The organism is Epilithonimonas sp. 33E (assembly GCF_059372615.1).
Window position 1 is genome coordinate 865,072 of the sequence record NZ_CM182009.1, and the last position, 115,343, is coordinate 980,414.

Below are 115,343 nucleotides of genomic sequence, written 5' to 3' on the forward strand. Positions count from 1 at the left end.
GACTTAACCAAACTCAGTAAAATATCCAGGTCGTGAATCATCAAATCCAAAACCACAGAAACATCCGTTCCTCTAGGATTGAATTCCGCCAATCTGTGAATCTCAATAAACATTGGATTCTGAATATAATCTTTCGCACCAATGAAAGCCGGATTATATCGTTCTACGTGGCCAACCTGTGCTTTGATTCCAAACTCTCTGCATTTGTAAAGAATTTCTTCCGCTTGTTGAAGTGTTTGTGTTACAGGTTTTTCTATGAAAAAGTGGATGCCTTTTTCAATCGCTTTTACGGCATAATCGTAGTGATAAACTGTAGGCGTTACAATATCCAGCATCTCGATTTTGTTCAGCAAATCCTCGAAACTTTCAAAATATTTATAACCTAATTCGGCTTCCAGTTTTCTTCCGTTTTCTACATCCTTATCGTGGAAACCAACCAGTTCGTATTTCTCAGATTGATTCAGTAATCTCAAATGGATTTTCCCGAGATGTCCTGCGCCTACAAGTCCTGCTTTTATCATAGCTTATTTTTCTTAAGGAGGTAAATTTAAGAATTATCACAAATCCAAATAAAAAAAGACCCGGAATTTTTTACGATTCTGAGTCTTGTCATTTTTATTTTATTAAGAGTAATCGAAATCCGTTTGGTTTTCATCTCGCCTTGCATCCCAAATTGATAATATAATTATCTCTTTTACATTGATTTCGTAGAAAATTAAATAATTTCGGACAATACTTATTCTAGCGTTTTTATTATTTGTTGTCCTTCCGATTTTTGGATGTTTTGACAACAAATCAATGGTTTCAATAAATAGTGTATTGAGTTTTTTGCTGTAAGTTTTGGATTTCGTTTTATTGGTCCAATAAGTTAATATTTCTTTAAGCTCGAATTTTGCAGAATTAGTCCAGACTATTTTTCGTTTAGCCATTGTTCAATTTCTTTTTTCACTTCTTCATGAGTGACAATGTCTCCATTTGCATATTCTTTTCTTGCTTCTGCAATTCTGTCTTGTTGTTGTTTTGATAATTCAAAAATTTCTTCATCAAGTTCAAGATCCAAAAGTCTTTTGATTTCTCTTATCACTCGAATTTCCTTTAATTCGGTTATTTTATTAATAACATCTAATTTTAATTGTAATTCATCAGAGCTCATTTGGAAATTATTTATATCAAATTTACATAAAAAATTAAAACTTAATTACTTTCATTTTAAAAAGATCACTTCCTCTTTCTCAGAACTTTCCTTCGCTGCTTCAATCACTTTCATCGTATGGAAAGCTTGTTTTGCAGTGACAGGAACCTTTTTGTCATTGACGATAGCATTGTAAAGGTCATCATAAAAATCCAGATAGTTGCCTTGGAAAGTAGGGAAATTGACAACTCTGCCATTATAAACCAGAAGTCCTGTTTTGTCTTCAGGTTCAGTTCCCCAATTCTCACGATTCGGGACTTTGCCTAATTTCAGTTCATCTTCCTGGACATCTGCTCTGTGTTTCAGGAAGCTTCCTTTCTTACCGTGCAGAACAAATGCAGGCGTCATTTCTTTAACAAAAAAACTCGATTTCAACCTGACACGTTTATCAGAATAATAAAGAAGGATATCAAAGTAATCATCAATCTGTGTATTCTCTCGTATTTTTCTGATATCAGCAAAAACTTTCTCAGGATTTCCAAATAATGTCAAAGCCTGATCAATCACGTGCGAACCCAGATCCATCAAAATACTTGCGCCGGGATTACCGTTTTCTTTCCACGCTTTCGGGCTCAATTCGGGATTGTATCTTTCAAACCGGATTTCTGCTTCGACGATTTCTCCGAGATAATCCTCTTCCAAAACTTTTTTCACGGTTCGGAAATCGCTGTCATATCGGCGGTTTTGATAAACACAAAGTTTCAGATTCTTTTCTTTAGCCAATTTGTGTAATTCTTCCGCTTCTTGGGAAGTTGTCGTAAAAGCTTTTTCCACCAAAGCGTGTTTGCCGGCTTCCAAAACTTTCTTTGTGAATTCGAAATGTGTGTCAATTGGAGTATTGACAACAACTAATTCCACATCACTTTCTAAAACTTCTTCAAGAGAATTAAAGCTTTTAACATTGGGATAATCGGTTTGTATATTTTTTTTGCTTCGTTCGTAGGCTCCAATCAGTTGGAAACCATCATTGACCTCAAGAAACGGTGCATGGAACAACTTCCCCGAACCACCATAAGCCAACAAAGCTGTCTTTATCTGTCTCATAAATTTTTAAATAATTTTGATGATGCAATTTAACTAAATAAAAATTCAAGCCACAAAGCCTGCGACTTGAATCTATTTTAATTATTTCTGGAAATCTAAAATTTAGAATCTCTAATTTAAAATTATAATTGTTATCCCATAATATGAAATCCACCATCCACGTGACGGATTTCTCCAGTAATTCTGGTTTCTTTTCGGAAAAGATGAACAATCTCATGCGCCAAATCTTCGGGCAAAGCATTTCCCAACGGACTGATTCTATTTGCTCTTTCTACATCTTCCACTTTTAGCGTTGCGTTTCCGGCCTTGCTTCCCATATAAGGTGAGAATCTAATCGCATTGGCACGGATTCCGTATTTTTTTCCCAATTCATAGGCCATTTCAATCGTCAATCTTTCAAGAGCTGCTTTTGCAATACTCATATTGATGTATGGAAAAAAAGAAACTTTCTCCGCCGCAATATAACTTAGCGAAACAATCGAAGCACCGTTTTGCAAAACACCATTAGATAATAACGAATGACAAAGTGTCACCAGCGAAAATGCCGACACATTCATCGTATCATTGAATTCCTCTGCAGTCACTTCCAGCATTGGTTTTACAGACTTATTTCTAATGGTTTTGTCCATTGCGATGGCGTGAAGAAAACCGTTCAGTTCGATATTTCTTGTTTTCAAATCATCAGCAAAATGACTTAAACTTTCTGGCAAAGTCACATCAAGTGGCGCGGTGTAAACATCATTTCCCAATACTTTTTTACAGGCATTTTCGAAATCTTCATAATTTTTATTGAGAAAGGATTCTGCTTTTTCGGATAGATTTTTGTGAAATGAGGTCACGCCTAATCCAGTACAAACAACTTTGCCGTTGTTCTTCAAGATTTTTTCGGCGGTTTTCATTGCAAGAGAATTTTCATCTGCAATTCCGGTAATTAAAAAAGTTTGATTATCTAACATTTTTGAGACTTAATAGATTATAGACGTATAGATTATAGATTATAATCCGGTCTAGATTTATTTTACTAATCAATTATCAATTATCAATTATCAATTATCAATTATCAATTATCAATTATCAATTATCAATTATACCTTGTAAAGTGCAGTTCCCCAAGTCCAGCCTGAGCCAACGGCTGCGAAAAGTAATATATTTCCGGGTTGGATTTTTCCACTTTTGTAAGTTTCGTCAAGGACAATTGGAATGGTTCCACCGGAAGTGTTGGCGTATTTATCCATATTCGTCATCACTTTTTCGAATGGGATATTGGTTTTTCTCGCTGTTTCTTGTAAAATTCGGATACTCGGTTGATGCGGAATGACCCAATCGACGCTGTCAGAAGTAAGTCGGTTGGCTTCCAGGATTTCGTTGATTGTTTCCGGTAAAACTCTGGTTGCTGTTTCGAAAACTTCTTTTCCATTCATTTGAAAATAGTGAAGTCTTTGTTTCAACGTTTCTTCCGAAGCCGGCATTTCTGAACCGCCAGCCGGAATGTTAAAATGGTATTTCCCTGTGCCGTCTGCATGCAGTTTGAAATCGAAAAAGCCTTTATCTTCAGTTGTAGAGGATAACAAAATGGCACCAGCGCCATCGCCAAAGAAAACCGAATCTTTTCTTTCCCAGTCGGTAATCGTTGAAAAAGTATCAGCACCAATCACCAACACATTTTTATACATTCCTGTTTCGATGAACTGGCAACCAATAGCAATGCCGTAAAGTCCACCTGAACAAACTGCCGAAATGTCAAAAGCAACGGCTTGTGGTGCTTCCATTTTTTCCTGTACAAAACATGCTGTTGAAGGTGCTTGTCTGTCCGGAGTTGAGGTTGCAACAATAATCAGGTCGATCTCTTTTGGAGTGACATCTGTGTTTTCCAAAGCTTTCAATCCGGCTTTGTATGCCAAATCACTGGTCACTTCGCCTTCGGCAATTCTGCGTTCCCGGATTCCAAGATTTTTAAAAATCCATTCGTCAGACGAACCTACTTTCTCGAAAAAATCATTCTTTAAAATTTTTGGCGGAACATACGAACCGGTTCCTTTGATATAAGCGCGGGTTTTCTGCATAACATCCATTCTTTCATTGGTTAATTGAAAATATATTTGAATTTTTAATAAAAAAACAATCAAAGCTATAAACTTTATTTTATATATGATGTAATATTTTGATAATTTTTTAATTTTATGATTCCTGTTTGGAATTTTAAATTTTACTTCGGAAATTGCAGAAGATTTATTAAAGAACTAAAACTAATAATGAGAGATACTTACGTTCACAAAGGCAAAAGGAAACAATTAATCGATTATCTGCATCAGAAAATCGGGATTACGGATTCTTTTGTTCTTGCTGCGATGAACGAAGTACCGAGACATCTTTTCATAGAAAGTGTTTTTGAGGATTTTGCGTACGAAGACCGCGCCTTCCCGATTGCTGCGAAACAAACGATTTCTCATCCTTCAACTGTTGCCGAACAAACCGAATTATTGGAAGTGAATGAAGGTGAAAAAGTATTGGAAATTGGTACAGGCTGTGGTTATCAGACAGCGGTTTTGATTCAAATGAAGGCTTTGGTTTACACGATTGAGCGTCAAAAGGATTTGTACAATTTTTCTACTAAGATTCTTAGAGAATTGAATCTAAGGCCAAAGTTCCAGAGTTTTGGAGATGGATTTGAGGGTTTGCCGACATTTGCACCTTTTGATAAAGTATTGGTAACGTGTGGTGCAGAAATTCTTCCAACGGAGTTATTAAAACAACTAAAAGTCGGAGGGAAAATGGTGATTCCATTAGGGAAAACGGACGAACAGATTCTTTACAGATTTACTAAAATTTCGGAGACTCAGTTTGAGAAAGAGGAATTTGGGGTTTATAAATTTGTACCGATGCTTCAGAATAAATCACACTAATGAAAGTTTATACAAGCAAAAGAGATTGGGTTTATGGTTCTTTATTTTTAGGAATCAGCCTGCTTTTTGTTTGGATTGTTATTGCATCTTATTTTGATACGCCATTTTCAGGGTGGCTGGTGTTGTTATTAATTTTGTTAAGCACTAATTCGGTTTTACTAATTAGTTTTTTCTTTATTAAAATTAGGATTGACAGTGAAGAGTTGGTAGTAAATGTCATTTTCGATATTTTCAGAGTGAGTATTTTTAAAATTACAAAAATCCGAATCGGGGAAACAATGTGGAGCGGATTCGTTAAATGTGGAACTTCGGTTGGTGGTTTGATTATCTTTTCGAAATATAAAAACGACCTTTACATCACACCGAAAAACCAGGATGAATTTCTAAAAGAATTACTGGAAATCAATAGTCATATTGTGATAGAGGATGTAAGGAAAGATAAAGGTTGAATTTGGCAAAGCTGCAGCCCGACTTGAACGGAAATCCTTTTTTGCTTGTTTTCAGGTTCTATTGAACTTGAAAATTTCTGCAAAAAAGATTGGAAGTGGAAGGCGGAAATAGCTGCCCAAAAAATTTAAAAAATGAATACAAGAGAAGAAAAGATGGAGGCTTTTGGAAGGCTCCTCGATATAATGGATGATTTGCGGGAAAAATGTCCTTGGGATCAGAAACAGACGTTTGAATCGTTGCGCCATCTGACTTTAGAAGAGACCTACGAACTGTCTGATGCGCTTCTGAATGAGGATTTGCAGGAGATCAAAAAGGAGTTGGGCGATGTTTTGTTACATTTGGTTTTTTATGCGAAAATTGGTTCAGAAAAAGAGAGTTTTGATATCGCTGATGTGATTAATTCTCTAAATGAAAAATTGATTTTCCGTCATCCGCATATTTACGGTGATACAGTTGCAGACGATGAAGAAACAGTAAAACAAAACTGGGAAAAACTGAAGTTGAAAGAGGGGAATAAGTCAATTTTATCAGGTGTTCCGAAAGGTTTGCCGCCGATTATCAAAGCTTATAGAATCCAGGATAAAGTGAAAGGAATCGGTTTTGAATTTGATTCTGCGGAAGATGCCTGGGCAAAAGTCCGGGAGGAATTGCAGGAGTTTCATCAGGAAACCAACAAGGATAAAAAAGAAGTGGAGTTGGGCGATGTGTTTTTCTCGTTGATCAATTACGCGAGAATCTCCGGACTGAATGCCGATACTGCTTTGGAAAAAACAAATTCTAAATTCATTTCGAGATTCCAGAAAATGGAGGAGTTGGCTGTGTCCAAAAATCTTAACCTAGCTGAACTTAATCTAGTAGAAATGGATGAGCTTTGGGAAGAGGCTAAGGTTTCTGAAAAATAAATCTTACTGTTGAAATTTATAATCTCGCAGATTTGGCAAATTGACCAGATTTTTTATCTATATTAAATCTGCGAAATCAGCTTAATCTGCGAGATTTTTTAATCGATTATTCCGCGTCAATCAAAACCGCTAACTGAATGCAATTTTCTGTAGAACGATTACTCCAAGCGTGATTGGTCCCGGTTTGTATAACAATGTCTCCAGCCTGTAAAAGTGTTTCGTCTGTATCGGTAATCAGATAAATTTCGCCAGACAAAATGATGATGTAATCCAGGCTTTTGGTTTGATGCATCAGCGGGTGAGGTTGTCCAGCAGTTGCCTCGATTCCTAACTGTTCATCGGGCGGAATCTGAACATAACGAAAATAAGTTCCGTTTTTGATAACCGTCGGAATGGCTGAATTTTCTACCGGTTTTTCCTGCTCAAAACTAGCTGGCATTTTACTGGTCTGCCAAACATCGGAGATGATTAATCCTTGAAAATGCTTGGAAACATTGGTTACTATTTCGTCTTTCTCTATGTAAGATTTTCCGTCTTTGGTTCCGGTTATGATTCGTCTTGGGATTGTTTTGATTTTCCTCATTTATTCTTGGTTCAGCATTATTAATTTTTTGCCCTGCGTTTGATTGTTTTTCAGTTTTTGCTGAGCTTCTTCCGCTGTTTTTGCAGAAAGTCCACCAACGATTTTTACGGGTAATGGTTGAAGAATCTTACCGTCGATGAGTTCTCTAATTTGATTAAGTGAGTTTCTGAAATAATCATATTGCTTCTCCCTTGCATAAATGAAATTTGAAATGTTAAGAATCGTTGCGCCAATTCCGAAGAGTAAATCATTGGCTTTTGGTGTGATGAAATGTGTAATATTGATGTAGATTCCATTAGCTTTAAGAACTTCGGCAGAGATTTCTGAGAATTGATGCCCAACAGCATCGATGACGATATCAAATTTTTGATTATTATTATTAATTTCTAAAATACTCTCAGCTAAATTCTCTTGCTTATAATTAATGATTTGATTTGCATTAATTCCAATCTCTATCAATTGCTGAATACTTTCTTCGTTTCCCGCAGTGACAATTATTTTTTTGTTGAATTCGCCCAATAAGATTCTAAGAATAAAATTTCCAACTCCGCCGGAAGCACCAGTTATCAAAATATTTTCTATTTGATTCCAATCAACTCGATTAAAAATCTGAAAAGCCGTAATTCCGATTGATGGTAAACCTGCGGCTTGTTCGAAGTTGGTTACATTTGGTTTTTTAGCAACAATTGCTTCGGGCAAAATGATTTGTTCAGCATATGTGCCGTTGCTGCCCATACTTCCGCAAACGAAGAATACTTCGTCTCCGGGTTTGAATTCAGTTACGTCTTCTCCTGTTTCGATAACAATTCCTGAGCCCTCTCTTCCTAAGATTGGGGAAAAAAGATATTGTCGCTCGTGTTCATTTTCACGCATTTGATAATCGATGGGATTGAACCCCGAAGCAATGATTTTGACTTTTACCTCGTGAGATGAAATAGGTCTTAAATCAATGTTTTCATCTTTGAGTACATTATTTTCATTAAGGATAATCGCTTTCATCTTCATTTAATTTCTACAAAACTATAAGGAAAATACTTTAAATTTGTTACTAGTTAACAATAGGTAACTACTTACTTTGATGAAACCGGAATGAAAATAATAGAGAACAATATTGAAAGAGAAACAACTTGTGCAGAAGAACTTCGGGCGATGCGAGATTCCTTGGAAATTCTTGGAGGAAAATGGAAACTGATGATTTTAAGATATCTTAATAATCGACAATGTCAGGATATTCATTTCAAAAAAATGGAACGGGAAATCGACGGAATCTCTGCAAAAATGCTGAGCAAACAACTTAAAGAGCTGGAAACTAATCTTCTTATTACAAGAACCGTAAAAGATGAAAATCAGCTAATGGTTTTCTATGCAATTACTGATTATGGAAAAAGCGTAACGCCACTTACGGAAAATCTTGTGGAATGGGGGCTCAAACACAGAAAAAAAATCATCGAAGGCTGATTGGTTTTAGAAGTTAAAAATAAATTCTATCATTGTATTTAATTTGTATATTTGATTTAATTAAATTTTAAAACACATCAAACTATGAAAGGTAAAGGTTGTATTGTATTAATCGTCATAGTAGCGTTAATCGCTATTGTAGGTTTTTGGGCAGTCGGTGTCAGAAACGGATTTGTAGGTCAGGAACAAAACGTGAATGCCAAATGGTCCAACGTGGAAACGGTTTATCAGAAAAGAGCTAACCTGATTCCCAACCTGGAAAGAACCGTTAAATCTTATGCAAAATTTGAACAGGAAACTTTGACAAAGGTTGTTGAGGCAAGATCAAAAGCGACTTCTATCAACATAGATCCGACTAATATGACGGAAGCAGATATGGCGAAATTCCAAGCTGCACAAGGCGAGTTGAGCGGTGCGCTTAGCAGATTGATGGCTGTTGTAGAAAGCTATCCAAACCTGAAAGCAGACCAGCAGTACATCAACTTCCAAAGAGAATATACAGCGATAGAAAACAGCATCCGTTCAGAAACTGTTTACTATAATGATGCTGCGAAGGAATACAACACCAATATCAAAACGTTTCCAAATAACGTGATTGCCAACTTCTCCAACTTCAAAGAAAAACCATATTTCAAAGCTGAAGCCGGCGCAGAAAAAGCACCAAGTGTATTTTCAGAATAATGAATCATTTTCTTACAGATACAGAGATGGCTTCCCTTGTGGAGGCCATCAAAATAGCTGAAGACCACTCCTCGGGTGAGATTCGTGTGCATATCGATTCTACGGCTGAAGATGATTTTGCCAAAAAAGCGTTTGCAATTTTCCGTTCGTTGGAGATGCATCTGACCAAGGAAAGAAACGGCGTTTTGTTTTATGTTAATTTTGAACAGCATTATCTCACAATTATTGGAGATGAAGGTATTCACAAAAAGGTAAAACAGCAGTTTTGGGATCAATTGCATGACGAAATAACTTCTGAATTTGCAAAAGAAAATTATTATAAAGGTCTGAAAGATGCGATTCTGAAAACAGGACTCGAACTGAAAAAATATTTCCCGATTTCGGGGGAAAATATCAATGAATTACCGAATGATATCAGCTTCTCCTAAACGATATATTTTAGCATTATTCCTGATTTTTGGAGTATTTTCCAAAGCTCAGCTAGTGCCGGAAAAACCAAACGTTCTGTATCCGGTTTATGATAAAGCCGGATTGTTGTCGGAATCTGAAAAGGATGCGCTGAACCAAAAACTCATCAAATTCTCCGATTCTACTTCCACAGAAATCGAGGTTATTATTCTTCCGACAACCAGTGGCGAAGATGTGAATTATCTCGCAACAATGTATGGTGAAAAATGGGGAATCGGACAAAAAGGTGTTGATAATGGTGTGGTTTTTCTGATTGCGACAGAAGACAGAACTATGTCGATCCAACAAGGTCGAGCTGTTGAACAATATTTGACGGCATCGGTAGCAGGACAGATTCTGGATTACCTCGTAACGCCTGCTTTCAAAAAAGGAGAGTTCTATAATGGGATTGACCGTGGAACTTCTGCAATTATGGAAGCGGTTCAGGGGAAGTTCAAACCTATTGTCAAGAAACATCAGAATGAAAACGGAATCAGTCTTGGTTCAATTATCATTATTATTGTGGTGATAATTATTTTATTCAGTATTATTAATGGCAATAACGGAAAAGGAGGAAACTATGATGACGATGATGTGATCTTGTCAAGACGCGGAAGCCGAAGATACCGAGGTGGATTTTTTCCGTTTCCGGGAAGTTTTGGCGGCGGTGGATTTGGAGGCGGAAGTAGTGGCGGCGGATTTGGCGGCTTCGGCGGCGGTGGAAGTTTTGGTGGAGGTGGAGCTTCTGGTGGATGGTAATTGAGAAATTAATATATATATATATATATATATATATAATAAAACCCGGATCTTTTTTCGGGTTTTTTCTTTGTTTTGATTCTATTTCTAATAAAAAATAATTTGGGCAGTTAATTATTCTCCATTTCGTAATGGACTAGATCTTGATATAAAACCAAAAAATCACTATATTTACGAAAATCGAGATTTCTTTGAAAAAAACATTGGTTCTATTTGCGCATCCTTACTTCGAACATTCTACCACTAATGTTAGATTGTTAGAGTGTTATGAAGGTATGGATAATGTGACGTTCAGAGATTTGTACGAAGATTATCCCGATTTTCACATTCAGCCTTTCCGGGAGCGCAAACGGATTGTTGATTATGAAAGGATCATTTTTCATTTTCCTATCATCTGGTTTGGTTTGCCGCCATTATTAAAACTTTGGATAGATGAGGTTTTTGATATGCGCTGGATTTCCGAGAATGAAACCAACATACTTGCCGGAAAAGATGCGATCATTATTACAAGTGTTGGTGGAAGAGAAAATAATTATACGCAAGAAGGAAAATATGGAACGGAAGTGAAAGAGCTGCTTTCCGGGCTCAAAGTATCCTTACATGTCAATAATATCGATCTCAAAAAAATACATATCATTTATAACGCTGATAATCTTGACGACGCAGAATTGGATCTGTTATGTGAAGAATTATCCGAAATACTAAAAATAGAATAGATGCAAGGTTCCATTGCAATGACAATCCTGATTTTTCTTGGAGCGGCCATTATTATGGTTCCGTTAGGGAAAAAGCTTGGATTGAGTTCAGTTATCGGATATATTCTTGGAGGTATTTTGATTGGTCCGTTCTGTCTGCAACTGACAGGAAGAGATGCGGAAGATATTATGCACGCATCGGAATTGGGTGTGATCATGCTGCTGTTTTTAGTAGGTCTGGAATTGGAACCTCAGAAACTCTGGCAAATCCGAAAAAGAATTCTGGGATTGGGTCTCAGCCAGATGCTGTTAAGTATCGCAGGTATCTTCATTGTGTTTTACATTGCAGGATTCGGGTTGAAAAAAGCACTCATTATTTCGCTCTGTTTTGCGATGTCGTCCACTGCGATTGTTTTGCAGACTTTGAAAGAGAAAAACCTTTTCCGCACCGTCAGCGGAGAATCTTCCTTTTCTATTTTATTATTTCAGGATATTGCCGTTATTCCGATTCTTGCATTATTACCTTTCTTGTCCAAGTCTCAGAAAGCTTTGTCTCAAGCTGAGCATGAAAAAATACTGTTGCAATATTTACCCGAATGGCTACAGCCTTTTACAGTTATTTTAGGTGTTTTGGCATTAATACTTTTAGGAAAGTATATTTTTACTCCGTTCCTGAGATTTGTATCAAAGTCAGGGTTGAATGAGTTACTGACGGCAGCTTCCTTATTTTTAGTGATCGGCGTTTCAGAACTGATGATTTCTGTTGGATTAAGTCCTGCATTAGGAGCTTTCATTGCAGGTGTAATGTTAGCCAACAGTGAGTTTCGCCACGAGCTGGAAAGCGACATTGACCCTTTCAAAGGATTATTGTTGGCCGTATTTTTCGTAAGCGTTGGTGCCACCATTAATTTCGATATTATTGCTTCGAAGCCATTTTTTATTTTTTCTGCGGCATTCATTGTTTTGGCTATCAAAGCTGTTGTTCTTTTTGGGATTGGGAAATATTATAAGATGAATAACGAGCAGAGTTTCTTCCTGGCATTTGCACTGTCACAAGTCGGGGAATTTGCTTTTGTTCTGGTCAATTTTGCAGCAAGTTTATATCTTATAGACTATCAGGCTAATTCGGAATTGATGGCGATTGTTGCGATAACGATGTGTATATCGCCGTTACTTTTGATTTTCAAAGAGAAAGTTCTGGACAAACATTTCATACAACAGAAAAATGAAGAAAACGTTGAGCTGGGGATTATCAAACAACGTAAAATCATTATTGTAGGATTCGGATTTTTTGGAAGTACGGTAGGTCGTCTTCTGAAAGCTAATGGCATCCGTTCTACGGTTTTGGATAACGATCCGGACAGAGTAGCATTATTGAGGTCAAACGGCTTCAATGTATATTATGGTGATGCAACAAAACCTGCATTGTTGCGGGCTGCCGGAATCGAAGATGCTGAACTTCTGGTAATTTGTCTGGATGATCCGGAGAAAAATAAGTTTTTGGTAGATTATGCCAAGGAAAATTTTCCTGAACTCAAAATTTTTGTAAGAGCCAAAAACCGTTTGGATGCCTACGATTTCATTAATAAGAATGTCAATTATATTTATCGTGAAACACTTGGAACGGCTGTCGATATGGCAGTTGATATCCTTCAGGAAAATGGAATGAGGAAATATACGGCCAGAAGAATGGGTAAGCGTTTTATGTTGATAGACAAAGCAATGACAAGACGTTTAGCGAAAGAAAAGGACAAAGATATGATTACCTTCACCCTCCGCGAATCCCTTGAACGTGAAGCTGAATTATTGGCTTTAGACAGTATTTCCTTCGAAGAAAATCATTGGAGTGGCGATGACGATGATGAGGATAAATAAATTTGGTCCGCTTTATCTATGCTCTGTTTCTAATGTCGGTCCGTTGCTCCCAAAGAGTCGATTCAAGTTGGCTGTAAGCAATTCTATTTTAAAAATTATAAGGTATAAAGACTCTTGTTCTCTTAGTTTTCATTACTTTTATTCCCCGAAATATTTTTATTAATGAAGAAAATAACAACGACTTTATTCATCACATTTATTGCATTGGGAGCAGGAAATACGATGATCAATGCTCAGAAGAAAAAAACTTCTGCAACTACAGAACAATCTATGAAAAATAACCCTTTTCTTTCAAAAAGTCCGTTGCAATATCAGGCGCCGGAATTCGATAAAATAAAAGATTCCCATTTCAAACCTGCTTTTGATTTTGGACTGAAGCAACATTCTGCAGAAATTGATAAAATTGCTAATAATCCTGAGAAGCCGACATTTGAAAATACAATCGTGGCAATGGAAAAAAGCGGCGAAGTTCTGAACAGGGCGACCATCGTTTTTTATAATCTGACAAGTTCCAATACCAATCCGACTTTGCAAAAACTGGAAGAAGAATACGCACCAATTTTTGCTTCGCACAGTGATAAAATATATCTGAATGACAAGCTTTACCAAAGAGTAAAATCGATTTCCGATGCCGGATTGGATGCAGAATCCAAAAGATTACTTCAGTACTACAAACAAAATTTTGAGATTGCAGGAGCTGCACTTTCTGCGAAGCAAAAAGAACAGTTGAAGCAAGTCAATCAACAATTAGCAAAACTTGAAACCTTATTTTCTAACAAATTGTTAGATGCGAGAAAACAAGGAGGGTTACTGATATCTGATGTTAAAGAATTAGACGGACTTTCGCCGGACGAAATTGCTGCGGCTGCGGCTGATGCAAAACTTGCAGGACAGGAAGGTAAATATCTTTTGGCGCTTCAGAATACAACACAACAGCCGTTGCTCCAGAATCTTAAAAACAGAACAACCAGAGAAAAACTATTCAAAGCTTCCTGGTTGAGAGCGGAAAAAGGTGATAAAAATGATACCAGAGAGACCATCCAGGAATTGGTAAAATTACGTTTGAAAAAAGCCCAGATTCTTGGTAAAAAAAGCTTTGCCGAATGGAGATTACAGGACCAAATGGCAAAAAAGCCGGAAGCTGCAATGAATCTGATGAAACAGATTGCTCAGCCAGCGGTAGAAACAGCGAAGAGAGAAGAATCTGAAATCCAGGAATTGATTAAGTCTCAAGGAGGTAATTTCAATGTAGAACCTTGGGATTGGAATTTCTATTCGGAGCAGGTTAGAAAAGCGAAATATGATCTTGATGAGAATCAGATCAAGCCTTATTTCGAAGTGACTACTGTTCTGGAAAAAGGTGTTTTCTTTGCTGCTGAAAAATTCTACGGCATTACTTTCAAAAAGAGAACAGATCTTCCGGTTTATCATCCGGATGTGGTTGCTTATGAAGTTTTTGACAAAGACGGAAAATCTTTGGCAATCTATTATCTGGATTTCTTTACACGCGATTCCAAAAGTGGAGGAGCATGGATGAACAACTTTGTGAACCAGTCTTATCTTTTAGGAACCAAACCGGTCATCGTGAATGTTTACAATTTCCAGAAGCCGGCCGCGGGAAAACCTTCATTGATTTCTTTCGATGACGTAACAACTGTTTTTCATGAGTTTGGACACTCTATTCACGGGATTTTCGCAAGCCAGAAATATCCTTCGATTTCAGGAACGGCAACACCAAGGGATTTTGTAGAATTCCCTTCGCAGATCAACGAGCATTTTGCTTTGGAACCGGAAGTTCTGAAAAATTATGCTGTTCATTACGAAACCAAACAACCGATTCCACAAGAATTGGTAGAAAAAATTAAAAAAGCATCGAAATTCAACCAAGGTTACGCAACTACGGAACTTGTTTCTGCCGCTATGAATGATATGATGTGGCATTCTGTTACAGATGACAAGCAAGTGATTCCTGTTTTGGATTTTGAGAAAAAAGCGTTAACAGACAACGGATTTACAGTTGCTGCAGTTCCGCCGAGATATCATGCGCCTTACTTTGCGCACATCTGGGGAGGTGGCTATTCATCGGGTTATTATGCTTATTTGTGGTCCGAGACTTTGGATAACGACGCTTGGGAATGGATCAAGTCTAATGGCGGAATGACGAGAGAGAATGGTGATCGTTTCAGAAAATACATCCTTTCTGTGGGTAATTCTGTAGATCTTAACCAGGCTTTCCGGGATTTTGCAGGTCACGATCCGGATATCAAACCGCTTCTTAGAAACAGAGGTTTTATCAAATAACTTGTAAAAAACGCTTTCGGATTGAAGGCGTTTTTGTTAAAAAAATATCTTCTGTAGGACTAATGAATAGGACGTTTGCAGAGGGTATTAAAAAGCACGTGCCTTTTTAATAAAAGATACGTGCTTTTTTTAGAAATTAATACTGAGAAATTATTATTCCCCGATTTCTAATCTTGTGCTTAAGGCGATTCTGTTCCAGGAATTGATAATTACAATGGCCATGATGATCTCGGCAATTTGTTTTTCCGAAAAGACAGATTTTGCTTTTTGGTAAGTATCGTCACTAAGACCGTTTTGGCTAATCAATGTGATTTCTTCGGTCATTTTAAGCGCAACTTTTTCCTCTTCTGTGAAGAATTTGTCTGCTTCGTGCCAGGCGCTTACTAGGAATATTCTTTCAGCCGTTTCGCCATATTTGATAGCGTCTTTGGTGTGCATATCCAGACAGTAGGCACATCCGTTGATTTGTGAAGCGCGGATCTTAATGAGTTCTTTGATTGTTTTTGAAATCTCTGACTGAGCCAGATAACTTTCCAGTCCCAGCATTGCTTTGTAAGCCTGAGGGGCTGTTTTGCTGATGTTGATACGTTTTTCCATTGTTTTGATTGTTTTAATTTGTTGATACAAAGTTGGGGAATCGATAATGGGAAAAACTTAAACTGGTTTAAGAAAATATTTTCTCACAGATTTTATAGATTGAGCGGATTTTATTAATCTGCAAAATATGTTTAATCTGTGAGAGATCAATTTTACGAAATAGTCTTTTTTCTAATCTCACTCAGATATTCCGGAGTGAAACCGAGGAAAGAAGCAATCAGATATTGTGGAACACGTTGTACAAAAGCCGGATATTGTTTAATTAATGAGAAATAGAAATCTTCTTTGGAGTAAGTGAAAATATATTTCACTCTCCTTTGATTGGCTGCGAAAGCTCTTTGGTAAATAATCCTGAAATACTTTTCCATTATCGGGAAATCATTAAGAAGCTTTTCCTGAGACTCGCTGGAGATGGTCAGAACTTCAGATTTCTCAACCGTTTGAATGCTAAAATCAGCTGGTGTTTTGCGTTCAAAAGAAAAGTTATCTGTCATCCACCAGGTTTCCAGTGCGAAATCTGTGGTTTGTTCCGTCCCTTTTTCATTGATGAAAAACTTTCTGAGAAGACCTTTGAGGACAAAATAATTGGATTTGCAGATTTGTCCTTCCTCTAATAGAATTTCTTTTTTAGCAAACGATTTGATTTCAAAATAATCCATGATCAACGCAAAATCCTCATCCGTGATCTGGACGAATTTATCAAGATGAGATTTGAAGATTTGGCACATTGATTATTGATTTGACTGTAAATTTAAACAAAAAAGCAAAACGGCATTGACATTTTGCTTTGTATATCCGGAAGGTTCTACATCCTTTCTAATATTTCTTTTTTCTTGGTCTCGTAATCTTCTAAAGATATTAAATCATTGTCCAGAAAAGCCTTTAGTTTCATCAATGTTTCCATTGGGTCTTCTGCTGTTACTTCCGGTTTTACCTCTTGTGGCTTTTGTGGTTCTTCAGGTTTTTCGTTTTGTGTATTGACCGTAATTCCTCCGGCTGTGGCTCTTTTCTCCTCCAGTTCTTTTTGTCGGCGGTATTCTATCATTTCTTCCTCTTTGCCTTGAGCGTATTGATACAGCTTTCTGGCCTGAGATTTAGGAATATAATCTATTGTTTCTATGAATCCTGTGATAGCAGTCATTGTAAAAGTGGAACCCAAGATAGCCTCACTGATATGACTCTCAGCAACATCTTTCCAAAGGTAATCTTTGAAATCAGTCACCAGACCGAACGACTTGGAGCGGAAAAATAGGATTCTTTTATTGGTAAGAACGATAGAATCCGGAGATATATTAATGGCTGGCTTGTTTTGAACTGCAATATATTCCACCGATTCACCATTGGTAAGCAGGTCATTGACTTTTTCTGATATTTTCTCGACGGCTTTCGGATCTTGGTCTTCGTTCAGGAATTTCTTTATATCGTTGATCATTGTTCAGTTTTTTAACTAATGTGAAATTACAAAAAACAAAATGAAAATAGATCAAACTTATTAATTAATGAAAATAAAAAAGCAAAACCCATCCAGGTCTTGCTTTATAAATTAATGTTGTGAAATTTATTTCTGCTTCAATTGTTTCAAGATTTCTTCACCCACACTTTTTGCAGATTGTGGATTTTGGCCCGTAATTAATCTTTCGTCTGCAACAACGTGATTTTGCCAAAGCCCAGACTTTTCGAAGATTGCTCCGCGTTCTTTCAGCTTATCTTCCAAAAGAAAAGGAACTACATTTTCCAGTTTTACTGCAGCTTCTTCTTCGTTGGTGAAAGCATTTACTTTTTTACCTTCAACCAGATATTTTCCATTTGATAATTTGAGGTTTACAAGAGCGGAAGGTCCGTGGCAAACTGCACCTACGATGCCGTTGTTTTCATAGATTTTTCTTGCAATATTCTGTAATTCTGTATTGTCCGGAAAATCCCACATTGTTCCGTGTCCGCCGGCGTAGAAGATTGCAGCATATTTTGACGGGTCAACGTCGGAAGGCTTCATCGTATTTTCAATTTTTGTACGGTACTCTTTGTTCTCCCAGAACTCTTTATTGACAGCATCTTCCAGATTAAGTCCGTCTACCGGTGCTTTTCCACCCTTTGGACTTACGAAATCGATATCATAGCCGGCTGAATGCAAAACTTCCCAAGGATGGGAAACTTCTCCAAGATAATAACCGGTTGGTTCGTTTGTACTGCCTTTTTTGTCGTGACTGGTTACCACGAATAAGATTTTTTTGCTCATAACTTTGTTAGATTTTTTGTTCTGTGCATTTGCAATATTCAACATCGAAACAAATGCAAATAGAACAGAAAAGATTAAAACTTTGCTTTTCATTATCACAATTTTAAAATTTGATACTGCAAAATTCTACAAAATCGAGACCGAAAGAAAGGATGTAAATCAAGGTTTTTCTGTGATATAGGTCACATTTATTTTGACAATCTGCTGAGTGTCTCTCTGGATACGCCAAGGTAAGAAGCGATAAGAGACTTTGGAACACGTTGGAAAAGAGAAGGGTAGTTACTGAGCATCTGCTCATAACGTTCTTTTGCGCTGTGAGTCAAGAGTGAAAGGATTCTTTGCTGAAGCGCAATGTAACCAGAATTGGATTTCTTTCTGAAAAAATGTTCAATCTTATGAAGCTCAGCACATATTTTTTCACGATTCTCTAATGAAATAGAAAGTACTTCGACATCTTCTATACAATCAATATTCAAGGTTGAATAGGTTTGATTAAAATAAGCCTGAAAATCGGTAATCCACCAGTTTTCCCAAGCAAACTGAAGAATGTGCTCTTTGCCATCATCAGGATTAGTATGATAAGCTTTCAATAAACCCGAAACTACAAAGTGGTCGTTCCTGACAATGTCGCCTTGCTGAACCAGAAACTGATGTTTCTTAAGTTTTTTGACAGAAAAATGAGACAACAAATAATCGAATTCTTTATCCGTAATCGGTGTGATTTCTTCGATATGTTTTCTTAGTTTGTCGCTCATTTTTGAATTTCTTTGTCGAAGATAAGAATTAAAAACAGGTTTATAAAAAATCCATTCATTTCGAATGGATTAAATATTTTAAAATTAATTCTCTAATTGACTACCAAGATACTCCCATTCCTGCAAGGTCAAATCCAGCTCTTCTTTTATTTTATTGTAATTTTCCAAAACTTCTTCCGAAGGATTTTCTTTAGCAAAAGATGCTTCGAATTCTTCGATTTTCAGTTCCAGTTCAGAGATTTTTTCTTCTACTTTTTTAATTTTATTCTGGATGTTTTTTTGCTCTTTGCTGACAATGGTTGTGGATTGATTGTCAGTTGCTGGTTTTGACTCTTGAACCTTAGCTTTTGGAGCTTCAACCTCTTCTTTATGGAGTTTTGACCTCTCTGCAGAGATTTCCCTTATGCTTTCTTTTTGTCTGTATTCCAGATATTCATCAATGTTTCCAAGGAATTCTTTCATCTTTCCATCACGGAATTCAAAGATTTTATCAGACAAACCTTGCAGAAATTCACGGTCGTGAGAAATCACGATTAATGTTCCTTCATATTTCTGAAGTGCTAATTTGATAATCTCCTTTGACTGGATATCCAAGTGGTTCGTAGGCTCATCCATAATCAATGTGTTGAACGGACGAAGCAACAATTTACAAAGCGCCAGACGGTTTCTCTCACCTCCGGAAAGAACTTTGGTTTTCTTAGTCACATCTTCACCTTGAAACAAGAAAGAACCTAAAAGGTCACGCACACGTGGTCTGGTTTCTTCCGTCGCAGAATCTTCTGCTTCCTGCAAAACGGTTTTCTCAGGCGTCAAAACTTCTTCCTGATTCTGTGCAAAATAACCGATGCTCACATTGTGACCAAGATTCCATTCTCCGGTATAATCTTTAATATCGCCGGCAAGAATCTTTGCCAACGTGGTTTTTCCCTGCCCATTTTGTCCCAAAAGAGAGATTCTGTCGCCACGTTCTATAAAGAAATCAACATTGTCAAAAATTTGCTTATCACCATAAGCTTTTCCCAGATTTTTAGCTTCGAAAATTACTTTCCCCGGTGTTACAGACGGTTGAAAACGGATATTGAATTTAGAAACATCTTCATTATCAATCTCGATTCTCTCTATTTTATCCAGTTTTTTAATTAATGATTGGGCAAAAGAAGCTTTAGTCGCACTCGCACGGAACTTGTTGATGTTGTCTTCCATCTGCTTGATTTCTGCATCCTGGTTTTTCTTGGCTTGTGCCAGCTTTTCTCGGCGTTCTTTTCTCAGTTCCAGATATTTGGAGTAGTTGGCTTTGTAGTCATCGATTTTTTTATTATTAACATCAAAAGTTCTGTTGCATATCGAAGTCATAAACTGTTTATCGTGACTTACCAAGACAATCGAACCTGGATAATCTTTCAGGAAATTTTCCAACCAAATGATAGATTCCATATCCAAGTGGTTGGTTGGCTCATCCAGAAGCATCAAATCGTTTTTCTGAAGAAGCAGTTTTGCCAGCTCAATTCTCATTCTCCAACCTCCGGAAAACTCATCGGTGATTTTTTGAAAATCATCCGCTTTGAAACCTAAACCAAACAGTACTTTCTCCACATCGCCTTCAAGATTGTAAGCATCATGATTCATTAATAGGTCATTCAGTTCCGTCATTCTGACAATCAGATCAGAATAAGCGTCACTTTCGTAATCGGTTCTGATAGCTAACTGGTGATTGACATCTTCCAGCTCATTTTTCATCGCATTGATCTGTTCATAAGCCTGCATTGTCTCATCCCAAACAGTTCTTCCTTTTACAAAATCAAGATCTTGCTTTAAGAAACCAATCGTGATATTTCCTTCAGGCACTACCGTGCCTTCATAAAAATTGATTTCTCCGGAAAGGATTTTAAGAAGTGTGGATTTTCCGGCTCCATTCTTACCAACCAACCCAATCTTGTCATCTTTTTTGATGGTAAAATTGACGTCCCGGAAAAGATAATTTCCTGCGTGATGTAATCCTAATCCTTGTGCCGATATCATTGTAGTATATGTTTAAATTTCAATTGGCAAAAGTAGGGTTTAATTGGAGATGAATCAAGAGAAAAGAATAAAGAGAGAAGACTCTGAAAATTGAGACTAAAAGTCTTTTGAAGTACTAAGTTTCTCGCAGCCCGACTTATCTCTGATTCTTTATTTATTTTTATTTGAATCGATGAACCGCTTCGCTAGGTTTGAGCGGAAGGCGGATAAAGCTGCGCAAATAATATTAGTATAAGATTTTGACAACCTCAATCTGACAAAGAAATGTTAATTATTGTCATTAAAGAAGCAAAAACTTATCTTTGCAAAAATTTTTATAAAATGAGTAAGCCGATTTCGGAATTTATAGAAAAGTACTATTTGCACTTCAATGCAGCTGCGTTGGTAGATGCTTCCAAAGGTTATGTTGCTCACCTGAAAGATGGCGGCAAAATGATGGTAACATTGGCTGGAGCGATGTCAACTGCTGAACTTGGTAAAATCTTTGCCGAAATGATTCGTCAGGATAAAGTGGATTTTATTTCTTGTACAGGAGCCAACCTGGAAGAAGACCTTATGAATCTTGTTGCACATTCGCATTATGAAAGAGTTCCTCATTACCGAGACCTGACGCCGCAGGAAGAATGGGCGCTTCTAGAAAGAGGACTGAATAGGGTTACTGATACTTGTATCCCTGAAGAAGAGGCTTTCAGAAGATTGCAGAAACACATCTATGAAATCTGGAAAGATGCTGATAATAAAGGCGAAAGATATTTCCCACACGAGTATATGTACAAAATGATTCTTTCTGGTGTTCTTGAGCAGTATTATGAGATCCCAAGAGAAAACTCATGGATGATTGCTGCGGCTGAGAAGAATTTGCCAATCGTAGTTCCGGGATGGGAAGACTCTACAATGGGTAATATTTTTGCATCCTATTGTATCAAGGGCGATTTGAAATTCTCTACAATGAAATCTGGAATTGAGTATATGGCTTATCTTGCTGATTGGTACACAAAAAATTCAGATGGAAAAGGGGTTGGGTTCTTTCAAATTGGGGGAGGAATTGCCGGAGATTTTCCAATCTGTGTGGTGCCGATGCTTTATCAGGATATGGAAATGCACGATATTCCTTTCTGGAGTTATTTCTGTCAGATTTCTGATTCTACAACTTCTTACGGATCATATTCCGGTGCAGTTCCGAATGAAAAAATCACTTGGGGAAAACTGGATATCACAACACCAAAATTCATTGTCGAAAGTGATGCTACCATCTGTGCACCTTTGATGTTCAGCTATATTCTGGAGAATTCTTAATTATAAGTCATAAAAATAAAAAAAGCGTTCAGAATTGAACGCTTTTTTTATGATTGAATTTGAATATTTAATCAAGAGAGTTGAGCAATACAATATACCTGTAAGCAAAAATCGCTTTCTGGATTTTTGTCAGTTTCGTAGGATCTTTTTTGCTGTATTTTGGTAAAATACGTTTGTTGACACCATTTAGAAATCTGAAAAATGCTTTTTTCATATTACTTATTTTATTTGAATAAGTTACAATTTCTGCGCCGTAATTTGAAGTTGATAATTTATCACAGCATCATTACATTTTCTATTGCCGCTACCTTTTTATAGATGTTGATAACCTGGTCAGCATCCAATACAAAGCAATTGATGGATACAGAAGTATATTTTCCATTGGAACTTTCTCTGTTGGCCATAGTGTATTTGAGATTGTCAAAAACTCTTAGAATTTCTGTGATCTTTTCCGAATCACTTGTGATAATGAATTTGAAAAGATATTCTTCTGGGAAATTATGCTGTTGTTCTAACTTTTCTTTAAGAGACTTATAAAAATCTTCTGGATTTGCATGGTTGCTTTCTATAATATTTGCCATTATTCTGTTTTATAATAAATTAAAATCTCCGAAAAAATTCGGAGATCAAAGTTACTATATTTATTTATCTTTTTATGATGGATTTTCAGCGGTTGCTGTCTGAGGAAGAGAAACTTCGTCTGGAGCAGCTTCTAACGCTTTGTCCAAAGTGAATAATGATTCATCAGTTGCCTGGTCACCGCCTGCAATTTTAAGCTTGTCAATCAGTTCTAAAGCTAATTTTTCTTCTTCAATCTGTTCTTTTACAAACCATTGCATAAAATTCCATGTTGCCCAATCTTTTTCCCGGAAAGCGAGATCCACAATATTATAAATTGCTGTGGTATTATCAACCTCGTGCTGAAAAACCTTATTAAAGCAGTCGGTTAAATTTTGTGGATTTTCCGGCGGAGCAGGAATAGCTTCGACTTTTGCTTCCCCGCCTCTGTCCAATATGTATCTCATAAATTTGATCATATGATTTCTTTCTTCCTGAGAATGTCTGTATAGGAAATTGGCAATTCCGCCGTAACCTTTGACGTCAGCCCAGCACCCATAAGAAAGAAAGATTTGTGAAGCATGCGCTTCTTTGGTCATTTGTTTAATTAATGCAGTTTGCATCTGATTAGATAGTCTGTTGGTATTCATAAACTTTGTATTAGTTATTATTATGTTAAATGTAAGCAATGATTAATTACTCATTTCGAAGCAATAAGAATTGATATTTCTAAAAAAATCAAATATTGAGCCAAAAAAAGGGGATATTTTTTGTGGTGTTTAAATAGATATAATTCCTTTATTTAATTTTATTTATCTGATTTTCAGAAATTTATATGTATTTTAGTAAATATTAACATTGTGTTAATAAAAATTTTTATATTCGGAGAATAAGAAAATAATACATAAGAATATTATGAGAAAAAATTATGTTAAATTACCATTGTTGATCGCTGCTTTGTACTTTGGCGGTGATTTGCATGCACAATCCACACAGGATACTACTGCTAAAGAAAACAAAATTGAGGAAGTAGTTGTGATTGGATATGGTACGGCTAAGAAAGTGGATTTGACGAGTGCGATTACTACTGTAAAAGCAGCGGATATCGTTAAAACTCCTACAGGTCAGGCTACTCAATCATTACAAGGTAAGGTGGCCGGTGTACAAATCAGTAGTTTTGGTTCACCAGGTGAAGCACCTAAAGTAACTATTAGAGGTATTAAATCATTACAAGGAGATAATCAGCCTTTATATGTGGTTGACGGTCTTTTTGTTGATGATATTAGTTTCTTAAACTCAAACGACATTCAGGATTTTACGGTACTCAAAGATGCTTCCGCATCGGCAATTTATGGGGTAAAAGCAGCAAATGGTGTAATTGTAATTACTACAAAAGGAGGAAGTTATAACAAGAAGCCGCGATTGACTTATGATACTTATTACGGAGCACAAATGGCTAATAATGTTCTGAAGATGGCCAATACCGAGCAGTTTGTTAATTTTGTAAATGAATCAGGTTCTGGATCTGAAATAGCGAGTATAAATGCTGCTATAGAACGTTTTGGAAGAAGCCGCGTAAATCCTAATTTACCAAATGTAAATACAGACTGGTATAAAGAGGCACTTCGGGTGGCTAGTATTCAGAATCATAGTTTATCGGTTGATGGAGGTTCTGAAAAAGTGGCGTATTCATTTGGTGGAAACTATTTTGATCAGAACGGTATACTGAAAATGAAAAACAGTTATGATCGATTCAATATCAGAGCAAAGATTGATGCAAAAGCAACAAGCTGGCTAACTGTAGGTGCTGTGATAAACTACTCAAGAAGCGAAAGATATCTTGATGAGGCTAGTGCATGGTCGCAAATTTATTATGCAGTGCCAGTTTTGCCGAAGTATGATTATACAAACCCCGGCACTTGGCCTTATGCATATGCAGATGCAAAGCAAATAGGTTACAGAGATCCTCAAAACCCTTTTGCAACTATGGATAATGTAGATAAACTTACAGTGTCAAGAAGGCTTAACTTTAACGCTTATGCTGAAGCAGCATTGATTCCGAAAGAATTAATCCTTAAGTCTGCATTATCATATAGTAGTCAAAATGATAGAGAACGTAATATGGCTCTACCTTATTTTGCTACAGCTAATTTGCAAAGGACAATCAATGACGCTTCTATGGCAAGGAACACAGCTTCATACGAAAATTATATTTGGGATAATACACTAACTTGGAACAAATCTTTCGGTAAGCACGACATTACTCTAATGGGTGGAACTTCATTTGCGGATGAATGGTTTAATTTAGAAAGAATTTTTGGTAATTTTTACAGCGGAACACCATTTAACAGATATGACGAAACTACTTGGTATCTCAACAACCTTGACCCTACAAAAATTAGAGTTAATGATTACGATAAAGATGATGTAAGTTTACAACCAAAAAGATACTACAGAACTTCATACTTCGGTCGTTTGTCTTATAAGTTTGATAACAAATATATTGTTTATGGAACCATCAGAAATGAAGGCTCTAACAAATTCCCTGCTCAGAGAAAAATTAATCTACCTGCTTTTGGTGCAAGCTGGGTAGTGTCCGAAGAATCTTTTATGAAAGATATTTCTTGGCTGAATCTTTTAAAATTCCGAGGAGGATGGGGAAGATTGGCTAATGATGGAATCAGTGCCAACAGACCACAAGTGCCAGCATCTGTCAATGCAATTTTTGCAGATCAGTTATATACGGGTTACGTATTCAGTACCTTCCTGGACAATGTAAAAAGAGAATTTACAGAGGAAACCAATATAGGTCTTAGCTCTGAGTTTTTTAATAGAAGATTAACATTGGATGCAGATTATTTTGTGAAGGATACAAAACAGCTTGTGATTCCTGTTCTTCCAAAGGTTGGCGATCAAAGAAGCTATACTAATGTTGGATCATTAAGAAACAGGGGGTATGAAATATCAGCAGGATGGAGAGATAAAATTGGGGAAGACTGGAGCTATTTTATTAATGGGAATTTCAGTCATATTAAAAATAATATTACAGACTTATATGGTCAAAGTTTCATTAATACCGGCGAGCCAGAATTCCAGCAGCGCCTTGTTGTAGGTCAGCCAATTAATGTATTCTATGGTTGGGTATTAGATGGTGTTTATCAAAATGCAGCTCAGGTTGCTGCGGATCCTACTACTGTTGGACAAAACATAAAACCGGGTTACTTCAAATTTAAGGATCTGAATGGTGATGGTAAAATAGATTCTGATGACAGAACTTATTTAGGATCTCCTGTTCCTACCTATTATTTTGGAGCATCATTTGGTGCTAATTACAAAAACTGGGATCTTTCTATAGCGCTTTATGGACAAGGAGGAAATAAAATTCTGGCGAGAAACAGAGGAGAGGTTATCAAAACACCAGGTAGAAATATTGATGCAGAATTAGCCATCAACCGCTGGCATGGAGAAGGGACTACTAATGAGTTTCCATCCTCAGAAGGGTACAGAACACCTTGGAATCAAAAAATGTCTGATTTTTGGTTAGAAGATGGTGATTTTGTTAGAATACAGAATATTCAATTGGGATATACTTTGAAGCAAAGTAATATTCCTGAGATGAGATTTTCAATCACTGCTGACAGGCCATTTATGTGGAGTAAAAGTAAAAATCTAATGAATCCTGAGGTAGGACCAAATGGTGTAGATACGACGACTTATCCAACACCTTCTGTTTTCACTTTTGGTTATACAGTTAAATTTTAATTAATATTAAATAAAAAATAATGAAACGTTCAATATATATAAAATTTTTGTTGCTTGCGGGTGCACTTGTATTCACAGGTTGTGACAGAAAACTGGATGAGAAAATGGAAATGGATCCCAGCGATTCTTTCGACTATACTAATCCAGATGGTGCAAAAGGAGCTTTAATCGGGGCATATTCTTCATTCCAAGATATGGGCTGGGAACAAATCCCATTAGTTTCAGTTTTGGGCGATGATGTAAATGCCGGAGGTCTGGGAGATCAGGCTGCTTTTGCCGATACAGACAAATACATCTACGACAATAACTTTTGGATGTATAACTCTCTTTGGGGTGTTTGGTATCAACATATACTTCAGATTACTACTCAAATTAATCAGTTGGACAAATTCAAAACAGGAGGTGTGAATCCCACAACTATTGCACAATATCAGGCAGAGTGTAAAGTAATGAGCGCTTTCTTGCATTTGGAACTCTCCAGATTATGGGGGAAGGTTATTTTGGTAGAAACACCTGACCAGACTCAACTGAAATTAAAATCAAAAGACGAGATAATGCAATGGATTTCTGCGCAGATGGATGCAGCTATTCCAAATCTGCCGGATATGCGTCCTAATCAAAGAACAGACATAAAAGGGGGTATTACCAAATATACAGCTTTAGCGGTTAAAGCAATGGCAAATTTGGAGTTGAAAAATTATCAAGGTGTTGCAGATGCTACTGGTGCAATCATCAATTCTGGAAAATTCTCTTTGTATTCTGATTTCAATAATTTATTCAAAGTTGGTGGAAAGCTGGCGGATGAAAACTTGTTAGAAATTCAGTACTCAGATTTGGGTGCAGCTTCCAATCCTAATTCCAAAAATCACCTTTGGGCTTTTTACGGGCCTCAAGGATGGACTCCAAAGGTATCAGGTGCTGCTGACGGTTGGGGGTTTTATGAGCCAAGTATGAAGTACATCAAGTTTATGTTAAATCGTGGTGAACAAAAAAGATTACAAACCAGTGTCCTATTTACAAATAGAGGAATTACGGAAATTAAAAAAGATCCTGCTTTTGCAACATTGCCATCTTGGGTATCTAATACAACAATAGAAGGAGATGTCATTAATGATTATAGCAGAGCAATGTTTGCAAGTGGAAAACACTATATGCCATCAACACTTCTTACACCTGGTAGAACAGATTACGGAAGTAATAAAAATTATATTGTTACCAGATATGCAGAAATACTTTTAATGTATGCAGAAGCTGTAACAAGAGGCGCCAATCCTACAGCCGGCTCAGCAGTTAGTGCCGTTAATACTGTAAGAGAAAGAGCTGGTTTAGGTAATTTAGCATCTGTAACTGCAGATCAAGTGATGGATGAGAAGTATGCTGAATTGGGAATGGAATGGGGGATCCGATATTTTGATATGGTAAGATTAGGTAATACTGCTGCTTTAAGTTATGATGGCAGAACTTTTACCATGGACAAACAATTTTTACCTTACCCGTTGGCACAAATGGATATAATTAACCAATTAAACAAATAATGAAAATGAATAAATATATAAACATAGCATTTGCAGGAGCAATGTTAATAAGTGCATTTTCCTGCAAAGACGGTTACATTGATGATATAACGTCGATTCCTCAAGGTGAAGATAAAGTTGCTCCTGTTGTTACAATTATGAATCCTGCATCCGGAACAGTTAATATTCCATTTACTGACACCCAAGCAGACTATACATTTGAATTTAAGGTTTCTGATGATATAGAAATTAAAACAATAAACATCTCTCTAGATGGCTCTCCTCTTCAAACTTATAATAGTTTTTTAGACTATAGAAATTATACAGGAAAATACTTATATAAGAATTTGGGATTAGGTAATCATACTTTCAAAGTTGATGCAGTTGATTTATCGGGTAAAACAACTACCAAAACTTTTGCTTTTAACGTTACGAACGTATATCAGGCATTATATGAAGGCGAATCTTTTTTTGTTCCGTTTGATTATCCGTCGACAGATCCTTTGAAGGTTGTATCAGATTTGCTTCAAAATACACCTGCTACGAGTAACCCTTTATCATTGACATCTGGAGTTTCTGGAAATGGTATACAAGGGGCTAATCTAAAATATATTAGTTATGCAAAACCTAATGACTGGATAAAGAATGCTGAGAGTTTTACTGTTTCATTCTGGTTCAAGTTAAATGGTCAAACTAAAAATAATAATGGAGGTAACGGCCCGGAACATATTTTTAGTATTCCCACTACAACAGATCATTGGTCAGGTGGACAAGGTATGTTATTAATGGAAACAAATGCTACTGGTACTCAGATAAAATTTCCAATAGTAGACAAAACCAAAGCTGACAAATGGTTTAATTGGGAAGGAGCAGATGCAATACCAGGAATTGCTGATAACAAATGGAGACATTGTGCATTGGTTTACGATGCTGTAACTAGTAAAATGACTTTGTACATTGATGGTGTTGCTAATGCAAAACAAGTCGCTTGGGATAATCATGGCAGCATAAATATGGATGTTACAACAGCAACTGAATTCAGATTGGGAGCTGGACCAAAACAAGTCAATAATGATACTGCGGATGACTGGTTAAGATCAACATGGAAAGGAGGATTAGATCAATTTAGATTATTTTCTAAGGCGTTATCTGCTTCTGATATTAAGAATATCTATGATTCTAAATTATAGATAAACTATTAATAATTTATTAAATAAAAACACTTTATGACTCGTTCATAAAGTGTTTTTCATAAAAAATAAAATCAATGTTTAAAAAGGATTTTTTTAAAATTACAGTTTTATCTTCTGTTCTTTTTTTATCATACAATTGTTCCAACTCCAGTGATTGGGATCCGAATGATACATTAGTTAATAACCCGCAAGAACCCGCAACTGTTTACACAGATGACCAGATTATAGAAATGACCCAAAAAGGTGCTTTGAAGTATTTTTGGGATTTTGCGCAAACCAATTCTAAGCTTGCCAGAGAAAGATATCATACAGATGATCCTAATAACGATGCCAATACGGTTACAACTGGAGGTTCAGGCTTTGGGTTGATGACAATTTTAGTAGGAATCAAGAATGGTTATGTATCGCAGACTGATGCCGTTTCGAGATTAACAACCGCTCTTGATTTCCTCAAAACTGCAAATCGCTTTCACGGAGCTTGGCCACATTGGATCAATGGTAATTCAGGTAATGTAATTCCTTTTGGTGAAAAAGATAATGGAGGTGATCTTGTAGAGACAGCTTTTTTAGCTCAGGGATTAATTTGTGTAAGAGAATATTTTAAGAATTCTACAAATTCTGCTGAATTGGCATTGGCACAGAAAGCAGATGAACTATGGAAAGGAATCGAATGGAATTGGTACACTAAAGGTGAAAATGCATTATACTGGCATTGGTCTCCAAATTATGATTTCCAAATAAATATGAAATTGCAAGGTTTTGACGAAACGTTGATTACATATGTTTTGGCAGCGGCTTCCCCCAATTATTCTATTAATAAATCTGTTTATCAAAATGGCTGGGCAAGGAATGGTGCTATCAAAACTTCGGGTTCACAGTTTGGAATTCCTTTGATTGTAAATCATAACGGAGCATCGGGAACGGTTGGACCGATGTTTTGGTCACATTATTCATTTTTGGGATTAGATCCAAGAGGATTAACAGACGACTACGTCAATTATGGTGATGCAACATCCAATCATGCGAAGATTATGTATCAATATTGTTTGGCAAACCCAAAAGGTTATCAGGGTTATAATGCTAAAAGCTGGGGTCTTACTGCAAGTTATTCCCGAAATGCAGATGGGACAACAGGTTATTCGGCACATCAGCCTAATAATGATTTAGGAATTATTTCTCCGACTGCAGCTATTTCTGATATGCCATATACACCTACAGAAAGTATGAATTTCCTAAGATTCCTCTACAATGAAAACTATTCAAAATACATAGGAATTGCAGGCCCTTATGATGCTTACTCGGTTCAGTATAATTGGGTGACACCTAGGTATTTAGCGATTGATCAGGGAACTATTGCTCCTATGATTGAGAATCACAAAAACCAATTCTTATGGAATCTTTTTATGAATGCACCGGATGTAAGGCAAGGCTTAATTAAACTGGGCTTCCACTCATCATTCCATGGATTTTAAATTACAAAAAAATTATAATGAAAAATAAAATATCATTATCAATCCTGTCATTAGCGGTACTGCTTTCATGTAAAAACTCTCAGTTAACAAATACTGCTGCCGATACAAAATCAGTTTCAGTAAAATTAACTGATAATCAGTTAATGGACAAAGTTCAAAGTGATGCGCTCAAATATTTTTGGGACTTTGCTGAACCCAATTCACTCTTAGGAAGAGAACGTTACCACGAAGACAACATCTATCCGGACAATGACAAACATGTAGTTACAACAGGCGGATCCGGATTTGGGTTAATGACGATTCTGGTTGGTGTTGACAGGAAATACATTCCACGCAGGGAAGCTGTTAAAAGATTGACTCACATTGCAGATTTTCTGGAAAAAGCAGACCGTTTTCATGGCGCCTGGTCGCATTGGATCAATGGTGAAACCGGGAAAGTTGTCCCTTTCGGAAAAAAGGATAACGGCGGAGATCTTGTTGAAACGGCATTTTTGGTTCAGGGAATGATTTGCGTCCGCGAATATTTCAAAAACGGAAACGAGGAGGAAAAAGCTTTAGCGGCAAAAATGGACAAATTGTGGAAAGGTGTAGAATGGAATTGGTACACAAAAGGCGGTCAAAAAGTATTGTATTGGCACTGGTCGCCCAGCTATGGTTGGGAAATGAACTTTCCTTTAGAGGGTTATAACGAATGTCTGATTACCTACGTTTTAGCTGCATCTTCACCCGATTATTCGATTGATTATGATACCTACAACAAAGGCTGGACTCGCAACGGGACTTACACAACCGATCGTACAAAATATGGGCTTCCCTTGTATGTAAAGCACAATTATGCAGAAGAATTCGGCGGACCATTATTCTGGTCTCAATATTCTTATTTAGGCCTTGATCCAAGAGGTCTTTCGGATAAATATGTGAAAAGCTATTGGGATCTCAACCGTAATCATGTCTTGATAGATTATAAATATTGCCTGGAGAACCCTTACAAATACAAAGGCTATTCAGAAAAATATTGGGGACTTACCGCAAGTTATACAAGAAACAAAGACGGTTCGGTTGGATATGCTGCGCATCAGCCGATGAAAGAAGATTTTGGAGTGATCACGCCGACAGCTGCTCTTAGCTCAATGCCTTACACACCAAAAGAATCTATGGCATTTTTGAAGTTCTTGTACGAAGAGAAACCAAATTTCATTGGACAAGCCGGACCTTACGATGCCACTTCAGTTAATTTTAATGACTGGACGACGCCGCGTTACCTCGCAATTGATCAGGGAACAATTGCGCCAATGATTGAGAATTATCGTTCCGGATTATTATGGAATCTGTTTATGAATGCGCCGGAAATCAGAAACGGACTCAAAAAAATAGGATTTAAATCTACGGAGCATAAAATTCAATAGATTTAATTTATTATCTTTGGATCAGAACTCATTGTTTCGTTTTGACTCAATGGGTTTTTAGAGGAGCTTATACCTGCTTTCCACTATATCTTTTTTGTTTTATCACAAATTGTAGTTTTTAACAACAAACAACAAAAACAAAAAAGGATGCCGTTGCAATCAGGGCTAGGGCGTTGGTCGGGATAACAAGATTTTGTAAAATATGAACATTAGGTATATTTGAAGAAAGGTATATCAATACAAAAGAAATCAAATGGCTTTAAAACTTAAATATCTCCCACTTCTTTTATTAGTAATTAATCCATTAGTAAAAGCGCAGGAAATCAAATCGGAGTTTAATAGTGAGGTTAAAATCCAGAAGAAACTATCATACATTCTGGACTTACCTCAAAATATAAAAACAAAAATTCCATTAATAGTATTTCTTCATGGTTCGGGAGAAAGAGGAAATAATCTGGAAATAGTAAAAGCACACAGCCCATTTACTTATAAAAATCTGATAAAGGAACCAGTCGCTATTCTGGCACCTCAATGTCCGGAAAATACTTGGTGGGATACGGATGCGGTTTATTTCCTTATCAGAGAGATTTCGGAAAAATACAAAATCGATAAAGAAAGAATTTATCTCACAGGATTATCAATGGGTGGTTGGGGAACTCTGAAGTTGGCAGGTGAGCACCCTGAAATGTTTGCAGCAGTTGCAGCAGTTTGCGCACCAACAGACAGAGTAATGCTTGCTAATATTCATCAATACAAAGATCTGAATATCAAATTGTATCATGGCGGAATGGATGATGTAGTTCTTCCTGAGAATGCATTTAATTTCTATCAGAAATTACACCCAATCAATCCAAAAGCAGAGTTGATTATTTTCCCAAATGATAATCATAACTCCTGGGATTCTACCTATTCTGATCCTAAACTTTGGGATTGGATGTTATCATTAAAAAAATAAACGTTAAAGAAAATAAATATATATAAATGAAAAAGTTTATAATCCTAGCTGCGTTGGCATTATCGCCCTATTTTTTAGCGCAGGACATTGTAACCAAGCCCGCTCAGTCTTTCCAGTCGGCACAATATCAGTCTAAGAAAAAAGCATTCATAGACAATTTGATTGCCAAGATGACTTTGGACGAAAAAATCGGACAGTTGAATTTACCTTCATCCGGAGATTTTACAACAGGACAAGCTCAGAGTTCTGATATAGGAAAGAAAATAGAACAAGGTTTAGTTGGCGGATTATTTAACATCAAAGGTGTTGATAAGATTCGTGATGTACAAAAAGTAGCTGTAGAAAAAAGCCGTTTGAAAATTCCAATGATTTTCGGAATGGATGTGATCCATGGTTACGAAACTACTTTTCCGATTCCATTAGGATTGGCAGCGTCTTGGGATATGAATCTTATACAGAGATCAGCTCAGATCGCGGCTCAGGAAGCTACAGCAGATGGGATCAACTGGACATTTTCGCCAATGGTAGATATTTCAAGAGAGCCAAGATGGGGAAGAGTTGCAGAAGGTTCCGGTGAAGATCCTTACCTGGGAAGTGAAATTGCAAAAGCAATGGTTTATGGGTATCAAGGGAATGACTTATCAAAAAATAATACGATGCTGGCTTGCGTGAAGCATTTTGCACTTTATGGCGCTCCGGAAGGCGGACGTGATTATAATACAGTTGATATGAGCCACGTTCAAATGTATAACACTTATTTCCCACCATATAAAGCGGCTGTGGATGCGGGAGCAGGTTCTGTAATGGCGTCTTTCAATGAGGTTGATGGGATTCCTGCAACAGGTAACAAATGGCTGATGACGGATGTTCTTAGAAAACAGTGGAATTTCAAGGGCTTTGTCGTGACTGATTATACAGGTATCAACGAAATGATAGATCACGGCATGGGAGATCTTCAACAGGTTTCAGCATTAGCAATGAATGCCGGAATTGATATGGATATGGTTGGCGAAGGATTCTTGAAAACACTTAAACAATCCATCTCGGAAGGAAAAGTGTCTGAGCAAACGGTGACAGATGCTGCAAGAAGAATCCTTGAAGCTAAATATGATCTTGGACTTTTCGATGATCCTTATAAATATACAGATTCTAAAAGAGCTCAGAAAGAAGTTTTCAGCCCAAAACATTTAGAAGCAGCAAAAACGATTGCATCTAATTCTATGGTTTTGATGAAAAATGACAAACAGGTTCTTCCACTTAAAAAATCAGGTACTGTGGCCGTTATCGGACCATTGGCAGATAACGCGATGAATATGACAGGAACCTGGAGTGTTGCTGCAAAACACGCTAATTCTATTTCATTATTGAGAGGTTTGAAGGAAACGGTTGGCAAAGATGTGAATTTTATTTTTGCAAAAGGAAGCAACGTTTACGAATCCGAAATGATGGAACAGCGTGCCGCTATGTTTAATAAAACAACAGACAGGGATAATCGTCCCGCTGATCAAATCAGAAAAGAAGCTGTAGATGTTGCAAGCAAAGCAGATGTGATTGTTTTAGCGATTGGCGAAAGTGCCGAGATGAGCGGTGAGTCAAGTTCAAGAACAGATATTACAATTCCGGAAACTCAAAGAGAATTATTGAGAGAACTTAAGAAAACTGGTAAGCCAATTGTTTTGGTTTTATTTACAGGTCGTCCTTTGGTTCTGATGGAAGAATCTCAATTGGCTGATGCGATCCTGAACGTATGGTTCCCGGGAAGTATGGCTGGCTATGCAGTTTCTGATGTTCTTTATGGAAAAGTTAATCCTTCCGGAAAATTACCGATGACTTTCCCAAGAAGTGTAGGTCAGGTTCCAATCTATTATAACGCGAAGAATACAGGTCGCCCTTTAAGTACAGAAAATACTGACAAATGTAATTTCGAAAAATTCCGTTCCAATTATCTGGATGAGTGCAACACACCGCTTTATCCTTTTGGGTATGGATTAAGTTATACTAATTTCGGTTATTCTGATGTTTCTGTAACTAACGCTAAACCTTCTGGCAATACTAGCATCGAAGCTAATGTGACTTTAACAAATAACGGGAAATATGATGGAGCAGAAGTAGTTCAGCTTTATATCAGGGATTTGGTTGGAAGCAATACAAGACCTGTTAAGGAATTAAAAGGTTTCCAAAAAGTCTATCTGAAAGCTGGCGAAAGTAAAAAAGTAACATTCAAAATTTCCCCGGAAGATTTGAAGTTTTATAATAATCAATTGAAATACGATTGGGAAGCTGGAGATTTCGATATCATGATCGGAACCGACTCTCACAATGTTAAAACAACGAGAATCAATTGGTCTAAATAATTAAAAACCGCTTCGAAAAGAGGCGGTTTTTATTTTTATTATTCTTTGATGAATTTCTTGGAAATCCACTTTTGATTATCTTTTTTCAGATTCAGCAGATAGGTTCCTTGCTGCAATTTAGAAACATCAATGCTGTTATCAGTATCAGACATTTGAACCTGATGAACAATTCGTCCTGTTAAATCCAGAATTTCTGCAGAGATATTTTTTTCATTCACATTTTGAAGATAGATTTTCTCTTTTGCAGGATTAGGCGTGATTAAAATATTAGCTTGATTAATATCAGAAACGGAAAGATTATTAGTTTTGATTTTATAAATGGTATTGCCTGCTGCTACGTAAAGTTGTTTCTGATTGTCCTCACCGAAAGTTGTAAAATTCGCTGAAAAACTCGGACTCCAAACCATCGTATTCGAAGTATCCAAAACACCTATTTGAGCTGAACAGTAATCTGCAAAAACATATTTTCCTACGAGATCTGTATAAAGGTTACCTCTGTAGAGATAACCGCCCGTGATAGAGCATTTTCCTCCGGAATGATCGTATTGAGTAACCGGAAAAGTCATTGTAGAAGCGTTGGCACATCCTGTGGTATTATAAGGGGTGTTTCCTTCGTAACATCTCCATCCGTAGTTGATTCCTGGTGTTGCTGCAGATACTTTATTGATTTCTTCGATGTCACCTTGTCCGACATCAGCAATCCAAACCTGATTGGTAGTTCTGTCAAAAGAGAATTTCCATGCATTCCTAAGGCCGTAAGCCCAAATTTCGTCAGCGCCGTCAATTCCCACGAAGGGATTATCTGACGGAATATTATAAGCATTATCCGAGTTGACATCAATTCTCAGCATTTTCCCTAAAAGCGAATTTTTATTTTGAGCGTTATTATTCGGATCGCCACCGCTTCCGCCATCGCCGGTAGATATCCACAAGTAACCATCTGCTCCAAAATGAATGCTACCGCCATTATGATTAGTAAAAGGCTTAGGGATCGTTAAAAGAATTTTTTCCGATGAAACATCTGCTGTATTAGGATTTGACGAGTTTGCTGTGAATCTGGAAACTCTGATTGATCCTTGCAAATTATTATAATAAACAAAAAAATATCGATTGGTTAAAAACTGAGGATGAAATGCCAGTCCCAGTAATCCTCTTTCACCTCCAAAAGTGATGAGGTTGGAAATATTCAGAAAGTTATCCGGAGCAATAGTTCCGTTTTCATTCACAATCTTGATAGTGCCGGATTGCTGGACAACAAATAATCTATTGTCAGATGTTGGCGATGCAACAATCTCTACAGGATTAGAAATCCCGGAAACAAAGTTCTCCAGGCTAATGGTCTGAGCCGATAAACAGGCTGCTAAGAATAAGCCGATCCAAAGTAAAAGTTTTCCCATAACTTATTATTTTATAATTAATTATAGCCTTACCAAATTATATGCCTGTTGAGTGATTCTATTATTAATTTTCATAAAAAAATCTGATTTTCTTTCATTTTTCGGATAGATAAAGCGGATTTATTATTTTAAAAATTTAGTAAATACATATTTCTCATTTTCAAATTCCTATTTCCGTTATAAATCATTATATTTGCCGACTAAAATTATATATATCGTAAGAAAATGCAAGGAAAAGGACTCGTTACACTAGTTGCCATCGTTCTTGGACTGATTTGTCTCAATGAGCTTTTGCCTTCTTTCTATGCCAATAAAATAGAAAAGGAAGCTAGAGCTATTGCAGGTGATAATCAGGTAAAATACCAAGCCGAACTCGACAGACTTTCGAAAGACACGCTTAATCTTGGTTTTACAAAACTGAATTATACGTCTGCAAAACAAAAAGAAATGAAGTTGGGGTTGGACCTAAAAGGTGGTATCAACGTATTATTGGAGATCAACCAGAGAGATTTGGTAAATGATCTTAGTAATTATTCTACAAACGCTACTTTGATAGAAGCGCTTAACAGAACAGATCAGGCTCAGAAAAACTCGAGTAAGCAATATATCGAAGATTTTTTTACCCAGTTCGAAGCTGTTAACAAAGAGAAAGGTACGAATCTAAAGCTTGCTGATCCGGAAATTTTTGGAAACACCAATCTTTCTGAGATTAAATTCAATACACCTGACGATCAGGTAAAAAACATTGTAAGAAGAAAAATCGATGCGTCTGTAGGAACGGCTTATGAAGTTCTTAGAACCCGTATCGACAAAATGGGTGTTACTCAGCCAAACGTTCAGAGAGTTCCTGGAACCGGAAGAATCCTGGTAGAGATGCCAGGTATCAAAGATATCGACAGGGTTAAAAAAATGTTGGCGACTTCTGCTAAACTTCAGTTTTGGGAAGTACAGATGGGGCAGGAAGTTTTACCATATTTCTCAGAACTTAACCAATTGGTAAAAGTTAAAGGAGATTCAATAGGTGTTGCTAAAACAACAAATTTGACAAATCTTATCCAGTTAAACTCAACGCCTGGTAATGCTGTTGCTAATGTAAAATTATCGGATACAGCAGTTGTTAATAAAATCCTTAATAGTGCAATTGCTACAAAAGCTCGCCCGGTAAACTTAAAGTATACTCAGTTTATGTGGGGATACAAGCCAGAGAATAATACTTCTAACAGTCTTGTATTATACGCTATCCGTGGGAATATCAATCAAAAGGCTCCGGTTGACGGTGCTGTAGAATCTGCAAATATCAACTATGACCAGCTGGGACGTATTGTTGTAGATATGCAAATGGATTCTCAGGGTGCTCGTGATTGGAAAGCAATGACGGAGAAAAACAAAGGAAAAGTTGTGGCTGTAACGCTGGATAACAGAGTTTATACTGCACCAATGGTAAATGAGGTCATTCCTAATGGAAGAACGCAGATTTCCGGAAATTTTACTCAGGAAGAAGCTAAAGATTTGGTTGATGTTTTAGGCGCAGGTAAATTGCCTGCAGGTGCTAAAATTGTTCAGGCTGATGTTGTAGGACCTTCATTGGGAGCTGAATCTATCAATGACGGGATTATGTCATTCCTTATTGCATTTGCGGTAATTATTGTTTACATCATTTTCTATTATGGTGGAGCAGGGGTTTACGCAGTTATTGCAATGATCGTCAATTTATTCTACATCTTCGGGATCATGGATTCTGTAGATGCAACATTGACGCTTCCGGGTATTGCAGGTATTGTATTGTCTATGGCAATGGCAGTAGATGCAAACGTAATTATATATGAAAGAACAAAAGAAGAATTATTCCGCGGAAAAAGTATTCTTGAAGCATATAAAGATGGTTTCAAACATGCGATTTCTGCGATTATTGACGGTCACGTTACGACTTTTATTACAGCATTAATTCTTTACATCTTCGGAACAGGTCCAATCAAAGGATTTGCGGTAACATTGATGATCGGTCTTGTTATGACATTATTCACATCTGTATTATTGTCAAGAGTGATGATTTTCAATAGATTGAATAAAGGTAAATCATTATCTGTTTGGACTGCTCCAACCAAAAATCTTTTCAGAAATACCTGGATCGATTTCATTGGAAAAAGAAAATGGTCTTATATTGTATCTGCAATTTTAATGGTGATTTCAATTGCTTCAATTGCAATCAACGGCTTCAAATACGGAATCGATTTTACAGGTGGGCGTAACTATGTTGTAAGATTTGAAAAACCGGTTGACGCAAGTAAAATTGAAGAAAATATTGCTAAGCTGATGAAAACTGCAGACGGTAAAAACGAATCTGTGGAAGCCAAAACTTTTGGTAATTCTTCTCAATTAAAAATAACGACAGATTATCTGATTGATGACGAATCTCTTGCGGCTGACCAAACTGTTGAGCAAAAAATCTATGAAGGTCTTAAACAAGATTTGCCGGCAGGTATGAGTTTGGCAGATTTCAAAGCAGCAGATAAAGGCCATGCAGGAATAGTATCTTCTACAAAAGTAGGACCTACAGTTGCGGACGATATCACAACACACGGTATCTTGGCAGTTATCGCTTCATTGATTGGTATTTTCATCTATATCTTGGTAAGATTTGATAAGTGGCAGTTCTCTCTTGGAGCGGTTGCCGGTCTATTCCACGATACAGTGGTGATCTTGGGTGTTTACTCATTATTTTACAAAGTAATGCCTTTCAATATGGAGATTAACCAGGATTTTATCGCAGCAATTCTTACGGTAATTGGTTATTCGATTAACGATACGGTAATCATCTTTGACAGGATCAGAGAATACCTGCGTGAGAAAAAAGCATTGACACTGGCTGGATTATTTGATGACTCTATTTCCAGTACAATTGGTAGAACATTCAACACATCATTCACAACGATTTTGGTAATCCTGGCGATTTTCATCTTCGGTGGAGATAACCTGAGAGGATTTATGTTCTGCTTATTGTTAGGTATTGGATTCGGTACATACTCATCTATTTTTATTGCATCAGCTACGGCTTATGACTTCCTGAGAGGAAGGAAAAAAGAAGATAAGGTTACAGGAAAATCTTCTACCGATGTAGAATTAGCGAAGTAATTCCTTACGATACTTAATAAAAAAAGCTCTCAAGTAATTGGGAGCTTTTTTATTTAAAACATTTTCTAAATTTGGGCACCTTTTCCACGCTCCGCTCCCGCTTTTTTGCTAGTCATACTTCCTCACAAAAAGAGCTCCACTCAGCTCGGGTGCGCTTTGCAGGTCATAACATTGGTTGCCAAGTTTAAATATTTGTCAATAAAAAAATCAATTTTTCAAATCTTCAAAGTAGCAAATCAAAAAAATATTATCTTCGCAACTTATGAAACAGAATCAAAAATCAGCAGCAATAGGTTTTATATTTATCACACTTTTGATAGATATCACAGGTTGGGGCATCATCATTCCCGTGGTACCGAAACTGATAGAAGAACTGATCCACGCAGATATCAGCGAAGCAGCTAAATATGGTGGCTGGCTGAGTTTTGCTTATGCTTTCATACAGTTTATATTCTCACCATTGGTAGGAAATCTAAGTGACAGATTCGGAAGAAGGCCAATTATCTTATTATCACTTTTCGGATTTTCCATAGATTATATTTTTTTAGCATTATCGCCTACTATCTGGTGGCTTTTTGTTGGGAGAATCATTGCCGGAATTACAGGAGCCAGTGTTACTACAGCCAGTGCTTATATTGCGGATATCTCTACGGATAAAGATCGTGCAAAAAATTTCGGATTAATAGGAGCCGCTTTTGGGCTGGGATTTATTATTGGTCCTGTCTTAGGTGGTGTGTTGGGGCATTATGGTTCCAGAGTTCCGTTTTATGCGGCGGCAGCTTTATGTATGCTCAACTTTCTTTATGGTTATTTTATTTTACCGGAAAGTTTGTCTAAAGAAAATCGCAGAGAGTTTGACTGGAAACGTGCCAATCCTATTGGGTCATTAAAGCTGCTTAGAAAACATCCGGAGATTTCGGGATTAGTGATTTCCTTGATTTTGATTTACATTGGTGGACATGCTGTACAAAGTAACTGGAGTTTCTATACCATGTACAGATTCAACTGGGATGAAAGAATGGTAGGTATCTCTTTGGGCGTTGTAGGACTAATGGTTGGGTTGGTTCAGGGATTGTTGATAAGGTGGATTAATCCGAAAATCGGTGACCGTAAGAGCATCTACTATGGCCTGTTATTATACTCATTCGGAATGCTCCTATATGCATTTGCGACGCAAGGTTGGATGATGTTACTGTTCACTATCCCATACTGTTTAGGTGGAATCTGTGGACCAGCATTACAATCCATTATTACCAAAAATATCCCGTCCAATGAGCAGGGTGAATTGCAAGGCGCTTTGACGAGTCTTATGAGTGCAACGTCTATAATCGGTCCACCAATGATGACCAATTTATTTTATTATTTCACTCACAAAGAGGCACCTTTCTTATTTCCCGGAGCACCTTTTTTTCTTGCCTTTTTATTATTTATTGTAAGCATCTTTTTTGTTTATATCAACTTCAACAGAAAGAAAAAATAAATTTATTTAGGGAAATTATTAAGGATAGTTTTACTTTTTATATTCTAAAATCAAAAGGAATAATAATTTCTAAGCTATTTTTAAGTAAAAATTAATAAAATTCTCTCTATCAATTCTATAAATGTTTCTTAATTTTGTCAAATGGAATTGAGTATTGGAGAAATGCTGATGATTGCTCTGGCAATTGTCGTTCTGTTCGGACCGGATAAATTACCCGAGATCGCAAGAGGTCTTGGCGAAGGAGTTCGTAAAATGCGTGGGGCAGTGGATGATATCAAAACCGAAATCATGAAAGAAGCGGACAATCCTGTTTCCGAAATCAAAAAAGAGATCGAAAAGGTGAAACAATCTGCGCAGGAATTCAATCCCTTGGCAGACAAAAAAACGGAGGCTTTTCTTAAAGAAGAGACACCCAAAATCGACCTTTCCGAGGACGATTCTCACGAAGGTCCAGTAAGCAGATAATATGGACTGGCTCATTGAAAAGGACCAGGAATTATTATTATTCCTGAATAGATTAGGAGACTCAGCTTTCGATCCTTTTTGGCTTCTGATGACAAGCAAATGGTTCTGGATACCGTTTTATGCTATATTGCTTTATCTTCTTTACAAAAGTTTTCCGTTAAAAAAATTAATTTTTGTCATTATACTCATCGCAATTGGAATTACAATTTCCGATCAGCTGGCTGGTATTTTCAAATACGGTGTTGGCAGGCTAAGACCCTGTCATAATGATCTGTTGATGGCAAAGATGCGGTTGGTAACCTGCGGAGGACAATTCGGATTCTACTCCTCACATTCTTCAAATTCTTTTTTTCTGGTCAGTTTTTTATCGATTCTGATTGGTGAAAAATATAGAATACTTCCTTATATCTTACTTTTCTGGGCACTTTTGGTTTCATATAGCAGGATCTATTTAGGAGTTCATTTTCCTTTAGATGTTGTATATGGAGCGGCTGTTGGATTTTTTTTAGGGGGTGTTTTTGCCAATCTTGCAAAAAAAATTATCGCAAAAAAGTGAATTATTTTTTAGGAGCTTAAACCCGCTATCCACTATATCTTTTTATTTTTTTAGCAAAAAAAATAAAAAGGATGCCGTTACTATCGGGGCTAGTTAGCAATTCGGAAGCCCTTTGAAAGTTTAAACCTAACAACAATCAACAACTGTTATAAGATAAAAACTCAATTTTAATCATTATGATAAGGTTTTCCTTGCAAAATAGTTGCAGCCCGATAAATCTGTTCCACGAAAAACAGCCTAATCATCTGATGTGTAAAAGTCATTTTTGACAGAGATACTTTTTCATTAGCACGTTGATAGATCTCCTCAGAAAAACCATAAGCTCCGCCAATAAGTATGTTTACCTTTTTTACTGAATTTCCAAGCCAGAAATCAATTTTTCCGGCAAACTCGCGGCTGGTAAATTGTTTACCTTTTTCATCCAGCAGAATGACCAGATCAGAAGAGTCTATTTGGTTCTGAAACAGTTTGGCTTCTTCTTTTTTCAGTTGATCAGGATTCAGGTTTCTGGCGTTTTTCACATCCGGAATTTCCAGAAGTTCAAAGTTCCAGTGTTTTGGGATTCTTGGCAGGTAATAGCTGATAAGAGAAACAATTTCTTTATCATCCGTTTTCCCGATGCAGATCAAATTAATACGCATTTAGTATATTTGTGAGGCAAAGATAAATGAATGGCAAAAAAAATACGACGTTTTTTCCTCAAAATCCAAAACTTTTTCGACGGAATTCATATTCCGGTTTTAGGAATTTCTCTGTGGAAAATGTTCGGGATTTATAGCAATGCGATTTTCAAAAATCCATTAGGACGGCAGGCTGCTAGTATTTCATGGAATTTTTTTCTCAGCCTTTTTCCGATGATTCTGTTTCTCTTGTCGGTTTTGCCTTATATGCCGCATTATGATAAACTTCAGTTTTATATTTTCGAAGTTCTTATGCCAAGAATTTTCCCTTCGCATATGCAAAGTGATGTGACAAACTATATCCAGGGTAATATTATTCCTAACATGAAGTCGATAAGTAATTTAACAATCTTATTGTCTTTTGTATTTGCTACTAACGGTTGTTTTACGCTGATTAACGGATTCAACAGGAATACAGAATTACAGAGAGGCTTTGTGAAAGAATATGCTTTGGCAATGCTTGTAACAATCAGCTTTCTGACATTGGTTTTTCTTTCTATTTTCGGGATCTATTACAGCGAAGTTGTTCTGAAGCTTTTTACACCAACATATGATATCAGCTGGTTTACTAAAAACATGACCAAAATTATCGGTTTCATATCGTTTCCATTGTTTTATTTTATTTTGCTGACACTTTTTTACTGGGTGGGCTGTCTCAAAATTACAAGACTAAGAGAAGCTTATCCGGGCGCTGTTCTTACAACGGTTTTATTTGTTCTACTGACCTACTTTTTCGCTATTTATGTGGCTAATATTGCAAGATACAATGTCCTGTACGGTTCCATTGGTTCCATTATTTTGGTAATGGTTTGGGTCAATGTAAACGTGTTTCTGGTATTGATGGGTAATGAACTGAACCTGGCGATCAAAAAAGTTAAATTGGAGAAATTGGTTCGTGAAGAAATGAATTCTACAGAAATGATTGAATCCTAATTTTTCTTCATTTTTAAAATCAAATAACCGGTAAGCCCGGACAAAACAGACGCAAACAGAATACTGATTTTAGAGAGATTCTGGATTGCGGTCTCATTTGGGAAAGCTAAAAGCGATACAAAAATCGACATTGTGAAACCGATTCCGGCCAGGAACCCAACGCCGATCATTTCTTTCCAGGCAGATAAAGCAGGCATTTTTCCCCATTTCAATTTTATAGCTAAAAAGGAAAACAAATTGATGCCTAAAACTTTTCCTGCAAATAATCCGAAGATAATTCCCAAACTCAATGGGCTGATAAAATGACTGAATATTCCGGACTGAAAAGTAATATTAGTATTTGCCAAAGCGAATACTGGCATGATTAAAAAGCTGACAGGAATGTGAAGTTTTTGTTCTAATTTTTCTAATGGCGAAATCTCGGTTGTAGAAACATTGGTAGGAATTGTAAAAGCTAGGATAACGCCCGCAATTGTTGCATGAATTCCGGAATGATGCATAAAATACCATAGAAATAATCCCGGAATAATGTAAAAGAGGATCTTTGTAATCCCAATTCTATTGAGAATAATTAATAAAGCAGTTATTCCGCCGCAAATTCCCAAAGAAATCCAATCTATCGAGTCCGTATAGAACAATGCAATAACGATAATTGCCCCCAGATCATCAACGATTGCCAGAGCACTCAGGAAGATTTTCAAAGAATTAGGGACACTCTTTCCAAGCAGAGAAATAATAGCAAGCGAAAACGCGATATCAGTCGCCATTGGAATTGCCCAGCCATTTTTATAACCGGTATTATGATTGAATGCAACATAAATCAAAGCCGGAATCAGCATCCCGCCAACAGCAGCGAAAATCGGAAGGCTTGCTTTTCTGATATCAGACAATTCGCCTTCGAGTAATTCCCGTTTGATTTCCAGACCAACCAAAAGGAAGAAAATGGCCATTAGTCCGTCATTGATCCAAACGGAAACCGAATAATCCAAATGAAATACTTCTGTTCCTATTTTCGAATCCAGAAGATTTTGAAATGCTTCTGCTGGTGACGTGTTAGCAATAATTAATGATACTATCACACAGACGATCAATAATACACCGGAACTTTTGCTGCTATGGAAAAATTGCTGAAAATACTTTGATAAAACCATTACATTCTCTTCACTTTAGAAACGCCATTAATTGCCTTCAGCTGCTTGAATGTTTCCTCAAGCTGACTTCTGTTTTTAACTTCAAGATTGATGTTTCCTGTAAAAATGCCGTCGTTGGAAGCAATGCTCATACTCTTCATGTCCATATTCATATTGTTACTGATAACTGCCGTGATGTCGTTGATCATTCCCATTCTGTCAAGACCTTCGATCTCGATTTTGATTCTGTTTTTGAAACTTTCAGCATTGACCCATTTGGCCTGCAGAACACGATAATCATAATTAGCTCTCAGGTTGATTGCGTTGGGGCAGTTGTCATTATGAACTTTGATGCCGTCAGAAATCGTAATAAATCCGAAAATCTTATCACCAGGAATTACGGTGCAGCATTTAGCAAAACTATAATTCAGTTTTTCTTCATCTTTTCCGAAAACAATCATATCCAAATTGGAGTCGACTTTTTCGACATATTCCTCTTTGTTGGATGATTTTCGGAAACGGTTGAAAATATTGCTGAGAATACTTTTTTTGTCAGAATATCTTTTGATATCACCAATATCGAATGTTCCGTTCTGAAATCCTAGAAATAGATCCTGGGAAGTTTTCAGATTCAGGAATTTTTGCAAACCATTGATTTCGTCATCATTGAAATTCAATTTGGCGTGACGCATTTTTCTTTGCAGAATTTCCTTCCCTTCTGCTGTATGCTGATTTTTTTCCGAATTAAGGATATTCTTAATTTTAGATTTGGCTTTGGAAGTGACTACAAACTCCAGCCAGTCAGCTTTTGGTTTTTGGTTCTGTGACGAAAGAATATCAATCTGATCACCATTCTGAAGCACATAACTGATCGGAACCAATTTTCCATTGATTTTCGCACCCAAACATTTCATTCCAAGATCTGTATGCACAGAGAATGCAAAATCCAATGCAGTTGCGCCGGTTGGTAATATTTTGATTTCACCTTTTGGCGTGAAGACAAAAACTTCTTTGGAGTAGAGATTCAGTTTAATATTATCAAGAAGTTCTGATGTAGAGAGGTTTTGCTGTTGTTCCAAAACTTCCCGTATCTCTGTAACCCAGTTTTCAAATCGCTGATCGTCACTGTTTTTGCGGTAACCTTCTTTGTATTTATAATGGGCAGCAACACCTTTTTCTGCGATGTCATCCATCCTTTCCGACCGAATCTGAACTTCGATCCATTTTTTATCAGGACCCATTACAGTAAGGTGCAAACTTTCGTAGCCAGTAGATCTCGGTTGAGAAATCCAGTCGCGCATTCGGGAAGGATTACTTTGATAAAGGTCGGTGACGATAGAATAGATCTTCCAGGCAAGGAATTTCTCGTTTCTCGGATCAGATTTATAAATGATTCTGATGGCGTAATTATCAAAAACTTCCTCAAAGGTCACATTCTGTTTCTGCATTTTACGATAAATGGAACTGATGGCTTTCGCACGGCCTTTTATGGTAAAATTGAGTCCTTCTTCTTTCAGTTGTTCAGAAACTTCTTTGGTAAATTCCTCAACATATTTTTCGCGGCCTTCTTTGGCGATTTCCAATTTACCAACAATCTCATTATAGATATCAGGATTGTTATATTTCAATGAGAGGTCTTCCAGCTCAGATTTGATATTATAAAGTCCAAATCTGTGAGCCAAAGGAGCATAGATATAAGCGGTTTCTGCAGCAATTTTTTTCTGCTTCACAGGATGCATACTTTCCAGCGTTCTCATGTTATGCAGGCGGTCTGCGATCTTGATGAGAATCACCCGGAAATCTTCAGAAAGTGTCAGCAATAATTTTCTGTAATTTTCAGACTGAACCGATATGTTCTGCTGGTTCATCACAGAGATTTTTGTCAAACCGTTAACGATATCCGCAATATTTTTCCCGAAGATTTTTTTAAGATCTTCATACGTGTATTCGGAATCTTCGATCACATCGTGGAGTAGTGCGCAGGCAATGCTGGTTGCGCCTAAACCAATCTCGTTGGCCACAATTTTTGCAACCTCTATCGGATGGTAGATGTATGGTTCTCCAGTTTTTCTACGTTGATCTTTGTGAGCATCCAGAGCAATATCAAAAGCCTTTCTGATAAGCTTGTTCTGTTCTTCATCCAAAGTACGGTATGTGTTGGAAATAAGGTCTTTATATCTCGCAAGGATTTCCTTGTTTTCTTTCTCTAAATCGTAAATCATATAAAATGTAAACTCACAAACGAATATAAGAAATTTAATACAGATTATCAAGCTATCTTTGTGCCAGATTTTTCTTATAAGCTGATTTTGAAAATGGAAAATTACTGGCTTTTATTCCGGAAAGTTTACAGAATTTTGATTCCGATTTATATCCTTTTTTTGCTTTATCTGATGTTTTTCGGATTTGGCAGAAGCCAGTATGATATCAATATTGTAAGGATGATTCCTATGTTTTCAACAGCTGGTTTTGTTGAGCAGACGATTCTTTGGAAAACAATTATCATTAATATCTTCGGTAATATCCTGATGTTTGTCCCGTTTGGGTTTTTAGGAATTATATTTCCAAAACTTAATGATTTCAAAAACCTGATTATTCATTTTCTTTCAGCAATTACCATTGTGGAAAGCCTTCAGTATTTCACAAGACTAGGCATTTTCGATATTGATGATATTATTCTGAATACAATTGGTATGGCAACAGGATTCTGGATATATCAATGGTTGAACAGAAGGTTTATTGGTAAGGATTCTTAGTATGAACTTCCATCCATCTTGCCGGATCTTTGATATTATTCCAACCAAATTTTTTATAAAGTTCGTGTGCATCAGCAGTTAAAAGAATCCACCTTCTCAAACCTTGTAATTCCGGATGATTCATAATGTTTTTCATTAATAATTTTGACAGGCCAAGTCCACGATAGTCATTCAAAATAAAAACATCGCCCAAATAAGCAATTGTCGTAAAATCCGTAATCACTTTTGCAAATCCAACCAGCTTGTCTTTGTAAAACACACCGAAACAGAAAGCATTGGAAACTGATTTTTCGACAATATCTCTCGGAATTCCTTTTGCCCAATAGGATTCTTCTGACAGATATTGATGAATTATATCAATATCCATTTTGGATTTGTCGGTAGAGATATAAAAGTCTTGCTGGTTATACATTGTTATGAATTTAATTCTTTGGCTCTGTTTTCTGCGGCTAAAATTCCGTTTTTGAGAATAGATTTCAATTGATTTTCTTCGAAAGTTTTAAGGGCGGCTTCTGTTGTTCCGCCTTTTGAAGCAACATCTTTTATGAGTTCTTCCAAAGATTTATCAGAATTATTAATAAGATGATAAGCGCCCAGCATTGTCTGCTTAACGAATAATTTCGAAAGGTTTTCATCGATTCCCATTTCCGTTCCGGCTTTTATCATTGCATCGATGATGTAATAGAAATAAGCTGGCCCGCTTCCGGAAAGAGCTGTTACGCCATTCAGAAGACTTTCGTCTTCCAGATAAACAGAACGTCCTGTGGAGTTTAATAATCGTTCAACGTTCATCAATTCGGAGAAAGAAATTCCTTCTGCAGCAGTATAACCTGTGATTCCCATTCCAAGAAGAGTGGGCGAATTGGGCATTGCTCTTACGACGGATTGATGGTTGAGCAGTTTCTGGATTTTTTCAATCGAGATCCCTGCCATTATTGATAAAACCATTGATTTTTCGGGTATATTGAAAGATAAATTTTCTGCGACATAACTAAAATCCTGAGGTTTCACAGCAATAATAATCAAGTCTGCTTCTAGATTTTCAACTTCATCAAAAGACGAAATTTCAGAATTCGGAAAAATCGATTTTATTTTCTCCTTTTTATTTTGATTTCTTGTAATCAGATGCAGGTTCTGAGGTTTTATCAGTTCATATTTCAAAAATGATCTGGAAAATGATAAACCCATATTTCCTGCTCCTAAGACTGCAATTTTCATTGGTGTTTTTTAGGTTTTAAATTTTAACAATTCCCGTCGATTTCGCAAGAATCGCCTTCGTTGATGATATTGATTTTTGAATTATTTTCAGAAAACTCTGCCCAGCTTTTTTCCAGGACTTCCGAAAACAAATCCGTTGGTTGTGCTCCGGAAACACCATATTTTTCATTGAAAACAAAAAACGGAACACCTCTTATTCCCATAGAATTGGCTGCGGAAATATCTTGATTAACCAGGTTTGCTAAATGGGGAGATTCAACAGCTTTTTGGATTTCCTCTTCAGTGAAGCCTAGTTTTTCTCCAATTTCACAAAGAACAGCAACATCGTCAATATCTTTTCCTGAAATGAAATAAGCTTCGAAAAGCAATTCTTCCATTTCATTTGCTTTTCCTTTTTCTTTGGCCAATTGAACCAGCATTTGACTTTTGAAAGAGTTGGAAACTTTCACTTCATCAAAATTAAAATCAATGCCGGCATTTTTTCCTGTTTGGATCAGATTCTCGTGCATCTGCATTATTTGAGGCATCGGAAAACCTTTGATTTCGGAAAGATATTCGTAATGATTTTTGGACAGATCCGTTTTCATATTCGGATCCAGTTGAAACGAATGCCAATTGACTTCAACCTGATCATTCTGAACAAACTTCCGAAGGGCTTTTTCAAAATTCTTTTTTCCAATAAAACAAAACGGACAACGCGTATCGCTCCAGATATCTACTTTCATTTTTTCTTATTTTAAATATTTTTCAGAATCATAAATACCATCAATTATCAACCAGAAACCTTCAACTAAATAATATTGACTTCCCGTTCCAATTCAATTCCAAATTTCTCCTTTACTGAATCAATAATCATCGCGGAAAAATCAAAAATCTCTTGTCCGGTTGAATTTCCTGTTGCATTGATAATAACCAAAGCCTGTAGTTGGTTGGAAGCTACATTTCCGATTTTTTTGCCTTTCCAACCGGCTTGTTCTATTAGCCAGCCTGCAGGGACTTTCACAAAATCACCATTCGGATAGCCAGGGATATTTTCGAATTTTTGTTTTAAATTTTCGAATTGTGAAGCAGAAATTGTTGGGTTTTTAAAGAAACTTCCTGCATTTCCAATGACTTTTGGGTCAGGTAATTTGCTTTGTCTGATATTAATTACAGCTTTGGAAACATCCTGAATCGTTGGGTTACTGATTCCCATTTTTGTAAGTTCCGACTGGATTGCACCATATTCCACATCAATTTTGTGGTCTTTTCTGGTCAATCGGAAAGTTACTTCCAAAATGACGTATTTCCCTTTTCCTTCCTGTTTGAAAATCGAATCTCTGTAACCGAATTGACATTGTCCAGAGTTTAAGGTTTCTAATTCCAAAGTTTCAAGATTCAAGACTTTACAACTTTCAAAAACATCTTTGATTTCGGTTCCGTAAGCGCCAATATTCTGCATCGGCGATGTTCCCACATTTCCTGGAATTAAGGACAGATTTTCCAGCCCGCCATAATTCTTATCTAAACAATACATCACGAACTGATGCCAGTTTTCCCCAGCTTTTGCAATCACCAAAACCTGATTGTCATCAATGATTTTTTCAGTAATGCCTTTCAGATTAAGCCTGATGACTAGTCCGTCAAAGTCCTTTGTGAGAAGAATGTTGCTTCCACCGCCTAAGAAAAGATTCGAGAGTTTTTTAGCTTTTGAGAATTTGATTATTTCAATCAATTCCTCGGCAGAATTAACTTCTGAAAAATATCGGGCTGAAACCTCAACTCCGAATGTGTTGTATGGTTTTAAAGAAACGTTTTCTTGGATTGACATTAATATTTTTTAAGAAGATTTTCGAGATTATTTTTAAGGGTTTCGATTTGTTTATAACCTTCGGAACCTTCCGGGACGTTGATTAATTCATACTCTTTATCAGTTGTTGTGATTCGGAAAATGTCATCCGGACCATCATAATGGCCGCGTGCTTTTCCGTTTTTGGTTTTTTCCAAAAGAGAAATGTTGATGTCTGCAACAATTTTGTCCCAATCTTTTTGATTGATTTTCTTTTTGAAGACAGGGTAATCTTCAAATCTTCCACCGGTTTTATTCGATTCCAGGGAATCTTTGGTTGCATTGATGAAAGAGCGGCCGCCTCTTCCGGCTGTGTGCGTATACGAAACTGATGTTATATTTGTTTTCTGTGCAGAAGTTTTGCAATTGATCAGAAGCATTGCAAGGACAGAAAGTATAAACCCGATTTTTAATATTTTCATCATGATTAATTTTAAGATTGATGTAAATTTAATGATAAAACCACATAGAAATTTTAATTTTAAGAGATTTTAAAACTATTTTTTCTATGTGGCTTTGACGAAGAATTTGGAATTGAAATTAATTCAAACCAAACTCAGCTCTGTATTTTTCAATGGCATCTTTCAGAAGCTCAACACTTCTTTTAAGGTCTTCCTGCTTCAGGACATAAGCGATTCTTACCTGCTTTTTACCCAATTCCGGATTGCTGTAAAATCCTCCCATTGGCGCAACCATAACGGTTTCGTTGTTGTTGGAATAGCTTTCCAGAAGCCACTGAGCGAATTTGTCAGAATCATCAACCGGTAATTCTACACCACAATAGAAAGCACCTTTTGGTTTTGGACAAATCACGCCGGGAATTTCATTCAACAGTTCTACCAAAAGATTTCTTCGGCTGGTGTATTCTTCCCTTACTTTGGCAATATATTCTGCATCATTTTTGTGAGCAGCTGTGGCTGCAATCTGACCTAAAAGAACAGGACTCAATCTGGCCTGTGCAAAAAGAATGGCAGCATCGTGGATTTTCTTGGAACGGGTGATCATACAACCGATTCTCGCCCCACACATCGAATATCTTTTTGATTCGGAATCAATAACGATAACGTTTTCCGCAACTTCCGGGAATTCTAACATCGAGATCTGTTTTTCGCCGTCGTAAACATATTCCCTGTAAACCTCGTCCGAAATGATCACGATGTCGTGTTTCTTTGCAATCTCGGCCAGCTTTTGAAGTTCTTCTCTTGAATAGAGGTAACCAGTCGGATTTCCGGGGTTACAAACGACAATGGCTCTGGTCTTATCCGTGATTTTTTTCTCAAATTCTTCAATTGAAGGCAAAGCAAATCCTGTATCAATAGTGGAAGGAACTGCTACAACGTTAATATTGAAAGTTCCGGCGAATCCATTATAGTTCGCATAATAGGGTTCCGGAATAATGATCTCGTCTCCGTCATCGCAAAGCGTGGAAATTGCAAAATTCAAAGCTTCCGAACCACCGTTGGTTACAATAAAATTATCAGGTGTTAGATCTGTAAATCCTAAAGAATGATAATAGTCGGTCAAAGCTTTTCTGTACTCTATATTACCTTCTGATAAGGCATATTCCAGAACTTTGAGGTCGATATTCTTTACAGCATTCAAAGCAGTTTCCGGTGTTTCGATATCCGGCTGACCAATGTTAAGATGATAAACTTTGATTCCTTTCTGTTTAGCTGCAGTGGCAAAAGGGACTAATTTTCTAACGGGAGATGCAGGCATATGCTGTGCTCTTTGCGATATTTTCGGCATTGTTTCTTGACTTTGGAGTACAAAAATAAGCTTTAATTTTTCAACAAAAAAATTAGTACTTTTGATTTGAAATAATTGGATTTTATTTAATCACAAAGGCGCTGGATTTTATCAATTATCGTATTTTTTAAGTCGCCGATTTTTTTCATTAATGAAAGCTTTGTGACTTAATAATAATTGAATTTTAACTCGTTTTTTGTGACTTTGCGATAAACTTTAATAAATAATCATATGCAGATTTTTGTTGATACCATAGAAGAATATATTTCTCAGATTCCTGAGGAAAGACGAGATGCTTTTAGAAAGTTATTGGAAACTGTTGACAGTAATCTTCCAAAAGGTTTTCAGCAGACAATGCAGTACGGAATGGCCACCTGGTGTGTTCCTTTGGAAACTTATCCTGCAGGTTATCATTGTGCGAAAAATACACCGCTTCCTTTCATCAGTGTGGCTTCTCAAAAGAATTTTGTAGCGTTTTATCATATGGGCATTTATGCGGATCCAAAACTTTTGGATTGGTTTGTAGGAGAGTTTCCAAAACATTCCAAAAAGAAATTGGATATGGGCAAATCCTGTATCCGTTTCAAAAAGATGGAAGATATTCCATTCGAATTAATGGGCGAGTTGTGTTCGAAAATCACTGTGGATCAATGGATTGAATCTTATGAGAAAAATTTTAAAAAGTAATTTACTTTGCTGTATTTTTGCACTGTTTTTTTTAACAAGCTGCAAAACTTACAATACTTCGATTTTGGAAAACGGTGATTTACTTTTTGTTCCTGCTGCGGATTCCGGGTTATCCGGAGCGATTAACAATGTTACTCAGACAGAAAAGAAAACATCGTATGATCACATCGGAATTGTGAAAAAAGAAGAACATCATCTGTATGTGCTTCACGCTTCGCCAAAAGGTGGTTCACAAAAACAAAAACTCAGTCATTTTTTGAAAGAACAAACCAAATCCGGGCAGACTATCGATGTTTACCGGCTGAAGTCCGAATTCCGGTCATCTATTCCTACTTCTGTCTCCAAAGCTGAGACTTTGGTTGGAAAGCCTTATAATTTCAATTATATTTTGGACGATAACTCTTTTTATTGCTCAGATTTTGTAGAAAGAGCATTCCGGGATAATCAGATCTTCCAATTGGAACCAATGACCTTCGTTGACCCTAAAACAGGAAAGACTAATGCTTTCTGGGAAAAGTTTTATCACGACAAAAACCTAAAAGTTCCTGAAGGTGAACCTGGATGTAATCCCAATGGTCTTGCTGCATCCAACAAAGTTTACAAAGTAGGAGAGTTGAAATAATTTTTTTTAAATTTAATTCATACTTATTTGGTGGGAATTAAATAATTTCTATATTTGCAATAGATTTAGAATTAAATGATAAGCATATTCTCTCATATCATGATGTGCAATCCCAAATAGACATTTGGTAGGAGAGAATGTGTGAAAGCTCTGCCTTACCGGTAGAGCTTTATTATTTAAAATTTGAAATTATATGGATAAGACCAACAAATATTATACGGATGAGAACGTGGTGAGATTAACTGCGTTTCTGGTGATCGTGATCATCGCTGTATCCTTATTTTTCAAATGGTCTTTTCTGGTTTTGCTTTTAGTTTTTGATTTTGTATTGAGAGCTTTAGGATTATCGATTTCTCCTTTAGCTCTTTTTTCAAAATTTATTTTAAAAATACTGAATATCAAGCGTAAACCGATTTTTGCAGCACCAAAGAGATTTGCAGCAACATTAGGAACGGTTTTCACATTGCTGATTTTCCTATTGACAATTAACGGTTTTTATGACGCAGCTCTCGCATTAGGAGTTGTACTGATGATATTGGCCGGCCTGGAGAGCTTTTTCAAGATCTGTGTCGGCTGTTACATCTATCAGGTTGTCGTTGTTCCGATCCAAAATAAAATTAAATAATCCACCAAAAATATTACTATGATTTACAAACAAGAAACTACAAATAACGCTTTTTTCGCAACGCCGAAAAAAGAGATCATTCTGGAAATAGAGCTGAATGGGAAGATAAGATTTGATATTCTACTTTATACGATTTACAACCATTATAACATCAGTTACAAAATTGTGAATGCACACATCGAATATCTGAATGGGAATAATTTCGGGAATGTTAAACTCTTGTTGAAAATCACTCAGGAAGAAATAATTAAGATTGAAAACTATCTGGCGCAATACAAATTGTTGAGCAGCAAGATCGATGTTCTGCAAAAAAAGGAAGCTTCATAAAAGCTTCCTTTTTTATTTTTATAATAATTAATTGAATTATTATTAATCAATTCTTCTGATATCAGCACCAATTGCTCTTAGTCTTTCGTCGATGTTTTCATAACCACGATCGATTTGTTCGATGTTTTGGATGACCGATTTTCCTTCAGCAGAAAGTGCAGCGATCAATAGAGCATTTCCGGCTCTGATATCCGGCGAAACCATTGTTGTTCCTCTCAAAGGCGTTTCTTGATTCATTCCAATTACAGTTGCCCTGTGCGGATCACAAAGGATAATTTGAGCCCCCATATCGATAAGTTTATCAACGAAGAACAACCTGCTTTCGAACATTTTCTGATGAATCAAAACAGAACCTTTTGCCTGCGTTGCAACGACCAGAATAATAGATAACAAATCCGGAGTGAATCCCGGCCAAGGCGCGTCGGAAACCGTTAAGATAGACCCATCGATAAATTTTTGAACTTTATAATTTTCCTGAGAAGGGATGTAGATATCATCACCTCTTTGTTCCAGTTCGATTCCTAATTTTCTGAATGTATTGGGAATAACGCCAAGCTGATTCCAATTAACATTTTTAATAGTGATCTCGGATTTTGTCATGGCTGCCAATCCAATCCAGGAACCGATTTCCACCATATCCGGCAGCATTGTATGTTCAGTTCCGTGTAGCTTATCCACACCTTCAATAGTTAAAAGATTGGAACCAATGCCGGTAATATTAGCACCCATTCTGTTCAGCATTTTACATAATTGCTGTAAGTAAGGTTCGCAGGCAGCATTGTAGATTCTGGTTTTTCCTTTTGCTAAAACAGCAGCCATTACAATATTCGCAGTTCCTGTAACAGAGGCTTCTTCTAGCAGAATGAATTTTCCGTTAAGTTCTTTAGCTGTTAAAGAGTAGAAAGCTTCTTCCTCATCATAAGAAAACTCTGCGCCCAATTCCACAAAACCTTGGAAATGCGTATCCAGACGTCTTCTTCCGATTTTATCTCCACCAGGCGTTGGCAAATAGGCTTCACCAAATCTCGCCAACATTGGACCAAGGATCATCACAGAACCTCTCAGTTTTGCGCCGTCTTTTTTGAATTCTTTAGATTTGATATAATCAAAATTAACTTCGTCAGCTTTGAAAGTATAATCGCCTTTTCCATTTTTGGTTACTTTCACGTTGAAATCCTGAAGAATCTCAATCAGTTTATTAACATCTTTGATGTCAGGAATATTGGTGATTCTCACTTCGTCCTCAGTCAAGAGAACAGCACAAAGAATCTGCAAAGCTTCATTCTTCGCACCCTGAGGCGTAATTTCTCCGCTCAATCTTTTTCCACCTCTTATTTCGAAAGCTCCGCTCATTATCTTCTTTTATTTTTATGGTTTTGGAAGTTATTTTTCCTTTTATTATTGTTATTATTTTGGTTTCTGTTATTTTGATTTCTGTTGTTGTTTCTGTTAGTGGCGTAATAGATTTTGCTCTTGTCCAGCGTATCCAACCCTGTAAGATCCAGTCTGTTCTCTGATAACTCTTTCAAATGACGGAAAATGACATCATCCTGCACATGCTCTTTGTTATAGACATTATAGGATTTTTTCATATTGTTGGCAATCACCTGGATCAGAGCGTCTTTTTCATCACCTTCTTCCAGGGCAATCGCTTTTTCAATCAATTGTAAAATGCTTTTTCCGTAAAATTTATAATCGTTATCCAAAGAAGGATAATCCATTTTTCTTGGTTTAGTGATCAGATCTTCCGCCGATACAATCGGATATGGTGAATCTACATCCAGGTCGTGGTTAGCAAGAATGAATAAGTGATCCCAAAGTTTATGTTTGTAATTTTCTTCATCGCGAAGATGCGGGTTTCTTTGCCCCATAAACTCAACAATTGCAAGCGCCATTTCATTTCTTTCCTCTTTGGTTTGTAGCGTTTTACAATGTTCTACGAGCTGTTGTATATTGCGCCCATACTCAGGCATTAGTAGCTGTGTTCTGTCGGTATTATATTCCATAATATTGCAAATATAAAAATATAAAATCAGAAAAGATTTTATTTTCAGATTTTACCAAAAACAAAAAAAGATTTGGGCGTATCCCTTTGTTTTTCCTGCACCAATTCCAAAGCTAAAAAACAAGTGGGTCGTGCTTTCCACTCTATCTTTTTCTGCCAAAGCTTTTCCCAAATTTAGAAAAAGGATGCCGTTGCAATCACTTACGCGTTTTCAATTCAGGAATTTTTTCCGTTGTTCAGCATTTGGCAAAAAACACTGATTAGCGGCCAGCTTTTTCCGGTTTCGGGAAATCAAACTGTAAAACTGATTGCCTAAAAAATCAGGAATCACTTTTCCAATGGCGGCCAAAGAGTAGATTCCACCAATCTCAGTTGCGATTTTCAAAACAGCCTTATATTTTGTAAGATAAAAACTCTGCGGTTTCCAAAGATAAAGTGTGTCGAAAATCTGGTTCGGAAGATTTCTTTCGTTTAAAAATTTTTGTCCAAACTCAGATTGAAGAGAAGCAAATAGAAATTTATCATTTTTATCCTTTTCCAGAATCCATTGTACCCAATGATTGCAAAATCCGCATTCTCCATCATAAAAAACAATATATTTATCTTTAAAACTGGCTGAGACTTCTGTTGTCATAACGGATTGGTTTCTGTTTCTTTCTGTATTTTCCTAAAATATTGCGCCAATTCTTTTCTTTGTGCATCGGTCAATTTTGCATTAGAATGCCCCAGCAGATAACTTTCCAGAGGCATTTTGCTTTGTTCCACATTTTCGGCAGCCTCTTCCAGTTTGTGCGCTTGTCTTTTCGGTTCATACGTTGCAAAAGTTGAAAAATTAAGCTCTTTTCTGCCTTCATCGATATGATTTTTCAGTAGCCATGCAACAGGCTGGATGTTACTGTAAAATGGATATTTAGTTTCATTGGAATGACAGTCGTAACAGGAGTTTCGAATCATTTTTGCAATCGGTTCGGGTGTATTTTTGATTTTCAAAAAGTCCATTCCTTCATTGGTTGCAGGATTGGTTTTATCAATCGGAAAAAACTGAATCATAATAAAAGCTGCTAAAAGGATAATTAATATTTTTTTCATAGTTTGATTTTCAATAAAATTACAAAAAGCTTTCCAAAATACTTTGTAGTTTGAGAAATCATTATTCATTTAAATTCAGGACTTTGCAACTTCAAGCTCTAACCTTGTTTCTAAATTCGTATCTTTGCAAAAATTTTGGGCTCTTAAAGTAAGAGTAACCCATTAATAATCTTATTATTAAACAAATTTATGTCAAACATTGTCGCTATCGTTGGGCGCCCTAACGTAGGAAAATCCACATTATTTAACCGATTATTAGAAAGAAGAGAAGCTATTGTTGATTCTACAGCCGGCGTTACTCGTGACCGTCATTACGGAAAATCCGATTGGAATGGTGTGGACTTCACAGTAATCGACACAGGCGGTTATGATGTCGGAACAGACGATATCTTCGAGCAGGAGATTCGCAAACAGGTTCAGTTGGCGGTAGACGAAGCTACTTCCATCATTTTTATGGTGAATGTGGAAGAAGGTCTTACCGATACAGATCAGGAAATCTTCGAATTATTAAGAAAATCCAACAAGCCGGTTTATTTGGTGGTAAACAAAGTAGATTCTTCCAAAGAAGAATTGCCAGCCACCGAGTTTTACCAGTTAGGTGTTGAAAAATATTTTACATTGTCTTCTGCAACGGGTTCCGGAACCGGCGAATTACTAGATCAGGTTGTCAACGATTTCCCGACGACAGATTACAAGGATCCGTTCGAAGGATTACCAAAAATCACGATCGCAGGTCGTCCGAATGTTGGAAAATCGACGTTGACAAACGCTTTGTTGGATGTTGAGAGAAACATCGTTACCGATATTGCCGGGACAACAAGAGACAGTATCCAGACTTTATATAACAAATTCGGGCACGAGTTTGTGTTGGTGGATACAGCCGGAATGAGAAGAAAATCTAAGGTTAACGAGGATTTGGAATTTTATTCCGTGATGCGTTCCATTCGTTCTATCGAATATTCCGATGTTGTGATCATTATGGTAGATGCAACTTTAGGTTGGGAATCTCAGGATATGAACATTTTCGGTTTGGCTCAAAAGAACAGAAAAGGTATTGTTATTCTGGTGAACAAATGGGATTTGGTTGAAAAAGAAACTAACACAATGCGTGATTTCGAAGCGGCAATCAAACATAAAATCGGTCAGTTCAATGATGTTCCAATTTTATTCGTTTCTGCTTTGACAAAACAAAGAATTCTGAAAGCTGTTGAGGTGGCAATGCAGGTTTATGAAGACCGTAAGAAAAAAATCAAAACTTCTAAATTGAATGAAGTGATGCTTCCTATTTTTGAAGGAACGCCGCCACCGGCAATCAAAGGGAAATATATTAAAATCAAATACTGTGTGCAATTGCCAACGCCATCGCCACAATTCGTATTTTTCTGTAATCTTCCGCAATATGTGAAAGAGCCATACAAACGTTTTACCGAAAACCAGCTTAGGAAAGAGTTTGGTTTTACAGGTGTTCCAATCGAAGTTTATTTCAGACAAAAATAATTTTCAACCCTTTCAGAGCTTAGGTTCTGAAAGGGTTTTTTTATTAATTTTAAATATTTATTAAAAATCGCAATAACTAATGCTTACAATATTATCAGATCAATTTTCACTTGTTAATTCCTGGATCAACGACCTTAGAAATGTCGAAGTTCAAAATGACCGAATGAAATTCCGTAGAAATATGGAAAGAATCGGAGAAATTGCAGCTTTCGAAATCAGTAAAACACTCGATCAGAAAGAAATCGAAATCACAACGCCTCTTGATACAATCAGAGTTAAAGAAATCCAAACACAACCTGTTATCACAACTATTCTTAGAGCCGGAGTTCCTTTGTTTCAAGGGATTTTGAATTATTTTGATAAAGCGGATTGCGGATTTGTTGCAGCTTACAGAAAACACGATGCTAACGATTATTTCTCTATCAAACAAGATTATCTGACTTGTCCGAAATTAGACGGTCGCCCGCTTATTGTAGCAGATCCGATGCTTGCAACCGGCGCATCTCTGATTGAAGCGATTAAAGATTTGTTGACCAACGGAAAACCGACTTCCATTCATATTGTTGCAGCCATCGCAAGCAGACAAGGAGTTGAGACGATTCGGAATGCTTATCCGGATGCGAAAGTTTGGGTTGGCGCTTTGGACGAAAGTCTGACTTCAAAAGGTTATATCACACCGGGTTTGGGTGATGCAGGCGATTTGTCTTACGGCGAAAAACTTCAAAGATAATTATGAGTTACTAGTTATGAATTATGAATGATTCGAAAAACTCATAACTTATAATTCATAACTGATCAAACGTCCATCGCCATTACCAAAATACTGATTTTTACATTCTTGGAATTATTGAGAATCTCCCACGCGATATTCGATATTGTGTTTCCTGTGGTGTAAACATCATCGATCAAAAGAATATGCTTATCATTGATATTTTCAGTCAATTGGTAAGCATTTTTTGTTTTCAGTCTTTCGGTTTGATTTTTCTTAGCTTGTGCACGGGAATGTTTTGTCCTTTTTAATAAAGTATGATTGACAGGAATCTGATAATACTTCGACAATTCGTTTCCGAATAGATGAAGCTGATTATAACCACGTTGTTTCAGTTTCTTATAATGAAGCGGAACTGTTACGAGCAAATCCGGTTTGTTATCCCTAAAATTAATTCTTTCAGTGATCCATTTGGCCAAGACTTTTCCAATTTTTTCCCGATGATTATATTTAAGCTGATGAATGATTCTTTGTGCCAGACTTTCTTTTTCATAAAATAGAAGTGAGTAGGCGTTTTCTACGGGAATTTGTAATGATGCTTTGTCCATCAGGGAATTATTTCCGAAATAATTATGATTTGAAAAGTTGATTTTGTCCAAGCATAATTCGCAAACCACATCCTGCTTATCAATCAACTGATTGCAATCCAGGCAACGATTCGGGAAAAGAAAATCAAAAATCATTGTTCTAAATTAATGATTTTCTGATTTTCTCAATCGACTTTTTCATATCGAGGTTGAATTGTTCCTTTTCCAGTCTTACAGGCTGCGCTTGTCTTACTTCGCAATTCAAAATACTGCAGCTTTCGCAGGTCACACCAACTTCAATGGTTTTCAAAGATGCGGATTTGGCGAAATTGATTTTTTTGAATGTTTGATTATTGAGCAATATTCCCAGGCAATAACTTCTGTTGCTTCCGTCAGAAAAAGGATTTTTTTGTGAAGTGGAAATTACAAGATAACTCACGCCCTGATCTTTATAGTGTGAAATCTGCGCGTCAGTCATTGTTTCGTTTTCCTTGAGATGATGCAGGTTTTTCACAGCAATCCATCGTCTGCAGTAATGTTCGTTGGTTGCATTGGAATGTGGTGCCTGCTGATGATTGAGATGGAGTTCTTTCAAAATCTGGATTTTGTCAGAATCATCTTTTTTTACAAAACATAAGTAAAACAAATCTTTGATTCCAAATTCTGAGGTCAGAACATTGGTTAATCTGTAATAAAATGTTTCCGGCGAATCTGTAAAATGGTTGATTAATGCTTCGAAATGCTGGGATTTCCATTGTTTTTCGTCAAAGAAATCGGAGGTTTTTTCAATCAGTTCTTTTTTCGAAATTAAAAAACATCCTGCAAAATAAGAAGCGTAAAAATTATTGAGTATTTCTTCAAAACTTCCAAAGTCCAGCCAAGAATAAGTATTGGGTCTTGGATTCAGTTTCAAAACATTGAAGCCAATTTCTTTTGCGAGGATAAAGGTTTTTTGATTAGTGTCCAATCGATCATTCAAAAGCAATAATTTTTTTTCCGGAATATAAAGTGAACGAAGTTGATTCAAAGCATAATCGTCCGAAAAATCCTTTGACTGGATGTTGTAACCGAATTTCTCTTTCAGAAGGCTTTCAAGAATTTCGATTTTGAGGTTTTTATTGAGCTCCAGTTGATTTTCATTTGCAAACTGAATCGCTTTTTCCTCAACTTCGGGAAAATAATTATCATATAATTCCTGAAAAGAACGCATCACGGCAAAATAAAACCGCTCTTTTCCTAAGTTGTAATTCTGAGAAATCTCGATTAATGCATTAATAAATGCCGTTACTTTTTTCGGTGCATCGCTGATGATACTGATGAGGTTATTCTTGTTGATTCCGAATAAATCCAATGGGATTTCCTTGAAAAAATCAGATTGCAGAACATCATTGATTGGTGTCAGACTTTTGTCCAGCTTGGTGGAAACCAAATCATCAAAAGTACAATTCAGAGCTTCCGAAAGCTGAATGATTTTGTCATGCTTCGGATACTTTTTCCCATTTTCTATTTCGTTGAGGTAGGATTTGGAAAGTCTGGTTTTGTTTGCAAGGTCTTGCAGGGACCAGTTTTTTTTCTGTCTCTGTTGTTTCAGTTTTAGTCCGAAAACCACGCGTATATAGTCACTCTCTGCAATCATAGAATCAAAGATAAATATTAAAGCGATTATCCGCATAATAATTTTTATTAAAAATTAGCGAACGTTCGCTAATTGTGAAAATCTTTTTATATATTTGTTCAACCAAATCACAAAATATTTTAATTATGGAAACGATGAGCCAACTAAAAATTTTTCCGGATTCCAGATTCCAAGAGGTTTTTACTGATGAATTAATGGATTTTTTAATTAAACTTCATAAGAATTTTAATCACACAAGAATTGAACTCTTGGAAGAAAGAAAAAAAACACAATTGAAATTTGATTCGGGTGAGTTGCCATCTTTTCCATCAGAAACAATCCATATCCGAAACGGAGAATGGACGTGCTCAGAGATTCCTGAAGATCTTTTAGACAGGAGAGTGGAAATCACAGGTCCGGTTGACAGGAAAATGATTGTCAATGCACTTAATTCCGGAGCTAATGCTTTTATGGCAGATTTTGAAGACAGCAATTCTCCGACTTGGGAAAATTGCATTCAAGGTCAAATCAATCTAACGGATGCTATTAATAGAAATATTGATTTTACTAATGAACAAGGCAAATCTTACCAACTGAATAATGAGATTGCAACATTGATTGTACGTCCGCGAGGTTTGCATCTATCAGAAAAAAATATTGAAATTGAGGGCGAAAACACATCGGGTTCTTTGATAGATTTTGGGATTTATTTTTTTAGAAATGCTAGAGCTTTAATTGAAAAAGGAACAGCGCCTTATTTTTATCTTCCAAAATTAGAACATTACAAAGAAGCTCGTTGGTGGAATGATGTTTTCATTTTTGCTCAGAATTACCTGGAAATTCCGCAGGGGACAATCAAAGCAACTGTTCTGATTGAAACAATCACTGCTTCTTTCCAGCTGGACGAGATTCTTTTCGAGCTGAAGAACCACAGTTCCGGGCTTAACTGCGGACGCTGGGATTATATATTTTCTTATATCAAGAAATTCAGAAATCAAGCTCAGTTTTTAGTTCCTGATAGAGACCAGGTGACGATGACTTCATCTTTTATGAGTGCTTATTCCAAAAGAGTGATTGAGGTTTGCCACAAAAGAAATGTCCATGCAATGGGCGGAATGGCAGCGCAGATTCCTGTAAAAAATGATGATGAAGCTAATGAATTGGCTTTTGAGAAAGTAAGAAATGATAAAGAACGGGAAGTTCGGAATGGTCACGACGGAACGTGGGTTGCGCATCCGGCTTTGGTTTCTGTGGCGAAGGAGATTTTTGACCAATATATGCCGGGAAAAAATCAGATCGATAAAAAGTTTGACCACAAAATAAAAGAATCCGAATTACTCGAAGTTCCTGCCGGAACAATTACTGAAAATGGCGTTAGAAAAAACATCAACATCGGAATTCTTTATATCGAATCCTGGTTGATGGGGGTTGGTGCAGCAGCTCTTTATGATCTAATGGAAGATGCTGCAACCGCGGAGATTTCCAGAACTCAGATCTGGCAATGGCTGCATCATAATGCTGTTCTTGAAGATGAAAGAACATTGACCAGGGAACTGGTTCTCCAATGGGAAATAGAAGAACTCTCCAGAATTAAGAAATACGTTGGAGAAGACCGGTATGCTAAAGGTAGATTTAATCTTGCGAAGGAGCTTTTCAATGAATTGATATTCTGCGGTAAGTTTGAAGAATTCCTCACTGTGAAGGCGTATCCATTTATTTAAAGAAAAAAGAAAAAAGAAAAAAGACTTATGGGTTCAAGGATTAAAATCTTGAGTCAGTAATCTTTATTTCTGAAATTTAGAAATCATATCACACCAAATCACCAAATATTATTATGAAAACAAAACAAGAACAGATCCAGGCATTGGAAAAAGACTGGCTGACAAATCCCAGATGGATTGGCGTTACAAGACCTTACACGGCAGAAGATGTACTGAAACTGAGAGGCTCTTACAAATTGGATTATACAATTGCCAACGAAATGTCTCAAAAACTTTGGGATAAACTGAATAACCAAGATTGGGTCGCCGGATTGGGTGCTTTGACAGGAAATCAGGCTGTACAGGAGGTTGACGCAGGATTGGAAGCAATTTATTTATCAGGCTGGCAGGTTGCAGCAGATGCGAATCTTTCCGGAGAGATGTATCCGGACCAGTCACTTTATCCGGCAAATTCGGTTCCGTCTGTAGTTAAAAAGATCAATAATGCATTGTTGAGAGCGGATCAGATCCAATCGGTTAACGGAGGTGGGGAGAAGGAGTATCTTGTTCCGATTGTTGCTGATGCGGAAGCTGGTTTTGGCGGCAACCTGAATGCTTTTGAATTGATGAAACAAATGATAGAAGCTGGTGCGGCTGGCGTTCATTTCGAAGACCAATTATCATCTGCTAAAAAATGCGGACATTTGGGTGGAAAGGTTTTGGTTCCTACTCAGGAAGCGATTAATAAACTGATTGCGGCAAGATTAGCTGCAGATGTTTGTGGTGTTCCGTCTGTGATTGTTGCAAGAACTGATGCTGATGCGGCGGATTTGCTAACTTCTGATATTGATGACAGAGATAAAAAATTTGTGACGGGAGAAAGAACATCGGAAGGTTTTTATGTTGTGAATAACGGTGTGGAACAAGGGATTGACAGAGGTTTGTCTTATGCGCCTTACGCCGATCTGATCTGGATGGAAACTTCAAATCCGGATTTGGAATATGCAAGACGATTTGCAGAGGGGATTCACGCTAAGTTTCCAAACAAAATGCTGGCCTATAACTGTTCACCTTCTTTTAACTGGGCTGCAAAACTGACAGTTGAGGAGATGGAAAACTTCCGTGAAGGGTTGGCAAAAATGGGATACAAATTCCAGTTTATAACATTGGCAGGTTTTCACGCTTTGAACACAGCTATGTTTGAGCTGGCTTATGCTTACAAAGAAAGAGGAATGGCCGGTTACTCCGAATTGCAGGAAAGAGAATTTGCGCTTCAGTCAAAAGGTTTCCGTGCTGTGAAACACCAATCTTTTGTTGGGACAGGTTATTTTGATGAGATCCAAACAATTGTTACCAGCGGAAAATCTGCAACTGTTGCAATGAAAGATTCTACAGAAACGGCACAGTTTCATTAAGGCTCATAATCTATATTATAATTGTTGAATTTTCGAAATAGTCAACAAAAAAACCCTGATTTCATTGAAATCAGGGTTTTGAATTTTGTGTAGATAATGATCAGTACATCAATTTGTAATATTCATCTGCCATTCTGTCGCTGTTGAATTGATATTTAACATCATCCATCGCGGTTTGTACAATCTTTCTCCATTGATTCGGGTTCTCATAATACGTTGGGATGATTTGGTTTTCCAGAACATCATAAAGATTATTCAGGTCAAATTGATCCTGTTCGATTTGTGGCCAGTTGTGATAATCTGCCTTTGGAACGACGAAAGAATTTTCGCCATGTTTTGCAAATTCCGGAATCCAACCGTCATCAGTCGAGAGATTCACAGAACCGTTCATAGAAGCGGTCATTCCACTGGTTCCGGAAGCTTCTCTTGGAACTCTCGGATTGTTGAGCCAGATGTCAGAGCCTTGTTTCAGGGATTTACTCAAAGATAATTCATAACCTGTAAGAACTGCCATGTTTTTATGATTCTTACTTTCCTCAACCAGATTGTTGAAAGTAGAGATTGCACCGTAATCCATCGGGTAAGGTTTTCCTGCCCAGATGATCTGAACCGGATATTTGCTGTTTTCCAGCATTTTCCTGAAGCGTTCTTTATCAGCTAAAAGAAGATCTGCCCTTTTGTAACCGGCGAAACGTCTTGCCCAAACAATGGTCAATACATTTGGATCAAACAATTTTCCTGTTTGGTCTGCGACGATTTTAAACATTCTTTTTTTAAGATGTTTCTTGCGGTAATCGAAAAGGGTATCATCACTTTCATCCTTGGCATCGTATAAGGGTTTGTCTGCCCAATATTTGAATTCCTGAGCATTAGTAATGGATTTGATCTCGCAGATTCCCGGATATTTGCTCCACATATCTCTGGAAACCACACCATGGAGCTGTGAAACGCCATTGGAAATTCTTGACATTCTCAATGCGCAAAGCGAGTGATTGAAACGGTCGTCGTTTACACCTTCTATATTTTTAACCTCATCAATGCTTAATCCGCAGAAATAAGACATATCGTGACAAAGGTGGATATTATGTTTTTCGTTCCCTGCTTCTTCAGGAGTGTGTGTAGTGAAAACTAATTTTTCTTTCACTTTAGCAAGATCTCCACCATATTTTCTTAATAAGTAAAATGCTGCTGGTAAACCATGAGCTTCGTTCAGGTGGTAAACATCTCTTTCGAAGTTCATCTCATCCAAAAGCTTTGCGCCTCCTTTGCCAAGAAGAATGTACTGAGCCAGTTTTGTGGATTCGTTAGCATCGTATAATTTATGAGAAATTGTTTTTGATAAATGATCGTTTTCCGGTACATCTGTACTCAGAAAGAACATTGGGCAGGTTTTGAAAGTTTCAGGATTCAGATACCAGACTTTTACCCAAACTGGTGCATTATGAATTTCAATCTGAAATTTGATGCCTGTATCTTCCAAAAAGCTGTACATTTTTTTTGTCCAGATCGGGTTCAGGGTTTGATCTGCATTTCGGCTTTGGTCATAGTAGCCATATTTCCACAAAATCCCGATTCCCACGAAATCTTGTTTTAAGTTATAAGCACTTCTCATATGAGATCCTGCCAGGAAACCAAGCCCGCCACTGTAGATCTTGAGCGCCTGGTCTATGGCAAATTCCATAGAGAAATAGGCGGTTCTTTTGGAGTAGCTTGGATTGATGCTGTAAGGCATCTTGAAGTTTTTGAAATCCATAGTTCGTATATATATTTTAAGGTCGTCTATAAGCTTGCAAATATAATAATTAGTTTTTGGATGAGCTGCAGTTTGCTAGATTCTTGCAACAAGGCTGGGTTCAAGTGTTTTGGTTGTCACATTACAAAATGAAAATTGCATTGCAAAAAAAATGAACTTTGTTCCCTGAAAACCTCTTACAGGTATCTTACACTTTGTAACATTAATTTTAATTAATATAATTATTTTGTAATCAATAATTTACTAACTTAGAACAGGTTTAATTTCTAAAAGAAATGTTATGATCTTTTGCGAGGACCTTAATAAAAATCTGGAGATTTGTGTGGCTTCTAAGAATAAGAAGACTGATGATCTGGTGAAATGGTATGATTCTATCGGTAACGCCAACCTGCACGAGCGCGAAGAATACCAGAAAAAAACCGAATTACTGCTGCTCAATACATTGTTCCAGCATTATCCAGAAATGGAAATCGAAAACCTGACAGGAGAAAGCCCTGATTTTATCATTAATTATAAAGGAAAGCGGATCGGGATAGAAGTTTCGGAGATTATCAACCACTTCGAGCTCAAAAAAAAAGAAAGTTATATTAATCATATTTTTCGTACTGTGGAAAATCTTTTGTCAGATTACAAAAGTCTCTATGGTATTTATCATCTTAATATCGATTATTTTCAGGATGATTTTTATTTGCAGCCGGAACAGTTAATCAAAGAGATCTCATCTGCAATTACTAATAATAAGAGAACCAAATTTGTTAAATCTATAAGAAGAACGCCTAATCAGAAAGGCGTTCTTTTGTTTTTGGAATATAACCTGTCCTTGTTTGATGAGCTTCATTCTGATAAAATCCTTGAAATCATTGAAAAGAAAAATTCCAAATATCCGCTCTATAACCACAAGACTAAAGAATGTTGGCTTATTCTGGTTTCCAATATGTATAATATCGCTTCACGGTACAGCTATATCAATGGGAAGGAAGCACTCAAAACAGTGAAAAGCCCTTTTACAAAAATCCTTCATCTTGAGAATCTCTATAGTGAGATGATGGTGATTAAATAGTTTTCGGCAAACAATAGATTTGTTTTTTAATTAAGAATATAAGTTGTTTTAAACTAAAGGTTAAATGTTTGTAAAATTTAAGAAAATGGAATTTTAACAAATACACTTTATCCACAAAATTAATGGGATTTTGGTAGTGTTTTTACATTTGTATTAACATTTTAAAACTCAGGCTTTTGCTTTTATTATACGGTTATATTTGCTTGCTTAATGAAAACAAATGCTATGGAACAAAGTTTATTCTCTGCGAGAAAACATTTTCTTTTAAAGTCCGTTAAGGCTTTTTTATTTTTCTTTTTTTTGTTGATTGGTGTAAAAACGGCTGCTCAATATTCGGGCACAGGTACATTCACCAAAGTTTCTGCAGCGGCTGATTTAACAGATGGGTATTATGTGATTGCTTACGGGACTACTTTTGCGATGAACAATACTTATACCAGTAGTACCTATTTTGCTAATACGTCGATTTCACCTGCTTCTGGTACAACGTTAACAAATCCCTCAAAGTCTATAGTCTGGAAAATCGAAACTAATGGATCCGGAAAAACAATATATAATGAAGAAACGGCTGTATATGCCTCTTATACCGGATCGAGCAATAATGTACAAGCTGTAACCTCAGTAAGTGGTAATAACCAGAGATGGAATATTACCTATGTTAGCGGTAGTTTGTTTGGAGTTCAGAATTTAGGTGTTACATCAAGGTATTTGCAATATAATACTTCTTCGCCTAGGTTCGCCTGCTATACAGGAACTCAACAGGATATTACTTTTTACAAAATGGCTTCTGCAAGTTATACCGTTACATTCAATGGTAACGGCAGTACTGGAGGTTCAATGGCTTCACAGTCGGCTGGTTCTTCAACAGCTTTGACGGCTAATGCTTTTACTAAAACCGGATATAGTTTTGGAGGATGGGCATCATCTGTTGCTAATGCTGCATCAGGAACGGTGGCTTATGCTAATCAGGCTACATATCCTTTCACAAGTAGCGCAACATTGTATGCAATATGGAATTTTGCAATTAATTATAATAGTAACGGAGGTACAGGTACTATTGCATCACAAACGGGTTATTATAATGGAAGTGCAGGTACAGGTGCGCTTACATTAAATAATGGTTCTGGTTTTACGAGAGCTGGTTATACCTTTGGTGGATGGAAAACTTCAGCAGCCGGGACAACTGCCAATTATGCAGGCGCAGGCAGCTATACACATTCCGGATCTGGTGCATCAGTAACGCTATATGCACATTGGGTGCCTGCGACATATACCCTTACTTATGACGGTAATGATAATACCAGTGCGGTAAGTACAGTTCCTGCAAGTGATGCCTTTACTGCAGGGCAAAATCCTGGGATTATATTGGCAAATCCGGCAACGCTTGCTAAAACCGGTTATGTGCTTGCCAGCTGGTATAGTATTCCTAATGGTGTTTCAGGAGGAGTCGTTAACACGCCTGGATCTAATTATGGTCCGGCGCCTATGCCTAATAATAATGTCACAATATATGCCAGATGGCGATTCTCTGTTTCTTATGATAGTAATGGTGGTTCGGGAACAATTTCTAGCCAGGATGGATATTATAACGGAACTATAGGTGTTAAATCGGGTACGATTACATTGAACAATGGTGCGGGCCTAACAAGGTCAGGTTATACCTTTGGTGGATGGAAAACGAATGCCGCCGGCACTACTGCGGATTATAACGGAGGAGATGTTTATGTTCATTCGGGATTTAATGCATCAATAACGCTCTATGCACATTGGATACTTAATGAATCTACGCTTACTGTAACACCGGATTTGCTGTCGGGCTTCAATTATGTAGAAAGTCATGGTCCTTCTGGGGCTCAGGTATTTACATTAGACGGAATTCATTTGGATGGATCAGTGATCAATCTTTTGCCTGGAGATGATTATGAAATCTCTTTAGATAACGGAAATGCATGGTTGAGTTATGCTGACGCACCAGTGCCTGTTTCTTACGCAGGATCTACACTTTCAAAATCGGTATTGGTTCGTTTGAAAGCCGGATTGCCTGTGGGAACATACAGTAATCCTAGTAATAATATCATTGCTGTAGAAGGCGGCGGAGATGGTTCCGGTTCTATTGTGAAATTACAGGGAACAGTATCACCTTGCCTTGCACCCACAATACAATCATCGGTGGTGTCATTTTCTTCCGTAACATCATCGGGAATGACGGTTAATTTAACTGCAGGAGATGGGATTGGTAGAGTAATAGTTGTCAATACAGCTAATAGTTTTACAAATCCTGTTAGTTCTAATGTTCTTCCAACGGCTAATAATATTTATTCAGGTGGAGAGCAAGTTATCTATGCAGGAGTAGGAAATAGTGTTTCTGTTACGGGTCTGGCATCTTCTACAACTTATTATTTCAGAGTTTTTGAATATAATATCTGTTCGAACAATTATATATATAATGTAGCAGCTGCTACAAATAATCCAAGAAGTCAGGCTACAGTTTGTGATATACCGCTTAATCCAAATGGCGAAATTACACCTTCAGCAACCCCGAATTGTGGTAGCGCGGTTTTGATCTACGAGCACGGTACGGCTCAACCCCAATCAGGAGTTATCTATTATTGGCAGGCTACAGCTTCCGGAACATCTTTGGCAAACCCGGTTGTTTTCGTCAATGGTTCGGTGGTTTCCGAACCCTTCGAAGTGACATCTTCGGGGTATTATTACGTTCGTGCATACAATGGTAATTGCTGGAGTACGGGTTCATATGCTATGCAATCACAGGTTGTTATCAGTACTTCTGCTAATATCAGTATACAGCCAGCTGATCAAAGTGTAGTGTCAGGTGGCAATGTAAGTTTTACGGTAACCGCATCAGGAACTGCACCTTATACTTATCAATGGCAGGAAAGTGCAACTGGTATGGCCGGCTCCTGGACAACAGTTGGCACGAACGCAACATATACTCTTATAAATACACCAATAAGTAAAAACGGATACAAATATCGAGTTATCATAAGTAATGCCTGCGCAAGTAAAACATCTAATGTTGTAACACTTACGGTTACACAGGGGCCTTGTTTAACGGAAAGTTTTACTAATATCCCTACAGCCAGTTCAACTTCTTACCAAAACCGTAGCTGGACAGGAGATAATGGTGGGACTTGGACAGCGACAGATGCAAGAACGGATCAGACTATAACAGGTAAAGCAATCACTATACGCAGTGGTATATTGACTTCTCCATCTGTTAATAATGGTATTGGTAGTATTACAATGACAACCAAACTTCCTTACACTGACAGTTCTGGAAATCTGGTTGTTAGAGTTAATGGAAATATAGTGGGTAATATTCCTTACTCTTCTAGTGTTCAGACTACTACTTTATCTGGTATCAATATTTCCGGATCGGTAGTAGTGACTGTTACGAGTTCCGGATCGCGTGTTGCAATAGATGATTTGAGTTGGACATGCTATACCGAAGCTTGTGTGCCGTCACCAATTACAGCTTTCCCTGCAAATGGCCCTACAAATACCATTATTACAATTACAGGAGCTAACTTTAATTCTTCATCAACAGTTAAATTCGGGACAGCAAATGCAGTAGTAGAATTCATAAGCGCAACACAACTAAAGGCCACTGTTCCTGCAAATGCTGATGGTAATATCATTGTAGATACAGCTTTGGATTGTGATTCTGAAACAGCTTTTACATTAATTAATAATGATAGTTCAGGGTGCGAATCTATAGCTGGCGGATCCGGAAGTTCTAATGCATCCGATATTATTATTTATGAGGTTTATGATGAAAATGGTGGCAACGGAGGGGTGGTTACGCTGTATAATAGAACAGGAGCAACAGTGGATCTTTCGGGTTACTCGATTCAGAGAGCATCGACTTATGGAGGAACTTACACAACTTATGCTAACCTTACCGGAACTATTACTTCCCAAGGTATTGCTGTGATAGGTGTCAGCTCTTCAAGGTGTGGTTATGCGCCAACAGGTAACGGAAGTTTTGGAGCAACTGGTTTTAATGCTGATGATGGTTTACGATTAATGAAAAATTCAGTTATTATTGATGATTTCAAGGCGCCTAGCTATATAGGATATTATCTCAAAAGAAAGAATAATTTCCTATCGCCAAGAACAACTTTTGCAGATAACGAATGGACGACTGAAGATATTGATCAGGATGAATGTCTCACAGGAGTTGTTGCACAGCCTCCTGTTGTTAAAACTCCGCCTGTAATTACAGCACAGCCTTCATATGCTGTTAACTGTGATGTTGTTAATGCGTCTTTGGCTCTTACTGCTACGGAAGGTCTTGCCGGAGGTAATGCTTTAACTTACCAATGGTATGTTTTGGGAATTACAGGTAGCTGGACTGTTATTGTTGATGGTGGTGTGTATTCCGGAGCAACTACTCAGACCTTAACAATAAGTAATGTTAATGGTCTTAATAATTATCAGTATTACTGCCAGGTAAGAGAAAATACGCAGACTTGCTATACCTCGACGCAAGCAACTCAAATCAAAGAAGCTACTAACACCTGGGTAAGCAATGTCTGGACAAATGGGACGCCGGTTTTGGGAAGTAAAGTTGTTATTGCCGGAAGTTATAATACCCAGACCAATGGCGCTTTGGATGTTTGTGATCTGACCGTCAATGCAGGTGGAGCTTTAAGAGTGAAACCAAATTTCCCGGTGACTGTCAAAAAGAAAATTACGAATAATGGCTCTGCAGTTAACTTTATTATAGAAAGTGATGCGAATCTGATCCAGACTGATAACGTAATCAATGAAGGAAATGTTCAGGTTCAAAGATATGTAACAGATATGAATAATATCTCGACACACATGGATTATGTGTATTGGAGTTCGCCGGTTAGCGGGCAGGTTATCAAAGGAGCAACAGGCTTCTCACCCAATACTCCAGTCAATGGTTACTTACAGTATAATGAGTCTAATGATAAATTTACGGTAACTAATGACGCGACTTTTATTGCCGGTAAAGGTTATGCGATCCGTGCAGAAATAGGAACCAATGGCTATACGAAAACATATAACTTTAATGGTGTTCCGAATAACGGTAATATTCAATATCAAAATTTGAAGTGGACAGATGCAAATCATGGATTTAATTTGGTTGGTAATCCTTATCCTTCTAATATCGATTTTGATTTGTTGTACACACTTAACCCAACTAAAATATTTTCTACAGTTTGGTTCTGGACTAATAATAGTTATACGGCAGAGCAGGTTGGTTCTGGTTATAATGGGAATAATTATGCCGTTTACAACGGAACAGGCGGGTCACCGGCAACTTATAATCCTGATAATCCTTATAATGGTTCCGTTATTCCGAATGGGAAAATCCAAATAGGTCAGGCTTTCATTATCCAGGCAAAAGCTGGCGGCAAAGATCAGCCTTTGGATTTCAGCAATAATATCAGGGTAACTGATAATGGTAACTTTTATCAGAAAACAACTAAGAATAGGTTTTGGTTAACGATGACTTCGCCTTCTAATTTGGTCAATACCATTCTTATAGGTTATATTAATGGAGCAACTGATAATTATGAAACTGATTTTGATGGAGAGCTGTTTACAGTAGGTTCTGATTCTTTCTATTCTGTATTAGGTGCAAAAAAATTGGCGATCCAAGGTAAATCTAGTAACTTTTCAACAGAGGATGTTATCACTTTAGGAAACGTTTTTGCGGTTGATGGAACCTATAAGATCAGGCTTCAAACCGCAGAAGGGTTGTTTGATAATAATCAGAAAATCTATTTGAAAGATAAGCTTCTTAATAAATATATTGATCTCAGTAACAATGAAAGCTATGATTTTACAGCAACAAAAGGAGCAAACAATACCCGTTTTGAGATTGTATATAAAGCAGAAACTCTAGGAAATAATGGAACCGGTAAATCTGATTTCCAGGTTTACAGGAATGGACAAACTTTTGTGGTTGAATCTTCTCAACAACTTGATAAAGTAGAATTATTTGATGCCGGCGGAAGGCTAATCCGGCAACTTTTTTCCAAAGAGAAAAAACTTGTTATTGATGCTAATAATTTACCTTACGGCGTTTATATTCTCAAAGCTGAAAACTCCGGTGATGTAAGAACCAAAAAATTAATTAAGTAACAAATCTGATCAATATTAAAAAAAGCCATCTCAGCGAGATGGCTTTTTTGCATGATTTTATTTAATCGGATGTTTGATTTTTTTTCACTAAAAATAATACTGATATCATTTATAAATTCTTATATAATCTATTATTTATTTGTTTTTTAGAAAAAAAATGAATTAAAATTATCAGTATGAAATTTTTTTATCTGTCATTGTGGTATAATTATGTAATATTTGTTTTTTCAACAAAAATCACAATATTTATTATTATAATACATTTTTTTTAAAATAAATATTTTTTTTATGTAAAAAATTCAAAATAATTTATACATTCGCTTCATCATAATAATCAACACAAATGGAATTTGTATTAAAAAAATTATACATCTAAAATATATATGATGAAAAAATTTACATTATTGAAGACCGGTTCCGGTTTTCCGGCTTTCTGGCAAGCGTTATTTTTGTTGTTTTCTTTGTCCGTATGGATGACAAAAGCGCAGACTACTATTACTATTGGTAGTGGTACAAATACTGGGAGTAAACTTCCGGTAGTGCCGTTTTACGGATATTCATTCACGGAACAGATTATACCGAAAGCTGAAATTAATACTAGTGGAATGTCGATAACTAAATTGAGATTTTATTCCACAGGAACAGCATTAACTAATTCTAATAACTGGACTATATATCTTGGACATACGACAAAATCCAGTTTTACGTCTAATACAGACTGGATTTTATCAAGTGCGATGACTCAGGTTTATTCAGGTACAGTATCAGCAACTCCTTCAGCTGGGTGGATTGAGATTACTCTACAAACATCTTTTGCTTATAATAATACTGATAATCTGGTAGTGGCGGTTGATGAGAATGCAGCAAATTATAATACGAGTGATTCTGGAGCTAATAATTATTTTAGGATTTTTACTCCTACTTCACCTAGTCCTACGACCAATTCTGCTATTTACTATCAGAATGATACTACCAATCCCGATCCGGCGAATATAACACTAACAGGTACTAGGGTTAACTATAGAAATCAAATGCAATTAGTATTTGAAAGTACATCTGCTTGTACAACGCCGTCTGCTCAGCCATCTTCTTTATCTTTTGGAACAACATCTTCTACTTCCATAGCAGGCTCATTTACTGCTCCTGCAACTGCTCCCAGTGGATATCTTATCTTAAGAAGTACGAGTTCCACAGCTCCGACACCAGTAAATGGAACGACTTATACTACGGCCAACACTGTTACTTTAGGAGGTATTTCTTATTATGTCATTCAGGGAAGTGCAACAACGGCTAATGCGACTACATTTACTGATTCGGGTTTGACAAGTAATACAGGATATTATTATTATGTATTTTCCTATAATAATGCTTGTAGTGGCGCACCATATTATTTAGCAACCTCACCTTTATCCGGAAATAAAGTAACTTGTGCGGCTGCACCAACAGCGTCCACTACTCCTGTTACAGGTATTACAAGCAGTTCTGCAACGATCAATTGGGTTGCATCGGTAGCTGGTGGTTCTGCAGGGACAATAAACTATACCGTTGAGGTTTATACAGATTCGGGTTATACAACTCCAATTCCGGGATCTCCATATAATGCAGGTACTTCAACTTCTCAAGCAATTACCTTTACCAATGCGGCAACCACATATTATTACAGAATAAAAGCAAATAATGGTAGCTGTGATAGTGCTTATCTTACAGGAAGCTTTGTTCCTTCATGTGCTGTTCCAACAGGGTTGGCAGCAACAGCAAGTGCTACGACTGCAGGAATTAGTTCAATATCAGGAAACTTCACAGCTACTGGCAGCTCATCCGTACCAACCGGCTATATAGTTGTAAGATCTACATCATCCTCACTTCCTGTTTTGTCTTCAGGAGTTACATATACAGTAGGCGCTAATACTTCTGTTGCGACTAATGGATATATAGAATACGTTGGAACAACTGCAGGTAGTTGGACATCATCTTCACTAATGGGTGGGACAACATATTATTATTTTGTCTTTTCTTATAATAATACAGGTTGTTCAGGAGGACCGATATATTCTGCTTCGGCAACACAAGCCAATGCGACTACAACTGGTTGTCCGGCTTTTAGCTCCGTCATTTCTGTAGGTGGAAGCGTTACGACTTCTGGAAGTGTTTATCCTACATTAACGGCAGCAATTGCGGATTTATCTGTTTGTAGTATTAGTCAGCCAATAACACTTTCTATAAATAGTAGTTACAATTCGTCATCGGAAACATTCCCTATAGTAATACCAAGTATTTCTGGTTCAAGCTCGACTAATACAGTTACTATAAAACCTGCAGCCGGAACATCGCCTGTTATAAGTGGTGCGGCAGCATCTAATCCATTAATTAAAATCAATGGTGGCAGTAATGTTATCATCGATGGAAGTAATTCGGTCGGGGGAACAACTAGAGATTTGATATTGACAAACACTTCTGCTACGAGTCCAAATGTTGTTGTAATTGGCTCTCCGGATAGCACTCCTGTAACGAATGTTATCCTAAAAAATACAGTTTTGACAAATGGGGCAAATACCTCTTCTGCTGTGGTGGTGTCTTCTTCTGCAACTATAGGAAATGCAGGCTATTTTAATAATATTACTATTCAGAACAATTCTGTCAATAAGGCTTATGTAGGTATATATGTAATTGGGAATACTGCTGCTAATAATGGCAATGGATTATTGATTGATGGTAATACTTTAAATTCTTCTGGTGCAAATTCTATACGATTGATAGGTATTTATGTACAAGGAGTAGATGGGAATTCAGTCATTTCTAATAACACTGTTGGCAACATTTCAAACTCAAATAGTGAGAGTGTGACGGGTATTTGGTTAGCAACAGCAGCTAATAAGGCTGCCGTTTATGGAAATAATATATCCGGTGTAGCATCCACTGTTAGTGGAAGTTATACAGCGGGAGGTATATATGTAAGTTCCGGAAGTACGGTTTCAGCTATTAATATCTACAATAATAATATCTCTAATATTTCCTCATTGGGAAGTTATGTAGATGGTAGTACAGGTATTGAAATTGGCGGTGCAACTGCAAATGTCAACATTTATTCCAATAAAATTTCTAATATTAAAAATACCAACACAAGTGGCTACGGTGCAGCTGGAATATTTCTAGGTTCTTCTGCAACAGCTGCCAATACTGCTTCGTATAATAATATGATATGGGATGTTGCAGGCTATGGTTCAGCGACTCTTACCAGAAATGGACACGGAATATATCTGTATTCTGGTGGTGGCTATAAACTTTATTACAATTCAGTTAATTTAACAACAAATCAAACTACAGGTGTTAGTGCAGCGTTATATATCTATAGCAGTGTTTCTACTGCGAGTTCTGTGGATATGAGAAATAATATTTTTGCCAACAGTCAAACATCTAATACGCGTTATGCTATATATTCTACGTCTGCCAAAACAATATTCAGTAATATAGATTATAATGATTATTATTCTGCAGGTACATTAGGGTATTTAGGATCTGCTCAGTCAACTTTAGCAGCATGGCAGACAGCAACTGGTTCGGATGTTAATTCACTGAATGTATTGCCGCCGTTTGTATCAGCTACGGATTTGCATTTGTCAGGCAGCTCTTGTACGCCTATAGAAAGTGCTGGAACACCGATATCCGGAATCAGTACTGATATTGACAATGATTCAAGATCGTCATCTAATCCGGATTTAGGGGCCGATGAATTTAATGGAAATGCGCTTCCGAAAATTACTTCTGTAACAGGAGGTAGTAATTGCGGTACAGGAACAGTACAATTAACGGCTAACGGCAGTACTCTGGGCTCAGCAATTACAGAATACAGATGGTATTCAGCAGTTACAGGGGGAACTCTGGTTGGCACATCGTCCACTAATAACTGGACTACGCCTTCCATTAGTACTACAACAAATTACTATGTTGCAGCATATAATGGTTGTGAATCAAATGTCAGGACTTTAGTTGCTGCTACCATCAATCCGGTACCTACAGATATAAATATTGCATCTACTGTATCTCCTGGTGGGGCTGATGCTTGTACAACAGATTATGTGAAATTGGAAGCTACAGGTGGAGTTGTATCTACGCCTAATTCAAATGCTGTTAATTTAACCTTTGAAAATGGACTTACAGATTCGGTATCCGGTTCGTGGACTACTTCAAACACTTCTACAGCAGGAACACCTGCAAATGCAGCCTGGACAGTACAGAATAATGGATACGTTTATTCATCAACAACATTTAATTCCAATGATGCGAGTAAATTCATTATATCAAATAGTGATGCTCAGGGATCGGGTTCTACAACTAACACAGAATTGCGTTCGCCTGTATTCTCGTTGAAAAATTATACTTCAGCATCCTTGACATTTTATCATTATTACAGATATAATTCCGGAGATTCTGGAACAGTTCAGATTTCTACAGATGGAGGTTCCAATTGGGTATCTACTAATTTAGCAAGTTATAGTGCTAATCAAGGAAGTTCTAACGCCTTTTCTCTTGTTACAATTGATTTGGCAAGTTATGTCGGACAGGAAAATCTGATGATTAGATTCTTATATTCCGCTTCTTATGATTGGTATTGGGCACTTGATAATATTAAAGTGTCAGGAAGTAAATCTGAACAACAGATAGTGTGGACTCCTGTAACTGGATTGTACACGAACTCTACATTAACAACAGCGTATACTGCGGGATCTTATGCTGCAACACTATATGCAGCTCCGGATGGAACACAATCTTATACTGCAAAATCGACTCAGGGAACTTGTGATAAAACATCTGTTGTCAGTGTGACAAAAAATAAAAATGAATTCACTGGAGCGGTTGACACTAACTGGAATACAGCAGGAAATTGGAGCATAAACCAGGTGCCTAACAATACCAAGTGTGTTATAATACCGGCTGACAAAACAGTTGTCATTAATATTAATAATGCTGAAGTCAAATCACTGACTATTGCAAGCACAGGTAAAACAACTATTACTGCTAATAACTCGCTTAAAGTTGTTGATGGTATTACAATTACCAATAATTCTAATAATGATAACCTGACGCTGGAAAGTGATGCCGTGTTATTACAAGAAAATGGTAGTGCGGTAAATACTGGAAAAATATTAGCACATCGTGATGTTAAAATGCGCAAAATGGATTACATCTACTGGAGCACACCAGTGTCCGGACAAAAGCTTTTGAATGATACAACACTTAATGATGGTTTCTCAGTCGGTACACCAAATAACAGGATTTTATATTATTATGAGCCCAATGATACATTCAAAGCAGTTCCTTCTACAGAAACTACATTTGTGACTGCAAAAGGCTATGCAATAAGAGGTAAAGATAGTTATGATGCATCGGTTTTAACTTCTGATAATACCTTAAAGTTTGTTGGTACGCCAAATAACGGATCTTATACTGTCAATATTCAGAAATCCGCCAATACAGGAACAGGAGGTACGGTTGAGCATGGTTATAATCTCATAGGTAATCCATATCCTTCTAATATTGATTTTGTTAAGTTTTTTAATTTAAGTAATAACAAAAATATTATTTACGGAAAGGCCTGGTTCTGGAGTAATATTACACCTACAACAAACCAACAAGGTTCTAGTTATTCGGGTAATAATTATGCTACAATCACTTTAGCGGGAGGAACACCGCCAACCTATAGTGATACAACGGTAACGCCGTCTCCTTCATCGGGCGCTTATACGCCAACCAAAAATATAAAGGTTGGACAAGGCTTTATTGTGCAAGCTAAAAACATAGGAGCCGGACAAACTCTTAGTTTTGATAATACAATCAGAAATAATGAAGCAGGAGTTTTCTATAATAACAAATCTTCCGAAGATGTCAATCGATATTGGTTAAAATTAATAACGCCACAGAATATTATTAATACGATATTGGTTGCGTACATGGATGGTGCAACGAATGCTTATGACGGAGATTACGATGCTGATCTTATAGCTGTAGGAGATGATTCTTTTTATTCAAAATTGTCTACTCATAAATTCCAAATTCAGGCTAGAGCAAGTTTCGCCGACAATGATGTTGTATCTTTGGGAACCAAATATTCTGCAAATGGAACTTATAAAATCAGTTTGGAAAATAATCAAGGGGTATTTGGTGAAAATCAGAATGTTTACCTAAAGGATAAATTGCTAAATAGTCTAACAAATCTGAGAGAAAAAGACTACAGCTTTTCAGCAATTAAAGGGACAGATGAAACCCGCTTTGAAATTGTGTATAAAGAGGATGCTGTTTTAGCATCTGATGGCGCAACAAAGTCCGAATTTGAGGTTTACAGATCCAATGGTGATTATATTATAAAATCATCTAAACAATTAGGTAAGATCGAGGTTTATGATTCTTCTGGCAGACTGATGATGACTGCAAATACAAAAGAGAAAATTTTAAAACTCGATACTTCTGTACTTGTCAATGGAGTTTATATAATAAAAGCTGAGAATTCCGGAGATATTAGAACTAAGAAAATTATTAAGTAAGTTTCAAAAAATCTAACAAAGAGAGATGCTTTAAGTGTCTCTCTTTTTTTTTGTTTAAAATATTAAACACTTATTTGAATGTAATTGTAAAAAATCTATTGGTAAATGGTTAATTGAAAATGTTTTAAGTTTTTTTATATGGTAAATAAAAAATAATTAATTTAGTAGGCTATTTCTAATTAACACATACACAAATTATAATGAAAACAAATTTATTCTCTGTTATTAATAGAATACATTTGGTATTTCTATTTTCATTGCTTTCTGTTTTAGGATGGGGACAAGTAACTTTGGGGACATCTCCCTATACTCAAAGCTTTAATGGAACAACTTTACCTACTGGTTGGACAACAAGAACAGGTTCTACAACTACAGCTCTAGGTACATCAGTAACTCCGGCTACAACAGATACTTGGGCAAATACTTCTTCAGGATTTAAATTTTGCGCTTCGGCAAAATCACCGTTAACTTCTGCCAGTAATGCTACGACACAGAATAGTGCTACAGACAGATCACTAGCTGTAAGAACAAGTGGGACTTTTGGAGATCCGGGACAATCTTTCGTTTTACAAATAGCTAATACAACAGGTAAAACAGGCTTCTCATTAACTTTCAATGCGCAATTATTAGATCCTCAAGGGAGAACCACGACATACAGAGTAGATTATGGGACAGGTACTACTCCAACATCTTTTACTCAAATAGGAAGTACTTTTACAGATTTGGGAATTAATTCTGGAGTTTGGGGAACTCAGAATTTAACATTTAATTTTGGAACCTCTCTGGATAATATTTCATCTAATGTTTGGATTAGAATAGTTTCAGTAGTAGCTGCTACTGGCTCGGGCAGCAGGTGTACTTTTGGCATAGATGATATTTCATTAAGCTGGTCTACACTTTCGGCTTCTTACTCAGGAGTATCCGCAGGAGCAGGCGTAGAACCGTCAACTTTATCTTCTTTAATTAACACACAGGCATCATCAGTTCTTAATTTTGATTTTACTGTCACGGATGATAACAATACTACATCAGGCAATGATGCTTTACCAACATTGATTAACCAAATTATCGTTCCGCAAGGAACAGGAAATGATGTTTCCGATTGGACTCAGGCCATTGCAGGGGCTGTTCTGACTGACGGCACCAATACCATTACCGGAACAGTTAATGCTGCTAATATTACTTTTTCCGGTATTCCGACAACAACCTCAGCATTAGGTTATGTTGGGGATGGAGCCAGTAAAACCTATACTTTGAAAATTTGGCTTAATACAACATTGGGAGGGACATTGCCAACAACAATTGATGGATTGAATTTGGCATTCAAAGTTGACAGAACTAATTTTACAACTGCAAGTTCTGCAACATCGACTCAATTTGAGTCAGGCGCTGGAACTGCAGTGGAGTCGGGGTCGAATAATAATGCTGTCACTGTAGTTGCTACAAAACTGGCATTTGTTCAGCAACCTTCCAATACTGCAATAAATGTTAATATGTCTCCTTCCGTAACAGTTTCAGCAAATGATGCTAACGGGAATAGAGATTTGGATTATGTAACATCTGTAGCTATAACATCTACAGGGTCTTTGTCAGGAAGCCCGGTCAATGTAACTCCTGTTTCGGGCTTGGCGACCTATTCTGCCTTACAACATACGGCAACTGGTACAGGACTTAAATTAACTGCCGGCTCATCTTCTTTTACAGGTGTCGACTCTAATACATTTAATATTAATTTAGTAAGTTCTGCTACGGATTATTTCCGTTCCAAGCAAACAGGATCACCCGGTAACTGGGGAACTGCTGCAAGCTGGGAATCTTCATCAGATAATATCAACTGGATAGACGCAACTTTGGTGCCTACATCCTCTGCAACGGCAATCACTGTAAGAAGCGGGCATACTATTACTGTTGCGGCCGCTGCCACCGGAAAAGCTATTACTGTAGAATCCGGAGGTTTTTTAACATTGACTTCTACTCTTACCGTATCTGATGGAACAGGAACTGATCTGCAGATCAATGGGACATTGAATATGAGTTCAGGAGGAACTTTAACTAATAATGGTACAGCAGCATTTAGTTCAACAGGAGTATATAATCATTCCCGAAGCGGTGGAGCTATACCTATTGCAACCTGGGATGTGGCCAGTTTGTGTAATGTTTCAGGAGCAACTAGTGCGTTTCCTGCTAATTATGCACAAACCTATGGTAATTTTACCTGGAATGGAACATCACAATCAGGGAACCTTACCATAAATAATAATGCATTTCGAGTCAATGGATTATTCAGATTATTATCGACTAATGGAGGTAATACGTTTACAATGGGAGGGACTACACCAGGAACTTATGCTAATACATTAAACTCCGTTTCAATAGAAGGAGGTGTATTTGCAATTGCTTATACAAGTGGTGTGACTTCTACAACAACTGTTACCAATGACATGTCTATATCCGGCACCGGTGAAGTGAGAATCAATGGAAGCGCAGGTATTGGTACACTGAATATCGGAAGAGATTTGCTAATGAGCGGGTCAGGATATTTAATTTTATTATATGCATCAACAAGTCCAACCACGACAGTAACGGTAGCTCGTGATTTTATTTTATCAGGAAATTCTATTGTTGATCTGGAATATACAAACTCCTCTTCCGGATCCGGAATAATAAGTGTCGGTAGAAATCTTACTTCTACAAGTTCTGGTGATTCTACCAATGGTGTAGTTTTGGATTTTGGCGGATCAACTATCACCGGAGCTGTTTCGGGTAATGCTATCAATATTGCGGGTAACTTTAGTTTTACAGGAACCGGGCTGATTCAGACATTTTCAGAAAATTCTCCTACAGGATTTGTATTTAATGGTTCGGGAATACAAACATTGACCTATACCACCAATTCGGGATTGCTTAACTGGGCTCCGATAACAATCAATAACGGCAGCGAGTTACAATTACTAAACAATATTACAATAGGGTCTTCAGCGACTAATCCCGCTGTTGTTGTTAATGTAAATGGTATTCTTGATTTTCAAAACTACACAATATCTGCAGGAACATCTACTGTCCCGAGAATTAATACTAGTGCAGGAGCTACGTTAATCACATCTAATTCTGGAGGAATTGGTGGAACAGGGACAACAGGAAGCTTACAAAATTTTAATAGCGTATCTCCAACATCAGCAGCAGGAAGGGTACAGTTGATAGCAGGCTTGAATTATACTTTTAACGGTGCAACAACAACACCATTCAATGTTAATATGGGAAACCCGGCTATAGTTAACATTAATGCTAACGTTACTAATAATATGAGCGGTATCACAACTACTATAACCAATGCATTAAATATTGCCGGAGGGACTACATTTACATTAAACAGTGCTGCAAATAGTAATCTGAGTCTAAGCAATACAAGCGCTGTATTAAACATTGCCAGTGGTGGTACATTTGACAATAACGGCGAGAATTACATCACTTCAACTGGTGGCGCTCCTGCAATTAATATTGATGGAACATTTATTACAAGAGATGTGCAGGGTTTTACAGGAACTAACACAAGTATACCAAGTATAATTCCAACACTTGGAAATAATTCTATTATAGAATATGGGTTGAATGGAAATCAGGCTGTAACGGATTTTGCTTATAAGAATCTAACATTTAGCGGCGGTGGAACAAAAACAACAACAACGATAAGTTCCATTACGGGAACTGTCACCATAAATTCGGGAGTAGTTGTGGATGCTGATACAAAAACATTTGGTGGAAGTGGTACCAATCTGACAATGCTCGGTACCAGCAAATTTATTACAGGTGGAAGCGGAACAAAACCAGATGCACAAGGAACTTATTCTTTAGCGGGTGCTTCTACAATAGAATTCACGGGAGCTTCAGCAACACAGATCAGATTATCCCCACAATATGCAAATATTATTGTTTCGGGTACAAATGTGGTGGCAGGAACAACAACAAATGGCGGATTGACATTTCAAAACGGAGGTCATTTTACAGTAAGAAACGGAGCGAGATTTAAAGTTAATAATGATAATGGCTTCAGTGGAGCAGCTACAACAGCTATAAAAAATGCCAACAATCCAACTATAACTTTAGATACAGGATCTACAATAGATTATACAGGAGCCGACCAAATAGTTACCAATAACTTATCATATGAAAACCTGGCGGTCTCAACAGCAGGAACTAAAACGGCAGCTACAGGTAATTTGACAGTTAATAATCTGACGACAGTTAGTGCAGGGACATTAAAAATTTCTGAAACAGCTGATAACACAACTTCGAATGTTCTATATGCTCATAAGGGTATTGCTAATACTGGCGGAACCATTAGCTTTGGATCTAATGCACAATTGATGCAGGATGATGATGCTGTTAACACAGGAAATATCAAATCTTCGCGAAAGGCTAAACTACCAAAAATGGGCTACACGTATTGGAGCTCACCTGTAACTTCGCAAAACCTGTATGCTTTCTCGAATGGAGGTCAAACCGGAGGTACACCAAAAAGCAGATTTTTTGTCTATGATGAAGCGACTGATACTTTTAAAAACACAGGAGCTTTCTTGTTAAATGATTCATCAGTATTTGAAACAGGAAAGGGTTATGCAATCAGAGGTATGGATAACTTTACTACGACAATGCCAACAACTTCTTATGAGTTTATTTTTGCAGGCGTTCCTCATAATGCAGGTTTATCTTTTTCTCCTTTGAAGTGGACCAGTGCATCCAAAGGTTATAATCTGATAGGTAATCCATATCCTTCTAATATAAATTTTGATGATTTGTATGCATCCAATTCCACAAAGATGTATGCGACAGCCTACTTTTGGACCAATAATGATATGACGGTGACACAACAGCAAGGTTCCGGTTATTCAGGGAACAATTATGCGATATATAATCTTACCGGCGGAACGCCTGCAGTACATATAGACGGTGCTCCGGATCAGCCTTCTCTAGCAAGCATAACTCCAAATAACATTATCAAAGTTGGGCAGGGATTCATTATCAAAACCAAGCAAGCAGGAGGTGGACAATCTCTCGGTTTTTCCAATTCTGTCAGATTAACGAATAACGGAACTTTTTTTAATAATAAAAATAATACTGAGAAGGACAGATTTTGGCTAAGGCTGGTTTCTCCTTCTAATATTTCCAATGTAATTTTGATAGGTTATATTCCAGGCGCAACAAACGGTTATGAGATTGATTTTGACGGAGAATTATTCATTATCGGATCAGATTCTTTCTATTCATTATTAGACAGTAAAAAGTTGGCAATACAAGGCAAAGCTAGTTTTGATATTGACGATAAAGTCGGTTTGGGAAATGTTTATTCCCAGAATGGAAATTACAAAATCTCCATTGCTAATAAAGAGGGAATATTCGGAAGTTCGCAGAACATTTATTTAAAAGATAAACTATTGAATAAAATTATTAATCTAAGTAATGAGGATTATATTTTCCAGGCTACAAAAGGGACCGATATTACACGTTTCGAAATTGTTTATAAGGATGAAGCGGTTCTAAACACAGGATCTAATTCCAAATCTGATTTTATAGTTTATAAAGATGGTAATAACCAGGTCATCAAATCATCTAAAAAATTGGGAGAAATTAAAGTATTTGATGTTTCCGGAAAATTGATTAAATCATTAAACACAAACGACCTGGAAGTAAGAATTGATATGTCAACATTTCTAAATGGTGTTTATATATTAAAAGTTGAGAATTCCGGAGATATAAAAACTAAGAAAATAATTAAATAAAGTTTAAAATATCTAATATTAAAGGCACTTTTAAGTGTCTTTTTTTATTTTGTATATGTCAAAAAATTCAAACGCTTATTTGATTATCATTATGAAAATCCTTTAAATAATAGGTAATCAAAAATAATTTAACTTTTTTTATGCGAGTATGTAAAAATTAATTAATTTAGCGCCCTTATTTCTAGTTTTTTAAAAATAGACTTTATATACCGATGAAGAAAAATTTATTTAATCAACAAAACACAAAAAATTTTTATAAGCAAATCATATTGCTTTTAATTCTATTTTTTTCTGGTAATGTTTGGGGACAGACTTGGACTTATGATTTTGGTACTGGTACTGGTACCGCAAATAATGCTAATTCGGGAAGTGGTAATACATCCTTTTTTACATCTACTCCCTCTGGTGGCGGTACGTATAGAGTGAGAATTGGTACAGGAGGGGGTTCTTTAATTTTGGCAAATCCTGGAACAACATTAGGTTCTGGTTCAGAAGCTCAACTTAATGCTACTTCGGGTACATCAACGAATAAATTTGGAGTTTACGATTGGAATAGTCCTTCTAGTGTTGCTTATTTAAAGGCAAAAATTAGAACTACATCAACAGGAACAGGTAATCTAAATATTTCACTAGGAACAAATACAATGGCGAGTGATAGCCAAGGATATACTTCCCAATATAATGCTTCCGTTACTTCATTGACAATAGCATATACTTCGGGTGCTATAAGCAGTGTTGTTAGAAGGGTTTCGGGATCTAATACCACAATTACCTCATCGGGTTTTGCAAAAGATACGGATCAACAAATAGAAATTTATGCAAATAATGGATCATCATCAGTAAATTATACTAAAGGAGGCACTTCTTATTCTCTTGCTACAAAAACATGGGATCTATGGGTAGATGGAACAAAAGTTGTAACAAACGGTGCAACAGCTGGAACATTAGCAGCTAATGTTAATCTTGCGGGCTTTGGTTTGTTTGCAGAAAGCAGTACTTCAAATGCAGCGTTTATATATATTGATGATCTAGAATATTCAAATACACTTCCCGTAAGTTGTTCTTCACCAATATCAACAACAACAACTAATGTGTCTACAAGTTCAGCCACTCTTGGCTGGACAGCTCCTTCATCAGTACCAGCTAATGGCTACGATTATTATTTGTCAACAAATAACACGGCTCCAGATGCTTCTACAACTCCAACAGGAAATGTAGCTTCCGGAACATCTATAAATGTTAGTGTATCTGCTAATACAACTTATTATTGGTGGGTTAGATCTAATTGTAGTACTTCTGACAAAAGTGCATGGGTTTCAGGAAGTAGTTTTACAACACCTTGCGCTGTAACAACGTTACCAGTAACAGAAGGGTTTAACACTTCAGGAACAGCAATTTTTCCTTCTTGTTGGACCTCGCAATCTTCAGATTCAGTTCCAGCAAGTATTACTTTTCAAACATCTACTAGTTCTACACCGCCAATAACGCCTCAAGAAGGAACTCGCTTTGCTTACTGGAATTCTTTTTCAATTACTAATGGAAAGAGCACTCGTTTAGTTTCTAAACCATTAAGTTCGACAGGTATTTCGGACGTTCAGGTTGATTTTTATTGGTATCAAAGTACAAATGGAGGAGCTACTTCTTACCAAACAGAAGGTGTTCAGGTACAATATTCACTAGATGGTGTAACTTGGGTGGATGCTGGATCATTCATTAAAAGATATGATGCTGCAGCAACCGGATGGACATTAAAATCTGTCTATTTGCCAAGCGCAGTTGGAAATCAATCTACATTTTATGTAGGTTTCAAATTCGTTTCTAATGCAGGATATGATAGCGGTCTTGATAATGTCACTATAAAGCAAGCAGTAGCTTCTACAACAGTTTCGCCAACAACCTTATCCGGTTTTACCGCTACTACAGCTTCTGACTCTTCGGAGAAAATATTTACGGTTTCTGGCGTTTCTTTAGGAACAACTCCAATTACTATAACACCGCCAGCAGGCTATCAGATTTCTACAACATCTGGCTCGGGATATTCTTCTACGCCGATCGTTTTAAACCCAACATCAGGAAGTGTAGCATCTACAACTATTTATGTCATTCTGAAAAAAGGAGCAACTGGTTCTCCTACAGGTAATATTACCGTAAGCGCATCACCGGCTGTAACTCCGGACAAAACTGTGGCACTTTCGGGGACTATTAGTAAGGCGACTTTTACATCTGCAACTACAGGGAATTGGGAATCTGCTTTAACTTGGGATCTTAATGCCGTTCCGGGTGCGGATGATAATGTGGTGATATTAGCAGCGCATACGATCACTGCTACCACTGCACAAACAAGAAATTCCGGAACAACAACCACTGTTGCAGGAACTTTGGCTATCAATGACCATTATACTAATAATGGAACGACTACTATTAATGGCAGTTTTCAGATTAATGCAGGTTCTTGGGCAACCGGTACCGACTTTGTATATGGTGCAGCATCTACTTTGATATTTGGTCATAATAATGGTTCTGTTTATGGTGTTAATGCTGATGCTTATTGGCCGTCAGCGGGTCCATTTAATGTTACAGTGAATGGGAACAGTCCTATTTCATTAAATGTAGCGAGAACTGTAAACGGAACATTTAATTCTTCAGCAACTATTACAAACCCTGGAAATATTACTATCGGAACTTCCGGAACATTGAAGCTAAATTCCGGTTACGGTTGGAGTGGAACAGGAAGCCCAATCTATGGAACGTCCTCTACTTTAATTTATAATTCAGGTGGTTCTCCAGGTAGAAATAATGAATGGACAGCGAGCACAGGAACGGTGGGAACTACAGCTGGTCTTCCTCAAAATGTACAGGTAAGCAATAATACAATACTTAATTTTCCTAATGGTAATACTGCATCAGGTGCAAGCACAGCAGCATTTATGGCTGGGGGAATTGTTACCATAGATGCAGGCTCATCATTATATCAGGATTATGGTTCGGGTGGGAACTCAGCATTAATTGTGGGTGGAAATCTCGTGCTGAATGGAAATCTGTCATTGGGAAATGCTGAAGGTGGGAATATTACTGTTGGTGGAAACTGGACACAAGCAGCATCTGCAACTTTTTCACCGAAAGGAAGACGTGTTATTTTCAATGGAACAGCAGCGCAAACTATTACAAAAACAGGAGGAGGAACTTTGGATTTTGACAGATTGGAAATCCAGAAAACTAATGCTACCAATGTTTCTTTGAGCAGCTCAGCAGGAAATCTTACCAGCTTAAACCTTAATGGAACCTATCTTAATGCACTAGCTATTATAGGTTCCGGAACCGGTGGTCTGAACCTGAATGCTAATACTTTGACATTTAACAATGATGGTGGCGAGATCTATGTAGATGCAGCAAAAACAATTGTGGCTTCTTCGGGTGCTGTTATTAATTTCAATGCGAATAAAAAAGTTTCCAATAATTCAGGAACAGGTAGTTTGACTTTTGCAGCTAATGCAACAATTAATATTAATAATAATGCGACAGTCGATTTCGGAAAATCCTCCGGTACTAATATCTCTACTGTGAACGGTGTTCTTAATATCGTTGGGAATGGATCTTCAGTTACTCCAAATGGTCCGATCTACGCAACAGGTTCCAAATTAGTTTATAAAACTGCAGGAATTTATGCGAGAAAAGCAGAATGGAATGCAACTTCCGGTGCAGGTTATCCATATGATGTACAGGTTACAGCCAACACAACTTTGAATTATCCAAACACAGGATCCGGTGCTTTCTCCACAGCTTTAGGAATTGCCAGAGACTTAACAATCGACAGCGGTTCTTCACTTTATATGGATTATGGTAATGGCGGAAACAAAAGCGGATCGCTTACTGTTGGCAGAAATATTGTTAATAGTGGAAGCTTATCTTTAGGAGATTTTGCAGGTGGAGATTTATCGTTAGGAGGTAGCTGGACAAGTTCTGGTACATTTGTACCGAACAACAGAACTGTTACCTTTAATGGAAGTGATGGCAATGATCAAACTATCTATAGCCCAACAACCTTTGATTATCTTACTATTAACAAAACAAGTACGGGAAATGTTGTTTTAGCTGCAAGTATTATCGTTAATAAAGATTTAACTTTAACTAATAAAAGTATTGTTCTCGGAACTAATAATTTAACACTTCCAAACAATACCTCTATAATAAGTTCAAATGTTAATTCTTATATCCAAGCCATAGGAACAGGTAAATTAATCCGTCAGAATATAGATGGAACTAAAGATTGGACATTTCCAATGGGCGTGGCTGCAGCAGGAAGATATGCACCGATTATTATTAAGAATTTATCAGGAACTACAGATTTATCAGTGAATGTAAGTACATCAATTACTCCTACTGTTTCTGATGCAACCAGGGTATTAAGTACAAAGTGGTTTGTTACAACAACAAATATTGTTACCGCCAATATATACACGGAATGGCAGGGTGTTGCTGCTGAGACTAATAGTATGACAATCCCAGCAACTGGAAGTTTAGCTACGACTGTTGGTGGAGCACCTTATACATTTTACAATATAAATCTGGTTGCTAACAATACAACTGCTACTGGCGTTAGTCTTTCAAACACAGCTGCAAACGGGATTGTAATTGGTAATGATAATGCAGTTTCAATAGCAAACGACGAATGTTCTGGCGCAATCAATATAACTGTAGATGCAGCAGCGGTTTCCGGTTCTAATAAAGGTGCCACTTCAAGCTCCGGTTTTGGTGCTTCTCCGTGTTCATCTGGTAGTAATAGTAGAGATGTCTGGTATAAATTTACTACTTCAGATGAAGGAAGCTATAAAATAACTGTTTTCAAATCAACGGGTACAGGTGCAATGTCTGACCCTGTATTAGATTTAAGATCTGGAACTTGTGCAGCATCTGTAAATATTGGATGTTCTGATGGACTTGGTGATGAAGTTGTAACGTTATCTTTAAATGCTAATACTACTTATTATTACAGAGTTTTTAATTACGGAAGTGCTAGCGGCGATGGATTCTTTACAACATCTGTATCAACAGTTCCTAATATCATTGTAACTCCTGTAAATTTAAACTTTGGAAATGTCCCTGTGAATACAGATTCTACTGTACAGGATATTAAAGTAAAAGCTAGCTTCTTATCTCCTGCAAGTGGTAATGTTAGTATTGCTGCATTAGCGGGTTATTCATATTCATTAGATGGAACAGGTTGGTCATCTACGCTTACCTTGCCTTATACATCCAAGACTTTGGCAGAGACAACAGTACATGTCAAATTAAGTCCAACCGCAGGATGTACAGATTATAATGGAAACATAGCAATTTCTGGAGGTGGAGCTACTACTGTGAATGTTACAGCTACTGGAAAAGGTGTTATACCTGCTCCGACTGCAACTGCAGCAACGGATGTTGTGACAAACGGTTTTATTGCTAATTGGAATGCAGTAACAGGGGCAACAGGTTATGAATTGGAAGTTGGAACCAATCCTTTGATTAGTAAAATTAATATATCAGAAAACTTTGCCGGCTTTACAACGGATAATGGTACGACGGATAGAAGTGCTGCCCTTGATTCTTATTTGAGCACGATAGGATGGACGGGTTCTTCTATTTTTGAGATGAATGGCTATGCAAAACTTGGTACGGGTTCGTTAAAAGGCTCGATAACGACACCTGCATTGGATTTATCTGGTTTTGGAGGTTTAGCAAAAGTTTCGATTGATTTAGGTTTGTATGGAACTGATGCCAATAAAACTGTACAAGTAATGTTCGCTTCTGATGGCACTACGTTTACTCAGATTGGTTCTCCAGTTACTTTATCAGGCACTATGACAACTTATACTTTTAGTATTACTGGAGGGACAAACAATTCAAAAATTAGAGTACAAGCAGTTGGAACAAGCAACAATAGATTCTACTTAGACAATTTTGCCGTAACTCAAGATTCCAGAATAGTTGGTTATAATCCTATATCTGTATCAGGAACTTCTCAGGCGGTAAATGGACTTACTGTTGATACTCAATATTATTATAGAGTAAGAGCAAAGATAAATTCTTGCTATTCATCATATTCTTTGATTATTCCGGTTAAAACTACTTATTCGGTTATCTGGAACAACGCATGGACCAATACATCTGGTCCTGATGCAACTTTGGATGCAATTATCAGAACGCCTTTCAATGTTGGAGATGCTGGTCAAAATGAGTTTTCAGTAAAGAATCTGACTATAGAAAGCACAGGGTCATTAGACATCAAGGCTGGAAAAGGAATTACTGTTACCGGAGATATAACAGCTCCTGATAACAAGATCATTATAGAAAGTGACGGAAGTCTTGTACAGACAAAGATTACCAACGGAAATAGTGCCAATAAAGCTATTGTAAAAAGAGGTGTCAGTATGAAAACTTCGGATTATACTTACTGGAGTTCTCCTGTGAAAGATCAACCGTTGCTTAATACATCCAATGTAAATGCTAATAACAGCGCCGGAGGATTCTCGGAGGGAACACCGAACAACAGAATTTTTGAATATAATGAACCGAACGATACTTTCAAAGCGACGTTGAATGGAACATTTACCAATGCCAAAGGATATGCGATCAGAGGAAAGTCCAGCTATGGTACCAGTTTGTATTCGGACGAACTGTCGTTCAACGGTAATCTAAACAATGGGGATATTACTATCGGAGTGCAGAAATCCAAAAATACTATTATCAGTGGTATTACCTATGAACACGGTTATAATCTTATAGGGAATCCTTATCCGTCTAATATCGATTTCTACAAATTCTATAATCTAGATAAAGGCGACGGAACAAAAAATAGCAACGTTATCTTTGGGAAAGTGTGGTTTTGGACCAATGTTCCTGGTGCACCAACAACACAAGGAGGATCTTCTTATACACCGAATAATTATGCGACGCTCACTTTGGCTGGTGGTGTAAATGCGACAGATGTTTACAGCGCAACAGGGTCGCCTACTCCGAATCAGTATATAAAAGTAGCACAAGGATTTATTGTTCAGATGAGAGCAACACCTCCAACCGGAAGTACGCCAGTTACAGGCACTGTTAAGTTTGATAATTCCATAAGAACTAATGATAATACAGGACACTTTTATAATGATAATAAGAACTCTGCGAGTGATGAGATTAATCGTTACTGGTTGAAAATGATATCACCATATAACATTTCCAATACAATTCTAATAGCTCATATGGATGGAGCGACTAATCAATATGACGCGGATTATGATGCGGAACTGTTATCTGTAGGTGATGATTCTTTCTATTCGAAGATTAATACGCAAAAGTTACATATCCAGGCTAGAAGTAATCCTATTAGCGACGGAGATTTTGTAACACTAGGTACTAAGTATTCTATTAATGGTACTTATAAAATAAGCTTGGGTAGCAGAGAAGGAATATTTGTTTCCGATCAGAAAATATATTTGAGAGATAAACTGACCGGTACTTACACAGATCTTACTTCTCAGGATTATACTTTCAGTACTAGCAAAGGTACGGATGAAAACAGATTTGAGATCGTATATAAGAACAAAGAAGTTTTAGGAACAAACAATCTTAGCAAATCAGATTTTATCGTATATAGAGATGGAAATTATTTTGTAATAAAATCTTCTGCAAATTTGGGTAAAATAGAACTTTATGATGTAAGTGGGAAATTGATCCAGTCTAAATATTCTTCGGAAAAATCTATTAGAATAGATGTTAGCACACTTTCGTCAGGCGTTTATATTATAAAAGCTGAAAATTCTGGAAATGTCAGAACAAAAAAAATAATTAAATAAACATACATAAAAGATTGATAAAAGAATTGTTAATTTTATTTAATGTTAATAATTTATATATTTTTATTAAAATTTTATATCTTTACAACCTGAAAAATATGTCTAGTTTCAAACTTCAGATGAGAAAATATTTGTCCATTATATGTATCACCTTGAGTGTTATATGTTTAGCGCAGTTTAGAGCTGAGAATGAGTTTGATAATAATAATCAAATTCAATCTAACGAACAACAATCCAACCATAATGTTGATCCAAATGATCCAACACAGGTTCAAAGTGCTCCAAATAATACATTTAACGAAAATGAGGAACAAAATTCTAATTTAGTCCCTAATGGAGGTGAACATCCGGAAGGTCCTGGTAATCCAGGTGAACCTGTACCTATTAATAGTCTTATCCCGGTATTACTACTAAGCGGTATGTCTTTGATGATTTATTATCAGAGAAAAAATAAGAAAACTAATATTTAAAAATATTTAAATCCGGAATTTTAAAATTTCGGATTTGTTTTGTTAAGATGTACAAAAGCTTTTTAAAACCATCATTTGATTTTATATTTTCATTTATACTGTTATTGATATTATCTCCTGTATTATTGATAGTTATCATTCTGTTATATTTTTTTAATCACAAAAATGTGTTTTTTCTTCAGAGCCGCCCGGGTAAGAATGAAAAAGTTTTCAAAATCATTAAGTTTAAAACTATGACAGACCAGAAAGATGAGTCCGGAAATCTTTTGCCGGATGAATTCAGATTGACAAAAATGGGGAAATTCGTAAGAAAAACTTCTTTAGACGAACTTCCTCAGCTAATCAATGTTTTGAAAGGGGATATGAGTTTTATAGGGCCTCGTCCACTTTTGGTAAGCTATCTTTCTTTATATAATGAAGAACAGAAGAAAAGACATTTGATTAAGCCGGGAATAACAGGGTGGGCTCAGGTTAATGGCAGAAACACAATCACGTGGGCTCAAAAGTTTATTTATGATGTGTACTATGTCAATAATATCAGTTTTTTACTGGACGCTAAAATATTTTTATTAACTATTAAAAAAGTGCTTAAAAGAGAAGGTATTAATACTGTTGGACAAGCAACTACAGAAAGTTTTAATGGAAAGAACTAAAAAATGAAGACAAATATTTTAATTACATCTGCAGGACAAAGGGTTTCTTTGGTTAATGCTTTTATGAAAGAACTTAAAAAAAAATTTCCTGATTCCAGGGTAATTACAGTTGATCTTCAACCAGAATTATCACCGGCTTGTCAAATTTCGGATTTTTATTACAAAGTTTGTAAAGTAACAGATGAAAATTACATCCCAGAAATTTTAAATATTTGTGAAAAAGAAAATATAGGAATGGTAATTCCTACCATTGATACCGAATTGAGAGTTTTTTCAGATAGTATTGGCTTTTTTAAACTTAATAATATTCATTTGATTATTTCAGATAAGCAATTAATTAAAAGTTGCAGAGATAAGAGAGAATTAAATATTTTTTTTTCAAAGCATGATATAAAATTTCCTAAACCTATTGATAAAAAAAATCCAACTTTTCCACTTTTCATCAAGCCATATGATGGTAGCCTGAGTCAGGATATCTATATAATTAAAAAAGAAGATGAAATTACAGATTATCATTTGGGTCATCCTAAGTTTATGTTTATGGAATATATAGATTCTTCTCTATATAAAGAATATACTGTAGATTGCTATTATAACAAAAATAATGAGTTATCATGTGCAGTTCCAAGACAGAGAATTGCTATAAGAAGTGGAGAAATCCATAAAGGTGTTACTACTAAAAATGAAATTATAAATTACTTACTAGAAAAACTCCATATAATATCCGGTGCAATAGGATGCATTACAATTCAATTGTTCTACAACAAAAACAATAACGATATTATAGCAATCGAGATTAACCCAAGATTCGGAGGGGGATATCCGCTTTCTTATGAAGCAGGAGCTAATTATCCAAAAATGTTAATCGAAGAATATTTTGAAAATAAAAGCATTAATTATACTGATGATTGGGAAGACAAATTATTAATGCTAAGATATGATGCAGAAGTTCTTGTAAGAAATTATGAATAAATATATTGTTTTCGATCTGGATGATACGCTCTTTTATGAGGTGGATTTTCTAAAATCTGCTTATAAAGAAATTGCAAAAAAACTTGTCCCAGACGATAATTATATTTCTCTTTATAATGAGATGCTTGAGCTTTACTATAAGCAACAAGACGTTTTTGGAATCTTAGCTTCGAAATTTAATTCTTCAAAAGAAATGCTCCTCAACTTATACCGTGAGCATTTTCCCGATATCAATTTAAGAGATGGAGTAAAAGATATTTTGAATAAATTAAAAGACGAAAATATAAAAATGGGGCTGCTCACAGATGGTAGATCTGTTACTCAGAGAAACAAGATTAAGGCATTGGATATTGAAAATTATTTTGATAAAATCATAATTTCAGGAGAGTTTGGGTCAGAAAAGCCGGATAAAAAGAATTATAATGTTTTCCTAGAGCCTGGATATGAGTTTTTCTATATTGCGGATAATCCCAAAAAGGATTTTATCACGCCCAATCTACTAGGTTGGAAAACAATTATGATAGAAGATAATGAGGGCAAGAAGATTCATGCAATCCCCAATATTTTACAAGAAAAATATAATGCAGAAAAAACAGTATCATGGCAATATTTTTATGCTTTAATTGAGTAACTTTGTGAAAATATCAATCTAATATTTTAATTGTAATTTATAAAAGTAAATAGCAATCAAATTATAAGTTTGAATAAAATTTAAACTAACGTATTTTAAAATAAATGAAGTCTAAAATCTGGCTATCGTCTCCACATATGGGCGGTGGGGAAATGAAATATGTTCAAGAAGCGTTTGATCAAAATTGGGTTGCGCCTTTGGGCAAAAATGTAGATGAATTTGAGGTTGCCATAGAAAAATTTCTTATTAAAGATAAATTTGTTGCGGCACTTAGTTCCGGAACAGCAGCATTACATCTGGCATTGATACAATTAGGCATCGGTTATGGTGATGAGGTAATATGCCAATCATTTACATTTTCTGCTTCTGCAAATCCTATAAAATATTTAGGTGCCAATCCTGTTTTTGTAGATTCCGATGAAGTTAATTGGAATATGTCACCAGCATATCTGGAAAAAGCAATACAAGATAGAATCAGTAAAAATAAAAAGCCAAAAGCAGTAATTGTAGTTCACCTTTATGGTATGCCTGCTTTGATGAATGAGATTTTGGCAATTTGTGAAAAATATGAAATTCCATTAGTAGAAGATAGTGCAGAGGCTTTAGGATCAAGTTATAAAGGAAGACAATGTGGAACATTCGGGGAATTTGCCATATTATCTTTTAATGGTAATAAAATTATTACGACTTCTGGTGGTGGAGCATTAGTAACAACAACAAAAGAACAAAAACAGAAGACAATTTTCTTATCAACACAAGCAAGAGATCATGCACCTCATTATCAACACTCGGAGGTTGGATATAACTATAGGTTGAGTAATATCTGTGCAGGAATTGGTAGAGGACAAATGGAAGTTTTAGATGAAAGGGTTCGCCTGAGAAGAGATAATCACAGCTTTTATAAAGAACTATTTTCTAATACTGAAGCGGTTGATGTTTTCTCTGAAGCAAACTCTGATTTTTTTTCAAATCACTGGCTCACATGTATTACTCTTAATAAGGATTTGACAAAAAAAACAACTCATGATCTAATGACTGCATTTGCAGAGGAAAATATAGAAACCCGTCCATTATGGAAACCTATGCATCTTCAGCCTGTTTTTAAAGATTGTCCGTATTATGGAGAAACAGTTGCTGAAGATTTGTTTAACGCAGGATTGTGTCTACCTTCTGGTTCCAATATTACAAATGATGATAAAAATAGAATTAATGAAGTCATAAACAATTACCAATTTTAACAATAACTAACCAAAAAATGGACAAGGTTAAAAATCTTAAAAGATTTTCACTGAATGATAATGTATTGGATCTTGCCGATCTTAAATTTTTACCAAGATGGGTCATCTTAGTTATTGATATATTAATTGTAATTTTATCTCTTTCTGTATCTCATTTACTTATAATAGGGCTGGAGGTTAAGCATTATAATGTATTCCCATTATTATATGTTTTTATCTTTATCATTGCTATTAATGTGTTGTATATGTATATATTCAAAACATATTTAGGCGTGATTAGGCATTCTACTTTTGTTGACTTATTCAAAATTTTTCTTGCAAATCTATGCAGTGTATTAACAATCATAATTATTAATTACACATACTATTTCAGTTCTAATAAAAAAATAATTCTTATTCCTTTTTTGGGGCTTTACTTTGCAATTTCTTGTCTCTGTTTATTTGTATTTAGACTTTGTGTTAAAGGTATTTTCAATATTATAAAAGAAAATAAAAGGAGTTCCAGCAGGAAAAAAATATACATATTAGGTGATGATGATACTTCTGTTGCTATTGCTCAGGTTATTATTTCTAATCCCAGTTTGCCTTTTGATATTCAGGGTTTTATATCTTATAGTAATAAAAGAGTTAGCATTAAGTTATTAGATAAAAAGATTATTACAAAACAGAATTTTATTAATAATTTAAAAAATGGCAGAAGTGACGTAAATGGTGTTTTGGTGATTAAAGAAACCTTGCAGAAGGAAGAGTTAGAATTTTGGGTTAATTTGTTTTTGGAGCATAACCTTAAAATTTATAAAGCGCCGGCAATGCAAAAGCTGCGCACCAATGATATTATCAATAATATAAAAACCATTCAGATTGAAGATTTGTTAAATAGAAAACAAATTAAACTTGATAATCTGGAGGTGAAAAAAAGACATTTTCAGAAAACTATTCTGGTTACAGGAGGTGCCGGTTCTATCGGTGGAGAAATCGTAAGACAAGTTGCACTTTTGGAACCCTTACAGATTATTATTCTGGATCAATCAGAAACACCGCTTTATGATACTGAGCTGGAAATGAGGGAGCTATACCCTCATATTAATTTTAAGTTTATTCTCGCTGACATTTCCAACTATAGTCGGTTGGAGCCTTTGTTTGCAAAATATAACTTCTCAATGGTATATCATGCGGCTGCATACAAACATGTGCCGCTGGTAGAAGATAATCCACACGAAGCGGTTCTTGTTAATATTTTGGGAACTAAGAATCTAGCGTTACTTTCCAGCAAATATAATGTCAATCGTTTTGTAATGGTTTCAACCGATAAAGCCGTGAATCCTACCAATGTTATGGGCGCTTCAAAACGTGTTGCAGAATTATTTGTACAATCTTTACAGAATGTTGAGGGTAACACGACGAAATTCATTACAACAAGATTTGGAAATGTTCTAGGCTCTAATGGATCTGTAATTCCACATTTTAGGAGACAAATCGAAAAAGGAGGACCTGTTACAATTACACATCCGGAAATTGTTAGGTACTTTATGACTATTGCTGAAGCTTGTGAATTGGTTTTGCATGCCGGAACAATGGGTGCTGGAGGAGAGATTTATGTATTTGATATGGGAGAACCGGTAAAGATACTTGAATTAGCAAAACGAATGATAAAGCTCTCAGGTTTCGAGCCTGATATTGACATTAAGATTATTTATACAGGTTTAAGACCAGGAGAAAAGCTATACGAGGAACTCTTGAGTGACAATACCAGAACATTACCAACCTCTCATGAAAAAATAATGATCTCAAAAGATCCGTCTATGTATTTTGCAGAAATAGATGAATTAACAGATCTTGTCATTGATTTTTCTAAAAAAGAAGAAAAACAAGAAATAGTAAGAATATTAAAATCTATAGTAAAAGAATTTAAAAGCAATAATTCTATATATGAATCGTTAGATAAATAAGAATTCCTATATTTGCAAACCTTCAGTTAAGAATTATATTTATGAGAAGAGCTTTATCCATAGTTTTTATGGCGTTTTTAGTATATACTGTATTTTCGTGTAAAGCAAGAGAAGATATACAATATGTTAAAAATATTGAAGATGTAGCAATAAAAGAATCTATTAAGGCTAATACATCTACAATACAGCCAGGAGACCAATTGGCTATTACAGTTTTGGCGAAAGATAATGAGGTGGCAAAACCTTTTAACCAGAACTATTATTCTACAGACATGTCTCAATTTTCTTCTGTTCCTTCGCGTAACGCATCAATAGAACCTGTTTATAATGTTGACGGCAAAGGTAATATCGATTTTCCGATATTGGGAACAATCAATACTACAAACCAAAACCTTGATCAGTTTAAAGAAAGTCTTAAGGAAAGATTAACAAAATACATTAAAAATCCAGGTGTTAATGTAAAAACCGTAAATTTTCGGGTTACTGTTTTGGGAGAAGTTAACAGAACAGGGACTTTTAATATTGACGGTGGTCAGCCTACAACGATTCTTAATGTTATAGGTATGGCTGGTGATCTTACGATATATGGGCAAAGAAAAAATGTTCTCGTGATCAGAAATGTTGATGGTGCTACCACGAAACAATACATAGATCTTACAAACGCAGAACTTTTTAATTCTCCTTATTATTATGTAAAGCAGAATGACGTTATTTATGTATCTCCAAATAGTGCAAGAAAAAGTGCCTCATCTTATGGGCCTCAGATAGGTATTGTTATCTCTGTAGCATCAGTTTTAGTAGGAGTTTTAGCTCTTCTTTTCAGGTAAAAGAGAAAATTGTGCAGAATTATTTATCATTCAAAAAAATTATTAATTAATATTAATCTATAGCACTGCTGTAGATAAAAAACTAGTTAAATGGACTTGACGAAAAAGGAAGAAGAAATTAATTTGAGAGAAATTATAAAACCATATACAAAAAAATGGTATTGGTTTTTAGTGTCTATTTTTCTTACGACTGTTTTAGCAATTTGTTATATATTATTCACAACACCGGTTTATAAACTTCAGTCTTCCGTATTGATTAAGGATGCAAAAAAAATGTCAACAGCTTCTGCTGATTTTGGTGTACTTTCCGGACTAGGAGGCTTTGCCGGGATGGGAACTAATAGTATTGAGAACGAACTGGAAATTTTCAAGTCTAAAAGGATAATGGAGGACGTAGCTAAAAATCTTAAGCTGCAAATTTCTATTTTTTCCCGAGAAAAGTTTCATGATGTAGAACTCTACAAAGATACAAATCCCTTTAATGTTCTTGTAATCAATGAAAAGCAATTTGAGAAACTACCTAAAAAGCCTATCGATATTAAAATTAATGGTGATAAAATAACTTTGTCTTCTAAGGAACTGAAAAATGATATCATTACCACTTTTAATAAGACTATCAGCTTGCCGTATGCTAATATTATGGTAACTAAAAATCCAAAGTTTAACCGAATGAAGGTAAAGAAAATGGATCTAAACGATTTTTATTTTACTTATTCAGATTTAGAAGGTACTGCTAATAGTTATCAAAAGTCATTAGAAATAGATCTTGCGGATAAGGAAGCTACAGTTGTTTTACTATCATTATCTAACGAAAACACTGATAAAGGGAAAGATATTCTTAATGATATAATGCGTGTGTACAACGAATATGCTATCACAGATAAAAATACAGAGTCCAAAAAGACCAAAGAATTTATTGATGAGAGAATAGTGTTGATATCAAAAGAATTGGGTGAAGTGGAAGGCGATAAGGAGCGTTTCAAAATCGAAAATAATCTTGTTGATATTGGAAGTGAGGCAAGAATTAATTTACAAATATCAACAGAAACAAAACGAAAAGAGCTTGAGCTTGACACACAAATAGAAATAAGTAAGATGCTTCTTGGATTTGTTAATAGTCAATCAAATAATTATCAAGTTCTTCCTACGAATATCGGATTAGATAATCCTACTGCGACATCCAATATTACGGCATATAATAAACTGGTGATGGACAGAAATAGATTACTGGAGAATGCGACCCCTGAAAATCCGTTAGTAAAAGAAATTACAAAGGATATTAGTGATCTTAAAAATGCCATGAGAGAAAGTATACAACGCTATCTAATTAATCTAAATGCGACAAAAAATCAGGTAATCAAAGAAAACAGATCTAGTGATGCTGAAATACAAAAAGTTCCGAATCAAGAGAGATTATTTAGGAATATAGAAAGACAGCAGCAAATCAAGGAGAATCTTTATCTTTTGTTATTGCAAAAAAGAGAAGAAGCAGCTATCTCAATGGCTATTACTGGAGAGAAGGCAAGGGTTGTAGATTATCCATATGTAGATAAAAAACTGGTAGCACCCAAAAAAATATTTTCTATTCTTGGAGCTTGGATTCTTGGTTTTATAATACCATTTGGAATAATTTACCTTCGAAGTTTATTAAATACTAGAATTGTCAGTAAGCATGAACTAGAAAAATTAGTTACTAAGCCAATTCTCGCAGAGATTCCTAGAGTTTATAAAAAGGACAATGAAATTATTGCAAAAAATGATGTTTCACCATTGGCTGAAGCTTTTAGAATTTTAGTTACTAATCTAACTTTTATGGTACCTAAGAACAAAAATTTAAAAGTGATTTTTGTAACTTCGACTGTAAAAGGCGAGGGTAAGACTTTTGTGTCAGTGAATCTTGCAATAGCATTATCTACGGGTGTTAAAAAAGTTTTAGTAGTTGGTTCCGATATTAGAAATCCACAATTACAGAGATACAATCCTGCAATGAAAAATGCAAAAGGATTATCAGAATATTTGTATGGAGAAGTGAATAATACTAAGGAAATTATTCATCCAAGTGGATTTCATTCAAATCTAGATTTTATATACTCCGGTATTATACCTCCGAATCCTACCGATCTTTTACAAAACGGACGTTATTCGGAATTGTTAGAATCATTGAAGAACAGTTATGATTTTATCGTTCTTGATACGGCTCCATTGATGCTTGTAACAGATTCTTTATTAATTTCCAATGTTGCCGATGCTACTGTATATGTTACAAGATCAGAAATTACAGAAAAAAGTTTTACTGATTTTGCAAATAAGCAAATTGATTCTGATAAAATCAAAAACGTTGGTTTTGTTCTAAATGATGTACATAAGAGTAATTTTGGTTATGGTAATAAATATGGATATGGTTACCAGGCCGAAGAGAAAAATTGGTGGCGAAAATTTAGATAATGACTAATAATAATTCCTTACTTAAGAATTTGACTTCATTAAGTTTAGTTCAAACGGCAAACTATATTTTTCCATTTATTACTATTCCTATTGTTTCAAGAGTATTGGGTCCAGATAAAGTAGGATTAATTAATTACAATGCTGCTTTTGTATTATATTTTGTTTTGCTTATTAGTTATTCCTTTGAGCTTACGGGTGTTAGGCGGGGTATCAAAATAGCAGAAGACAATGAAAAACTAAATGTGCTTTTTTCTACAATTTTTTTTTCTCAGGTGTTGTTATTTATAGTTTCACTATTAATTTTTTTGGTGTGTCTTTTTTTTATGTTTTCCTTAAAGCAAGATCCTTTTGTTTCAATAGTTAGTTTCTTCTTTTGCCTGCAATTTTTATTTACTCAGAATTGGATTTTTCAAGTTAAAAATGAACTCAGATTTATAGCTATTTTTAATTTCATTGCTAGAGGTTTCATAATGTTTGCTGTAGTTCTTTTTGTAAAAGAAAAATCAGACTATATTAAATATGCAGTTATTTTTAACATTATTCCTGTTTTAGTTTCTTTAATTTCTTTTTTTATAATTTTAAAAAAATATAACATTAACATTGTAAAACCTAAACTTAAAGATATTTTTAATATTCTTAAGGAAGATAGAATTATTTTTTTTTCCAACGTTGTAATAATAATTTATTTTAACTCAAGTACTGTTATATTAGGATTATATCATAGTAATGAAAGTGTAGGTTATTATACATCTGCTCAAAAGGTTGTAGACATTGCGAGGAATGTTATTATGAGACCTTTTGTACAAGCTTTTTTTCCTCTAATTGCGAGTCTTATAGTTACTAATTATCAATTAGGAATTATTAAAATTAAGAAAATTTTGCCATTTTTTGTAATATTAACAATATTTATTGTTATTTTAATAGGTATATTCGGGCCTCTTATAATTCAATTTTTTTTTGGAAGTAAATTTAATAATAGTATAATTCTATTAGAAATTTTAAATTTGGGCTTATTCGCCATTTTTATTAATATGTTTTTAGGATCTATTGTTATGCTTAATCTTAATATGGACAAAATTTTTTTAAAAATTTCTCTTTTTGCTTCTATATTTTGCTTGATTTTTAATCTTATTTTTGTCCCGAAGTATGGAGCAATTGCAACTGCTTCTATTTGGACAATTACCGAATTTTTAATAATAATTTGTGAGATTATAGTAATAAAAAGAAATAATATAGAAATTTTTTCTATAAAGTATTTTTATCCAAAAAGTATATTTCAAAATATAAAAGAATTGAGAAAAAATCTTTAATTATAATATAAATGAAAATCGTTTTTGCTTCTGTATTTGCATTTGATGCTAATATTTCTTTAATTAATGAATTAAAAAAGGATAATGATGTATACTTTATTACGGAAGCTCTTTACGAAGTTCATAATTATCTTAATAGAGAAAAATTAACAAAAATTATTAATTTTGGAACGTCTGTTGAGCAATTAACTAGATTTAAAGATCTATTAAATTTAGAAAAAACTTATGTTATTAAGGGAGTTAGAAATTCTAATTTGTTTAGAAAAATTTATAATTCAATTATAATTAATAATCTTATTAAAAAGATAGATCCAGATATTCTCTTATTGGATAATTGTGTATTAACTTATATTATTTCTGCTTTATTTTACAGAAAAAAATCGTTTTTAATAGTACATGACCCATTTATGCATTCTAATGAGTCAAATAAAATTGATGGTTTCTTAAGAATGTTTTTTTTTAAGTTAATTAAAAATAAAATTTTACTTAATTTTAATCAAAAACAAAAATTTATAAATAGTCACAACTTTACTTCGGAGGAAGTTGATGTTTCGTTTTTAAGCGTATATAATTTTTTGACTTACTTTGGTTCTAAAAAAAATAGAAATAAGGATAAATTCAAAATTCTTTTCTTTGGAAGGATATCTCAATATAAAGGAATTAAATATTTACTTGAAGCATTTGAAATTATCAATCAAAAAGAGGAAAATACTAATTTTACTTTAACTATTGCTGGAAGTGGAGAGTTCGATTTTGATATTACTACTTTTGAAAAAAAAAATAATATTGAAATTATCAATAGATATATTGATGTTAATGAACTCTCAGAACTGATTTTTGAGTCTTCAGTTATAGTTTGTCCATATATTGATGCTACACAAAGTGGTGTAGTTATGTCAGCATATGCCTTTGGAAAACCTGTAATAGCTACAAATGTTGGAGGATTACCAGAAATGGTGTTACATAATATTACTGGAATAATAGTAGAGCCTAAGAATGCCAATCAATTAGCCGAAGCAATTATATATTTATTTAATAATCCTGAAATTTTGAATTTATTATCCGATAATATTAAAAATATTTATATCGAAGGAGAAAGGAGTTGGAAAAAATCTGCCGGCTTGATACAAGAAATTTTTCAAAGAAAATATAATAAGAATTCATAATCTTATATATAATATTAGTGATTTATATAATAACATTTTTTTTGTCGGTTTTAATACTTAATTTTTCTGTATTTTTTTATAAATTAAAGAAGAATAGGGTAGGACATATTTTTCTGGTAATAGGTTTGATTCTACCAGCTACTTTAGCAGGTTTAAGAGATTTATCTATAGGTACCGATACAAGTTTCTATGTGTTAGAGGCCTATAGAGCTGCCTATAGAGCCGATGATTACAATTACTATTTAATGAAAAGCTATCTTGAGCCTGGTTATAGTTTTTTTAATTATAGTATAACAAAGTTTTTTGAAAATATCCATTGGGTTTTATTTTTTATTCAATGGTTTATATTATCTTTTATTGCTTGGTCAATATTAAATATTCGTCAATATAAGCTTTTTCCATGGGTGTTTTTAACTTATTTTATGTTGTACTTCAACAACTCCCTCAACATGACAAGGCAATCTATGGCTATTGTTATATGTATATTTTCATTTTCATATTTACTAAAGAAGCAATATATAATCTCTTTTTTTGTAGCTTTAATAGCTTTATTTTTTCACTTCACCTCATTTATTTTTCTTTCAGTATTCATATTATATTTTTTTTCAATTAAAGTCAAAAAGCATTTTTGGTTTATTCAGGTAGCTATGGTTATTATTGCAGCAACTGTCGTTATTGCCCTAGATAATTTAATCACTTTATTTATAGGATCAGGGGTTTTAACAGATAAATATGATGCATATACATCAAAAGGATCTTTTGGATCTAATATTCCATTATCTGATTTGTTTTTAAGTATAGCTGTATTTACATTGTTTTTTGTTTTCCAGAGATTTTCTAATTTAGAAAAAAACTTAAAACGTTTTTTTTCTACAATATTTCTAATATCTATTGTTCTTTGTTTTGCAGCGGTAAAATCTACGTTTGCAGTACGAGGCATGTATTATTTTTCTTATCTTTCTATTATTATTTTACCTATGTTAGTCAACAGTGTTGATAATAAGTATCAGAAATTATTAAAAGTATTGTTATTATTTTTATATATTATGTTTTGGTTGTTAACAGTAGTTGTCGCTAACCTAGGAGAAACTTATCCATATACTTCAAAAATTATGAACTTATGACCTATCCTTTAATAACGGTAATAATTCCAATATATAAAGTTGAAAAATACTTAAGTAAATGTATAGATAGTTTAATAGATCAAGACTATACTCAATTAGAAATTATATTAGTTGATGATGGTTCACCTGACAATTGCGGCAATATTTGTGATAAATATGCAATACAAGATAATAGAATTAAAGTAATTCATAAAAAAAATGGCGGATTATCGGATGCTAGGAATGCTGGATTGAAAATTTCAACTGGTGATTTTATAACTTTCGTTGATAGTGATGATTATGTAAATAAGGATTTTATTAGCACCTTGGTCAATTTAATTCAAGATTTTGAAGCCGATATAGCTATTTCTCCATTTATTCATTTCAAGGATGATGAAAAAAAAGTAAAAAAGATCTTAAGTATAAACAAAGTAAAGACTTATACAAATATTGAAGGCTTAATAAATATGTTTTATCAATCTGATTTTGATAATAATGCAACATCAAAATTATTTAAAAAAGAGCTGTTTTTCAATGTCACCTTCCCAAAAGGATTATTATATGAAGATTTAGCAACAGTATATAAATTATTTTTGAATAGTAACAAAATAGTTTTCATAAATAAATTTAACTACAATTATTTGTTGCGAGATGAAAGTATAGAAGGTTCATTATTTAGTCAAGAAAAACTTGACAGTCTTTTAAAAATTATTGTTGAACTAGAAGCATTGAAGAAAAGCAATCATGAAATTGTAGAAGCGGTTAATTGTCGTATACTAAGTTTTCTTTTTCATTTGCTATTTGAGACAGAAAAAGCTAGTAAGGCAGAAAGGCAAATTTTTTCTCTAATTAAAAAATATAGAATCTCTGTACTTATAGATATAAATGCTAGAAAAAAAGCTAGATATTCGGCCTTACTATCTTTTTTGGGTATAAAATGTTTGAGGTTTTTTTATAAGTTTGTAAAATCTAGAAAATGATAAATATGAATGGCAAATCTAAAATAAAAATTGTTTTAGTATTATTTTTTTTGCTAATCACAATACAGATGTTTTTTAAACAGTTTTTTTATGGACAATCCTCTTCTGTATATGTGGATTTATCTAAACAAACAAAAAAAGAATCAGTTGCTGGATTTCTTCATTTAAATGATATTGATGCTTTGAATGAACAGATAAAAATTTTGAAACCTAAATATTGGAGATTAGGGAATTATTTATTTAGTTATAAGCAAAGAAGAGAAATAATTACAGGACTCACAAAAAGGGAAATAATTCCAATTGTTGTCTTAAGTGATTTATGTATATATAAAACAATTAATGAAGAATCAGGTAGTGGCGAACGGATTCAACCTTTTTTAGATTCGAAGAATTATTTAAAATTTATAGAAAAAATTTACAAAGAAAATGGTAATACTGTAATCTATGATATTTGGAATGAACCAGATACAAATTTTTGGTCAGGCTCAAAAGAGCAGTTTTTTAGCGCTTTTAAAATGGCTCATGATAAGATAAGAAGTTTGCCAGGAGGAGAAAACGCAAAAATATTAGGTCCCGGTACGTCAAGATTTGATAAACAATACTTGGAAGACTTTTTATTTTTTTGTAGACAAAACAAAATAAAATTAGATATAATTGCATGGCATGAGGGAGGTGTTTTAAATGAAGCAAAAAATATGGGTAATAATATAAATTATGCAAGAAATAATTGGTTAAATAATTTTTATGATCTTCAAATAAAGGATATCTTTATTCCTGAAATACTTTGGGAGACTGAGCAGTTTAATCCTTTAGCTGTATATGCATATCTTGATACAGTTGAAAAAAATAATGCAAAAGGGGCATGTAAAACGTGTTGGGATTTATCACCTGAATTGGGAGGTAACACGTGTTTTAATAATTCCATGGACGGTATAATTACTCCCAAAAAAGAATTGAGGTCCGTGTGGTGGTCATATAAACTATATGCAGACTCCTTAGATAAGAGGTTGGTGTCTAGTAGTAGTGATGAGAATATTATTACATCTGCATATATTTCTCAAAGTTTTGATTTAATTATTGTACTCGGTAATGTTACAAAATTGCAAACAAGAATGGTTAACTTAACGATAGATAATGTTAATGTAAACAAAATTAAATTTTCATCTCTAAAGCTTTACGAAATTCCAGATAATGGACCAACTGCACTTAAATCTCCAAAATTAATTAAACAAAAAAAAATATATATAAAAGATAATAAAATCAGAGTGCAAATTGAAGATTTAATGCCTTCTAAATTATATTATGTTAGTATTAATAGTAAGTAAATTACAGTAAAATTGAGAAAAAAAATTGTTCATTTTGTTGAAGCTTTCGGAGGAGGAGTTTATACTTATGTAAAGGATTTATGTAATTTTTTAGTGCAAAATTCCACAATTAACTGTGAAGTTCATTTGATTTATAGCCCCAACAGAATTGAGTTTGATGATGAGATTTTTCGTAATGAAATTGATTCTAAAGTTATACTTCATAAACTAGATATGCAAAGGGAAATAGTTTTGAAGAAAGATCTTGATGTCATTTTAGAAACAAGAAAAATTCTGAGAAAAATTCAACCAGACATCCTTCATCTTCATTCGTCCAAAGCAAGCGTTATTGGTAGATTAGCTTCCCTTGGATTAATTAATAAAAGCAAGATATTTTATTCACCACACGGCTACGCTTTTATTCAACAGAATATCTCTAAAGAGAAAAAAAAAATTTTCAAATTCATAGAAAATATTATGCCTGCTATTTTTGGAGGTTTAACTATTGCTTCTGGAAACACTGAGTTTGAGATTTCAAAAAAAATATCAAAATCTGTTCTCATAAGAAATGGTGTGGATTTTAATTTGCCTGAAATGCTTATTAATCCAAGAAGTAACCAAAAATTAACTATAGGCACAATCGGAAGACTTACCACCCAGAAAAATCCAAAATTATTCAATGATATCGCGGAAAGAATACCGGACGCAAATTTTATTTGGATTGGGAATGGAGAACTGCAGGATCAAATCAAATCAGAAAATATCCAAGTGACAGGTTGGATCAGAACAAGGGAAGAATTATTAAATAAACTGAATGAAATTGATATTTATCTTCAGGTTTCACTTTGGGAAGGTCTACCCATTGCCTTAATTGAAGCAATGGCTATGAGGAAACCCTTAGTAGTTAGTAATATTGTAGGTAATAAAGATTGTGTGGAAGAAGGTTACAATGGCTATACATTTAATTCTATAGATGAAGCTATAACTAAAATAAAGAAATTTACCGATAGATCATTAGTGAAAAAAAAGGGTGATAATTCTTTTAATAAAGCTTTTAGAGAATATCATAAAGAAAAAAATTTTTCAGATTTATTAGATTTATATTTAAGAAATTTCAATTGATAGTGTAATATTTTTTTTCTTATATAAATAATCTTATTTTTGTCTTTTAACTAATGTATGAAAACAGAAAAAATCGGGATAACTTTTTCAGCCTTTGACCTACTGCATGCAGGTCATGTAAAAATGTTGGAAGAAGCTAAAACAGTTTGTGATTATCTTATAGTTGGATTGCAAATGGATCCTACAATCGATAGACCCCATAAAAACAAACCTACACAATCTGTTGTTGAAAGATATATTCAACTGAAAGCATGCAGATCTGTGGACGAAATAATCCCTTACAATACAGAAGAAGATCTTATGGATATATTGAAGTCTTTTGTAATCGATGTCAGAATAATCGGTGATGATTATAAGGAAAAGCAGTTTACTGGAAAAGAATATTGTGAACAAAAAGGAATACAGATTTATTATAATAAGCGTGATCATAGATTTTCTAGTTCTGCCCTAAAAAGAGCTGTTTTTGATCAAGAGTTACAAAAAGTAAATAAATAACTCTATGGAATTAATAGAAACTCCTCTAAAGGATTGCTATATAATTGAACCTACTATTTTTAATGATAACAGAGGTTACTTCTATGAGAAATTCAATGAGAAAAGATTTGAAGAATTGACAGGAATGAATGGACATTTTGTTCAGGACAATATTTCCAAATCGTCTTATGGAGTATTAAGGGGGTTACATTTGCAAAAAGGAGAACATGCACAAGCAAAATTAGTTTCTTGTTTAGAAGGTAAAGTCTTCGATGTCGCAGTTGATTTAAGAGAAGATTCACCAACATTTGGTAAATGGTTTGGCGTAGAACTCACAGAGGGAAATAAACTGCAATTCTATGTTCCTAGAGGTTTTGCCCATGGCTATTCCGTGCTTTCAGAAACAGCAGTTTTCTCTTATAAATGTGATAATTTTTATAACAAAGATTCAGAAGGTGGCGTATTATGGAATGATCCTGACCTTAATATAAATTGGCAGTTACCGGATTCTGATATCATTATTTCAGAAAAAGATATGATTATGCCTGGCTTATCTTCTAAAAATTTCTGAATTCAAAAACACTAATAACCTTTCTTTTTAATATCTTTAAAGACGAATTAAAAGGAATTAACAACATAACTTGACTAGATATATGATTGTTTATCTATTTAGACACTTGCCCAAGATATTTCTCGTTGTAGATTATATTGTTATTAATCTTTTACTTTATCTTAATAATCTTTATTTTTTTGAAACTCAAAAAAGCGAATTATTCAGTATCGATTACAAAGTTCAATTTTTAATAATTAGTTTCTCTTGGTTTGTTATAACGCAATTTACAAAATTATATAAAAATCAAACCTTAAAGGAATCTTCATTACAATTCAATGCATTAACAAAATCAATTTTACTTTTCATTTTATTTTTATTAGTTTATTTATTTTTAATCTTTTCGAACAATATAAACTACGCAAAATTTGGATTTTATTTTTTAGCTATAAGCTTGTTCATGTTCGCTTCACGGTTTATTTTATTTTTATACCGAAAAAAAAACAGAGTTAAAATCGGGCGCAAGCTATATACATTCAAGACGGTTATTATTGGAGAAAGCGAGTTTTCCGAATCCCTTCTTGTAAACAATAATCTAAGAAGAAACCTGGGAATCCGCGGTACATATAGTGCGGATAATGATTACAATAATAAAATGTATCTTGGAAACATTGATGACCTTATTAAAGATATAGAAAATTCTAAATTCAATAGTATCATATTTTGTGACAATAAAATTGATGTTAACCTTTTTGAGAAAATAGTTAACCTGGCAGAACATAAGATGATCAGGATATATATGGATCCGAACTTTAAATATAAATATTTGAGCCCGTATTATCTTGATATTATTCAGGATGTTCCATTCTTGAAGTTGCTGAAAGAGCCACTTTCAAGCCCAAGGAAACAAATTTTAAAAAGAGTTTTTGATATTTTGTTTTCATTATTCGTAATAACTTTTATTTTATCCTGGCTGCTTCCTATTGTTGCAATTATCATCAAGCTCGAGAGCAAAGGCCCTGTTTTCTTTTTGCAGAAAAGATCCGGTCTTAATAACGAGCCTTTTAATTGTATTAAGTTCAGGAGTATGTCGGTTAATGAGGTTGCTGATCTTCAGATTGCCAAAAAAAATGATTCCAGAGTAACTAAATTTGGAGCATTTATGAGAAAAACCAGTGTGGATGAACTTCCACAGTTTATTAATGTTTTTCTTGGTGATATGTCTGTGGTAGGACCAAGGCCGCATATGTTATCTCAAACTGAACAGTATTCCAAAATCACAAAAAAATACATGACCAGACACGTTGTAAAGCCTGGGATTACAGGTTGGGCACAGGTTATGGGTTCCAGAGGGGAGATATTTTCTGATAGAGATATGGAAAAACGGATAGAAAAAGATATCTGGTATATACAGCATTGGTCTTTTTTCCTTGATCTTAAAATTATTTTTCTTACTTTCTATAATATATTAAAAGGAGATGAGCAAGCATATTAATGTTTTTTATGTAAATACAACAATCAGGAATCAAATTTTTGATTCCTTTTTTTATTCCTAAATTTACAGTCTTAAAATTGTAAATAATGCGTACCAAATCTGTAGGTAAAAAGAAAATTAATATCGTAACTCTTGGCTGTTCCAAAAATGTCTATGATTCAGAAGTTTTAATGGGTCAGCTGGAAGCTAATGGAAAGCAAGTCGTGCATGAGGAAAAAGGTGATGTAGTGGTTATTAATACCTGCGGATTCATAGATAACGCAAAAGAAGAAAGCATTAATACGATTTTAGAATATGTGGATCTTAAAAATCAGGGTGTTGTAGAAAAGGTCTTCGTAACAGGTTGTCTTTCCGAAAGGTATAAACCGGACTTGATTCGTGAGATTCCGGATGTTGATCAGTATTTTGGGACACGTGATTTGCCAATTTTATTGAAGCATCTTGGTGCGGACTACAAACACGAATTGGTAGGAGAGCGGCTAACAACAACTCCCAAGCATTACGCCTATCTAAAAATTTCTGAAGGCTGTGACAGGCCTTGCTCGTTCTGTGCAATCCCTTTGATGAGAGGTGGGCATATTTCCACACCTATTGAAAAATTGGTTATCGAGGCGCAAAAGCTTGCAAAAAAAGGAGTTAAGGAATTAATTCTTATCGCTCAGGATTTGACTTTTTACGGGTTGGATATTTATAAAAAAAGAGCTCTCGGTGAACTTTTACAGGAACTCATCAAAGTGGACGGTATTGAATGGATTCGTCTTCATTATGCCTTCCCAACAGGATTTCCAGAAGATGTTCTGGATATTATCAGAACAGAGCCAAAGATTTGTAATTATATTGATATACCACTTCAGCACATCAACACAGAATTGTTGAAAGCAATGAAACGAGGAACGACGTTCGAGAAGACCAATGCTCTTCTGGACAAATTCCGTGAGAAAGTTCCGGATATGGCGATTAGAACAACTTTGATTGTTGGTTTTCCTGGAGAAACAGAAGAAAGATTCGAGGAATTAAAACAATGGGTGCGAGATCAGCGATTTGACCGATTAGGTTGCTTTACATATTCCCACGAGGAAAATACGACGGCTTATGTTTTGGAAGATATTATCCCGGACGAGGTGAAACAGAAAAGAGTAGAGGAGATTATGGAAATCCAGCAGCAAATTTCTTGGGAGAAAAACCAGGAGAAAGTTGGTAAAATTTTCAAATGTATATTTGACAGAAAGGAAGGTGATTATTTCGTAGGAAGAACGGAATATGATTCTCCCGACGTTGATAATACGGTTTTAGTTTCTGCAAAAGACGTTTATATCTCTATTGGAGAGTTTGCTAACGTCAAAATTACTTCAGCTGAGGATTACGATTTGATTGGAGAATTAGTATAACTCAACATTTTTATAATAAAAACACCATCTTATTTTTAAGTTGGTGTTTTTTTGTTTTTGTTAAAAAAAACAATGAATTTGTATAAGTTGTTGTTTTTCAATTGTTTGTCATTTCTTTTAGGTCTTTAAATAGCTTAAATTTTAATATTTTCAATTATTGATAATTAAATTTACTATTTTTCATCGAATCGATATACTATTTTGCTTTATAGTATTTATATTTAGCTAACATTGATTTAATATTGTTTTATATTGATAATGTTAAATTGGTGTTTAAAATTTAAAATATTGATTTTCAGCGTTTTATTTATTTTTGGTAGGTCGGTATAATGTGGAATTTTTAAGAATGTTATAAAATAATTAACATTTTTTAACAAATTCTGTGATCACCTTACTATAGCTACATTGCGGCTATCAAAATTTTGTTTTTGGCGTGTTCGCAGCATCTGAAACCCAAAAGCGATGTTTCAGACATCATTCCGAATATCTTTGCAGAGTCAAAACCAATAAATATGTTCAAAATGATGAAAAGAGTTATTCTCGTAATCATAATGATGATTTCAA

General features: G+C 35.6%; 90 protein-coding genes (2 of these 90 only partly in view). 56 read left to right on the forward strand and 34 right to left on the reverse strand.

Annotated features, from left to right (window positions below; all coding sequences use genetic code 11):
- From AC5P2S_RS04140 to AC5P2S_RS04165, 6 genes are all read right to left on the reverse strand, one after another.
- Positions 1-521: the 5' portion of a Gfo/Idh/MocA family protein gene (locus AC5P2S_RS04140; RefSeq protein WP_283417403.1), read on the reverse strand. 448 nt of this gene lie to the left of the window's left edge; the window shows 521 of its 969 coding nt (coding positions 1-521); its start codon is at positions 519-521; its stop codon lies off the left edge, out of view.
- Positions 522-623: 102 nt separating this feature from the next.
- The gene (locus AC5P2S_RS04145) at positions 624-929 is read right to left on the reverse strand and encodes a type II toxin-antitoxin system RelE/ParE family toxin (protein WP_494556322.1); all 306 of its coding nucleotides are present in this window, start codon (positions 927-929) and stop codon (positions 624-626) included.
- Entirely contained in the window at positions 911-1,153 is a 243-nt protein-coding gene (locus AC5P2S_RS04150; RefSeq protein ID WP_494556323.1) for a hypothetical protein, read from the reverse strand. The genes AC5P2S_RS04145 and AC5P2S_RS04150 overlap by 19 nt, the downstream gene beginning before the upstream one ends.
- 51 nt (positions 1,154-1,204) lie before the next feature.
- A complete protein-coding gene (locus AC5P2S_RS04155; protein WP_494556324.1) occupies positions 1,205-2,236 on the reverse strand; it encodes a Gfo/Idh/MocA family oxidoreductase in 1,032 nt (343 codons plus the stop codon).
- Positions 2,237-2,367: 131 nt separating this feature from the next.
- A complete protein-coding gene (locus tag AC5P2S_RS04160; protein WP_494556325.1) occupies positions 2,368-3,192 on the reverse strand; it encodes an SDR family oxidoreductase in 825 nt (274 codons plus the stop codon).
- A gap of 129 nt (positions 3,193-3,321) precedes the next feature.
- Positions 3,322-4,299: a 3-oxoacyl-ACP synthase III family protein gene (locus AC5P2S_RS04165; protein WP_494556326.1), complete on the reverse strand. Its 978-nt coding sequence runs from the start codon at positions 4,297-4,299 to the stop codon at positions 3,322-3,324.
- Positions 4,300-4,488: 189 nt separating this feature from the next.
- Here AC5P2S_RS04165 and AC5P2S_RS04170 point away from each other — a divergent pair, with 189 nt between their 5' ends.
- From AC5P2S_RS04170 to mazG, 3 genes are all read left to right on the forward strand, one after another.
- Positions 4,489-5,139 carry a protein-L-isoaspartate(D-aspartate) O-methyltransferase gene (locus AC5P2S_RS04170; protein ID WP_494556327.1) on the forward strand — a complete coding sequence of 217 codons (651 nt, stop codon included), beginning with the start codon at positions 4,489-4,491 and terminating at the stop codon, positions 5,137-5,139.
- Positions 5,139-5,588 carry a PH domain-containing protein gene (locus AC5P2S_RS04175; RefSeq protein WP_494556328.1) on the forward strand — a complete coding sequence of 150 codons (450 nt, stop codon included), beginning with the start codon at positions 5,139-5,141 and terminating at the stop codon, positions 5,586-5,588. Before AC5P2S_RS04170 ends, AC5P2S_RS04175 begins: the two co-directional genes overlap by 1 nt.
- A gap of 132 nt (positions 5,589-5,720) precedes the next feature.
- Positions 5,721-6,491 (forward strand): nucleoside triphosphate pyrophosphohydrolase, encoded by a 771-nt coding sequence (mazG, locus tag AC5P2S_RS04180; RefSeq protein ID WP_494556329.1) that lies wholly within the window; start codon positions 5,721-5,723, stop codon positions 6,489-6,491.
- Between the two features lie 106 nt (positions 6,492-6,597).
- Here the strand turns inward: mazG and AC5P2S_RS04185 are convergent, their stop codons facing one another.
- The gene (locus tag AC5P2S_RS04185; protein ID WP_494556330.1) at positions 6,598-7,074 is read right to left on the reverse strand and encodes a cupin domain-containing protein; all 477 of its coding nucleotides are present in this window, start codon (positions 7,072-7,074) and stop codon (positions 6,598-6,600) included.
- Positions 7,075-8,073 carry a quinone oxidoreductase family protein gene (locus AC5P2S_RS04190; protein WP_494556331.1) on the reverse strand — a complete coding sequence of 333 codons (999 nt, stop codon included), beginning with the start codon at positions 8,071-8,073 and terminating at the stop codon, positions 7,075-7,077.
- 90 nt (positions 8,074-8,163) lie between these two features.
- On the opposite strand from AC5P2S_RS04190, the gene AC5P2S_RS04195 reads away from it, so the two are divergent.
- From AC5P2S_RS04195 to AC5P2S_RS04225, 7 genes are all read left to right on the forward strand, one after another.
- Complete coding sequence (locus AC5P2S_RS04195; RefSeq protein WP_494556332.1) at positions 8,164-8,532, forward strand: winged helix-turn-helix transcriptional regulator; 369 nt, start codon at positions 8,164-8,166, stop codon at positions 8,530-8,532.
- 84 nt (positions 8,533-8,616) lie between these two features.
- Positions 8,617-9,213, forward strand: coding sequence for a LemA family protein (locus tag AC5P2S_RS04200; protein ID WP_283417392.1), 597 nt, complete (start codon positions 8,617-8,619; stop codon positions 9,211-9,213).
- Positions 9,213-9,641, forward strand: coding sequence for a TPM domain-containing protein (locus tag AC5P2S_RS04205; protein ID WP_379954188.1), 429 nt, complete (start codon positions 9,213-9,215; stop codon positions 9,639-9,641). The genes AC5P2S_RS04200 and AC5P2S_RS04205 overlap by 1 nt, the downstream gene beginning before the upstream one ends.
- Complete coding sequence (locus tag AC5P2S_RS04210; protein ID WP_494557003.1) at positions 9,622-10,419, forward strand: TPM domain-containing protein; 798 nt, start codon at positions 9,622-9,624, stop codon at positions 10,417-10,419. Before AC5P2S_RS04205 ends, AC5P2S_RS04210 begins: the two co-directional genes overlap by 20 nt.
- Positions 10,420-10,610: 191 nt before the next feature.
- Positions 10,611-11,135 carry an NAD(P)H-dependent oxidoreductase gene (locus tag AC5P2S_RS04215; RefSeq protein ID WP_494556333.1) on the forward strand — a complete coding sequence of 175 codons (525 nt, stop codon included), beginning with the start codon at positions 10,611-10,613 and terminating at the stop codon, positions 11,133-11,135.
- Positions 11,136-12,989, forward strand: coding sequence for a monovalent cation:proton antiporter-2 (CPA2) family protein (locus AC5P2S_RS04220; protein ID WP_283417389.1), 1,854 nt, complete (start codon positions 11,136-11,138; stop codon positions 12,987-12,989).
- A 162-nt stretch (positions 12,990-13,151) separates the two neighbouring features.
- Positions 13,152-15,290 carry a M3 family metallopeptidase gene (locus AC5P2S_RS04225; RefSeq protein WP_494556334.1) on the forward strand — a complete coding sequence of 713 codons (2,139 nt, stop codon included), beginning with the start codon at positions 13,152-13,154 and terminating at the stop codon, positions 15,288-15,290.
- A 153-nt stretch (positions 15,291-15,443) separates the two neighbouring features.
- Here the strand turns inward: AC5P2S_RS04225 and AC5P2S_RS04230 are convergent, their stop codons facing one another.
- The 6 genes from AC5P2S_RS04230 to AC5P2S_RS04255 all read right to left on the reverse strand — a co-directional run bounded on the left by AC5P2S_RS04230 (position 15,444) and on the right by AC5P2S_RS04255 (position 20,897).
- Entirely contained in the window at positions 15,444-15,887 is a 444-nt protein-coding gene (locus AC5P2S_RS04230) for a carboxymuconolactone decarboxylase family protein (RefSeq protein WP_494556335.1), read from the reverse strand.
- A 152-nt stretch (positions 15,888-16,039) separates the two neighbouring features.
- Entirely contained in the window at positions 16,040-16,615 is a 576-nt protein-coding gene (locus tag AC5P2S_RS04235; protein WP_283417387.1) for a Crp/Fnr family transcriptional regulator, read from the reverse strand.
- A gap of 77 nt (positions 16,616-16,692) precedes the next feature.
- Entirely contained in the window at positions 16,693-17,319 is a 627-nt protein-coding gene (locus AC5P2S_RS04240) for a PH domain-containing protein (RefSeq protein WP_283417386.1), read from the reverse strand.
- Positions 17,320-17,445: 126 nt separating this feature from the next.
- Positions 17,446-18,216 (reverse strand): type 1 glutamine amidotransferase domain-containing protein, encoded by a 771-nt coding sequence (locus AC5P2S_RS04245; protein ID WP_494556336.1) that lies wholly within the window; start codon positions 18,214-18,216, stop codon positions 17,446-17,448.
- A gap of 95 nt (positions 18,217-18,311) precedes the next feature.
- Entirely contained in the window at positions 18,312-18,878 is a 567-nt protein-coding gene (locus AC5P2S_RS04250) for a Crp/Fnr family transcriptional regulator (protein ID WP_494556337.1), read from the reverse strand.
- Positions 18,879-18,962: 84 nt separating this feature from the next.
- Positions 18,963-20,897, reverse strand: a complete 1,935-nt coding sequence (locus AC5P2S_RS04255) for an ABC-F family ATP-binding cassette domain-containing protein (protein WP_283417384.1) — start codon at positions 20,895-20,897, stop codon at positions 18,963-18,965.
- A 321-nt stretch (positions 20,898-21,218) separates the two neighbouring features.
- Between AC5P2S_RS04255 and AC5P2S_RS04260 the strand changes: the two genes are divergently transcribed.
- The gene (locus tag AC5P2S_RS04260) at positions 21,219-22,193 is read left to right on the forward strand and encodes a deoxyhypusine synthase family protein (RefSeq protein WP_494556338.1); all 975 of its coding nucleotides are present in this window, start codon (positions 21,219-21,221) and stop codon (positions 22,191-22,193) included.
- Positions 22,194-22,260: 67 nt separating this feature from the next.
- On the opposite strand, the gene AC5P2S_RS04265 is transcribed toward AC5P2S_RS04260, so the two are convergent.
- The 3 genes from AC5P2S_RS04265 to AC5P2S_RS04275 all read right to left on the reverse strand — a co-directional run bounded on the left by AC5P2S_RS04265 (position 22,261) and on the right by AC5P2S_RS04275 (position 23,401).
- Positions 22,261-22,407 (reverse strand): hypothetical protein, encoded by a 147-nt coding sequence (locus AC5P2S_RS04265; protein WP_283417382.1) that lies wholly within the window; start codon positions 22,405-22,407, stop codon positions 22,261-22,263.
- Between the two features lie 61 nt (positions 22,408-22,468).
- A complete protein-coding gene (locus tag AC5P2S_RS04270; protein WP_494556339.1) occupies positions 22,469-22,774 on the reverse strand; it encodes a DUF493 family protein in 306 nt (101 codons plus the stop codon).
- Between the two features lie 72 nt (positions 22,775-22,846).
- Complete coding sequence (locus tag AC5P2S_RS04275) at positions 22,847-23,401, reverse strand: ferritin (protein WP_494556340.1); 555 nt, start codon at positions 23,399-23,401, stop codon at positions 22,847-22,849.
- Positions 23,402-23,666: 265 nt separating this feature from the next.
- Here AC5P2S_RS04275 and AC5P2S_RS04280 point away from each other — a divergent pair, with 265 nt between their 5' ends.
- The 7 genes from AC5P2S_RS04280 to bglX all read left to right on the forward strand — a co-directional run bounded on the left by AC5P2S_RS04280 (position 23,667) and on the right by bglX (position 35,407).
- Positions 23,667-26,513, forward strand: a complete 2,847-nt coding sequence (locus AC5P2S_RS04280) for a SusC/RagA family TonB-linked outer membrane protein (RefSeq protein WP_494556341.1) — start codon at positions 23,667-23,669, stop codon at positions 26,511-26,513.
- A gap of 20 nt (positions 26,514-26,533) precedes the next feature.
- On the forward strand, positions 26,534-28,048 hold the full coding sequence (locus AC5P2S_RS04285) for a RagB/SusD family nutrient uptake outer membrane protein (RefSeq protein WP_494556342.1): 1,515 nt from the start codon (positions 26,534-26,536) through the stop codon (positions 28,046-28,048).
- A gap of 5 nt (positions 28,049-28,053) precedes the next feature.
- Positions 28,054-29,217, forward strand: a complete 1,164-nt coding sequence (locus tag AC5P2S_RS04290; RefSeq protein WP_494556343.1) for a LamG domain-containing protein — start codon at positions 28,054-28,056, stop codon at positions 29,215-29,217.
- Positions 29,218-29,294: 77 nt separating this feature from the next.
- Positions 29,295-30,692, forward strand: coding sequence for a glucoamylase family protein (locus AC5P2S_RS04295; RefSeq protein ID WP_494556344.1), 1,398 nt, complete (start codon positions 29,295-29,297; stop codon positions 30,690-30,692).
- A gap of 17 nt (positions 30,693-30,709) precedes the next feature.
- A complete protein-coding gene (locus tag AC5P2S_RS04300; protein WP_494556345.1) occupies positions 30,710-32,098 on the forward strand; it encodes a glucoamylase family protein in 1,389 nt (462 codons plus the stop codon).
- 253 nt (positions 32,099-32,351) lie between these two features.
- Complete coding sequence (locus AC5P2S_RS04305) at positions 32,352-33,053, forward strand: carboxylesterase family protein (protein ID WP_494556346.1); 702 nt, start codon at positions 32,352-32,354, stop codon at positions 33,051-33,053.
- Positions 33,054-33,079: 26 nt separating this feature from the next.
- Complete coding sequence (bglX, locus tag AC5P2S_RS04310; RefSeq protein ID WP_494556347.1) at positions 33,080-35,407, forward strand: beta-glucosidase BglX; 2,328 nt, start codon at positions 33,080-33,082, stop codon at positions 35,405-35,407.
- A gap of 38 nt (positions 35,408-35,445) precedes the next feature.
- Here bglX and AC5P2S_RS04315 read toward each other — a convergent pair whose 3' ends face one another.
- Positions 35,446-36,804, reverse strand: coding sequence for a PQQ-dependent sugar dehydrogenase (locus tag AC5P2S_RS04315; protein ID WP_494556348.1), 1,359 nt, complete (start codon positions 36,802-36,804; stop codon positions 35,446-35,448).
- 225 nt (positions 36,805-37,029) lie between these two features.
- Here AC5P2S_RS04315 and secD point away from each other — a divergent pair, with 225 nt between their 5' ends.
- The 4 genes from secD (at position 37,030) to AC5P2S_RS04335 (ending at position 42,437) form a co-directional block, all read left to right on the forward strand.
- Entirely contained in the window at positions 37,030-39,936 is a 2,907-nt protein-coding gene (secD, locus tag AC5P2S_RS04320) for a protein translocase subunit SecD (protein ID WP_494556349.1), read from the forward strand.
- A 262-nt stretch (positions 39,937-40,198) separates the two neighbouring features.
- On the forward strand, positions 40,199-41,416 hold the full coding sequence (locus tag AC5P2S_RS04325) for a TCR/Tet family MFS transporter (protein ID WP_494556350.1): 1,218 nt from the start codon (positions 40,199-40,201) through the stop codon (positions 41,414-41,416).
- A 141-nt stretch (positions 41,417-41,557) separates the two neighbouring features.
- Entirely contained in the window at positions 41,558-41,881 is a 324-nt protein-coding gene (locus AC5P2S_RS04330) for a Sec-independent protein translocase subunit TatA/TatB (protein WP_283417369.1), read from the forward strand.
- A gap of 1 nt (position 41,882) precedes the next feature.
- Entirely contained in the window at positions 41,883-42,437 is a 555-nt protein-coding gene (locus tag AC5P2S_RS04335) for a phosphatase PAP2 family protein (RefSeq protein ID WP_494556351.1), read from the forward strand.
- A gap of 167 nt (positions 42,438-42,604) precedes the next feature.
- On the opposite strand, the gene AC5P2S_RS04340 is transcribed toward AC5P2S_RS04335, so the two are convergent.
- Positions 42,605-43,078: a 23S rRNA (pseudouridine(1915)-N(3))-methyltransferase RlmH gene (locus AC5P2S_RS04340; protein ID WP_283417367.1), complete on the reverse strand. Its 474-nt coding sequence runs from the start codon at positions 43,076-43,078 to the stop codon at positions 42,605-42,607.
- A 30-nt stretch (positions 43,079-43,108) separates the two neighbouring features.
- Between AC5P2S_RS04340 and AC5P2S_RS04345 the strand changes: the two genes are divergently transcribed.
- A complete protein-coding gene (locus AC5P2S_RS04345; RefSeq protein WP_494556352.1) occupies positions 43,109-44,050 on the forward strand; it encodes a YihY/virulence factor BrkB family protein in 942 nt (313 codons plus the stop codon).
- Here the strand turns inward: AC5P2S_RS04345 and nhaA are convergent.
- Together nhaA and AC5P2S_RS04355 are read right to left on the reverse strand one after the other, a co-directional pair.
- The gene (nhaA, locus tag AC5P2S_RS04350; RefSeq protein ID WP_283417365.1) at positions 44,047-45,201 is read right to left on the reverse strand and encodes a Na+/H+ antiporter NhaA; all 1,155 of its coding nucleotides are present in this window, start codon (positions 45,199-45,201) and stop codon (positions 44,047-44,049) included. The genes AC5P2S_RS04345 and nhaA overlap by 4 nt on opposite strands.
- On the reverse strand, positions 45,201-47,402 hold the full coding sequence (locus AC5P2S_RS04355) for a RelA/SpoT family protein (RefSeq protein ID WP_283417364.1): 2,202 nt from the start codon (positions 47,400-47,402) through the stop codon (positions 45,201-45,203). The genes nhaA and AC5P2S_RS04355 overlap by 1 nt, the downstream gene beginning before the upstream one ends.
- Before the next feature lie 93 nt (positions 47,403-47,495).
- On the opposite strand from AC5P2S_RS04355, the gene AC5P2S_RS04360 reads away from it, so the two are divergent.
- Positions 47,496-47,936 (forward strand): VanZ family protein, encoded by a 441-nt coding sequence (locus AC5P2S_RS04360; protein WP_494556353.1) that lies wholly within the window; start codon positions 47,496-47,498, stop codon positions 47,934-47,936.
- Here AC5P2S_RS04360 and AC5P2S_RS04365 read toward each other — a convergent pair.
- From AC5P2S_RS04365 to AC5P2S_RS04390, 6 genes are all read right to left on the reverse strand, one after another.
- A complete protein-coding gene (locus AC5P2S_RS04365) occupies positions 47,917-48,348 on the reverse strand; it encodes a GNAT family N-acetyltransferase (protein WP_494556354.1) in 432 nt (143 codons plus the stop codon). The two genes, AC5P2S_RS04360 and AC5P2S_RS04365, sit on opposite strands and share 20 nt — an antisense overlap.
- A 2-nt stretch (positions 48,349-48,350) precedes the next feature.
- A complete protein-coding gene (gene proC / locus AC5P2S_RS04370) occupies positions 48,351-49,154 on the reverse strand; it encodes a pyrroline-5-carboxylate reductase (RefSeq protein WP_120213514.1) in 804 nt (267 codons plus the stop codon).
- A gap of 23 nt (positions 49,155-49,177) precedes the next feature.
- Positions 49,178-49,879, reverse strand: a complete 702-nt coding sequence (locus AC5P2S_RS04375) for a DsbA family oxidoreductase (RefSeq protein ID WP_494556355.1) — start codon at positions 49,877-49,879, stop codon at positions 49,178-49,180.
- Between the two features lie 65 nt (positions 49,880-49,944).
- Positions 49,945-50,964 (reverse strand): UDP-N-acetylmuramate dehydrogenase, encoded by a 1,020-nt coding sequence (murB, locus tag AC5P2S_RS04380; RefSeq protein ID WP_494556356.1) that lies wholly within the window; start codon positions 50,962-50,964, stop codon positions 49,945-49,947.
- Entirely contained in the window at positions 50,964-51,404 is a 441-nt protein-coding gene (locus tag AC5P2S_RS04385; protein ID WP_494556357.1) for a hypothetical protein, read from the reverse strand. Before AC5P2S_RS04385 ends, murB begins: the two co-directional genes overlap by 1 nt.
- Before the next feature lie 118 nt (positions 51,405-51,522).
- Positions 51,523-52,731 (reverse strand): pyridoxal phosphate-dependent aminotransferase, encoded by a 1,209-nt coding sequence (locus AC5P2S_RS04390; protein ID WP_494556358.1) that lies wholly within the window; start codon positions 52,729-52,731, stop codon positions 51,523-51,525.
- A 231-nt stretch (positions 52,732-52,962) separates the two neighbouring features.
- Here AC5P2S_RS04390 and AC5P2S_RS04395 point away from each other — a divergent pair, with 231 nt between their 5' ends.
- The 4 genes from AC5P2S_RS04395 (at position 52,963) to AC5P2S_RS04410 (ending at position 54,992) form a co-directional block, all read left to right on the forward strand.
- On the forward strand, positions 52,963-53,418 hold the full coding sequence (locus AC5P2S_RS04395) for a DUF1801 domain-containing protein (protein ID WP_494556359.1): 456 nt from the start codon (positions 52,963-52,965) through the stop codon (positions 53,416-53,418).
- Positions 53,396-54,040 (forward strand): YiiX/YebB-like N1pC/P60 family cysteine hydrolase, encoded by a 645-nt coding sequence (locus AC5P2S_RS04400; protein WP_494556360.1) that lies wholly within the window; start codon positions 53,396-53,398, stop codon positions 54,038-54,040. The genes AC5P2S_RS04395 and AC5P2S_RS04400 overlap by 23 nt, the downstream gene beginning before the upstream one ends.
- 193 nt (positions 54,041-54,233) lie before the next feature.
- Positions 54,234-54,665: a DUF4395 domain-containing protein gene (locus tag AC5P2S_RS04405; protein WP_283417354.1), complete on the forward strand. Its 432-nt coding sequence runs from the start codon at positions 54,234-54,236 to the stop codon at positions 54,663-54,665.
- An 18-nt stretch (positions 54,666-54,683) separates the two neighbouring features.
- Positions 54,684-54,992, forward strand: coding sequence for an NIL domain-containing protein (locus AC5P2S_RS04410; protein WP_283417353.1), 309 nt, complete (start codon positions 54,684-54,686; stop codon positions 54,990-54,992).
- 42 nt (positions 54,993-55,034) lie between these two features.
- On the opposite strand, the gene murA is transcribed toward AC5P2S_RS04410, so the two are convergent.
- The 4 genes from murA to AC5P2S_RS04430 form a co-directional block, all read right to left on the reverse strand.
- Positions 55,035-56,345, reverse strand: a complete 1,311-nt coding sequence (gene murA / locus AC5P2S_RS04415) for a UDP-N-acetylglucosamine 1-carboxyvinyltransferase (protein ID WP_283417352.1) — start codon at positions 56,343-56,345, stop codon at positions 55,035-55,037.
- The gene (locus AC5P2S_RS04420; RefSeq protein ID WP_283417351.1) at positions 56,345-56,998 is read right to left on the reverse strand and encodes a DUF4290 domain-containing protein; all 654 of its coding nucleotides are present in this window, start codon (positions 56,996-56,998) and stop codon (positions 56,345-56,347) included. The genes murA and AC5P2S_RS04420 overlap by 1 nt, the downstream gene beginning before the upstream one ends.
- Positions 56,999-57,208: 210 nt before the next feature.
- Positions 57,209-57,631: a thiol-disulfide oxidoreductase DCC family protein gene (locus tag AC5P2S_RS04425; RefSeq protein WP_494556361.1), complete on the reverse strand. Its 423-nt coding sequence runs from the start codon at positions 57,629-57,631 to the stop codon at positions 57,209-57,211.
- Complete coding sequence (locus AC5P2S_RS04430; RefSeq protein WP_494556362.1) at positions 57,628-58,086, reverse strand: heme-binding domain-containing protein; 459 nt, start codon at positions 58,084-58,086, stop codon at positions 57,628-57,630. The genes AC5P2S_RS04425 and AC5P2S_RS04430 overlap by 4 nt, the downstream gene beginning before the upstream one ends.
- 189 nt (positions 58,087-58,275) lie before the next feature.
- Here AC5P2S_RS04430 and der point away from each other — a divergent pair, with 189 nt between their 5' ends.
- On the forward strand, positions 58,276-59,583 hold the full coding sequence (gene der, locus AC5P2S_RS04435) for a ribosome biogenesis GTPase Der (protein WP_494556363.1): 1,308 nt from the start codon (positions 58,276-58,278) through the stop codon (positions 59,581-59,583).
- Between the two features lie 79 nt (positions 59,584-59,662).
- Complete coding sequence (gene upp / locus AC5P2S_RS04440) at positions 59,663-60,313, forward strand: uracil phosphoribosyltransferase (protein ID WP_494556364.1); 651 nt, start codon at positions 59,663-59,665, stop codon at positions 60,311-60,313.
- Positions 60,314-60,378: 65 nt separating this feature from the next.
- Here upp and AC5P2S_RS04445 read toward each other — a convergent pair whose 3' ends face one another.
- Both AC5P2S_RS04445 and AC5P2S_RS04450 read right to left on the reverse strand, forming a co-directional pair.
- Positions 60,379-61,035: a ComF family protein gene (locus AC5P2S_RS04445; RefSeq protein ID WP_494556365.1), complete on the reverse strand. Its 657-nt coding sequence runs from the start codon at positions 61,033-61,035 to the stop codon at positions 60,379-60,381.
- Positions 61,036-61,039: 4 nt separating this feature from the next.
- Complete coding sequence (locus tag AC5P2S_RS04450; RefSeq protein WP_494556366.1) at positions 61,040-62,515, reverse strand: helix-turn-helix domain-containing protein; 1,476 nt, start codon at positions 62,513-62,515, stop codon at positions 61,040-61,042.
- A gap of 125 nt (positions 62,516-62,640) precedes the next feature.
- On the opposite strand from AC5P2S_RS04450, the gene aceB reads away from it, so the two are divergent.
- Both aceB and aceA read left to right on the forward strand, forming a co-directional pair.
- Positions 62,641-64,215: a malate synthase A gene (aceB, locus tag AC5P2S_RS04455; RefSeq protein ID WP_494556367.1), complete on the forward strand. Its 1,575-nt coding sequence runs from the start codon at positions 62,641-62,643 to the stop codon at positions 64,213-64,215.
- A gap of 113 nt (positions 64,216-64,328) precedes the next feature.
- Positions 64,329-65,609, forward strand: coding sequence for an isocitrate lyase (gene aceA, locus AC5P2S_RS04460; protein ID WP_494556368.1), 1,281 nt, complete (start codon positions 64,329-64,331; stop codon positions 65,607-65,609).
- A gap of 100 nt (positions 65,610-65,709) precedes the next feature.
- Here the strand turns inward: aceA and glgP are convergent, their stop codons facing one another.
- On the reverse strand, positions 65,710-67,362 hold the full coding sequence (gene glgP, locus AC5P2S_RS04465) for an alpha-glucan family phosphorylase (protein ID WP_283417343.1): 1,653 nt from the start codon (positions 67,360-67,362) through the stop codon (positions 65,710-65,712).
- A 280-nt stretch (positions 67,363-67,642) separates the two neighbouring features.
- On the opposite strand from glgP, the gene AC5P2S_RS04470 reads away from it, so the two are divergent.
- The 24 genes from AC5P2S_RS04470 to AC5P2S_RS04585 all read left to right on the forward strand — a co-directional run.
- A complete protein-coding gene (locus AC5P2S_RS04470; RefSeq protein ID WP_283417342.1) occupies positions 67,643-68,422 on the forward strand; it encodes a hypothetical protein in 780 nt (259 codons plus the stop codon).
- Positions 68,423-68,647: 225 nt separating this feature from the next.
- Positions 68,648-74,563 (forward strand): DUF8693 domain-containing protein, encoded by a 5,916-nt coding sequence (locus AC5P2S_RS04475; protein WP_494556369.1) that lies wholly within the window; start codon positions 68,648-68,650, stop codon positions 74,561-74,563.
- A gap of 383 nt (positions 74,564-74,946) precedes the next feature.
- Positions 74,947-81,102, forward strand: coding sequence for a DUF8693 domain-containing protein (locus tag AC5P2S_RS04480; protein ID WP_494556370.1), 6,156 nt, complete (start codon positions 74,947-74,949; stop codon positions 81,100-81,102).
- A gap of 200 nt (positions 81,103-81,302) precedes the next feature.
- Positions 81,303-86,879, forward strand: coding sequence for a DUF8693 domain-containing protein (locus AC5P2S_RS04485; RefSeq protein ID WP_494556371.1), 5,577 nt, complete (start codon positions 81,303-81,305; stop codon positions 86,877-86,879).
- 269 nt (positions 86,880-87,148) lie between these two features.
- Complete coding sequence (locus tag AC5P2S_RS04490) at positions 87,149-94,702, forward strand: DUF8693 domain-containing protein (protein ID WP_494556372.1); 7,554 nt, start codon at positions 87,149-87,151, stop codon at positions 94,700-94,702.
- A 14-nt stretch (positions 94,703-94,716) separates the two neighbouring features.
- Entirely contained in the window at positions 94,717-95,172 is a 456-nt protein-coding gene (locus tag AC5P2S_RS04495) for a hypothetical protein (protein ID WP_283417337.1), read from the forward strand.
- Between the two features lie 47 nt (positions 95,173-95,219).
- Positions 95,220-95,825 carry a sugar transferase gene (locus AC5P2S_RS04500; RefSeq protein WP_494556373.1) on the forward strand — a complete coding sequence of 202 codons (606 nt, stop codon included), beginning with the start codon at positions 95,220-95,222 and terminating at the stop codon, positions 95,823-95,825.
- A gap of 3 nt (positions 95,826-95,828) precedes the next feature.
- Complete coding sequence (locus tag AC5P2S_RS04505; protein WP_494556374.1) at positions 95,829-96,797, forward strand: ATP-grasp domain-containing protein; 969 nt, start codon at positions 95,829-95,831, stop codon at positions 96,795-96,797.
- A complete protein-coding gene (locus tag AC5P2S_RS04510; protein ID WP_494556375.1) occupies positions 96,790-97,428 on the forward strand; it encodes an HAD family hydrolase in 639 nt (212 codons plus the stop codon). Before AC5P2S_RS04505 ends, AC5P2S_RS04510 begins: the two co-directional genes overlap by 8 nt.
- A 104-nt stretch (positions 97,429-97,532) precedes the next feature.
- A complete protein-coding gene (locus tag AC5P2S_RS04515; RefSeq protein WP_283417333.1) occupies positions 97,533-98,666 on the forward strand; it encodes an aminotransferase class I/II-fold pyridoxal phosphate-dependent enzyme in 1,134 nt (377 codons plus the stop codon).
- Positions 98,667-98,683: 17 nt separating this feature from the next.
- Positions 98,684-100,615: a polysaccharide biosynthesis protein gene (locus AC5P2S_RS04520; protein ID WP_283417332.1), complete on the forward strand. Its 1,932-nt coding sequence runs from the start codon at positions 98,684-98,686 to the stop codon at positions 100,613-100,615.
- Positions 100,616-100,656: 41 nt separating this feature from the next.
- Positions 100,657-101,442 carry a polysaccharide biosynthesis/export family protein gene (locus tag AC5P2S_RS04525; protein WP_494556376.1) on the forward strand — a complete coding sequence of 262 codons (786 nt, stop codon included), beginning with the start codon at positions 100,657-100,659 and terminating at the stop codon, positions 101,440-101,442.
- Between the two features lie 90 nt (positions 101,443-101,532).
- Positions 101,533-103,887, forward strand: a complete 2,355-nt coding sequence (locus AC5P2S_RS04530; RefSeq protein ID WP_494556377.1) for a GumC family protein — start codon at positions 101,533-101,535, stop codon at positions 103,885-103,887.
- Positions 103,887-105,197, forward strand: a complete 1,311-nt coding sequence (locus tag AC5P2S_RS04535) for an oligosaccharide flippase family protein (protein WP_494556378.1) — start codon at positions 103,887-103,889, stop codon at positions 105,195-105,197. Before AC5P2S_RS04530 ends, AC5P2S_RS04535 begins: the two co-directional genes overlap by 1 nt.
- Before the next feature lie 11 nt (positions 105,198-105,208).
- The gene (locus AC5P2S_RS04540; protein WP_494556379.1) at positions 105,209-106,363 is read left to right on the forward strand and encodes a glycosyltransferase family 4 protein; all 1,155 of its coding nucleotides are present in this window, start codon (positions 105,209-105,211) and stop codon (positions 106,361-106,363) included.
- Between the two features lie 41 nt (positions 106,364-106,404).
- Positions 106,405-107,487 (forward strand): EpsG family protein, encoded by a 1,083-nt coding sequence (locus AC5P2S_RS04545; RefSeq protein WP_494556380.1) that lies wholly within the window; start codon positions 106,405-106,407, stop codon positions 107,485-107,487.
- Entirely contained in the window at positions 107,484-108,446 is a 963-nt protein-coding gene (locus AC5P2S_RS04550) for a glycosyltransferase family 2 protein (RefSeq protein ID WP_494556381.1), read from the forward strand. The genes AC5P2S_RS04545 and AC5P2S_RS04550 overlap by 4 nt, the downstream gene beginning before the upstream one ends.
- A 5-nt stretch (positions 108,447-108,451) precedes the next feature.
- Complete coding sequence (locus AC5P2S_RS04555) at positions 108,452-109,771, forward strand: GH39 family glycosyl hydrolase (protein WP_494556382.1); 1,320 nt, start codon at positions 108,452-108,454, stop codon at positions 109,769-109,771.
- A gap of 12 nt (positions 109,772-109,783) precedes the next feature.
- On the forward strand, positions 109,784-110,872 hold the full coding sequence (locus AC5P2S_RS04560; protein WP_494556383.1) for a glycosyltransferase: 1,089 nt from the start codon (positions 109,784-109,786) through the stop codon (positions 110,870-110,872).
- Between the two features lie 57 nt (positions 110,873-110,929).
- A complete protein-coding gene (locus AC5P2S_RS04565) occupies positions 110,930-111,367 on the forward strand; it encodes an adenylyltransferase/cytidyltransferase family protein (protein ID WP_494556384.1) in 438 nt (145 codons plus the stop codon).
- A 4-nt stretch (positions 111,368-111,371) separates the two neighbouring features.
- Positions 111,372-111,917 (forward strand): dTDP-4-dehydrorhamnose 3,5-epimerase, encoded by a 546-nt coding sequence (rfbC, locus tag AC5P2S_RS04570; protein WP_494556385.1) that lies wholly within the window; start codon positions 111,372-111,374, stop codon positions 111,915-111,917.
- Between the two features lie 82 nt (positions 111,918-111,999).
- Positions 112,000-113,391, forward strand: coding sequence for an exopolysaccharide biosynthesis polyprenyl glycosylphosphotransferase (locus AC5P2S_RS04575; protein WP_494556386.1), 1,392 nt, complete (start codon positions 112,000-112,002; stop codon positions 113,389-113,391).
- A gap of 86 nt (positions 113,392-113,477) precedes the next feature.
- Entirely contained in the window at positions 113,478-114,779 is a 1,302-nt protein-coding gene (rimO, locus tag AC5P2S_RS04580; protein ID WP_494556387.1) for a 30S ribosomal protein S12 methylthiotransferase RimO, read from the forward strand.
- A gap of 521 nt (positions 114,780-115,300) precedes the next feature.
- Positions 115,301-115,343 carry the start of a septal ring lytic transglycosylase RlpA family protein gene (locus AC5P2S_RS04585; RefSeq protein ID WP_120212887.1) on the forward strand. It continues 326 nt past the right edge of the window, so the window shows 43 of its 369 coding nt (coding positions 1-43); it begins with the start codon at positions 115,301-115,303; its stop codon lies beyond the right edge, outside the window.

Excerpts from the sequence above, each read along its gene's own strand:
- AC5P2S_RS04145 (WP_494556322.1), bottom strand. The coding sequence starts at position 929 with ATGGCTAAACGAAAAATAGTCTGGACTAATTCTGCAAAATTCGAGCTT.
- AC5P2S_RS04150 (WP_494556323.1), bottom strand. The coding sequence starts at position 1,153 with ATGAGCTCTGATGAATTACAATTAAAATTAGATGTTATTAATAAAATA.
- AC5P2S_RS04155 (WP_494556324.1), bottom strand. The coding sequence starts at position 2,236 with ATGAGACAGATAAAGACAGCTTTGTTGGCTTATGGTGGTTCGGGGAAG.
- AC5P2S_RS04160 (WP_494556325.1), bottom strand. The coding sequence starts at position 3,192 with ATGTTAGATAATCAAACTTTTTTAATTACCGGAATTGCAGATGAAAAT.
- AC5P2S_RS04165 (WP_494556326.1), bottom strand. The coding sequence starts at position 4,299 with ATGCAGAAAACCCGCGCTTATATCAAAGGAACCGGTTCGTATGTTCCG.
- AC5P2S_RS04170 (WP_494556327.1), top strand. The coding sequence starts at position 4,489 with ATGAGAGATACTTACGTTCACAAAGGCAAAAGGAAACAATTAATCGAT.
- AC5P2S_RS04175 (WP_494556328.1), top strand. The coding sequence starts at position 5,139 with ATGAAAGTTTATACAAGCAAAAGAGATTGGGTTTATGGTTCTTTATTT.
- mazG (WP_494556329.1), top strand. The coding sequence starts at position 5,721 with ATGAATACAAGAGAAGAAAAGATGGAGGCTTTTGGAAGGCTCCTCGAT.
- AC5P2S_RS04185 (WP_494556330.1), bottom strand. The coding sequence starts at position 7,074 with ATGAGGAAAATCAAAACAATCCCAAGACGAATCATAACCGGAACCAAA.
- AC5P2S_RS04190 (WP_494556331.1), bottom strand. The coding sequence starts at position 8,073 with ATGAAAGCGATTATCCTTAATGAAAATAATGTACTCAAAGATGAAAAC.
- AC5P2S_RS04195 (WP_494556332.1), top strand. The coding sequence starts at position 8,164 with ATGAAAATAATAGAGAACAATATTGAAAGAGAAACAACTTGTGCAGAA.
- AC5P2S_RS04200 (WP_283417392.1), top strand. The coding sequence starts at position 8,617 with ATGAAAGGTAAAGGTTGTATTGTATTAATCGTCATAGTAGCGTTAATC.
- AC5P2S_RS04205 (WP_379954188.1), top strand. The coding sequence starts at position 9,213 with ATGAATCATTTTCTTACAGATACAGAGATGGCTTCCCTTGTGGAGGCC.
- AC5P2S_RS04210 (WP_494557003.1), top strand. The coding sequence starts at position 9,622 with ATGATATCAGCTTCTCCTAAACGATATATTTTAGCATTATTCCTGATT.
- AC5P2S_RS04220 (WP_283417389.1), top strand. The coding sequence starts at position 11,136 with ATGCAAGGTTCCATTGCAATGACAATCCTGATTTTTCTTGGAGCGGCC.
- AC5P2S_RS04225 (WP_494556334.1), top strand. The coding sequence starts at position 13,152 with ATGAAGAAAATAACAACGACTTTATTCATCACATTTATTGCATTGGGA.
- AC5P2S_RS04230 (WP_494556335.1), bottom strand. The coding sequence starts at position 15,887 with ATGGAAAAACGTATCAACATCAGCAAAACAGCCCCTCAGGCTTACAAA.
- AC5P2S_RS04235 (WP_283417387.1), bottom strand. The coding sequence starts at position 16,615 with ATGTGCCAAATCTTCAAATCTCATCTTGATAAATTCGTCCAGATCACG.
- AC5P2S_RS04240 (WP_283417386.1), bottom strand. The coding sequence starts at position 17,319 with ATGATCAACGATATAAAGAAATTCCTGAACGAAGACCAAGATCCGAAA.
- AC5P2S_RS04245 (WP_494556336.1), bottom strand. The coding sequence starts at position 18,216 with ATGAAAAGCAAAGTTTTAATCTTTTCTGTTCTATTTGCATTTGTTTCG.
- AC5P2S_RS04250 (WP_494556337.1), bottom strand. The coding sequence starts at position 18,878 with ATGAGCGACAAACTAAGAAAACATATCGAAGAAATCACACCGATTACG.
- AC5P2S_RS04255 (WP_283417384.1), bottom strand. The coding sequence starts at position 20,897 with ATGATATCGGCACAAGGATTAGGATTACATCACGCAGGAAATTATCTT.
- AC5P2S_RS04260 (WP_494556338.1), top strand. The coding sequence starts at position 21,219 with ATGAGTAAGCCGATTTCGGAATTTATAGAAAAGTACTATTTGCACTTC.
- AC5P2S_RS04265 (WP_283417382.1), bottom strand. The coding sequence starts at position 22,407 with ATGAAAAAAGCATTTTTCAGATTTCTAAATGGTGTCAACAAACGTATT.
- AC5P2S_RS04270 (WP_494556339.1), bottom strand. The coding sequence starts at position 22,774 with ATGGCAAATATTATAGAAAGCAACCATGCAAATCCAGAAGATTTTTAT.
- AC5P2S_RS04275 (WP_494556340.1), bottom strand. The coding sequence starts at position 23,401 with ATGAATACCAACAGACTATCTAATCAGATGCAAACTGCATTAATTAAA.
- AC5P2S_RS04280 (WP_494556341.1), top strand. The coding sequence starts at position 23,667 with ATGAGAAAAAATTATGTTAAATTACCATTGTTGATCGCTGCTTTGTAC.
- AC5P2S_RS04285 (WP_494556342.1), top strand. The coding sequence starts at position 26,534 with ATGAAACGTTCAATATATATAAAATTTTTGTTGCTTGCGGGTGCACTT.
- AC5P2S_RS04290 (WP_494556343.1), top strand. The coding sequence starts at position 28,054 with ATGAATAAATATATAAACATAGCATTTGCAGGAGCAATGTTAATAAGT.
- AC5P2S_RS04295 (WP_494556344.1), top strand. The coding sequence starts at position 29,295 with ATGTTTAAAAAGGATTTTTTTAAAATTACAGTTTTATCTTCTGTTCTT.
- AC5P2S_RS04300 (WP_494556345.1), top strand. The coding sequence starts at position 30,710 with ATGAAAAATAAAATATCATTATCAATCCTGTCATTAGCGGTACTGCTT.
- AC5P2S_RS04305 (WP_494556346.1), top strand. The coding sequence starts at position 32,352 with ATGGCTTTAAAACTTAAATATCTCCCACTTCTTTTATTAGTAATTAAT.
- bglX (WP_494556347.1), top strand. The coding sequence starts at position 33,080 with ATGAAAAAGTTTATAATCCTAGCTGCGTTGGCATTATCGCCCTATTTT.
- AC5P2S_RS04315 (WP_494556348.1), bottom strand. The coding sequence starts at position 36,804 with ATGGGAAAACTTTTACTTTGGATCGGCTTATTCTTAGCAGCCTGTTTA.
- secD (WP_494556349.1), top strand. The coding sequence starts at position 37,030 with ATGCAAGGAAAAGGACTCGTTACACTAGTTGCCATCGTTCTTGGACTG.
- AC5P2S_RS04325 (WP_494556350.1), top strand. The coding sequence starts at position 40,199 with ATGAAACAGAATCAAAAATCAGCAGCAATAGGTTTTATATTTATCACA.
- AC5P2S_RS04330 (WP_283417369.1), top strand. The coding sequence starts at position 41,558 with ATGGAATTGAGTATTGGAGAAATGCTGATGATTGCTCTGGCAATTGTC.
- AC5P2S_RS04335 (WP_494556351.1), top strand. The coding sequence starts at position 41,883 with ATGGACTGGCTCATTGAAAAGGACCAGGAATTATTATTATTCCTGAAT.
- AC5P2S_RS04340 (WP_283417367.1), bottom strand. The coding sequence starts at position 43,078 with ATGCGTATTAATTTGATCTGCATCGGGAAAACGGATGATAAAGAAATT.
- AC5P2S_RS04345 (WP_494556352.1), top strand. The coding sequence starts at position 43,109 with ATGGCAAAAAAAATACGACGTTTTTTCCTCAAAATCCAAAACTTTTTC.
- nhaA (WP_283417365.1), bottom strand. The coding sequence starts at position 45,201 with ATGGTTTTATCAAAGTATTTTCAGCAATTTTTCCATAGCAGCAAAAGT.
- AC5P2S_RS04355 (WP_283417364.1), bottom strand. The coding sequence starts at position 47,402 with ATGATTTACGATTTAGAGAAAGAAAACAAGGAAATCCTTGCGAGATAT.
- AC5P2S_RS04360 (WP_494556353.1), top strand. The coding sequence starts at position 47,496 with ATGGAAAATTACTGGCTTTTATTCCGGAAAGTTTACAGAATTTTGATT.
- AC5P2S_RS04365 (WP_494556354.1), bottom strand. The coding sequence starts at position 48,348 with ATGTATAACCAGCAAGACTTTTATATCTCTACCGACAAATCCAAAATG.
- proC (WP_120213514.1), bottom strand. The coding sequence starts at position 49,154 with ATGAAAATTGCAGTCTTAGGAGCAGGAAATATGGGTTTATCATTTTCC.
- AC5P2S_RS04375 (WP_494556355.1), bottom strand. The coding sequence starts at position 49,879 with ATGAAAGTAGATATCTGGAGCGATACGCGTTGTCCGTTTTGTTTTATT.
- murB (WP_494556356.1), bottom strand. The coding sequence starts at position 50,964 with ATGTCAATCCAAGAAAACGTTTCTTTAAAACCATACAACACATTCGGA.
- AC5P2S_RS04385 (WP_494556357.1), bottom strand. The coding sequence starts at position 51,404 with ATGAAAATATTAAAAATCGGGTTTATACTTTCTGTCCTTGCAATGCTT.
- AC5P2S_RS04390 (WP_494556358.1), bottom strand. The coding sequence starts at position 52,731 with ATGCCGAAAATATCGCAAAGAGCACAGCATATGCCTGCATCTCCCGTT.
- AC5P2S_RS04395 (WP_494556359.1), top strand. The coding sequence starts at position 52,963 with ATGCAGATTTTTGTTGATACCATAGAAGAATATATTTCTCAGATTCCT.
- AC5P2S_RS04400 (WP_494556360.1), top strand. The coding sequence starts at position 53,396 with ATGAGAAAAATTTTAAAAAGTAATTTACTTTGCTGTATTTTTGCACTG.
- AC5P2S_RS04405 (WP_283417354.1), top strand. The coding sequence starts at position 54,234 with ATGGATAAGACCAACAAATATTATACGGATGAGAACGTGGTGAGATTA.
- AC5P2S_RS04410 (WP_283417353.1), top strand. The coding sequence starts at position 54,684 with ATGATTTACAAACAAGAAACTACAAATAACGCTTTTTTCGCAACGCCG.
- murA (WP_283417352.1), bottom strand. The coding sequence starts at position 56,345 with ATGAGCGGAGCTTTCGAAATAAGAGGTGGAAAAAGATTGAGCGGAGAA.
- AC5P2S_RS04420 (WP_283417351.1), bottom strand. The coding sequence starts at position 56,998 with ATGGAATATAATACCGACAGAACACAGCTACTAATGCCTGAGTATGGG.
- AC5P2S_RS04425 (WP_494556361.1), bottom strand. The coding sequence starts at position 57,631 with ATGACAACAGAAGTCTCAGCCAGTTTTAAAGATAAATATATTGTTTTT.
- AC5P2S_RS04430 (WP_494556362.1), bottom strand. The coding sequence starts at position 58,086 with ATGAAAAAAATATTAATTATCCTTTTAGCAGCTTTTATTATGATTCAG.
- der (WP_494556363.1), top strand. The coding sequence starts at position 58,276 with ATGTCAAACATTGTCGCTATCGTTGGGCGCCCTAACGTAGGAAAATCC.
- upp (WP_494556364.1), top strand. The coding sequence starts at position 59,663 with ATGCTTACAATATTATCAGATCAATTTTCACTTGTTAATTCCTGGATC.
- AC5P2S_RS04445 (WP_494556365.1), bottom strand. The coding sequence starts at position 61,035 with ATGATTTTTGATTTTCTTTTCCCGAATCGTTGCCTGGATTGCAATCAG.
- AC5P2S_RS04450 (WP_494556366.1), bottom strand. The coding sequence starts at position 62,515 with ATGATTGCAGAGAGTGACTATATACGCGTGGTTTTCGGACTAAAACTG.
- aceB (WP_494556367.1), top strand. The coding sequence starts at position 62,641 with ATGGAAACGATGAGCCAACTAAAAATTTTTCCGGATTCCAGATTCCAA.
- aceA (WP_494556368.1), top strand. The coding sequence starts at position 64,329 with ATGAAAACAAAACAAGAACAGATCCAGGCATTGGAAAAAGACTGGCTG.
- glgP (WP_283417343.1), bottom strand. The coding sequence starts at position 67,362 with ATGGATTTCAAAAACTTCAAGATGCCTTACAGCATCAATCCAAGCTAC.
- AC5P2S_RS04470 (WP_283417342.1), top strand. The coding sequence starts at position 67,643 with ATGATCTTTTGCGAGGACCTTAATAAAAATCTGGAGATTTGTGTGGCT.
- AC5P2S_RS04475 (WP_494556369.1), top strand. The coding sequence starts at position 68,648 with ATGGAACAAAGTTTATTCTCTGCGAGAAAACATTTTCTTTTAAAGTCC.
- AC5P2S_RS04480 (WP_494556370.1), top strand. The coding sequence starts at position 74,947 with ATGATGAAAAAATTTACATTATTGAAGACCGGTTCCGGTTTTCCGGCT.
- AC5P2S_RS04485 (WP_494556371.1), top strand. The coding sequence starts at position 81,303 with ATGAAAACAAATTTATTCTCTGTTATTAATAGAATACATTTGGTATTT.
- AC5P2S_RS04500 (WP_494556373.1), top strand. The coding sequence starts at position 95,220 with ATGTACAAAAGCTTTTTAAAACCATCATTTGATTTTATATTTTCATTT.
- AC5P2S_RS04505 (WP_494556374.1), top strand. The coding sequence starts at position 95,829 with ATGAAGACAAATATTTTAATTACATCTGCAGGACAAAGGGTTTCTTTG.
- AC5P2S_RS04510 (WP_494556375.1), top strand. The coding sequence starts at position 96,790 with ATGAATAAATATATTGTTTTCGATCTGGATGATACGCTCTTTTATGAG.
- AC5P2S_RS04515 (WP_283417333.1), top strand. The coding sequence starts at position 97,533 with ATGAAGTCTAAAATCTGGCTATCGTCTCCACATATGGGCGGTGGGGAA.
- AC5P2S_RS04520 (WP_283417332.1), top strand. The coding sequence starts at position 98,684 with ATGGACAAGGTTAAAAATCTTAAAAGATTTTCACTGAATGATAATGTA.
- AC5P2S_RS04525 (WP_494556376.1), top strand. The coding sequence starts at position 100,657 with ATGAGAAGAGCTTTATCCATAGTTTTTATGGCGTTTTTAGTATATACT.
- AC5P2S_RS04530 (WP_494556377.1), top strand. The coding sequence starts at position 101,533 with ATGGACTTGACGAAAAAGGAAGAAGAAATTAATTTGAGAGAAATTATA.
- AC5P2S_RS04535 (WP_494556378.1), top strand. The coding sequence starts at position 103,887 with ATGACTAATAATAATTCCTTACTTAAGAATTTGACTTCATTAAGTTTA.
- AC5P2S_RS04540 (WP_494556379.1), top strand. The coding sequence starts at position 105,209 with ATGAAAATCGTTTTTGCTTCTGTATTTGCATTTGATGCTAATATTTCT.
- AC5P2S_RS04550 (WP_494556381.1), top strand. The coding sequence starts at position 107,484 with ATGACCTATCCTTTAATAACGGTAATAATTCCAATATATAAAGTTGAA.
- AC5P2S_RS04555 (WP_494556382.1), top strand. The coding sequence starts at position 108,452 with ATGAATGGCAAATCTAAAATAAAAATTGTTTTAGTATTATTTTTTTTG.
- AC5P2S_RS04565 (WP_494556384.1), top strand. The coding sequence starts at position 110,930 with ATGAAAACAGAAAAAATCGGGATAACTTTTTCAGCCTTTGACCTACTG.
- rfbC (WP_494556385.1), top strand. The coding sequence starts at position 111,372 with ATGGAATTAATAGAAACTCCTCTAAAGGATTGCTATATAATTGAACCT.
- AC5P2S_RS04575 (WP_494556386.1), top strand. The coding sequence starts at position 112,000 with ATGATTGTTTATCTATTTAGACACTTGCCCAAGATATTTCTCGTTGTA.
- rimO (WP_494556387.1), top strand. The coding sequence starts at position 113,478 with ATGCGTACCAAATCTGTAGGTAAAAAGAAAATTAATATCGTAACTCTT.